The organism is Nocardia gamkensis NBRC 108242, assembly GCF_001612985.1.
Taxonomy (GTDB): Bacteria; Actinomycetota; Actinomycetes; order Mycobacteriales; family Mycobacteriaceae; genus Nocardia; species Nocardia gamkensis.
Genome location: NZ_BDBM01000020.1, coordinates 56,299 through 145,174 on the forward strand (window position 1 = coordinate 56,299; position 88,876 = coordinate 145,174).

The following is an 88,876-nucleotide window of genomic DNA, read 5'->3' on the forward strand; positions in this document are numbered from 1 at the left end:
AGGAGGTGATGTTGCCGTACACGTCCGCGCCCACCGACCGGTCCGAGGGAGCCGGGTCGATCCGGATGTCGTGGGACAGCAGTCGCTGACCGGGTAGATCACGCGGCGTCAGGTACGCGCGGCCGTACGAATTGGTGACCTCCCCGGAGTACGAGTACTTGGTGCGATGCTCCACTTGATAGCGGCGCACCGCACCGCCCGGGCCGGTCATTCGACAACCTGCGCGCTACCCCACAGCGGCTGGATGCCGACCGGCAGCGACAGCGTCGTGGTCTCGAAGGATTCGGATACCTTGCGCAGCCGCAAGTGCACTCCCTCCAGCAACTCCGCCAGTTCGGTGCGCCGGTCGTCGGAGTCGGTGACCTCCAAGTCGTCGGGGTCGAGGCGGCGCAGCATGCGGCGTGCGTCCGCGAGCAGCCGCTGCGGACGCGAGGACGCCGAAGCGCCGGGCAACGCGTGGAAATCGGCGTGCAGCCGTTCCAGCTGGTAGGCCAGTGATCGCGGGTTGGCGGTGTCGAACAGCAGGAGTTCGGCGACGTTCGACAGGCGCACCGAATCCTGATGCCGCCTGCGGTAGCTCACCGAGGACTCGGTGGCTCGCAACACCCAGTCGGTCACTTCTCGCTCGGTCTGTTCCGGATACCGCTTGGTCAGCGCGGCCGAGAGCAGCGCGGTCATGGCGAGGCCGCGCTCGATGCGCTTGCCGATGTCCCTGACGTGCCATCCGGTGTCGCGGATCAGCGACTCCCCGTCGATCCCGGACAGCGCGAGCAGCCCGGCCAGGGTGCGCGAATGCACGTCCGACAACTCCGCCTCCAGGTCGTCCACCCCGGCCGGATAACCGGCCAGCGCGCGGTCGACCGCACCGAGGATCATCCACGTGTCCACCGACAACTGGTCGCGCACGGCGCGCGCGGCGTTGCCGTACCGGTCGATCGCGAAGGCCAGCGAACCGGGCAGCTCCCGGTCGATCGTCAGCGCGACGAGGTAGTCGTGACCGGCACGGGACGCGCCGGGCACCGGCGGCGCGCTGTCCTCCGCCGCGCTCGTCGTCTCGTCGCTGTCCGATCGCCCGGCGACGGCCTCCACACCGGCCGCGACCGGAGGCGCATCGGCACCGGCAACGGCTTCCTCGCGGGCGGCTCCTCCCGCACCGGGCAGCGCCGGAACGGGTCTCGGCTGCCCTTCGGCATGCGCGGTCGAGCCGGGCTCGGCGTGCGCCCGCTCGTCGCCGTATCGCGCGACTCCACCCTCGACGGCGCCGCCCGGCGCGTTCGTGCCTCGATCGGCCGAACTCTGCTGCGGCGCAAGGGCTCGCACCTCGGGGCCGAACAGTCCCTCGGTCGGAGCCGCGGTGGCGGTGACCCGGCCGAGGGCGGCCAGCAGGATCGGCAGCGCCTCGGCGCCTTCGAGCCAGGGGCGATAACGGAACTCCTGGTAGCGCTCGTGGGTGGCGATCAGCAGACGGGCGGCGTCCTCCGCGCGCTCGCCGTAACGGCCGATCCAGAACAGGTCGTTGAGCACGCGCGGTGAGCTGATCGCCGCCACGGTAGGGGCGGTGCGCCGTTCGCGCTCGCGGGGCGGTTCGGTGCTGATCGCGGCGGCGGGCGTCGGCGCGGCCCGTACCCAGATGTCCTTGGCGGCGACCTTGCGCGCGGCACGATCGGGCGTGCGCTGACGCAGCTGGCCGAGACCACCGGACATTACGGTGTAGCCGCCCCGGTGGGCGAGCGAGAACAATCGCATGCCGACGGGAGCCGCGCCGAGACCGTCGTGATCGCGGATGGCGGGCGTGACGGAGAACTGCGCCGGTTCCTGGCCCACCCACTGCCACCCGTGCGCATCGATCCTGGCCTTCAACTCCGCGCGCTGATCCCGGCTCAGCTCGGGACCGAACAACGTGGCCCCGTCGACCGCGGAGCGGAGAACCAGCTTGTCCAGCCGCGCGATCAAATGCTTGCGTTCCCGCTCGTGCCCACCCCAGTACGACGGCGCGCTCTCCAGCAGCAGGTCCTCGCCCAGCAGCGCGCGGGACAGGGCGGGCAGGAAACCGGCCAGCGCGGGATTCTCCAGCAGCCCGCTGCCGAGCGTGTTCACCACCGTCGCCGCGCCGCGCCGCAGTACCTCGACCAGTCCCACCACGCCCAGCCGGGAATCCGGCCGCAGATCGAGCGGATCGGAGAATTCGGCGTCCACCCGGCGCAACACCACATCCACCCGCTTCAGCGTGCCCAGCGACCGCATCCACAGCGCGCCGTCGCGCACCACCAGATCGGCGCTCTCCACCAGCGGAAAACCGAGCGTGGAAGCGAGATACGCCTGATCGAACGCGGTCTCGGAGTGCACGCCGGGGCTGAGCACCACGACCACCGGCTCGTCGTCGTCGGTCGGCGCCGATTCGATCAGCATCAATCGCATCGCCCTGGCGAACGGCGTCAGCGGACGCGGATTGGCGTGCTCGAACGATTCCGGGACAGCGGTCGAGACCACCCTGCGGTCCGCCAGCGCGTATCCGGCGCCCGCCGGCGCCTGCGTCCAGTCGGCGAGCGCCCGGAACCGCCCGTCGCTCCAACGGCTGATATCGCAGGCGTGCAGGAAGAGCTGGTGGCGCCCCGGCACGGTGATGCCGTGCGCGGCCCGGACGTAGCCGCGGTTGCCGAACACGGCCTCCGGCGCGAGCAGCCCCGAGCCGAGCGTCCTGCGCGGCCCGTAGATATCGGTGAGCACCTCGTCGAACACGCGGGAGCGCTGCTCCAGCCCGGCCTCCAGCCGGGTCCAATCGTCGGCGGCGACCAGCAGGGGAATCGGATCGAGGCGCCACGGCGCCGGGGTTTCGGCCGCTGCGCCGACCTCGAGGTAGGTGATGCCGTCGTCATCGATCAGCCTGCGCACCCGGCTGTCCAGCCTGCCGAGGCCGTCCCCGCCGAGTTCGGCGAAGTCGGCCGACAGCTCCGACCACATCCGGCGCACGTTGCCGTCCGCGTCGACCAGTTCGTCGTAGTAACCCGCGACGGGCGCGCCGCATTCGTCGTAGGCGGCGGTTTCGGCGCCCTCCGAGCGGTAGCGCGTGAACTGCTCGCGCACCGTGGCGCCGGTCGCGGTCTCCCGCCGCTCATCGCGCAACGTCACCGCGCCGACCTCGCTTCCGCGCCATCCGTACCAACGGTCGTCGAACGCTCCGGGCGGTCCGCGCCCGGCGGGCTTTGTGACCATTTTCGCATGTCGCGGCCCCGGCACCGGGCGAACCGGCAGCCCGCGCGGCGTGGCAGCACCCGCGCCGGACACGGCGACACGCGGGCCGGGGTCCCACCGCGACCGCCGAGCCGGTGGTATCACCGAACCACGACAACGATCTCGTCAGGAGGTCATATGCGTACACCAGGTTGTTCATCTTGCGAATCCGCGTTCGACCACTGCCATGGAACCCTGATCGTGCACGCGAGCCGGATCGCGGAATGCACCGACGAGCAGTGCCTCGAGCTCAGCCATGACCGGCACGCCTTCGTCCTCGATTGCCGAGACCTCGCGGGCGGCTGCCGGTGCACCGACGACACGGTCCGCCGCCGCGCCTGAACGGTTCCGTACCCTGGCCCGGTGAGCTATGACCACGTGTTGCTACCGTCCGGTGTCGCGTCGTCGATCGCGGAGGTCGACGCCTACCTGAGCACCCAGCAGGGCGCCCCCGAGTCGGGGACGGTAGCGCGGATCGCGGCCGAACTGAACAGACGCAACGCGGAACTGCCCGAGGAGGACGGCTTTCTCAGCACCGCGCCGGTAGGCGGCGCGGCCACCGGCGCGGTGCTGCACGTGGCGTGTCCCTACGACGCGATCGGTTTCGTCCGCCACCTGCTGTTCGAACTGGCCACACCGCTGAACTACGCCGTCTACGACCCCCAGCTGGCCTGGCTGATCGATCCCGCCGGGCACGTCGGCGCCATGGTCACGCACGGTGGTGCGGGCGAGTTCCCGTACCCGACCGAAGCGCTTGTCCAGCAGTGGATCCCGGAGCTGAGCCCGCCCAACCCGTACCTCGTGGTCGAGCGCGGCGACCAGTTCTACATCCAGACCTACCGTGACAACTCCGGCGCGTACACCGTGGAGTACCGGGACGGCGATCCCGACAGGCATTTCGGCACGACCGTCTCCGACCCGGCCACCGTGGCCGCCCTCATCTGGGGCTGGGCCAACGACGACCGCAGCCGTTTCCCCGGCCTACCCTGGTCGCGCGTCGATCTCTAGCACCCGTCACTGGTTCTGGACGGCCAGCCGGCCCGCCAGCGCGAGGAACGAGGCACCGAAAACCCGCCGCGTCCAGGTGACGACGGCGGGCCGGGAGACGACCTGGTCGCGGACGGCGGCCGCGCAGGCGCCGTATACCGCGAACACCGCGAAGGTCGCCAGCATGAAGATGCCGCTCAGCTCGAGCATGCGCGCGACCGCGTTCGGCGCGCCGCTGGGCACGAACTGCGGGAGGAACGCGAAGAAGAAGATGGTCAACTTGGGGTTGAGCAGGTTCAGCAGTACCGCCGAGGTGATCACCTTCCGCACCGAGGGCGCGGTGTGCCCGGTCCGTTCCGGCACGGCGAGCGCGCCCTTGTCCCGGAAGGTGCTCCAGGCCATGTACACCAGATAGGCGACGCCGAGGTACTTCAGCGTCTGGAAGGCGACCGCGCCGGCGTTCAGCAGCGCGGCCAGACCCGTGATCGCCGCGATCAGGTGCGGGACGGTGCCGAGCGTGCAGCCGAAAGCCGCGATCACCGCGGCCCGCACGCCCCTGGACAGCCCGGCCGCGAGCGTGAACAGGACACCGGTTCCGGGGGTGGCGACGATGACGAGCGTCGTCAGCAAGAATTCGATGCTCATCTCCGACACGGTAACCCACGCCGGGCGGCACGCAATCCCGCTCGGGAGAAGCGTTTGCGCCTGCTACAGCGCGCGCCGCCCGGACAGCGCGCGGCCGAGGGTCAGCTCGTCGGCGAATTCGAGGTCGCCGCCCATCGGCAGGCCCGAGGCCAGCCTGGTCACGCTCAGGCCGGGGAAGTCGCGCAGCATCCGGACCAGATAGGTGGCCGTGGCCTCGCCCTCGGTGTTCGGATCGGTCGCGATGATCACCTCGCTGACGTCGACGCCGTCCTCCTGGTTTCCGATGCGCGCCAGCAACTCCCGGATGCGCAGCTGGTCGGGGCCGATGCCGCTGAGCGGATCGAGCGCGCCGCCGAGCACGTGGTAGCGACCGCGGAACTCCCGGGTGCGCTCGATCGCCTGCACGTCCTTGGGTTCCTCGACCACGCAGATCATCGTCCGGTCCCGGCGCGGGTCGGCGCAGATACGGCACAGCTCGCCGTCGGAGACCGTCCCGCACGTCACGCAGAACTGCACACCGTCGCGCACCTTCTGCAACGCGGCCTGCAACCGATCGATCTCCGGCGGCTCCACCCCGAGCAGGTGAAAGGCGATGCGCTGGGCGCTCTTCGGACCGACGCCGGGCAGCTTGCCCAATTCGTCGATCAGATCCTGGACCGGACCCTCGTACAACTGCTACCCCGGCTCAGAAACCGGGCAGCGAACCGCCGCCGAGGCCACCGGACAGCGGTCCGAGCCGTTCCGCGGCGACGCGCTGCGCGTTGGCCATCGCGTCGTTGACCGCGCCGATGACCAGGTCCTGCAAGGTCTCGACGTCGTCGGGATCCACGGCCTTCGGGTCGATGGTCAGCGACACCACCTCGCCGCTGGCCTTGATGGTGACCCGGACCAGGCCGCCGCCCGCCTCGCCTTCCACCTCGGTCGCCGCGATCTCTTCCTGGGCTTCCATCACCGCCTGCTGCATCTGCTGCGCCTGGGCGAGCAACTGTTGCATATCGAACTGGCCACCTGGCTGCACGGGAGGGTCCTCTCTGGAGAAGGTGTCACCGGCCAGCCTAGTCCTGCCGCACCGTGTCCCCGGCGCGGCCCGACGGGTCCGATGTCGCGACGCATGGTGGATAACAGGTTGGGTAGTTCCGGTGGAGACCGACCGAGCGCGCCTTACCATCGACACCGAGTCGGGGTCGGTGTGCAAATCTGGAGACAAAGATGATCGCAGTTCGTGCACGTTTCCTGAGCACCCTGGTGCTCACGCTTGGTGTTCCCAGCATCTTTCTCGGCGCTACGGCGCCAACGGCGTCCGCGGACACGGAGATCATCGATGCGACCGAGGTGATCGATGCCCAGGAGGTCATCGATGCCGAAACCATCCCGGCGGTCGCGGACTACGGTGACGGCTGCGTCCTCTATCCGGACGACAAGGCCGCGACACTCGATTCGCTGCGCTTCCGGTGCTCGGCGCAGCAGCAGGACGCCATCTTCCGCGCCGCGCCGCTGGGCGACGTTCCCTCCGGCGTGAAGTCGGGCTGGGTCACTCGTCCACCGGTCATGCAAGCCGTCGCGCCCCCGCTGTGGATCGGCAAGACCTTCTACACCGGCCCGGACGGCGGCTACCTGATGAACCGCCTCACCGGTGCGGGCATCGAGGGCTGGCGCGCCGACGTATACGCGGCGCCCGCACTGACCGACGGGCAGCCCGCCTGGGCCCTGAACTACGCGCCCTCCCCGACGCCGCCGGTCTACGACGAGATCCGGGAGGTCACCCCGGGTGTGTGGTTCGGCTATTCGTGGTGGCGCGGCGCGTTCCAGACCACCCTGCTGCTGACCTTCGCGCTCGCCTGAACACCGAGTGTCGTTGACCCTCCCGTCGCTGGAGGGTGTTGGCTGGTGCCATGACGGCAACCGTCCCCATCGGCGAGTTCTCCAGGCTGAGCAATCTCAGCGTGAAGACGTTGCGCTACTACCACGAGATCGGCCTACTGGCTCCGGTCGACGTCGACGCCGGGTCGGGCTATCGGCGGTACGCGACGGCGCAGGTCACGCAGGCACAGTTGATCCGGCGGCTGCGCGAGCTGGACATGCCGGTCCCGGAGATCCGCGCCGTCCTCGCCGCGCCGGACGACGACGCCCGTGACGCCACGCTGCGCGCGCATCTGGAGCGCATGGAGGCGGAACTGATCCGTACCCGTGCGGTCGTGGCGTCGTTGCGCTCGCTGTTGACGCCCGCACCCCCGATCACCGTGGAGTATCGCGTGGTTCCGGCGTTCCCGGCCGCGGCGATCGGCGCGACGGTGGCGCGCGAACACATCGACCGGTGGTGCGCGTCGACGTTCCCGGCGTTGTACGAGGCGCTGGCCGCCGCGGATATCGCACCCGCGGGGGTCGGCGGCGCCACCTACGGCACCGATTTCTTCGAACAGGACGAGGGCGCGGTCGTCGCGTTCGTCCCGGTCGCCGACGCCGACATCGTCTTGCCCTCAGGACTTTCGGCGATCGAGTTACCCACGCGACGATTCGCCGTCACCGTGCACGAGGGCCCGTTCGAGGATTTCGACCGCACCTACGGAGCGCTGGGCAGTCATGTCGCCGAACACGATGTCGCGTTGCCCGAACCGATCCGCGAGTTGTACCTGCTCGGACCGGATGTGTCCGACGATCCCGCCACCTACCGAACCGAAGTGTGCTGGCCCATCGCCCAACCGTGAAAAGGAGACATCCATGACGCTCTCTATCGCCCACGTCACCATCGACTGCGAGAACGCGGGCGCGCTCGCCGAATTCTGGTCGCGATTGCTGGAGACGCCCGTCGATCCCGGCCCCACCCCGGAGTTCGCCACCGTCGGCCGGACCACGGGTGCCGCGACCGCGCTGATGTTCCTCCGGGTGCCCGACAAGAACCCGGGAAAGAACGTGATCCACCTCGACCTGCTCGCCTCCGACCGGGACGAAGTCGGACGCGCGATCGGCCTCGGCGCGAAGCACGTCGGCGACTTCGACGAGTGGGGCATGAAGTGGACGACGCTGGCCGATCCCGAGGGGAACCTCTTCGACATCGCCGCCGAGTAGGCCGCTCGACACCGCGACGACGGTCCGTACGGACCGTCGTCGCGCCCGTCGATCAGGCCAGTTCGCGCTGCAGGTTTCCGAGCACCTCGGCCTGGATCTTCTTCAGGCCGAGCGGCGCGAAGATGCCCTCGAAGATACCGGCGATGCCGCCCGCGCCCTTCCAGGTGGTGCGCAGTGTGACCCGCGCGCCCGTGCCCTCCGGCGTGACGGTCCAGGTGTTCACCAGCGTCGAATTCGAGTCGCGCTCGGTGACAATGGAATCGGATACCGAGACGACCGCGTGCACGTTGCGCGAACGCTTCTCGGTGGCCTGCAACGTCCACTCCGCGACGGTGCCCGCGCCCTTGCCGCCTTCGACCACCTTGTAGTCGCGGTAGTGCGACGAGAGAATGCGCGGACGCACCGTGTCGTAGTCGGCGATGGCCTCCAGCGCGCGCTGCGGATCCGCCTGCACGTCGATCGAACTACTGGCGCTGACCTGTCCCACAATGAGCTCCTTGTCCGGATGCGGTGTCTCGACCGATCTCCATCCTGCCCTGTCGGCGCGGGAGGAAAGCGCCGAGGGTGCCGCGAACTACTCCAGACAATTCGGTATTCCATTTCGCAACATATGCGTGACATTTCTCCGCCACCGTGCCCGCGCGGTGGCCCCGCCGTTTGGTCCGTACTAGCGTCGAGGGGTGGCAGTGAGTCTGTTGGGGAAGGCCGGACACGCACCGGCCGCACGCGAATCAGGATTTGCCGCGCATCGAGCGGGCGTGGACCGTCTTTTGGCGAGCTACCGCGCGATACCCGAGCACGCCAACGTCCGGTTGGCGAAGAAAACGTCGAACCTATTCCGCGCCAGGGCGAAGAACCCAGCGCCCGGTCTCGACGTCTCCGGACTGACCCGGGTCATCGCCGTCGACCCGGTCGCCAAGACCGCCGATGTCGCGGGCATGACCACCTACGAGGAGCTGGTCGCCGCCACCCTCCCGTACGGGCTCGCGCCGCTGGTCGTTCCCCAGCTCAAGACGATCACGCTGGGCGGCGCGGTCACCGGCCTCGGCATCGAGTCCACGTCCTTCCGCAGCGGCCTGCCGCACGAGTCGGTGCTGGAGATGGACGTGCTCACCGGCGCGGGCGAGATCCTCACCGCCACGCCGGACAACGAGCACGCCGATCTGTTCCGCGGATTCCCGAACTCCTACGGCACGCTGGGCTACACGGTGCGGTTGAAGATCGAGCTGGAAGAGGTGCGACCATACGTCGCGCTGCGGCACGTGCGTTTCCGGGACCTGCGTGAACTGGAGGCGACCCTCGCGACGATCGTGACGGACCGTGCCTTCGAGGGTGAGCCCGTCGACTATCTCGACGGCGTCGTCTTCACCGCCGAGGAGAGCTACCTGACGCTGGGCCGCCGCACCGACGAGCCGGGCCCGGTCAGCGACTACACCGGTATGGACATCTTCTACCGGTCCATCCAGCACGACGGCGACACGCCCAAGCGCGACCGCCTGACCATCCACGACTACCTGTGGCGCTGGGACACCGACTGGTTCTGGTGCTCGCGCGCCTTCGGCGCACAGCACCCGAGGATCCGCCGGATCTGGCCGAAACGCTACCGGCGCAGCAGCTTCTACTGGAAGCTCGTGGCGCTGGACCACAAGTACGCCATCGCCGACAAGCTGGAGGCCCGCAAGGGCAATCCCCCGCGCGAGCGGGTCGTGCAGGACATCGAGGTGCCGGTGGACCGCACCGCTGACTTCGTGGAATGGTTTCTGCGCGAGATCCCGATCGAGCCGATCTGGCTGTGCCCACTGCGTTTGCGCGAGAGCGGCGACCCGGCTGGGCCGGGCGGACGCACCTGGCCGCTGTACCCCCTGGAGCCGGACCGGACCTACGTGAATGTCGGATTCTGGTCGGCCGTGCCCACCACCCCCGGGCAGCGAGAGGGCGCGGCCAACCGCGCGATCGAGCGCACGGTGACCGAGTTCGACGGTCATAAGTCGCTGTACTCGGATTCCTTCTACGACAAGGATGAGTTCGCGGCGCTCTACGGCGGAAACATCTATACCGAACTGAAGAAACGCTACGACCCGGACCAGCGCCTGCTGGATTTGTATTCGAAGGCGGTGCAACGCAGATGACGACATTCAAGGACCGTTCCGATGTCTTCGCCGATCTCGGGACCAAACTCAGCATTGCCGAGATCTTCGAGACCCTCGTCGAGGGTGAAGTCCCGATCCGATTGACGGCCTACGACGGCAGCTCGACCGGACCGCGGGATTCGGAGTTCGCGCTGGACATCCGTACCCCGCGCGGCATCAACTATCTGGCGACGGCCCCCGGCGACCTGGGCATGGCCCGCGCCTACATTTCCGGCGACATGACCGCGACCGGCGTGCACCCGGGCGATCCGTACGAGATCCTGAAGGCGCTGGACGGGTTGAAGTTCCGCCGTCCGTCCGCGCTGGCCCTGGTGACCATCGCGCGCTCGCTGGGCTGGGAGCGGCTCAAGCCGGTCGCCCCGCCGCCGCAGGAGACCCTGCCGCGCTGGCGCCGGATCGCCTTCGAGGGCCTGCGCCACTCCAAGACCCGCGACGCCGAGGCGATCCACCACCATTACGACGTCTCGAACGCCTTCTACGAGTATGTGCTCGGCCCGTCGATGACCTACACCTGCGCGGTCTACGGCGACGAGAACTGGACGCTCGAGCAGGCACAGGAGAACAAGTACCGCTTGGTGTTCGAGAAGCTCCGGTTGAAGGAGGGCGACCGGCTGCTCGACATCGGCTGCGGCTGGGGCGGCATGGTGCGCTATGCCGCCAAGCGCGGCGTGAAGGTGATCGGCGCGACGCTCTCGGCCGAGCAGGCGGACTGGGCGCAGAAGAAGATCGCCGAGGAAGGCCTGGCCGACCTGGCGGAGGTGCGCCATTCCGACTACCGCGATGTGCCGGAGGGCGAGTTCGACGCGGTGTCCTCGATCGGCCTCACCGAGCACATCGGTGTGCACAACTACCCGTTCTACTTCGACTTCATCAAGAGCAAGCTGCGCGACGGCGGCCTGTTCCTGAATCACTGCATCACCCGCCCGGACAACACCCGCACCACCAAGGCGGGCGATTTCATCGACCGCTACGTGTTCCCGGACGGCGAGCTGATCGGCTCCGGGCGGATCATCTCCGAGATCCAGAACATCGGGCTCGAGGTGCTGCACGAGGAGAACCTGCGCGAGCACTACGCCCTGACCCTGCACGAATGGTGCAAGAACCTGGTTGCCAACTGGGACGCCTGCGTGGCCGAGGTCGGCGAGGGCACCGCGAAGGTGTGGGGCCTGTACATGGCGGGGTGCCGGCTGGGCTTCCAGCGCAACGTGGTTCAGCTGCACCAGGTGCTCGGGGTCAAGCTCCCCGCCGACGGCGACTGGACCGTGCCGCTGCGTCCGTGGTGGCAGCCGTAGTCCGGTTCGTTCAGTAGGCCTGACTGCCCGCCTCGTTCAGGAGTTCATCCAGGAAGGGGGCGGGCAGTTCGATGTCACCGACCTGGGCCGAGGCGGGCAGGTCGGCGCGCAGCACGCGCAGGATGCCGACCACGCCGGGGCCCGCGTCCAGCAGCGGCCTGGTCCAGCCGAGGCCTGCGCAGGTGGTGACCGCGGGCAGCAGCAGGTTGGTGGCCTCGCCGACCCAGCCCGCGGTGGCCAGACATTCGGCCAGCAGCAGCGCGGCGTCCAATTGGGCGCGCGGACGGTGCTTTTGCAGAGTGTGGTCGTAGAGCGCGCGGGCGCGGCGAACGGCCCGGTCGTCGGAGCCGGGCCGGTGTTCGGCGAGCAGAGCACGAATAGCCGCGAGTTCCTCCGCCTCGGCGGTGAGCAGGGCTGCGCCGGTCAGCCGATGCCCCATCTGCAACGGCGTGGACTCGCTGAGATCGGTGTAGCGGCGCTCCCCGGCCTCCAGCGGCAGCCCGAGGCGCAGCCGTTCGGCGCGGATGTGCGCGGCCAGGCGCGCCAGGCGGTTGTCGGCGGCGATGCGCGCGCCCTCGTCCAGCCGCGTGGCCGCGGTGAACAGATCCCCGCCGACCGCCTTGACCCGCGCGCCGACGACGAAGGTGGAGATCAGGAAGTCCACCGGCCCCACCCGGGTGACCAGCTCGTGGCTTTCGTCCAGCAGCCGGTCGGCGGTCTCCAGATCACCCCGGCGATAACTCGTTTCGCCGAGCAGAGCGGCGGCCACGCGCACCGCGTGCGAGCGCGGTCCGGAGCGCTCGCGCGCGGACTCCCAGGCCTGCTGGAAACAGCGGGTGGCGGTGGCGACGTCGAGTTGCTCGTAGGCGGCCGCGCCCTGGCCGCAGCGCCCGAATACCAGGCCGAGCGGGTCTTTCGAGTCCTTGTGATAGTCCTCGGCCCATTCCTGGATCTTCCTGGCGCCCTCGAAGTCGAATCCACACAGGCGCACGAACGTGGTGAGGTTCGCCGCGGTCGAGACCGTCCACGCCGGTAGATCGTCCGGCTCCTGCAAGCAGTCCGCGACCCGATCCAGCACGCCCTCGGTGTGGTCGCGCGCGATCTGGTCCGAGGCGGCGAGCACCGCCGCCTGGCAGCGCTGCACGCGCACATCCGCGTCACCGGTGGAGCCGCGGGCCAGGATGTTGGACAGCCTGCCCAGTGCGTTGCGCGCCGCGCCGGACTGCTGCAAGTTGACATTCGCCCTGGCCACCGCTATCAGCAACTTCGAGCGCGAGGCCACCTGCTGCATCGGCAGTTTCGACACGCTGCCCAGCAGGGTGGCGAGCCGGGATCCGTCGATCAGGTCCATCCCGCCGCCCTCGAGCAGGTCCAGCGCCATCTTCAGATCGGTCGCGGCCAATGCGTGGTCGACCGACTTGCGCAGCAGTTGGTGTTCGGCGTACCAGCGCGAAGCCTTGCGGTGCAGCGACTTCGACTTCCCGGGGTGAACGCGATCGAGCCGGGTCCGCAGATGCTCGGCGAACAGCGGTTGCATCCGGAACCACTCCGGGTCGTGCTCGATGCGCCGCAGGAACAGCTCCCGTTGCTCGGCCTGCTCGAGTAGCTGTTCGGCGTCCGGTTCACCGGACAGCGCCGCGGCGAGCGAGCCGCAGATCCGCTCGGTCACCGCGATCGACATGAGGAACTCGAGCATCTTGGGTTCCAAGGTGTCCAGCACGTTCTCGGCGAGGTATTCGCGGATGCCGTGGTTGCCCTCCGACAGTGTGGCGATCAGCTGAGCGGGGTCGGCGTTGCCGCGCAGGGACAGTCCGACCAGCTGGATGGCCGCGGGCCAGCCGTCGGTGGCGGTGTGGATCTCGGTCACCTGCTCGGGGGTCAGGTCGAATCCGTTGCGCTCGACGAGGATCTGCCTGGTCTCCGCCTCGGTCAGGCGCAACGCGGCCGAGCCGATCTCGACCAGTTCGTCGTGTACCCGCATCCGGCTCGTCGGCAGGCCGGATTGCTCTCGGCTGGTCACGACGAAACGCAGGTGGTGGCAGCCGTTGTCCAGCAGGGCTTCCATCGCCCGGTGCGCGCCCGCGTCGGTGATCCGCTGCCAGTCCTCCACGATCACCACGACCGTCTTGCCCGCGGCGTGGATCTCGTCGATGAGCGTGGGAATCACGAACGCGGCGGCGTCGGCGGGCCGCTCCTCCAGCACCTGGTCCAGACCGGCGCCGACGTCCGGATGCACCCGGCGGATCGCCTGGATCAGGTGGGCGAGCAGCCAGATCTCGTTGTCGTCGTCGCGGTCGATACCGATCCAGGCGACGGCGGCGGAGCCCTCGGTGAGTTCGGCGCGCCACTGCGCGGCCAGTGTGCTCTTGCCGAACCCCGCGGGCGCGTGGATCACCGCGAGTCTGCGCCGTCCGCCCCCGCGCAGGGTGTCCAGCAGACGCGGCCGCGGTATCGGGTCTCGCGTGGGCGTGGGGGGACGGAATTTGGTCACAGCCGTCGGCGGTGCCGTCGTCGAAGTCGCCGAATGCTGCGAGACGGCGGGCCGCAGCGTCAACGGCCAGCTGCGTCGCGCGGTGACCGCGGGACGGGAACCGGTCCACGCCACGGTCGGTAGGCCCACCGCGGTCGGAATCGTCGGTTCGGGCTCCGGCGTGGTGTCCAGCAGCGCCATCTCGTCGGGCAGCTGGCCGTGGCCGCGCTGCACCTCGCGCAGCATCTCGCCGAACTCGTAAGCGCTGGCCGGGCGATCTCGCGGACTCGGAGCCATCGCGTGTTCGATGACGGTGGCCACATCCGGCGGAATGTCCTGTTCGCGCAGGTCCGGCACGGGCTGGGTGGTGATTCGCAAGAACTGCGCCACCACCCGCTCCCCCGCCTGCCGCTCGAAGGCAGCGTGCCCGGTGAGCAACGCGAACAGCGTCGAGCCGAGGCCGTAGACGTCGGAACGGATAGTCGGCTCGTCGCCTTTGAGGACCTCCGGCGCGGTGAACGCGGGCGAGCCGGTGATCATGCTGCTGGACGTGCGGAACCCGCCCGGGATGCGGGCGATGCCGAAATCCGTCAGCTGCGGTTCGCCATAGCCGCTGAGCAGGACGTTGGCCGGTTTCACGTCACGGTGCAGGATCCTGGCGCGGTGTGCGCTCTCGATGGCGCCCGCCAGCTTGACCCCGGCTCGCAGCGAGTCCGCCCAGGTCAGCGGGCCCTGATCGCGGATGAGCTGCTCCAGCGACCCATGGGTGCAGTACGGCATGACGATGAGCGGCATGCCGGTCGCCGTCACGTCCACCTGGAGGATGTCGACGATATTCGGGTGGCCGGACAGCCTGCCCATGGCTTGTTCCTCACGCAGGAACCGCTCCCGGCTCTCCTGGTCGATCTCCGAGGAGAGCACTTTCACCGCGACCACCCGATCCAGCGCGGTCTGCACGCAGCGATACACCACGCCGAATCCGCCCCGGCCGATCTCCACCGCACCGGACAGGCCCATCGCCTCCAACTCGTCGGCGATGTCGATGGGCGCCTCCCGCCGCGTGTCCGTCTCGGCCGCAGTCGATTCGGGGCGCACCCGGCCCGAACGCGTCTGTGGATTCATGTGATCACCTCGAACTCACATCGAATCGGCGACATCGGCGACCAAACTCCGCGCCGACCCCGGACGCGGTGTCCGATATGTCTGCGCATACTCCAACGTAGCGCGGCCCGGTATCAGGCGGGTGACGTTTCCGAACAGGACGACCCGTGCCGCCGATCCGTGCGTTCCGCGCAGCTCAGTGCTCCGGCCGGGGCTCGATGTCCGGCGCGAAATGGGCTCTCGCGCTCACCTTTGCAGGTGCCGCCTCTGTTCGTGACCGCCGCCACGTCTGGTCCACCCGGACGAATACCCGAGCAGGAGCCGGCCAACCGGGTCCATGGGCTATCCGTCGTGGATCGGTCAGCGCTGCTCGGCGGGACGTGTGGCTGGAGTGATCCAGAAGGTCATGCGCTCCATGAGCTTCCTGCGTTTGGTGTTCTGAAAAGCGGCGATGCGCCATCTGCCGTCCCCGCGGACCACGGTGTAGGTCTGGACCTTGGCCGGCGCCTGCTTCGGCGATCCCTTGTAGGTGTCGCCACGGCTGGTGACCACGGCGACGTCCGGACCGTAGTAACGAATGTCCAGCACCTCGTCGGCCAGCCGGGTGCCCTTCAGGACGCCCGCGAACAAGGCTCGGTGCGAAGCCACGATGTCCGCGCGGCCACGGTAATGGGTGCCGAGGTAACTGGTGTAGGTGGCGTCCTCGGTGAACACCTCGCCGTAGGCGTCGGCGTCTCCCCGCCCCCAGGCGTCTGTCAGCTCGGCGAGAACGGCCAGGATGCCGCGCCGGTCGGTGCTCTCGTCGCCACTCATGATGGTGCCTCCATGGTAGATTACTTCTTGTGAGAGCTTTCTTCTTAGAAGAAGTCTCTTCGTATAAGAAGAAATTAGAGGATGGAGGGATCTCGTGTCAACACCCGAGACCGCGCCGCACGGCCTTCGACCGGACGCCCATGAGGTCTACCGGCGCTATCTGAGCGCGGTCATGCTGCACGGCCAAGCCGGGGCGCGGGCGGTCGATCTGGGCGCCACCGACCTCTACGCGCTCAACATCCTGGGACTGGCCGGACCGATGACGCCCGGCGAACTCGGCGCTCGCAGCGGCCTGACCACCGGCCCGACCACCCGGCTGATCGACCGGCTGGAGGACGCGGGCTACGTCCGCCGCGCGCCGGTCCCGGGCGACCGGCGCAAGGTGATCGTCGAACTGGTCGGCAAGCCCGCTGATCTGGACGAGGTCCTCGCCCCGGCGCGGCGGCGCATCGGCGAGATCATCGGCGGCTACTCACCAGAACAGCGCGAAGTGCTGTTCGACTACTTCGCGCGGGCCGCCGCCGCCTACCAGGCCGCCGCCGAGGAGTTGCGTCCCGCGGACTAGGCGACGGCGAGGACGACGATCCGGGTGATCTGGCGGCTGTCGAAATTGTCGTCGCTGACCAGGACCAGGGTTCGTTCGCCGGAAGGCAGCCGGGGACCCCACGTCATACCCTCCACGTTGTCGACGGCGGCGAGTCCGACGTCGTCGAGGTCCACCAGCAGCCGCTTGGCCGCCGGGTGCGCGGCGCCGAGCGGAGCATCGAGGATGTCGGTCGCGCCGCTCAGGTCGGCCTCGTAGACGCGGATCTTGTTGGCCGTGCCCGGGGAGAAAGACCGTTCCAGCACAAGAAGTTTCGTGGGGTCGAGCGGATCGGCGGCGAGGATTGACGCGATCCCGGTGCCGCCGCGGCCGGGTTCGGGCCGCGACTCGGCGAAGACGGGCTCCATCGGATACGCGTACTGGGCGAGTAGCGGTCCGGATCGAGCTTGGACGGTGATGCGCGCCGTCGCTGCACTGGTCGTGGTCGGCGGCGGTCCGTCCGGCAGCAGCGGCCCTTCCGTCGCGGTCGCGAACAATGCGCCGGCGCCGAGGAAGGTCGCTGCCTCCAGCGCCTGGTTCTGCCTCGGACCGGAGCCGGGACGCATCCGTTCGTTCTCCGGAATCGGCAGCTCACCGGCATAGGAGCCGTCCTGGTGCGCGATCCGCACCGATGGGTCGGCCAGTAGGTCGCCGTCGCGTTCGCCTTCTTGCGTCCAGTAGTAGTCGCCGGTCCACGGATCGACCCGGATCTCCTCCGGGTCCACCGACATCGGCGGGTAGGCAGCGCCCGTCGCGGTCAGCAGCGGCCGGGTGCCGGTGATCGTCACCGGTCCGACGCCGCGCTCGCCGACCTCGATGCGCGCGGTGTAGTACCGCGCGGGGTTCTTGCTCGACCGATCGTCGCTGATCAGCACGAATTCACCCGTGCGTGCCGAGTAATCGATACCGGACAGGCCGCCCACGGTGGTGCCCTCGAAGTCCAGGCCCGACGCGATCACCTGCTCGCCGAGCAAGCGCACCGAGGGCGCGGGCGCGGCATCGGCGCCCGCCACCGGCGCCGATGCGAGGACGAGGGCACAACCGGCGATCAGAACATGGCGACTACGTCTCGGCACGGCTGCCAACCTATCCGGCCGGAAGGACGCGAACGTGCACGGGCTGGGAAACGACGGAAGCCCGCCACCGCGAAAAGCGGTGACGGGCTTCGCCGTTGCGTCAGGCGCGAGACTACTTACGCAGCGAGGCCGGGACCTCGAAGCGCTCGCCGTAGTTCTTGGCGAGGTAGTCGGCGCGTTCCACGAAGGCCTCCTGGCCACCCGGGTAACCGACGATGAACTGGTGCACACCACCGGTCCAGGCCGGGAAGCCGATGCCGAAGATCGAGCCGATGTTGGCGTCGGCGGTGGAGGTGAGCACGCCCTCGTCGAAGCACTTCTGGGTCTCGATCGCCTCCGCGAACAGCATGCGGTCGATCAGATCCTGCAGCGGGACACCGAAGTCCGCCGAGGTCTTGAAGTGCTCGCGCAGGCCGGCCCACAGACCGGTGCGCTTGCCGTTCTCGTCGTACTCGTAGAAGCCGGCCTTCTCCAGGCGACCCGGACGACCCTCGGACACCATGTAGTCGATGACATCCTGCGCCGGGTGCCGCTTGACGCCCAGGGTGGTGTCGCCCGCTTGCGCGGCTTCCAGGGTCTCCTTGGCGATCTTCTGCATGAGCTTCATGTTCAGCTCGTCCGACAGCTGCAGCGGCGCGGCCGGGTAGCCCGCCTGCAGACCGGCCTGCTCGATGGTGGCGGGCTCGATGCCCTCCTTGAGCATGGCGATCGCCTCGTTGACGAAGGTGCCGATCACACGCGAGGTGAAGAAGCCACGGCTGTCGTTGACGACGATCGGGGTCTTCTTGATCGCGAGGGTGTAGTCGAACACCCGGGCCAGCGCCTCGTCCGAGGTCTTCTCACCCTTGATGATCTCGACCAGCGGCATCTTGTCGACCGGCGAGAAGAAGTGGATGCCGATGAAGTCCTCCTGGCGCTTCACGCCGGTCGCCAGACCGGTGATCGGCAGGGTGGAGGTGTTCGAGCCGAGCAGCGCGTCGGGGGTGACGATGTCCTCGATCTCCTGGAACACCTTGTGCTTGAGCTCGGTGTTCTCGAAGACGGCCTCGATGACGAAGTCGACGCCCGCGAAGTCGGCCGCGTCCGCGCTCGGCTTGATCCGGTCCAGCAGCGCCTTGGACTTCTCCTCGGTGGTCTTGCCCCGGGAGAGGGCCTTGGCCTCGATCTTCTCGGAGTAGTTCTTGCCGCGCTCGGCCGCCTCGATCGAGACGTCCTTCAGAACGACCTCGTAGCCCGCCTTGGCGGAGACGTACGCGATGCCCGCGCCCATCATGCCCGCGCCGAGCACGCCGACCTTCTTGATCTCCTTCTTCGGCACGTCCTTCGGACGCGAACCGCCGTTGTTGATCGTCTGCAGGTCGAAGAAGAACGCCTGGATCATGTTCTTCGCGACCGGGCCGGTGAGCAGGTGCACGAAGTAGCGGGACTCGATCAGCGACGCGTTGTCGATGTCGACCTGCGAACCCTCGACCGCGGCCGACATGATGGCGCGCGGCGCGGGCATGTTCGCGCCCTTGATCTGCTTGCGCAGGTTCGCCGGGAAGGCGGGCAGGTTCGCCGCGAACGCGGGCGAGGACGGGGTCCCGCCGGGGATCTTGAAGCCCTTCTTGTCCCAGGGCTGCACGCCGGCGTCGGGGTTGGCCTTGATCCACGCCTTGGCGGCGGGGACCAGCTCCTCGATCGAGCCGACCAGCTCGTCGACCAGGCCGATCTCCTTGGCCTTGGCCGGCTTGTTGCGCTGGCCCTGCAGCAGCACCTGCATCAGGGCGTTCTGCAGGCCCAGCATGCGCACGGTGCGGATGATGCCGCCGCCCGCGGGCAGCAGGCCGAGGGTGGCCTCCGGCAGACCGATCTGCGAACCCGGCACGTCCGCCGCGATGCGGTGGTGGGTGGCCAGCGCGATCTCCAGACCGCCGCCCAGCGCCGCGCCGTTGATGGCGGCGACGACCGGCTTGCCCAGCTGCTCCAGGCGACGCAGGGCGCTCTTGATCTCGCCGAGCTCCTCCATCAGCGCCTGGGCGTCGTCCGGGCCGACCTTCATCATGTTCTTCAGGTCGCCGCCGGCGAAGAAGGTCTTCTTCGCGGAGGTCAGGACGACACCGGTGATGTTGTCCTTCTCCGCCTCGAGCCGGTCGACGGTGGCGGTCATCGACTTCTTGTACAGCTCGTTCATGGTGTTGGCGCCCTGGTTCGGGTCGTCCATCGTCAGTACGACGATGCCGTCCGAATCCTGCTCCCAACCGATCATGTTGGTTTCGCTCACAGCTCTGTGTCTCCTTGGTGAAATAGCTGTCGGTTGGGGCTCAGACCCGCTCGATGATGGTCGCCACGCCCATGCCGCCGCCGATGCACAGGGTGACCAGCGCGTAGCGGCCGTTGCGGCGCTCCAGTTCGTCGACCATGGTGCCGGTGATCATCGCGCCGGTCGCACCCAGCGGGTGGCCCATCGCGATCGCGCCGCCGTTGACGTTCAGCTTCTCGTCCGGGATGTTCAGATCCTTCTGGAACTTCAGCACCACGGAGGCGAACGCCTCGTTGATCTCGACCAGGTCGATGTCGCCGAGGGTCAGGCCCGCCTTGGCCAGCACCTTCTTGGCGGCCGGGGTCGGACCGGTGAGCATGATGGTGGAGTCGGCGCCGCTGGTGGCGGTCGCGACGACGCGCGCACGCGGGGTCAGACCGGAGGCCTTGCCCGCCTCTTCCGAACCGATCAGCACCAGCGCGGCGCCGTCGACGATGCCGGAGCTGTTGCCGCCGTGGTGCACGTGGTTGATCTTCTCGACGAAGTGGTACTTCTGCAGCGCCACCGCGTCGAAGCCACCCATCTCACCGATCACGGCGAAGGACGGCTGCAGCTTGGCCAGGTCCTCGGCGGTGGTGCCGGGGCGCATGTGCTCGTCCTTGTCCAGCACGACGATGCCGTTCTGGTCCTTGACCGGGACGATCGACTTGGCGAAGTAACCGCCGGTGGTGGCCTTGGCGGCCAGCTCCTGCGAGCGCACCGCGTAGGCGTCGACATCGTCGCGGCTGAAGCCCTCGATGGTGGCGATCAGGTCGGCGGAGACGCCCTGCGGGACGAAGTAGGTGTCGTAGTTGGTGGCCGGGTCCAGCGCCCAGGCGCCGCCGTCGGAGCCCATCGGCACGCGCGACATGGACTCGACGCCACCGGCGAGGACCAGGTCGTCGAAGCCGGAGCGGACCTTCTGGGCCGCCAGGTTGACCGCCTCGAGGCCGGACGCGCAGAAGCGGTTGAGCTGGAACCCGCCGACGGTGTCGGGCAGGCCGGCCACGGTGACCGCGGTACGGGCGATGTCCGCACCCTGGTCGCCGACCGGCGCGACCACGCCGAGGATCAGGTCGGAGATCCGGTCCTCGTCGAGGTTCGGGAAGCGGCCGCGCAGCTCCTGGATCAGACCAACAGTCAGGTCGATCGGCTTGACCGAGTGCAGCGAGCCGTTCTTCTTGCCACGGCCACGCGGAGTGCGGATGGCCTCGTAAATGTAGGCCTCTGTGGTCATATCGGAGTGTTCCTTCCTCAATGTGCGGCGGCCGGACGTTCGTCCGTCCGAGCGCTTTTATGCGGTCGACCGGAACGTTCGTCCGTCCGAGCGCTTTTATGCGGTCGACCGGAACGTTCGTCCGTCCGAGCGCTTCTGTGCGGTCGACCGGAACGTTCGTCCGTCCGAGCGCTTCTGTGCGGTCGACCGGAACGTTCGTCCGTCCGAGCGCTCCTGTGCGGCCGGGCCGGACATACGTCCGTCCGAGCGCTGGTTTGCGGCGACACCGCGGGTGCGGCGTGGCTGCGGCTGACCTCGCCGACCGGCCTTGCGGCCGACCGTTCCTAACGCTGTACAAAACCAGGCAGGCAAGAGCGATCGCACGTCACGGTCGCCCGTACGCCTGGGCATACCATAGAACGTCGGCGTACCGAAGCTCCCGGCTACCCGTACATACTACCGTGGAGTGCGAACTCTGGTTAACTTAACGTCGTGAGAGCGGTGGTTGTCAACCATCCAACCGTGTGGCACCCAGCTCACTCTTCAGCAATTCGAGGGCGACCTCGTCCGGGTCGCGCCGGTCGCCGGGGGCCACCGGATCGGCCGCGGCGGCCATCATCTCCCGCTCCTCTTCCGGCGTCGAGGCTGGAACGGCGCCGTCACCGCTCCAGCCCCGGCTGCTCGCGGCGTCGCTTTCGCTCGGTTCGGCGTCGTAGGGCGGCGGATAGTCCGCGGGGCCGGGATCATCCGGCAGGTCGGGATAGTCGGGCGGCGGGATGTCGTCCTCCGCGGGGAACGGGCGCGGACTCGCGCCACCCGCGCGGGCGCGACCCGCGTTACCCGGCTTCTCGGCGCCCGCGTTGCGCGCCTGGCTGGGGCGGGAGAACCTCGGCGGGGCGGCGGCATCCGGAGCGCGGCCTGTCGCGTTGCCGGATTCACGTCCCGGCTGGCCCGCCGCCTGTCCGCGAGCACGGTTCCCGCTACCGCCGGCCCGTGGCGCCGGCGCGGGCCGTGGCGACGCGCCGCCCGCTTCCCAGCGCACCTCGTGGTCGCGGCCGAGCACCGCCCGCACCGCCGACCGCACCGCTTCCAGATTCCGCGGATCGGACAGGCGCTGGGCCAGCGGCGCGTGCTGATGCGCGAAGACGATGACCTCGCCCTCCACCCGGGCGACCGACGCACCGGCGAGCATCGCCTGCACGGCCGCGCCGAACTCCCGCACTTTGGCGCGGATATCCGCCCAAGCGGCTTCCACTTCGCGCAGCAGATCACCGCTCGGCGCCGAGGAAGGACCGGTGGGCTCCTGCGCGGACGCGTGGGGCGGCCCCGCCTCGGATCGCCCAGAATCGCCCTGACCGGCCGCGGAATCCCGCACGGCGGGCGAGTCGGCGGCACCGCGCTCAGGCCCGGCGGCAGTACGGCGCGCCGTACTCGGGTCCCCGGCCTCAGGATCACGCCCGACAGCGGAACTCCGCGCCGCATCCGGGCCCGCGCTCCCATCCTCGCGCCCAGAACTCGACTCCACAGCCCCGCGACCAGACCTCACAGCGGAACTCCGCACCGCATCCAGGCCCGCGCTCCCATCCTCGCGCCCAGAACTCGACCCGGCAGACGACTCCGCAGCTCCGCGACCAGGCCCGACAACGGAACTCCGCGCCGTATCCCGGCCCGTGCTCCCGTGCTCGCGCCCAGAACGCAGCCCCGCAGTCGAATCCGCAGCCCCGCGATCAGGTCCGACAGCGGAATCCCGCGCCGTGGTCGACTCTGCGGCCCCCTGATCAGATCCCCCAGCAGAATTCCGCGGTGTGGTCGAATCGGCAGCCCCGCGATCAGGCCCCACGGCAGAATCCGGCGCAGCAGTCGAGTCGGCGGCCCCGCGCACGTAATCCCGCGCGGCAGTCGGGTCGGCCCCGGGGGCATTCCCGACGGCCGGATCGACGGTAGGCGACGCCGCCTGCCCACCCGATGCCGGAGAACCCGCCTGCTGCGGCGACGGAGAAAGTCCCGATTGTGCTACCGCCTCGGAAACGCGCTGCACGGCAGCCGGTCCGGAAGGAGCGCGGCCCGCTCCGGCGGCCGCTGCGCTGCCAACCGCTCCGGACGCCTCAGGATTCGGCCCCGACCCACCCGCTGTCCCGGCCTTCGAAGCACTCGGCGCGGCGGTCGCGCTCGGCCCTCCCGCCGGCATCGTTCCCGCCGACCCGCTGTCGGGCACCACGGCGGCGGCCGGTTCGGCAACCGGCGCAACAGGGTCCGCGCCGCCTTCGGTGCCCGGAGCCGACGCATTCGTGGACGACTCACCACCGGCGGGCATCGGTCGATGCCCGCCGCCCGGTGCGGCGACAGTGGAACCTGCCGCACCGGAAGACGGACTTCCCGCTCCACCGATCGACACCGGGCGATCAGCGGTTCCGGCCCCGGACCCCTCGGTTTGCGCAGAACCGCCGACGGGAGTGGCTCCCCCGGCTTCGGCAGCATCCTCCGAGCGACCACCCCCGCGGTTCTCGCGACGAATCGCGGCCAGCGCCTCGGCCCCTCGGCGACGAGGTGACTCCGACGGCGACCCGGCCCCGTGCGTGGGCTGGGCGGGAGCGGGGGCCGAAGACGCGGCGGGCGCGGCGGCGAAGGGGCCCCCGGCCATACCGCGCTCGAGCCGTTCCAAGCGTTGCAGGGTGGCGGATTCCGCATCGGACGCCGAGGGCAGCAACATGCGCGCGCAGACCACTTCGAGCAGCAGTCGCGGCGCCGTCGCGCCGCGCATCTCGCCGAGGCCCTCGTGCAGCAGCTGGGCGTAACGGGTCAGAGTCGCCGACCCCAATCGCTCGGCTTGGCCCCGCATCCGGTCGAGCACGTCACCCGGGCCGGCGACCAGGCCGCGTTCGGTAGCGTCGGGCACCGCCCGCATGAGGATCAGGTCCCGGAAGCGATCGAGCAGGTCGGCGGCGAATCGCCGCGGGTCGTGGCCCGCCTCCATCACCCGGTCGACGGTGCCGAACAACGCGGCGCCGTCGTCGGCGGCCAGCGCCTCGACCGCGTCGTCGATCAGCGCCACGTCGGTGACGCCGAGCAGTGAGACCGCGCGGGCGTACGTAACGCCCTCGGGGCCCGCGCCCGCCAGCAATTGATCGAGCACGCTCAGGCTGTCGCGCGGCGAGCCGCCGCCCGCGCGAATCACCAAGGGGTAGACCGCTTCTTCGACCGGCACGTGCTCCTGCTCGCAGATCCGCCCGAGCAGTCCGCGCATCGTGGCCGGCGGCAGCAGCCGGAACGGATAGTGGTGCGTGCGCGAGCGGATGGTGGGCAGCACCTTGTCCGGCTCGGTGGTCGCGAAGATGAAGATCAGGTGGGCAGGCGGCTCCTCGACGATCTTGAGCAGCGCGTTGAATCCGGCGGTGGTCACCATGTGCGCCTCGTCGACGATGAACACCCGGTACCTGGACTCGGCGGGCGCGTAGAAGGCGCGGTCCCGCAATTCCCTGGTGTCGTCGACGCCGCCGTGGCTCGCGGCGTCGAGTTCGATGACATCCAGGTTGCCGGTACCGCCGGGCCCGAGGGCCACGCAGGACGGGCAGGTACCGCAGGGCGTCGAAGTGGGGCCCGACACGCAGTTCAGCGAGCGGGCCAGGATGCGCGCGGAGGACGTCTTACCACAGCCGCGTGGACCGGAGAACAGATAGGCATGACTGATCCGCCCCGTGTCGAGCGCGATACTCAGCGGGTCGGTGACGTGCTCCTGACCCACCACCTCAGCGAACGTTGCCGGTCGGTACTTCCGGTACAGAGCCACGGCCAGAGGTTACCGGCGACCTCCGACAAAGGACATGCCCGCCCGCTACGCCGGGCTCAGGCCCTCACGGGCACGTAAGTGTGATACAAGTCACAACATGCGCCACGCCTTCTTCAGCGCCCGCCCCTTGCACGCACGATAGCAACCTCAGAGCTATCACTCACGCTGCACGAGCGAAGTCCGGACACAGCCGCCACAGCACCCTGCCCGGGACGCAGAATGCGGACTCACACCCCGATTTACCTCGACTTTTCGGAGATAACGAAACCGCAACCATGGGTGACATCGATGCAATCGTCTGGCTAACGTGGCAGTCGGCAACTTCGGTAGCCAAACCTTCATCAGGTTGGTGACCCCGGCCGGTCCCTCATCCCGACCGGGGCACAACCTCGAGAGCACCACGGGTGACCAGCGCCAATTCCCCCACTTCCACCGGAGGACCGTCCACCGTGTCGTGTGACGACATCGCCGCCGCCTGGCTGTCCAGCACCGATTTCGCAGGCGACCGCTCCGCCGTCGCCCTCTTGAGCCGCGCCATCAGCCCGCAGGAGTTCGCGATCAAACGCGACTCGCTGCCGGTCACCGCGGCAGCCGATCCGGCCACCGCAGCCGCCATCCTCGAACTCCTCGAGCGCGGACAGGTGCCGACCATGGCCGCGATCCGCACCCTGACCGCGCAGAACGAGATGCGCCGCGAGGCCGAGCGCATCGAACGTCTCGGCCGCCGCGCCCAGCGCAGCATCGATGACTTCGGCCGGGTGCTGGCCAAACTGGCCGACGCGCACTGGACCGCGCACGGCTACGGGCCCACCCGCCGAGACGTGCTGTGCACCGAGCAGATCATGACGCTGATCCGCACCCGCGTCGGCAACATCGCCCCATCGGCGGTCAAACACCTCTGGCTGATCGAGCGAGCCCAGCGCGCGGGATGGATCGCCTCCAACGCGAATCCCCGGTCCCTGTGCGCGGGCCGCCGTTTCTACGCGGCCCAGTACGGAAACCGGGTCTCGTTGCGCCCCGTGAACAGCATCGGCACCGCGATCGCGGCTTATCTGGCCGACTACCTCGACGAACACGGCCGCGCGCCACGCTGGTCGGTGGTCGCGCAAGAACTGCGCGACGACCGCGGCCGCCGGATTTTCCACAACACCGCCGATGCCCGCGCCCAGGAACTCTGGTTGACCACCGCGGAGTGGGTGGAGATGCGCGACGACCTGCCCGTGCCCGGACGGAGGGGATTGCGGGCCATCCGTAAGTCCCGCGGCTGACTCGGGCGCCTCCCGCGGGCTCGACACCTTGGGTTAACGGCGTTACTCTAACGCCGTTAACCTATCGAGCGGAGCCGCGATGCTGACCCGGATGGCCCGATTCATCACCCGAGCTCCGCGCGCGGTGCTGGCCGCGGCGCTCGCGGTCGCCGTGCTGTGCGGCGTCTTCGGCGCCACCGCGCCCGCGCACTTGAAGTCCGGCGGGTTCACTTCGAACGACGCCGAATCCGCCCTCGTCAATGAGCTGATCGCCGACAACTTCGCCGGCGCCGCGCCCAATTTCGTCCTGCTGGTCGGTTCGGACGCGGGTGCGGACGATCCGGCCACCAAGGCGGCGGGCATCGGGCTGGCCGACGCGCTGAAAGCCCGCGGCGACGTGCGAGGCGTGCAGTCCTACTGGACCACGCCGCAGCCGCTGTCGAACGCGTTGCGCAGCGCCGATCGCAAGAGCGCCCTGGTCGTCGCCTACCTCGACGGAGACGAGACGCAGGTCCAGCAGACCGCGAGTGAATTGAAGCGGCAGCTCTCCGGCGTCTCCGACGGCATCACGGTCCGCCAGGGCGGCATCGCCGCGATCTACCACGACGTCACCGAGCAGACCACCCGCGACCTCACCCTGGCCGAGGGCGTCGCGGTACCACTGTCGATGATCGTGCTGGTCCTGGTGTTCGGCAGTCTGGTCGCAGCGGCCCTCCCGCTGACCATCGGGGTGTTCGCCATCCTGGCGACGCTGGCGCTGCTGCGCCTGTGCACGCTGTTCACCGACGTCTCGATCTACGCGTTGAACATGACGACGGCGATGGGGCTGGCGTTGGCCATCGATTCCAGCCTGTTCATCGTCAGCCGCTTCCGGGAGGAACTGGCGCGCGGCCTGGATCCGGCCGCCGCCACCATCCGGTCGGTGCAGACCGCGGGGCGCACCGTGCTGTTCTCCGCACTCACCGTCGCGCTCTCGCTGGCCGTGCTGAGCGTGTTCGACCTGTACTTCTTGAAGAGCTTCGCCTACGCGGGGGTCGCGGTGGTCGCCGCGGCGGCCACCGCATCGATCGTGGTGCTGCCCGCGGCGCTGGTCCTGCTCGGGCACCGGGTGAACTCCCTCGACCTGCGGGCTCCGCTGCGCCGCCTGTTCCGCCGCGGCGCGCCCGCGCCCGGCCCGCAGGCGCCGGAGGACAGCGGCTGGTATCGGCTGGCAGGTGTGGTGATGCGGCACGCGGCGCCGGTCGCGATCGTGATCATCGCGCTGCTGCTGGCGCTGGGCGCGCCGTTCCTGTCGGTGAAGTTCGGTTATCCCGACGACCGGGTGCTGCCGGTCAGCGCCACCAGCCGCCAGGTCGGCGACGCCCTGCGCACCGAGTTCCCGCAGGCCGATCCGGTCGCGGGCACCACGATCGTGCTGGACGGCTACCACGGTGACAACGCGGCGCTCGGCGGGTACGCCGCCGAACTGTCGAAGGTCGAGGGCGTGCCCGCGGTTCTGTCCGCCGCCGGGGTCTACACGGCAGGCGCGCGCGTCGCGCCCGCTCCGCCCGGGATGGCCAACGACACCGGGACCTACCTGAACGTCGCGACCAAGCTGGATCCCTTCTCCCCCGCCGGGGACCGTCAGCTGACGGCGATCCGGGCGATCCCGGCGCCGGGCGAGGCGCTCTACGGCGGCGCCGCGGCGGCCAACGCCGACTCCCTGCACGCGCTGGCCGCCCGCCTTCCGCTCGCGGCAGGCCTCATCGCCCTCACCACCTTCATCGTGTTGTTCCTGTTCACCGGCAGCGTCGTGCTGCCGATCAAAGCCCTGGTGCTGAACACGCTGTCGCTGGCCGCCGCCTTCGGCGCGATGGTGTGGGTGTTCCAGGAGGGCCATCTGTCCGGGTTGCTCGGCTTCACAGCGGTCGGTTATCTGGTGCCGACCATGCCGATCCTGATGTTCTGCCTGGCCTTCGGCCTGTCCATGGACTACGAGGTGTTCCTGCTCTCGCGGGTGCGCGAGGAGTGGCTGGCCACCCACGACAACACTCGCGCGGTGGCGGTCGGCCTGGCCCGCACGGGCCGGATCTTCACCGCGGCCGCCGTGCTGATGGCCATCGTGCTCGGTGCGCTGGTCACCGCGAAGGTGTCGTTCATGCAGCTGCTCGGCCTCGGCCTCACGCTGACCGTGCTCGCCGACGCCACGATCATCCGCGGTCTGCTCGCGCCCGCGCTCATGCGCCTGCTCGGTCCGGCCAACTGGTGGGCGCCCGCACCGCTGGCCCGCCTGCACGCCAAGATCGGGCTGACCGAAGGCGAGGAGGACGCCGCCGCGCGCCCGCTGGAAACCGCGGGGCGCGCGTGATCGGTGGCAGGCGTCCGCGCTCGCCGCGTGGCTCCGGGGCCCAGCTGCGCGAGGAGATCCTGCGGGCCGCGGCCGAACTGCTCGCCACCACCGGGCATGCCGACGCCGTCTCGATCCGGGCGGTGAGCAAGCTGGTCGGGGTGAGCGCGCCGTCGATCTACCGGCACTTCGCCGACAAGGACGAACTCATCGATGCCGTCGTCGCCCAGGCCTTCGAAGACCTCGACGACGCGGTGCGAGCGGCCACCGACCCCACTACCTCACCGGTGAACCAGCTGCACGATCAAGGCATGGCCTACATCCGCTTCGCCCTCGAGCATCCCGAGCAATACCGGCTGGCGACCGCGCCCACCGAGACCGAGGGCGCGGTGGACCAGGTGCTCACCAGCGGGGCCTTTCAGCAATTCGCGGCCACGGTGCGCAAGTGCATGGACGACGGGACGATGGCGCCGCGCGACCCGCTGCCCATCGTGCTGGAACTGTGGTCGGTGGCCCACGGCATCGCCTCCCTGCTGCTCGCCAAGCCCTTCCTGCCCTGGGGCGACGCGGAAGCCGTCGCCTCCCGCGTGCTGGGCGCGACGTGTCTCGGCTACAGCGTGCTCGATCTGGTCGGCGCGGACCCGCTCACACCGGACACGGTCACGGCGTGGCTGCGCCGCGTCCGGGAGGGCCATTCCCCGGCCTGACCGCATTTCGACCGAGCGGCCGTCGGCCCGTGAGCGACCATTCGGTAACTTCCTCGCAGCGCACGCGCGCGGAAGGAGTGAACCCGTGTCTTCAACCATCGACCCCGCGGCTACCGCCTGGCTGCTGGTCAGCACGGCCCTCGTCCTGCTGATGACCCCGGGCCTGGCCATCTTCTACGGCGGCATGGTCCGCTCGACCGGCGTACTCAACATGCTGATGATGAACTTCATCGCTATTCCGCTGGTGACGGTGACCTGGCTACTGCTCGGCTACAGCTTGGCGTTCGGCGACGACGCGGGCGGCGGCCTGATCGGCGGCCTCGCCCACCTCGGCATGGCGGGCATCGATCCGACCTCGGTGCGCGGCTCGGTGCCGGAGCTGTTGTTCGCGACGTTCCAGCTCACCTTCGCGGTCCTGACCGCCGCGCTGATCAGCGGCGCCATCGCCGATCGGGCCGAGTTCGGCGCGTGGATGATCTTCGTGCCGCTCTGGGCGCTGGTGGTGTACGCGCCGATCGCCCACTGGGTGTGGGGCCCGGACGGCTGGCTGGCCTCGTTCGGCGCGCTGGACTACGCGGGCGGCCTGGTGGTGGAGATCGCCTCCGGCGCGTCGGCCCTGGCCCTCGCGCTGGTGCTCGGCCCGCGCATCGGGTTCAAGGTCGATGCGATGCGCCCGCACAACCTGCCCTTCGTGCTGCTCGGTGCGGGCCTGCTGTGGTTCGGCTGGTTCGGCTTCAACGCCGGTTCGGCGCTGGCGGCCAACGGCCTGGCCGCGGCCGTCTTCCTCAACACCTTGGTGGCGGGCTGCCTCGGCATGCTCGGCTGGCTGGCGGTCGAGCAGATCCGCGACGGCAGGCCGACCACCTTCGGCGCCGCGTCCGGCGTGGTGGCCGGCCTGGTCGCCATCACTCCCTCGTGCGGGTCGGTCAACACCCTCGGTGCGCTGCTGGTCGGGCTCGCCGCGGGCGTGCTGTGCTCGTTCGCGGTGGGCTGGAAGTTCAAAGCGGGCTACGACGATTCGCTCGACGTGGTCGGCGTGCACTTCGTCGGCGGCATCGTGGGCACCGTGCTGATCGGCTTGCTCGCCACCGAGGTGATGACCGGCGGCGTCGAGGGCCTGTTCTTCGGCGGTGGGCTCGCGCAGCTCGGCAAGCAGCTGGTGGCGGTGCTCGTCGTCGCGGCCTACGCGTTCGGCGTCTCGTTCGCGCTCGGCAAGGGCATCGACCGGTTCGTCGGATTCCGGGTCAGCAAGGAGGACGAGACCGCCGGGATCGACTTCGCGCTGCACGCCGAGACGGCGTACGCGGAGGGAGTGCACGGCCATGCGCCGCGCCGCCTCGGCGAAGGGCATCTCGGACGTCCGCATGCCCAGCGCCCGCTCGAGGACGATCCGACGGCATGAGCGCCCGCGTCGCGCCTCAGCTCACCGAGCCGGCCGACGCGGTGAACGTATTGCACTGGGCCGCACGGTTGTTGTCCAAACCCGCCTCGAACCACTGGCCGCCGTTCTCGGACGACCCGTGGTCGCGCATGTCCCCGGCCTGGTCACCGCGCCCGTAGGCGTCCTTGCGGGCCAGGGTGAGCTGCGGGTCGGTGAGCGAACCGCCCTTCGACGACGAGGAGAGGTACATACCGTCGAAGCAGTTTGCCTGCAATTCGACTCGGCGCGACAGCTCCAGTCCCTTGGCGCTGCGCGGCCCCACGTCGGCCCGATCGCTGTTGGCCTTGCGCAGGATGCCGGACATCGCCTGCACGTGATGTCCGTACTCGTGTGCGAAAACCGACAGGTAGACCACCCAGTTGTCCTTGAAGTAGTCCGTCTGCAACTGGCTGATCGGCATGTAGACGGTCTTGTTCGCCGGGCAGTAGAACGCGGCGAAATTGCTGGTCGAGCCGGTGCACGGGGTGGTGATGCCCGTCGTGGTCGCGCTGACGTTCAGCGACGGCGGCTGGAACGGCAGATTCGCCTTGCGCAGCACGGGTTTCCACGCCGCTTCCAGGCAGGACGCGGCGCTTTCGAAGAACTTGCGGGCGGCGTCCACCTGGGTGCCCCACGGCGAGTAGTCGCACTGCGCCGGAATCAGCGTGGCGTCGGTGTCGGTCAATAGCGGGTTGTTGCCGGTTTCCGACGGTCCGACCGTGCCGTCCGGTTGGGTGTCGAACGTGAAGCTCGGTTGCGGACCGGACGCGTCGCTCGCGTCGCGCCCCACCGAGATCGCGTTGCGTACCAGTCCCGCCGCCGCCAGGAATACGACGACGACCAGCAGCACAACCCATCCGCCGCCTCCGCGTTTGCGTGGCGGCGGGTAGGGCGGCCGTCCGGGCGGACCATAGGGCATGGGCGGAGGGACCGGCGGGCCGTAACCCGGTGGCGGGCCGTAGGCGGGCGGCGCGTATCCCGGCGGCGGGCCGTAACCGGGAGGCGGACCGTACCCAGGCGGCGGGCCGTAACCCGGGCGCGGGCCGTAGGGCGCACCGTAGCCGGGCGGCGGAGGCACCGGACGCCCCCCGCGCGGGACCGGTCCGTGTCCGTACGGTGGTTGTGTCACGCCCCCGTACCCCCTCGTCTCAGTGATCGCCGACAGCCGCTGACGCAGGATAGCAAGCTGTCTAGAGTAGGCAGCCATGCTGACTTTTCGGGGGGCCGCCCTAGGCGCGCTGCTTCTCGCCATCGCGGGAATGTTCGCGACGGCCCCGGTCACCCAGGCCCAGCCCGCGCCGGAGGGCGTGACCATCACCGCCGATCTGAAGCTGAGCCGCGAGGGCGTCCTCGAAGTGGTCGAACAGGTTTCGGTGCCGCCGGAGGGCTCGTTCCGGATGTCGCTTCCGCTGCGGCTGCGGGTCGGCGACGACGCCGAGCGCGTCTTCCGGGTCACCGACGTGGACACCGAGGGCGCGGGCACCGCGACGGTCGCCAACGACCAGTTCACCATCGAGGCCCGGCCCGGCGAATCCACCTTCCGGTACTCCGTGCAGAACACCGTCAGCGACGCGCGGGGCACCCAGGTCTTCCATTGGCTCGGTGTGCTCAACACCGACATCGCGTCCATCAGCGCCTCGCTGATCAGCCCGAGCTTCGAAATGGGCATCGTGGACTGCAAACTCGGCCCGCCCGGTAACACCCGGCCGTGCGCCGACGTCAAGATCGAGACCGACGGCGTCCTCTTCCTCGAGCAGACCGACCTGCACAAGGGCGACGCGATCGATCTGACGCTGCAATTGCCGCCCGGCACCGTGCCGAGCAACGCCGACGTCCGCGACAGCGGCGACGCGGGCCCCTTCGCGATCACCGCCCCGGTGCTCGTCGCGTTCGGCGTGCTGCTGCTCGCGCTCGCCGCCTTGGTCGCCTATGTGCTGCGCGCTCGCCGCCTGGACGCGACGGTGGGCGGCGGTTCCGCGACGATCGACCCGCTGGCGCGCGAGGGTGATCGCGTGCAGTTCACCTCACCCGAGGGCACACTGCCCGGTGAGGCCGGGCTGCTGCTGGACGGACATGTCGATCCGGTCGACATCGCCGCCACCGTGGTGGATCTCGCGGTGCGCCGGTACATCCGGATCACGCCGCTCAGTGACAGCGACTGGCGGATCACCCGGGTGAACACCCCCGACGACCAACTGCGCGACTACGAGAAGGCCGTCTACCAGGCGCTGCTGCCCGAAGCCGCCGACGCGGTGACATTGGGCGAGCTGCGCAAGCCGGGGCGCGTGGCCTCCGAACCGGTACGCGCCGCACTGGTCGCCGACGCCGTGGCCCGCGGCAACTTCCTCGATCGCCGCCGTCCCGGCCTCGCCCTGTGGCTCGGTGGGGCGCTGGTGGTCGCGGGTGTCGCGGCCACCGTGGCGCTCGCGCTCACCTCCGGACATGCCCTGGTCGGTGTCGCCATCGCGCTCGGGGGTGTGGCGACCCTGCTCTCGCCGAAGTACCTGCCGGTGCGAACGGCGCGCGGGCTGGAGCTCGCAAGGCAGATCCGCGCGCTGCAACGGGGCCTGGAAAACACTCGGCGCGAACAGATCCCGCCGATCGACCAGGAAACCGTGTTCTCCCGCGCCCTGCCGTTCATGGTGCTCGGCGCACGCGCCGACAACTGGATCCGCGCCTTCCGCGACCTGGACCCCTCGGCCGACGCGCAACCCGGCCTCTACTGGTTCGGCGGCTTCGAACGCGACCGCAACCTGCAGCGCTTCGCGGGCCACTTCCCGTTCTTCATCACCGCCCTGGAGGGGCTTTTCGCCCTCGCGGGCGATCCGCACCGCTAGCGTCACGCGCGCGAAAAGGGCGATCAGCCGCTGCGGCCGATCGCCCTTCGCCGTATCACTCAGTCGTGCAAGGCGGTTCGCCGGGCGGCAGCCAGCGGATCGGCGTAGAGAACGCTCAGCGAGGTCACCACCGCGGCGTATTCCTGCACTTTGCCGCCGAAACCGCTGATCCGGATGTCGGTGGGCGGCAAGGTCGAACCCTGGTTGAACGCCCGCGCCACGTGCGCGACCGCGGGGCGGTAGCCGGTGAAGGCCTGGCCGCCGAGGATCACCCGATCAGGGTTGAGCATGTCGCGCACCATCGCCACGGTGTGGCCGAGGATGGTGGCCCGCTCGGCGAGCAGTTCGCGCGCGGACTCCGATCCGGCCTCCGCGGCCCGGTACAGGTCGGCGATGGTCGAGCCCGCGGTGCCGTTGTGCGCCGGGATGATGCCGCGCCCGACCGCCCTGGAATGCAGTGACCGATCACCGACGGTCACCTCCAAGCAGCCACGCCGTCCGCAGGTGCATTCCACGTCCGAACCCGTGGGCAGATGCGCGATCGAGCCGGGACCGTTGCTCGGCGTGTGCACGCGGCCATCCAAGGTCACCGCGACACCCGCGGTCTCACGCACGTAGAAGTACAGGCTGCTGCCCCGCTCGAGGCGGGCCTGGTCCTTGGGCTCGCCGGTGGGCAGCAACAGCTCCGAGCCTGCCATCGCCTCCACGTGCGGCGCCACCGAGACGGGCAACTCCAGTACCTCGCCGAGGACCGAACCGACTTGCGCCCCACGCCATTCCAGCTTCGGATGATCGACGACGCCGGTCAGCGGGTCGACCCGGCCGCCGATCGCGACGCCTGCCCACAGCGCCTTGCGCCGGTGCCAGCGCTGCAGGAACGCCTTCGCGCTGCGCGCGACGGTGGTGGTGGCGAATTCCTGACCGGTCTGCGGGGTGGCGATGGCCAGCCCACCGAGAATGCGGCCGCGCAGGTCGGCGGCGACGATCTTGGTGACCGCGGCGCCGATGTGGATACCGATGGTGAGGTAGGCGTCGTGGTCGATTTCGAAGGGGACGCGGGGGCGCCCGACCGCACCGGAGGCCGTCAGGTCGGGGCGTTCCCGCAGCAGGCCGGCCGCGAGCAGCGCGGAGACCTGGCGGTTGACCGTGGCGATGCTCAAACCGGTTGTGCGCGCGGCGTTGTCGCGGGAAACGGGACCTCCGGTGGCGGCGCGCAGGACCGCGGCCGCCGGGTTGTCGGCGAGGCGCAGTTCGGGAGCGACAACCGGACGCTGAACGCGGGCACGGCCGTTGGCAACCCTGGAGACGGATCGTTCAAGGGTGGGAAGGGACATTGTGCGGATCCTTGCTGAAGTCCCGTAATCGACGGGACATGCCTACATGGGCGGCGAGGCAGCAAATGAGCAGGAAAAACCGCTCAGCTGCAGCAAGAGAGGCGACACAGTTCGCGTGTCAATGGCAGCCGCAGACCCAGCGCGGCGGTCACGTAAGTGACGCGCAGGAGGTTCGGTCGGCCGGCAGACATGTCATCAAAATTAACACCGATTTCCGCGACGCACCAACCCTCGACGCGCCGTTGTGTGCACAGGCACATTGTTTGCGCAGGTCGCGGGCACGCGAAAAGACCCCGCTGCCCGGAGAGCTCCATGGGGGCGGGGTATTTTCGCGCGGAAGGATTACTTCGGCGCGTTGAACGGCTGATTGATCGTCGTGAAGTACTGGATCGCGGCGCCGATCGCGACCGGTGCGGTGACCAGCAGCTGGCCCGCGAGGGTGCCCAGGGCGCCGACGGCGATGATGCCGCCGAGGCAGCCGATGGCGGCGGCCGGGATGAACGCGCCGAACAGGCCGACGATCGCCGCGGAGGCGACGGTGGCGCCCGCGATGCCGCCGAGCACGCAACCGACCGCACCGCCCGCGATGCCGCCGACGAGCGTGCCGATGGTCGCCCCGGCGGCGATCGTGCTGGTCAGGCGGGTCCAGGCGGCGACCTCACGGTCGTACTCGGTCTTCCACGGCGCCTTGTCCTCGTACGGCAGGGCGACCGGCTTGTAGACCGCGTGCTCCCGGTCGAACAGCGGTGTCAGCGTCGCGCTACGACCGGAAATCTCTGCGGCGATCGGGAATTCGAAGTCCTCCAGCTGAAACCGCAGCGGCTGCGCCGCGAGCACGGTACCGTTGGAGGCCTTCACTTGGAGCACCTCGTCCTCGACCGCGAGCGAACCCGCGTCGGTTTCGATGATCGACTGGGTGTCCGTCGCGTACGCGGTGAAATTGATTGCGCTTTCGGCGCTTTCTTCCGCCGGCGCGGCACCGGATGTGCCCGCGGCCACTCCGGTCGCAATGGTCACCAGCGCCGCCGCCACGGCGAGTTTCCTCATCCTCATGTCCTGCAATCCCTCATCTCAGCTGGAGCCGTTCCAGGCAAAAGCATCAGGCACCGGCTGTGTGAGAACGAGGAAAAAACGCAGGACGATTTCAAATCGGCAACCGGAGAGTTACAGTTGCCGTACTACTTCGCTTTGGCCGCCGCTTTCGCCTGCTTCTTGAATTCCCTTACCTGTGCGAGAGATTCGGCGTCCGTCACGTCGGCAACCGATCGGCGCGAGCCCTCGTCGCCGTACGCGCCCGCCGCCGCGCGCCAGCCTTCCAACTGCACGCCCCGCTGCTTACCCAGCAGAGCCAGAAAGATCTTCGCCTTCTGCTCGCCGTAGCCGGGCAGATCCTTCAGGCGGCGCAGCACCTCTTTCCCGTCCGGGTCGCCCGCCGTCCAGATGTTCTCCGCCTTGCCGTCGTAGTGCTCGATGACGTAGCGCGCCAATTCCTGCGCGCGCCGGGCCATGGACCTGCCGTAGCGGTGGATCGCGGGCGGCGTCGCGGCGAGCTCCTCGAACTCCTGGGGGTCGGCCTCCGCGATGCGCTGGATGTCGAAGCCACCCATCCGGTCGGCGATCTTCTTCGGGCCGCGGAAAGCGTGCTCCATCGGGTACTGCTGGTCCAGGAGCATGCCGAGCAGGGTGGCGAAGTGGTCCTCGGTCAGTAGCTTGTCCGCCTCGGCGTCCTGCGCCAGGCATAGCGTGCGAGTCATCGCCTACCTCCTGCTCGGTGTGCTGGGGACGGGTCGATCATCTCACCGGCGCCGACGAGGCGGGACGCCGCGGGTCGTCGCCGACCGAGATGGAGAGTGACTCACCTCACATTGCCTACGCGCGGGTAGATGACCTGCCGCGTAGGCTCCAGACCATGCCTCAGATGACGGCGACACCGACCAAGACGACGGCAACGGCCAGGGATGGACACGGGCCCATGAACACCTACGCATTGCGCCCCGACCGGTTCGACCGAGCAGGCCAGGACCAACTCGTAGACGTGCGCGACCTACAGGCCGCGCTGCCCGGTATCCGCCGCTTGCGTAGCTGGGCGCATGAAGCGCTCGCGCTGCGGCCCGGCGAGCACGCCCTGGACATCGGCTCCGGCAGCGGGACCGAGGTCGTCACCTTCGCCGAAGCGGTGGGCCCGGACGGCAGCGCGGTCGGGATCGAGCCCGACCCGCATCTGCTCGCCTCCGCCGAGCGCCGCGCCGCCGAGGCCGGCTCGACCGCCAAATTCCACTCCGGGGACGCGTACGGCGTGCCGTTCGGCGCGGAGAGCTTCGACGCCGTCCTGTGCGAACGAGTCTTCCAGCACCTGACCGCGCCCGCCCGCGCGGCCAACGAGATCGCGCGCGTGCTCCGCCCGGGTGGACGCGTCGTCGTGGTGGACAGCGACTGGGGAACGGCGATCATGCACCCCGGTGACCGGCAGGTCGTCCGGGAGGTGATCGACACCCTCGTGTCGGCCACCACCAATCCGTTGTCCGGCCGTCGGCTCCCCGGCCTGCTCACCAAGGCGGGCCTGGTGGTCGACGACATCGGTTCGCATGCCTTGGTGCAGGACCGCAGCGTGGGCGCGGGATCGTTGGTGACCAGGGTCTCGGCGATGGCGGTCGCGCGCGGCGCGATCACCGAGGCGCAGCGCGAACAGCTGCTCACCGACCTGGAGGCGGGCGCGGCCAACGGCGACATCCACCTCTCGGTCACCATGTTCGCCGTCCTCGCGCACAAGCCGCACTGACCCGGCCGATGGCCGTCGACGTGCTCACCGACGTCGTGATCGACCGCTCGCGCGAGCTGGTCGCGGCGTACGCGGCCGATCCGGCGCACGCTCCGGCCTGGTATTCGCGCATCCATGGCGTCACCTGGGAAACCGAGCCGCCGCTGGGCGTCGGCTCGCGCATGGCGTTCGTCGCGCACTTCCTCGGCAACAAACTGACCTACACCTATGAGGTGGTCGCCTACGAGCCCGGCACACGGCTGGTGATGCGCACCGCGCAGGGGCCGTTTCCGATGGAGACGACGTACACCTGGGCGGACACGCCGGAGGGCGGCACCCGTATGACGCTGCGCAACCGCGGCGAGCCGAGCGGATTCGGGAAACTCGCCGCGCCGGTCCTGGAAGCGGCGATCCGGCGGGCGAACCGGGGAGATCTGGCGCGGCTCAAGGAACTGTTGGAGACCGGGTAGACGGCTGCCTCACCGTGTCCCGCCTCTGTCGGCGTCGGATCGAGCGCACAACGGGAATCGCCCGGCACGAATCCGTGCCGGGCGATCACTGTGTTCTCGATCCGTCGCTACTTGCCGAGCAGCTTCTCGGTGGCCGCCAGCAGCACGCAGGTGGCCAAGCCGTCCATCGCCTTCTCCAGCTCGGGCAGCTTCGGGAAGCTCGGGGCGATCCGGATGTTCTTGTCCTCCGGGTCGTTCTTGTACGGGAAGGCCGAACCGGCCGCCGTGAGCGCGATACCCGCCTCCTTCGCGAGCGCGATCACCCGCGCCGCGGTGCCCTCCAGCACGTCCAGGCTGATGAAGTAGCCGCCCTTGGGCTCGGTCCAGGACGCCACCTTGGACGCGCCCAAGCGGTCCTCGAGCACCTTCAGCACCAGGGCGAACTTCGGTTCCAGGATGGCGCGGTGCTTCTGCATGTGCGCGCGCACGCCGTCGGCGTCGCCGAAGAAGCGCAGGTGACGCAGTTGATTGATCTTGTCAGGGCCGATGCTCTTCTTCGCGGCGTGGCTCAGGTACCAGTCCAGGTTCGCCGTGGAACCGCCGAGGAAGCTCACGCCCGCGCCGGCGAAGGTGATCTTCGAAGTGGAGGCGAACACCAACGGGCGGTTCGGATTTCCGGCGGCGGCGGCCAGTCCGAGCACGTCGATCACCGGTGCGGCGGTGTCGGTGAGCGGGTGCACCGCGTACGCGTTGTCCCAGAACAGCCGGAAGTCGGGCGCTGCCGCCGGCATCGAGACCAATTCGCGGACAACGTCTTCGGAGAACACCACGCCGGTCGGGTTGGCGTAGTTCGGCACTGCCCACAGACCCTTGATCTGCGGGTCCTTCGCCAGCAGCTCGGCGATGGCGTGGGTGTCCGGGCCGTCGTGGCGCATCGGGATCGGGATCATCTCGAAGCCGAGCGCCTCGGTGATCGCGAAGTGCCGGTCGTAACCGGGGGCCGGGCACAGGAACTTCAGGGTGTCCTCGGCGGCCCAGCGACGCTCGGAATCATTGGTGCCGTACAGCATCGCGTAGGTGATCACGTCGTGCATCAGCTCGAGGCTGGCGTTGTTGCCCGCGAGCAGATTGTCCACCGGGATGTTCAGCAGCTCGCCGAAGATCGCGCGCAACTCCGGGAGACCGTGCAGGCCACCGTAGTTGCGGCAGTCGGTGCCCGCGCCGTCGCGGAAATCGCCCTCGCCGGGCAGGTGCAGCAGGGCGGCGGACAGGTCGAGTTGCTCCGGCGAAGGTTTTCCCCGGGTCAGGTCCAGCGTGAGCTTCTCGGTCTTGAGCGTCGCGTAGTTCGCGGTCTGGGTGTCGTGCTCGAGCACGAGCTCCTCATGGCTCATCAAACCGATCTGCGTTTGCCGGGGCATCCTGGACAGCCTTTCAAGCAGCTAGGGGACGATGGTCTGGCCGGACCGATGGGCGGCGACCGAACAGTTGTCCATGCAGACGCACATGCATCCGCGGACGGTGTTCACGTTACCCGTGTGATGCCCGGAATTGGAGGCGTTATCCGCCGACGGACGAGGTTCGCCCGGAACCCGGGCCACGCCCAGTCCGCATCGATCGAGCGAAGGCTCGGCAACCGCGCGTACGCCGCGCGAGCCGCAAGATAGGGGACCCCGCGCACCCGGCAGAGCCCGTTGACCCTTGCTGCCTTCCGGCCCTGGGGGAGTTCACAGGATGCGCGCCGCGCGGGATCCGTCGGCCAGTGTAGCGCCTCCGGTCCGCAACACCACCCTCCGGGTCCATCACCCCGCCCGATCAGGTATTTCATCCCCCTCCCCCCACCCTGTTTGGCGACAGACGGGGGGCTACCGGTATGCTGCTCCACGGAGGATTCGCCTAGTGGCCTATGGCGCTCGCCTGGAACGCGGGTTGGGTTAACGCCCTCAGGGGTTCAAATCCCCTATCCTCCGCCACGAAAGGCCGGGTCGGACGCTTGATCGCGTCCGGACCGGCCTTTCGCATGAGATACGCCAGCTCGGCGGCGACCGGGCTCGACGGTGACGTGGGCCACTATCCTCCACGCGAGAATCGCTTCGCCGGAGGCGTTCGCCGTTCGATGGCTACGGGTTCGCGGCGCGGCAGGTCCCCAGAAGCCGAGACGTGCGGGCCGACCCACGGCGTCCGGCAGCGGGGCGAGGCCCCGTTCGTCCGATCTAGGCTGTGCGACTTCCCATTCCGATGGAATGATCGTCCCCGTGACTCAGTGGCTCCCGCTCTTCGGTTCCCTTATCGTCGCCATGGCGGCATTGGTCGGCGTGCTGGTCAACAACCGCACGAACCGGGCAGCGCTCACCGCCGCGGACGAGCGCAACCGCGTCACCCTGGACGCGGCGCAGCGCAGCGTGGAGTCGACCAACGCGGCGGCCGAGCGGCGCGAGCACGACAAATGGCGGCGGGAGTCGGTGCTCACCGCGGTGTCGTCGGTGCTGGCCATCTCGAGCGACGTGCGCCAGCAGTTGTTGCGCTGCGAACGCTGGGAGGCCGACGAGCTGGATCGGGTGGACGAGGAGATCCGGCAGATCATCACCGGCTCGCGAGGTTTCATCAGCAGTTTGCGCGTCGTAGCGCATCGCAAGATCCCCAATCGCTGCGAGGACCTGATGCGGACGCTCACCGCGGCGCTGAACATCAGTTTGCAGCGCCGCAGGATCGAGCTCGACGGCGAGGCCGTCGCCGAGGAGATCACCGAGATCCAGGCGCTGTGGTCGCGGGCGATCGAGAACACCGTCGAGGAGGAACGCTCGGTCATCAACGCCACCCGGCTGGAACTGGAGATCAAGATCTCCGCCGAGGTCCACCAAGCCGCACCCCAGCCCGCCCTCGTCCGTTCTTGACCCGCGGGCGTGCGATCGTCACGCCGGGGCGGAGTCGAGCCGGGCGCGGTGTACTTCCAGCAGCGCGGCGCGGAGGTGAGCGGCGTAGGCGTCGAGATCCGGTAGGACCGCCTGGTCGGCGTGCAGGGAGATGGTGATGGTGTCGCCGAGGCCGTGGACCCCGTGGGTGAGGTGCATGACCGAGCCGAGTGCGGGGAACCCGGCCGTGAAGCGCACCTCCCCGCCGCCGAAGGACAGGTCGGCCGGTCCGCGGTCGACACTGGAGACGACCGTGTGCCCCGCTATCGAGTCGGGAACGGTGTCGAGGGAGTAGCGGTCCACGTCCCGGCGCAGCACCGGGGCGGGGACTGTCGCGGTGACCCGGTCCTGCGCCGACAGCAGCGGATGCCGTGCGCGGACGCGCCGGTCGGCGAGCGCGGCGGCGATCTTGTCGGCGCGCAGGCCCGGATCGGGTTCGTCGATGAAGAGATCGACGCCGAGGCTGCGATAGTTGTTGCGGGGGCGGTCGACCTCGGGAAGGGCCATCGGGACCTGCGCACCGAGACGCTCCACCGGCTCGCCCCGGTCGGCCAGGTAGCGGGCGAGCGCCAGCGACACCGCGGTCAAGACGACGACCGTGACGGTACGACCGGGCACCCGCAGATCTTCCGCCGGGAACACCAGCATCCGAACTTCGTGCCGCGAGATCCCCTGTGTCGTGGTCCGATTCAGCGCGCTCGGCGGGTAACCCTGTCCGGGCGGCGGCAATTCGCCCGCCTCGGTCAACTCCGCCAGCCGCTGCTGGGCTCGAAACGCCTGGTAGCCACGCACCGCCGTCGCGGCAATCCGAACCGGCACGCGCAGCAGACCGACCGCCGAATCGATCAGCACACCGATCGGCAACACGCTTCCCGACACCGCATCACCGATCGTCCGCCCACGCACTACCACCGAGCCGACGCGCGCTCCCGCGGACGACACGCTCGCCGACACTGCGTCACCGATCGTCCGCCCACGGGCCCCCTCCGCCCAGCCGACCCCCTGGGAATCAGCGAGCACCTTTTGCGTGGAAACGTCCAGCGACGATCGATCACTCGGCGTGCTCCGAGCCTCGCCGACCGAACTGCCGGCACCTGCGGCCTCGGTACCGCCGTCGCCTCCGGTCCGCACCCCACCAGGCGCGGGCAACCGTGTTCGGCCTTCGTCCCCCGCCGCGCGATTCTCCATCGCGCCGAACAGCGCGCGCCCGATCGCCGAGGCCCGTCGCCCATCGGCCAGCGCATGGGACATCTGGAGCACCACCACCAGCGCGGGCTCGCCTTCCTGCCCTGGCGCGTCGTCGATCGCGCGGAAGACGTGCAGCCGCCACGGGTGCACGGCGGCATCGACGCCGGTGCCGAGCAGCTCGCCGAGCACGTGCAGCAGGTGCGACCAATTACGCTCCGCCAGTTCGTGTTCCACGAATTGCTCGGCAGCGAATTCACATCGCGTCCAGAACGGGTAATCGACGTCGGCGGGCAGTTCGCGCAGCCGGACCCGGAGGTCCGCGATCCGCGCGCTCCGTTCGGCGATCGCGGCGCGCAGTTCCTCGGTGGGCCGTCCGCGGTCGGCGAAGCAATACAGCAGAAAAAGGTCGTTGCGCGTCCGTTCGGACAGCCAATACATCGTCGCGTCCTGCGGTGCCATGGCGCTCACAAGTAAAACGATATCGACTCGGATCGAACGGCGCCCCGCGATCCGGACAAATGTGAATGATCTTGTTCCACAATTCTTCCGGAGAACCCCATCGATTCCGGCAGACAGCTCTGCTACCGTCTGTAGTAGGAACGGATACCACTCACCCAGGGCGGGGTGTCGGCCATGGCAATAGATCTAGCTCGCAAAATCGCCAATCAAGCCGATGAGGCGGACGAGCGGTATAAGGCCGCCGCGTTCGTGAAGCGGTCGATCAACAAGGTCTTCCCGACCCATTGGTCGTTCCTGCTCGGCGAGATCGCGCTCTACAGCTTCATCATCCTGCTGCTGTCGGGCGTGTACCTGACCCTCTTCTTCGACCCCTCCATGACGGAGGTCGTCTACAACGGCGCCTACCAGCCACTTCGCGGTGTCACCATGTCGCGGGCGTACGAGACGGCGCTCGATCTCTCCTTCGAAGTGCGTGGCGGCCTGTTCGTGCGGCAGGTGCATCACTGGGCGGCGCTGCTGTTCGCCATTTCCATCATCGTGCACTTGTTCCGGATCTTCTTCACCGGCGCGTTCCGCAAGCCGCGTGAGGCGAACTGGGTGATCGGTTCGCTGCTGCTGATCCTGGCGATGTTCGAGGGCTTCTTCGGCTACTCGCTGCCCGACGACCTGCTGTCGGGCACCGGCCTGCGGGCCGCGTTCTCGGGTATCACGATCGGCATCCCGGTCATCGGCACCTGGCTGCACTGGCTGATGTTCGGCGGTGACTTCCCCGGCGAGATCATCATCCCGCGGCTCTACATCGCGCACGTGCTGTTGTTCCCGGGCATCATCCTGGCGTTGATCGCCGCGCACGTGGCGCTGGTCTGGTACCAGAAGCACACCCAGTTCCCCGGCCCGGGCCGGACGGAGAACAACGTGGTGGGCGCCCGGATCGTGCCGGTGTTCGCCGCCGACCAGGGCGCGTTCTTCGCCTTCACCCTGGGCATCGTGGGCATCATGGGCGGCGTGTTCCAGATCAACCCGATCTGGAACCTGGGTCCCTACAACCCCTCGCAGGTGTCGGCGGGTTCGCAGCCGGACTTCTACATGATGTGGACCGACGGCATGGCCCGGTTGATGCCGCCGTGGGAGCTGTATCTGGGCCGCTACACCGTGCCGGCGGTGTTCTGGGTCGCATTGCTCATGGGCTTGGTGTTCACCGTGCTGATCGCCTATCCCTGGATCGAGAAGCGGCTCACCGGCGATAGGAGCGCCCATCACAACCTGCTGCAACGCCCCCGTGACGTGCCCGTTCGCACGGCGATCGGCGCGATGGCGATCGCGTTCTACGTGGTGCTGACGCTGTCGTGCGTCAACGACATCATCGCCTACAAGTTCCAGATCTCTTTGAACGCGACGACATGGGCGGGCCGCATCGGGATCCTGCTCCTGCCTCCGATCGCCTACCTGCTGGCCTACCGCATCTGCCTGGGCTTGCAGCGCAGCGACCGCGCGGTACTCGAGCACGGGGTGGAGACCGGAGTGGTCAAGCGCTTGCCGCACGGCGAGTACATCGAGGTGCATCAACCGCTCGGCCCGGTCGACGGACACGGTCACCCGATCCCGCTGGAGTACCAGGGCGCACCGGTCCCGAAGAAGATGAGCAAGCTGGGCGCGGCGGGCAAGCCGGGCACCGGCAGTTTCCTGCGCGCGGATCCGCGTGCGGAGAGCGTGCGGCACTTCGAGATAGAGCACGAAGAGGAACGCAGGCAGCTCGCCGTGCTGCGCAAGGTTCAGCAACGAGCGAACGGCGACGGAAACGGTTCCGCGCACTGAGGATTCGCGCCGCAGCCGACCCGCCCGTAAACCGCGAAGGCCCCGAGTCCACACGACCCGGGGCCCGCTTTGCCTTGTTCAGGCCATTCCGGAGCGGTTCAGCCGCGCCGGAACTCTCCCGTCGAGAACCCCACTAGGAATGCATCCCACTCGCCCGGCGCAAACGCCAAGACCGGGCCACGTCCACTGTCCTTGGTGTCACGAACCGCGACATTGCCGTCGACGAGAAAAGCGACTTCCACGCAGTTCCCATCCGGACCGCTGTATGTGCTCTTGCGCCACACAGCGCCCGTCCAATCAACCTCCACGGCACTAGCTCCTTTGCTGCGTCGAGAGCGAGATTTCTCCTGACATCGTTCCAGCTAGCATCGGTACTCGACTGGAAAGCCGAATCCCGTGGTGCACCCCGTGCCGGAGCGCACTTTCCCGGTGCGTAGATATCGCACATCGAGTTCGAGAGGAAATTAACCTCGCGCGGGGCCTGTCCCCGCGCGGTAACACTAGCAGGTCCTTCGAAAGTTTGCCCGGCTCTTGCCTATTCAATCATCGCAACCACACACGTTTGCGAAGAGAGGAAGTTGCGGGAGCATTGCCAGCCTCCCTCATCCATTCTGAACACTGGCGTACCACAATGTTTTTAACGGATGTTATTGCTCTGTTATCGGAGCACAATTCACGCTCGCCCACGGGGCGCGTCGACGCGGCCCCTGCGGCCGTGCATGATGGAACCTATGGTCGAACGCGCTCGCGACGACGCAGGTCGCGCCCGTAATGCTCGTCCGCGCGACCGTCTCGGGCGGCCGCTGCCTCCCGGGAGCACCGGAGTTGCCCGAATTCCGGACGATCTCGATCTTCCACCCCAGCAAACCTTGACCTTCGCCCAGCAACTGCTGGACGACGGACTTGCATTCAACGCACACGAGGTTTTAGAGGCCGCATGGAAGAACGGGCCGTTCGCCGAGCGGATGCTGTGGCAAGCGCTCGCGCAGTTCGCTGTCGGGCTGACCCACATACAGCGCGGTAATCCGAAAGGGGCGCGTACACTGCTCGCCCGCGCTGTGTCGCGGTTGACGGCATACCAACCGGAGAGCGGGCGAGCGCCCTACGACATCGACCTCGGCGGATTGGTCGCCCACGCCGAGGCCCTGCTCGCCACGCTGGAGGCAGGCGACGAACCGGCGGATGCCGACCTGCGGCCGCGTCTGCGCGGTTGAGCGCGGCGCTCCTACCATGGCCGACGTGCGCACCACATCGTCCACCGACGGTCCCGTGGCCGAGCCGGGCGCGGGCCGGTATGCGCCGAGCCCGTCCGGGGACCTGCATCTGGGCAATCTCCGCACCGCGCTGCTGGCCTGGGCATTCGCTCGGTCCACCGGCCGCCGCTTCCTGCTGCGGATCGACGACCTGGACCGGGTGCGTCCCGGTGCGGAGCAGCGGCAACTGGACGACCTGACGGCGATCGGCGTGGACTGGGACGGACCCGTGGTACGCCAGTCCGAACGGTTGCCGTGGTACGAGGCGGCCATCGAACGCCTCGCCGCCGCCGGTCTCACCTACGAATGCTTCTGTACCCGAAGGGAAATCCAGAAAGCCGCGACAGCACCGCACGGGCCGATGGGCGCCTACCCCGGCACCTGCCGCACGCTGAGCGACTCGGAACGGGCCCGGCTGCGCACCGAGGGTCGTCCGGCCGCGCTGCGTCTGCGCGCCACGGTGACCGAGTTCGAAGTGCGGGACGAACTGCACGGTCGCTATCGAGGCCCGGTGGACGACGTGGTGCTGCGGCGCGGCGACGGCGTCCCTGCCTACAACCTCGCCGTCGTGGTGGACGACGCGGCACAAGGCGTCGACCAGGTGGTACGCGGCGACGACCTGTTGCCGTCGACCCCGCGCCAGGCCTACCTCGCGACGCTGCTCGGTCTGCCGGTGCCGAGCTACGCCCACGTGCCGCTGGTGCTCAATACGCAGGGGCGGCGACTGGCGAAACGGGATGGGGCGGTGACACTCCGCGAACGGTTGGCGCTCGGCAACACGCCGGAGGAAGTAGTCTCGGCACTGGCCGCTTCGCTCGGCTCGACCGCGACATCGTCGTCCGAGCTACTCGCGTGTTTCGACACCCGGCGGCTGCCCCGCGAACCGTGGATACTCGACGTTCATGGGTTGTTGCGAAGCAGCCCATGTCCGTAACGTACGCATCGTCCAACTACTGATCAATCGACGAGGACAAACAACTATGACAAGCGGTGGGTACGACCCCAACCAGTATCCTCAGGGCGGGCAGCCGTACGGGCAGCCGTACCCGCAGGGGGGCGACCAGTACGGGCAGCAGCCCCAGTACGGCCAGCAGCAGCAGCCCCAGTACGGGCAGCAGCCGCAATACGGCCAGCAGCAGCAGCCCCAGTACGGCCAGCAGCCGCAATACGGTCAGCAGCAGCCCCAGTACGGCCAGGATCCCTACGGTCAGTACCCGCAACAGCCCGGGTTCAACGCCTACGGCGGTCAGCCGGGGGACCTCGGCACGCGCATCGGCGCCCGCGTCATCGACGCGATCATCCTGATGATCCCGTACTTCATCCTGTACATCCTGGTCAACAACTCGGTGGGCCTGACCATCGGGCTCGGCCTGGTGTGGACTCTGGTCCAGCTCGGCTACTTCGTCGGCATGGAGACCTCGCAGGGCACCACGCTCGGCAAGAAGATCCTCGGCCTGAAGGTGCTCGCGCCGGGCGGCGCCCCCAAGATCGACCCGGTCACCTCGCTGAAGCGCAACGCGTTCGTCGCCGCGAACATCATTCCGTGCGTCGGCGGCCTGGTCTCGCTGGGTCTGGCGATCTACATCATGGTCACCATTTCGCAGGACCCGAACAAGCAAGGCTGGCACGACAAGTTCGCCGGCGGCACCCAGGTCGTCAAGGCCTCCTGATCCGCCACAGCGACCTAGGACGCGCAGGGGCGCACCCGAATCGGGTGCGCCCCTGTTGCTTTCCCGGCCGTGCCGCTACGTGCTGGTCGCCCCCGCGATGATCACCACGACGAACCACAGGATGCCGAGCACGATCGCGCCGACACCGATCCAGATGCCCGCCAGCGCCATGCCGCGTCCTTCCTGACCGCTCTGCTTGACCTGATTCAGCGCGATCACCCCGAGGATGATGCCGACGATCGAGCCGAGCCCACAGGTGACGAATCCGACCAGCGACGAGATCAGCGCGCCGATCGCCATGCCGTTGGTGCCCTGCGCCGGGACTCCGTAGGGCTGGTAGGGCGTCTGGTAGCCGTAGTTCGGCTGACCGTACGGCTGTACAGGCTGCTGGTAGGACGGATACTGCGGCTGCGGAGGCGGCGTCATCGGCTGCGAGGGCGGCTGTACCGGGTACTGCGGCGCCGACGGGTAACCCGACGGCTGCTGCTCAGGACTCGGGTACTGCGGGACCGAACTCTGCCCACCGGACTCCGGCGACACGCCTTGGCCGCCGTACTGCTTCCACCACTCGTCGGAATCGCCGGGATTCGTCATTGCTACAGCGTATTCCACAACCTGGTTGGATGATGCGGGTGAGTGAGTCGAAAACCACGCAAGAGCACGGCGGGCCTGGGCGCCCCGCGGACCATGCGGCATTTGCCCAGGTCGCGCGGGGGTACTACGCACCGATCGTGGCCCTGTTCACTGCCACCCTGATCATCTCCAACATCTGCGCCACCAAGGGGGTGGAGTTCCTCGGCGATCGATCGGTGTCGCTCGGGCCGCTACAGGTCCTGCCGATCGCCACCGATGGCGCCTTCTTCCTGTTCCCCTTGGCCTACATCCTCGGCGACGTACTGAGCGAGGTGTACGGCTTCCGCGCCACCCGCCGGGCCATCTACTACGGCTTCGCCGCCCTGCTGCTGACGGTCGTGTGCTTCGCCATCGCGATCCGGCTGCCCGCCGCGAGCTTCTACGACAACCAAGAGGCGTTCCGCACCGTCCTCGGGACGACGCCCCGGCTCGTCATCGCGGGCCTGGCCGGGTACTTCGTCGGCCAGCTGCTGAATTCCGCGACGCTGGTGCTGATCAAGGAGCGGACGAAGGAAAAGTACCTGTGGGCCAGGCTCATCGGATCGACCATCGTCGGCGAGTTCGCCGACACGCTGATCTTCTGCTCCATCGCCGCGGGCGCCATCGGCATCGATACCTGGCAGCAGTTCCTCAACTACGTGATCATCGGGTTCCTCTGGAAGACCCTCTGCGAGGTGATCGTGCTCCCGATCACCTACCGGGTGATCGCGTTGCTCAAGAAGCACGAACCCAGCTACGCGCCGACCGAAGTGGATCCACTGCGCACCTGACGAATTCCCCGACCACCCTGCGGCGCGGGCGCCGCAAGAGACGATCGCGGCTCCGTGGAGCTCCCGATCACCCTTGCGGACCCGCGCCGTCGTGTTCCCGGAAAGCCTTTCCCTTCCCCCAACGCCCTAATGTCTCGGCCTTGTGCTCATCGAAGTAGCCGCCCTCGATGCTGTGCCGGATGCGGTCGACCAGGCGAACCGTGAACCGTTCGTTGTGAATGGTGCACAGCGTGGAGGCGAGCATCTCCTTGGCCTTGAACAGGTGATGGATGTAGGCGCGCGTGTAGTTGGCGCAGGTGTAGCAGTCGCAGTTCTCGTCGATCGGGGTGAAGTCGCGTCGGAAGCGGCTGGTGTTGATGTTGAAACGGCCGGTGTCGAGGTAGATCGCGGCGTTGCGGGCGACCCGGGACGGATTCACGCAGTCGAAGGTGTCCGCGCCGTTCTCGATCGCGGTGAAGATGTCCTCCGGTTCGCTGATGCCGAGCATGTGACGCGGCTTGTCCTCGGGCAGCTCGTCGGAGCACCAACCGACGGTGGCGCCCAGGTTGTGCTTCTCCAGCGCGCCGCCGATGCCGTAACCGTCGAATCCCGTTCCCGCGCTTCCGCGAATCGATTCCAGCCCTCGACATGCCTTCCGGCGCAGGTCCTCGTACTGCGCGCCTTGGATGACGGCGAACAGCGCCTGGTACGGACGGTGCGTGCGCGCGGTGGTCAGCCGTTCGTGCTCATCGATGCAGCGCTGCGCCCACTCGTGCGTGCGCTGTACCGATCGCTCCTGGTAGGCACGGGTGTTGAGCAGCGTGGTGAGTTCATCGAAAGCGAACATGATGTCGGCGCCGAGCTGGTGCTGGATGCCCATCGACACCTCGGGGGTGAACCGGTGCGCGGAGCCGTCGAGGTGGGAGCGGAAGGTGACCCCGTCGTCGTCCACGGTGGCCAGCCGCTCCTTGCCGGGGGCGATCACGTCGTCGCTGCGCACGTCGACCGCCTCCATCGCCAGCACCTTCTTGAAGCCGACCCCCAGTGACATCACCTGGAACCCGCCGCTGTCGGTGAAGGTCGGTCCCGGCCAGTTCATGAACGCGCTGAGCCCGCCCGCCTCGTCCACGATGTCGGCACCCGGTTGCAGGTAGAGGTGGTAGGCGTTGGCCAGCAGCGCCTGGGCGCCGAGTTCCCGCATGGTCTCCGGCAGCACCGCCTTGACCGTCGCCTTGGTGCCCACCGGGATGAACGCGGGCGTGGCGATCGACCCGTGCGGCGTGGCGATCACACCGGACCGGCCGTGCCGCCCTTCCAGGCGCGTACCGACGGTGAAGGAGAAGGATTCGGGACCGGACACCCCGCTATCCTCGCAGTTCGCCGCCCGCCGCCCGAACCAGCCCACCGCTCGCCTGCCTCACACCGCTCCCGCGAACTGGGCGTTGTACAGGCGGTAGTACGCCCCGCGCTCCTCGAGCAAACGCTCATGCGAGCCGTGTTCCACGATCCGGCCCGCCTCCATGACGACGATCAGGTCGGCGTCGCGGATGGTGGACAGGCGGTGGGCGATGACGAAGCTGGTCCGGTCGCGGCGCAGGGCGGCGGTGGCGTGCTGCACCAGCAGCTCGGTGCGGGTGTCCACCGAGCTGGTCGCCTCGTCCAGGATGAGAATGGACGGCTTGGCGAGGAACGCGCGCGCGATGGTGATGAGCTGTTTCTCGCCCGCGCTGACGCCGGAGCCCTCCTCATCGAGGACCGTGTCGTAGCCGTCGGGCAGCGCGTGCACGAAACGATCGACGTAGGCGGCGCGCGCCGCGGCGAGGATCTCTTCCTCGCTCGCGTTCGGGTTGCCGTAGGCGATGTTCTCCCGGATGGTGCCGCGGAACAGCCAGGTGTCCTGCAGCACCATGCCGATGCGCGAGCGCAGATGGTCGCGGGTGATCTCGGTGATGTCGACGCCGTCGATGGTGATCGTGCCCGCGTCCAGTTCGTAGAACCGCATGAGCAGGTTCACCAGCGTGGTCTTGCCCGCGCCGGTGGGCCCGACGATGGCGACCACGTGCCCGGGGTCGGCCACCAGCGACAGTCGCTCGATCACCGGCTTGTCGGGTTCGTAGCGGAACGAGACGGCCTCGAACTCCACCCGGCCGCGGTCGACCGGGCGCGCGTCGGCCATCACCGGGTCCGCGCTCTGCTCCTCGGCGTCGAGGATCTCGAAGATCCGCTCGGCGGAGGCGACGCCGGACTGCAACAGGTTGGCCATCGCGCCGAGCTGGGTCAGCGGCTGACTGAACTGACGGGAGTACTGGATGAACGCCTGCACCTCGCCGAGCGAGAGGCTGCCCGTGGCCACTTTCAGGCCGCCGACCAGCGCGACCAGCACGAAGTTCACGTTCCCGAGGAACATGATCGCGGGCATGATCATGCCCGAGATGAACTGCGCTTTGAAGCTGGCCTGGTAGAGCTGTTCGTTGCGCTGGTCGAACTCCTTGCCGACCTCGCGGTTGCGGCCGAACGCGGTGACCACCTCGTGCCCGGAGTACGCCTCCTCGACCTGGGCGTTGACCAGGCCGGTGTACTTCCACTGGTCGACGAAGTGCGGCTTGGACCGTTTCGCGATCTGCGCGGTGACCACGATGGCGGCGGGCACGGTGAGCAAGGCGATCACCGCGAGCTGCCAGGAGATCCAGAACATCATGACCAGGATGCCGAGCACCGAGAACACCGAGATGAGCAGCTGGCTCATGGTCTGCTGCAGGCTCTGCGAGACGTTGTCGACGTCGTTGGTCACCCGGCTGAGCACGTCACCGCGCGGCGCGGAGTCGAAGTAGCGCAACGGAAGCCGGTGGATCTTTTCCTCGACCTCGCCGCGCAGCCGCTTCACCGTTCGATTGATCACGACGTTGAGCAGGTAGCCCTGCAACCACCCGAACACGGCCGCGCCGATGTACAGCAGGAGCACCAGGGCGAGGACCCGGCCGACCGCGCCGAAGTCCACCCCGACGCCGGGCACCACGTCCATGGCGCCGAGCATGTCGGCGAAGGTGTTGTCGCCCTTGGCTCGCAGGCCTTCGATCGCCTGGTCCTTGGTCACCCCGGACGGCAGCTGTTTGCCGACCACGCCGTCGAAGACGAGGTTGGTCGCCTTGCCGAGGATGTAGGGCCCGATGGTGTTCAGCACCACCGAGACGATGACGAGGGCGATGATCAGCCCGACCTGGAAACGCTCCGGCGCGAGCCTGCGCAGCAGCCGCTTCAGCGATGGTCCGAACGATTTCGCTTTGGTGCCCGGCGCACCGGGAGTGGGCATTCCGGGTCTCATCGCGCCTCCTCGGCACTCAGTTGCGACTCGACGATCTCCCGGTACTCCGAGCAATCCCGCAGCAGTTGTTCATGGGTGCCGATCCCGGCCATCGCGCCGTCCTCGAGCACCACGATCTGATCCGCGTCCCGGATGGTGGCGATGCGCTGCGCGACGATGAGAACCGACGCGTCCGAGGTCTCCGGCTTCAGCGCCTCGCGCAGCCTGGCGTCGGTCGCGACGTCGAGCGCGGAGAACGAGTCGTCGAACAAATAAACCCTCGGTTTCTTCACCAGCGCTCGCGCGATGGCCAACCGCTGGCGCTGACCTCCGGAAACGGTGGTGCCGCCCTGAGCGACAGGTGTCTGCAACCCCTCCGGCATCTCCCGGACGAAATCAGCGGCCTGCGCGATCTCGAGTGCGCGCCAGAGTTCGTCGTCGGTGGCGTGCGGATTGCCGTAGCGCAGATTGCTCGCGATCGTGCCGGAGAAGAGGTACCCCTTCTGCGGGACGAGGCCGATCTGCGAACGCAATACCTCCAGGTCGATGTGGCGAACGTCGGTGCCGCCGACGTAGACCGCGCCGTCGGTGACGTCCATCAGCCGGGGAATGAGGTTGATCAGCGTGGTTTTCCCGGCGCCGGTGGAGCCGACTATGGCGGTGGTGGTGCCGGGACGCACCTGGAAACGGATGGCCTCCAGCACCGGCTTGTCCGCACCGGGGAAGGCGAACTCGGCGAACTGGAAGTCGACGACGGCCGGGTCGTCGGTGAACGGCTGCGGCAAGCGCGGCGGGTGCACCGAGGATTCGGTGTCGAGCACCTCGCCGATCCGGTCGGCGGAGACCGCGGCACGCGGCGCCATCATGGCCAGGAACGAGGCCATCATCACGGCCATCAGGATCTGCATGATGTAGGACAGCATCGCGGTGAGCGAACCGATCTGCATGTGCCCGGCGTCGATCGCGTGCCCGCCGAACCAGATCACCGCGACCGCGGTGACATTGCTGATCAGCATGACCGTGGGGAACATCAGCGCCATCAACCGGCCGACCCGCAGCGCGGTGTCGGTGAGTTCGGTGTTGGCCAGCCCGAAGCGCCAGGTCTCCTGCCGTTCCCGTACGAACGCCCGCACCACGCGGATACCGGTGATCTGCTCGCGCAGTATCCGATTCACCTCATCGATCCTGGCCTGCATGTCGCGGAAGCCGGGCACCATCTTGGAGATGATCACGCCCATGGCCGCCGCCAGCGCGGGCACCGCGATCAGCAGCAGCCAGGACAGCCCGAGATCCTCGCGCAAGGCCATGATGATGCCGCCCACGCACATGATCGGCGCCATCACCAGGATGGTCGCCGACATCACGATGAGCAGCTGAACCTGCTGAATGTCGTTGGTATTGCGGGTGATCAGCGAGGGCGCGCCGAACATCCCCACTTCGCGCGCGGAGAACGTGCCGACGCGGTGCAGCAGCGCGCCGCGCAGGTCGCGGCCCGCGCCCATGGCCGCCTGCGCGCCGAGATAGACCGAAGCGGCCGAGGCGACGATCTGCACGCCCGTGACCGCGAGCATCCACAAGCCGGTGGTCCAGATGTAGCCGAGATCACCTTTGGTGACGCCGTTGTCGATCAAATCCGCGTTCAGGCTGGGCAGATACAGCATCGCGATCACGGAAACCAGCTGAAGCGCAACGACCCCCGCCAGCTGGGCGCGGTAAGGGTACAGATGCGAACGAAGGAGTCTGGTCAGCATGATGAATCGCAGGCTACCGGCTGTCGGCGCGAGGCGTCGCGAAGATTTCTGACCTGCATGAATGCTCTCCCGTCGGAGTGTGCGGAGCTAGCGGCGCGCCCAAGCGCCCGGGTCTTCGGTGAGCGCCTCGACGAATCCGGGCAGCCGATCGTTCGCGATGTCGGCGATGGTGACGTTCTCCAGCACCGCCCGGATGTTGACCCGCAGCGCGATCCACACCCGCTGCAACGGTTCGGCCGCACCGGAATAGCGGACGTCCTCGGGCCGGGCGCCGCGCACCGACGCCAGCGGGCCCTCGATCGCGCGGATCACGTCGGCGATGGAGATGTCGGCCGCGGCCCTGGCCAGCCAGTAGCCGCCGTCCGGACCGCGCCTGCTGATCACCAGTTCGGCTCGGCGCAGCTCGCCGAGCACGGACTCGAGCACCTTCGGCGGAATCCGCTGGGCGGTGGCGATCGCTTCGGCCTTGACCACGGGCGCGGCCTGCACGAGGGGCGCGCCGAGCCCGACGACGGACTGGTCCAGTCGCGGCGCACTGGCGATCTCGAGCAGCGTCCGCACCGCGTAATCGACCTTCGCGGTGATGTGCACAGCAGCGACTCCTGGCGTCGAGGGGATAGCTCGAATCTACGCGCCGCCGCCTGCCAGTACGCAGGTCGCGGCATCCAGCAGTGAGGATTCCACCAGTGAATCGTTCGCACCAGGCACGAGTTCCTTGGACACCAGCGCGACACCGATCACCTCGAGGGCGGCACAGGCGCGCAGCTGCGCCTCCTCGGTGGCGTCCGGACCGGCCAGCCACTCGCGCAGCGCCCGACTGGCGTCCATGAGATCCGGATAGCGGTCGGCCATGGCGTTGATGATGGCGACGGTGTCGCGCACGACCAGCGCCCCGGCGTCACGGTGATGAATCAGGCCGCGCAGATAGGTGCGCAGCACCTGGCGGATGCTCTCGGCGTCGTGCGGTACCTGGTCGAGATCGTTCACCACCGAACGCATGTGATCGACGATCGGATCGATGATCGCCAATAGCAGGTCGAGCTTCGACGCGTAGTGATAGTAGAGCGACGCCTTTGTGATTCCTACCGCATCCGCGACCTCGCGCAAGCTGGTCTGCTCGAATCCTTTGGCCCCGAACAGCTTCACCGCGGCGTCTCGAATCGCGCTTTTAGTGCCTCCACCTGCGGCGATAGCGCCGGGTGCGTCACGCACAGACATTCGACGATCCTCTCATCACCTTCGCGTCGAGCGAACGTCGCCCGCAAAATAGAGGTTGTTCCTCCGCTTAGCTCCTGGGTAGTCTACCTACCGCACGGTAGGCAGAAAGCGTCAGTGGAGGCGGAGGTAGGCAGGGCACCCCCGCGAGTGCTGTCTACACGCAGACCCAGCACGATCCCAGTCATCGCTAGGAGAACCACTCGTGTCCGTTTATCTGTACAGATGGGGAAAGTTCGCTTTCCGCCGGAAATGGATAGTCCTTCCTGTCTGGCTCGTCTTGTTCGTGCTCCTAGGTGGTCTCGGGGCACAGCTCAGCAAGCCGATGAGCAACGACTTCAGCATGCCGAATCTGCCGTCCGAACGTGCCAACGAGATCCTCGACAAGCACTTCCCGGGCGCCTCCGCCGCGTTCAAGTTCGACGCCGTCACCGGCACCTATGTCGCCGCGGCCCCGGAGGGACAGAAGCTGACCGACCCGGCGAACCGTGCGGCGCTGGACGCGTTCATCGCCGATCTCGGCCGGCTCGACATCGTCGATCACAGCAAACCCATCGTCAATCCGGTCGAAGCGGCCGACAAGATGGGCTGCCTGGCCACCCCCGACCCCGCGCAGTGCAGTGGCGCCCCGCTGAACGTGCTCAGCCGGACCGCGCCCGCGACCGTCGCGGTGATCAACGTCCCGTTCACGATCGCGAAGTTCACCGACGTGACCGACGCGCACCGGGAGGAGGCGTACGCCGCCGCCTCCGGCGCGCGTAACGCCGGGCTCACGGTCGAGATGAGCGGCTCGATCGCGCAGAAGCAGGAAGCGCCCAGCGGCAAGTCCGAGATGATCGGTATGGCCGTCGCGCTGGTCGTGATGATCGTCGCGTTCGGCGCCATCGTCGCGGCGTTCGTGCCGATCGTCACCGCGATCGTCGGTCTCGGCGCGGCCACCTCGCTGATCATGCTGGGCACCTCGGTGATCGATATCCCCAGCTTCACCACGTTCCTCGCCTCGATGATCGGCATCGCGCTGTCCATCGACTACGCGCTGTTCATCGTGTCCAGGTACAAGCACGAACTCGCGGTCCAGGACTCGCCGGAAGAGGCCGCGGGCACCGCGCTGGGCACGGCCGGTTCCGCCGTCGTGTTCGCCGGTCTGACCGTCATCATCGCGCTGGCCGGCCTGAGCATCGTCGGCGTCCAGTTCATGACCTTCATGGGCCTCGGCGGCGCGATCGCCGCCGGTTTCGCGGTGCTCACCGCGATCACGCTGATGCCCGCGCTGCTCGGCGCGTTCGGTCGCTTCCTGTTCAAGCCGAAGCTGCCGGTCGTCGCCCAGCACGATCCCGAGGACGAGACCTCGGTCACCAACGGCATGCGCTTCGGCAGGCTGATCGGCCGCGTGCCGTGGGTCGCGCTGATCCTGAGCGTCGTGGTGCTCGGCGCGCTCGCCGCCCCCGCGGCCGGCCTGAACCTCGGCCTGCCCGGCGACGACAGCATGCCGAAGACCTCCACCATCCGGAAGGCCTACGAGCTGCGCACCGAGGGCTTCGGCGAGGGCAGCAACGGCATACTGAACGTGGCCGTCGACCTGAGCGCCGTGCCCGCCGAGAACCGGGACGCGGCGGTGCGGGCGCTGCGCGACAAGCTCGCGTCCTACCCCGGCATGGACTACGTCACCGAGCCGCAGTGGAGCCAGGACCAGCAGGGCGCGCTGCTGGACGGCGTCCCGAAGTCCGGGCCCAACAACCAGGCCACCAAGGACCTGGTGCAGGACGCCAGGGAGGCCGAAGGCCAGCTGAAGGCCGAGTACGGCATCGAATACGGCATCACCGGCACCACGGCGATCTACGCCGACGTCGACCATGTGCTGCTCAGCAAGATCGTGCCCTACCTGGCGATCGTGGCGGGCGCGGCGTTCGTCCTGCTGATCCTGGTGTTCCGGTCGATCCTGGTGCCGCTCACCGCGGCGCTCGGGTTCCTGCTGTCGATGGCGGCGACCTTCGGCGCGACCGTGCTGATCTTCCAGGAGGGCAAGCTCGGCCTGATCGAGGACCCGCATCCGCTGGTCAGCTTCATGCCGATCATGCTGATCGGCCTGGTGTTCGGCCTCGCGATGGACTACCAGGTCTTCCTGGTGACCCGGATGCGCGAGGAGTTCGTGCACGGCAGGTCGGCCAAGGACGCGGTGGTCGCCGGCTACCATCACGGCGCGCGCGTGGTGACCTCGGCGGCGATCATCATGATCTCGGTGTTCGGCTCCTTCCTGCTGGAGACCGACGTGACCGCGAAGTCGTTCGGCTTCGCCTTGGCGGTGGGCGTGCTGCTGGACGCGTTCATCGTCCGGATGGTGCTGATTCCGTCGCTGCTGGTGATCATGGGCAAGTGGTCGTGGTGGATGCCGAAGTGGCTCGACCGCATCCTGCCCGACATCGACGTCGAGGGCTCGAAGCTGCGTGAGTTGCAGCGGCGTTCGGCCGAGACGGTGAAGGAACCGGTCGGCGTCAGCTGATTCGTCGCCCATGGCTCGGCCCCGCATCCGGACTCCGGATGCGGGGCCGAGTGCGTTTCACCCGCTCGGTTGCGGAAGTTCGCAGTCGCCCACTCGCGGATTCACCCCGACGTAGTTGAGCGGGCCCGCGAGGGCGGTGAGACCGATCGTGCCCCAACCGGCGCAGTTCAGCGGGGGGCCGCTGTCGAAATAATGCCGTTGACCGGCCGCGAGCAACCCGATCGCCAGCCAGGCCAGCAGCAGGAAGCCGAATACCCGGGAGCCGGCGCCCGGGCCGCGTCTGGCACGCGCACGGGATTCGTAGTCGCGCATTTCATCGGTTCCTTCCGTGCACCCCGTAAGAGGGAATACCCGGCCGCACCGACAGCTATCCAACAAAGACCAGCGAGATCCCAGGAATTCATAAACAGCAAATATTCAGTTCACATCAGGGACCGCCCGGCTCACAGCTCGTCCGAGCATACGAATAGGGACGGCCGGGTGGGCATGCCCACCCGGCCGTCCCTATTCACTCGATCGAACTACGGACTGGGTTGCGGGACATTGCAATCCGCGACCTTCGGATTCACGCCCATGTAGTTGAGCGGTCCCGCGATGACAGTGACGGCGATGGTGCCGAAACCGGCGCAGTTCACCGGTCCACTGTCGAAGTAGTGGCGTTGTGCTGCGGCGATCACGCCGATCAGCAACCAGATCAAGACGATTACACTTCCGATTCTCATGTTTCTCTCGCGCATCGTTCCCGCGCGGACTGTCCGACGGCGCATCTGGCATCGCGTCCTTCCCGCACTTTCCGTATCGGGCGTATACCCGCGATCTCACCCGTTACCCTCCGTGAAACGAGCAATTTTCGAATCGGTCCGGCGCGGGCGGGTAGCTTCGGTAGGCATGGCGTCGGTGTTGCAGTGGTGGATCCCCGGATGGGTGATTCTGCTCGTACTGGTGGCGGTCTACGAGCTGACCGTGAACAAACGCCGCAGGCGCCGCCGAACCCCCGTCTCCGGCACGTTCACCGACGAGTTCACCGCGCTGTTCTACGCGACCAAGCGCATGGAGCTGGACCATCGCGAATCGGTGTCGATGCTGCGGGACGAGCAGGACGAGGCCGCGCCGCCGCTGGTCGGGGTCGACCTGGAGCACCACCGGGTGGTGCTTCGCAAGCAAGCGCGGGACGGTAGCGACTGACGCTGCGCGCCTGCGATTTCCAGCGAAGGCGGCGGTCGTCGGCCAGAATGGGCCCATGCGTGGCTCGATGAGTGAGAAATGGGAGCGGTTCGGTGCGCACCTCGAGACCGCACCGGGGCGGCTGACGAGCGAGATCCGCCGCGTCTTGCGCGCCAGAGCCGCCGCGACAGCCGATCCGGGCCCGCACGACCCGACGGAACTCGCCACCTTCGCCGATCTGGTGGCCGACCGGTCCTACCGGGTCACCGAGCAGCAGATCGCGGCGTTGAAAGCGGCCGGGCACACCGACGACGAGATCTTCGAGGCGACCGCGGTCGCCGCCTACGGCGCGGCCGACCGGCGCCTGCGCGCCGCGCGGCTGGCGTGGGAGGGGAACTGAAATGTGGCTCGAAGCGGTGCGATCCGGCCACGACCGGCCAACCAGGTTCGTGTTGTGGACCATGCGGCGATTCAGCGGCGTCGAGGTCCCCGCGGTGCTGAAGGTGCTGTTCTATCGGCATCGGTTCTTCGGATCGCCGCTGTCGGACCTGATCCAGGAGGCCATGCGCGGACCGTCGTACTGGACCGTCGCCGAACGCGAGATCTTCGCGACGCACACCTCCCAGGCCAACGAGTGCCCGTTCTGCGCGACCTCGCACGAGGCCATCGCCGGTGCGTACATCGACGCCGACGTGGTGACTCGCGCCTTGGCCGACGGCGCGGATTCCCCGCTGCGTCCCGAGGCGCGCGCCATGCTCGGTTTCCTCGCGAAGATGGCCCGTGACCCCGAGGGGTTGACCGCGCAGGACGCCGCCGTGGTCCGGCTGGCGGGGGTTTCCCGGGACGCGTTCGACGAGGCCGTCTGGGTCGGCACCTGCTTCAACGTGATCAACCGGATGATGAACACCGTCGGGGCGGGCCCGCTGGAGGGCAGGCAACCGAGCGTGAGCGCCCGATTCATCAAACTCGCCGGCTACCGTATGCCGCCGCCGGTGGCATTGTTCTCGCGCGGCGTCTGACCGCTTTTCCTGCGATTCACTCGCGTGCCGGATCGATATGTGTTCTCCTCGAATGGTGAGCCAAGTCCACTTGGGGCACATTTTTCACATCGCCGGTAGCCCTGCTGCCCGCGATGTGCCCGACGCGCTGGCCGACGTCCCGGACGGGGCTTTGATAATCGACGACCGTGGTCGGATCGCATTCTGCGGAACGCGCTCGGATATCCCGGACGAGTACCGCGCCGAAAAAGTGTTCGACCATCGGCCCGGATTCCTGCTTCCCGGGTTCGTCGACACCCATGTTCATTTCCCGCAGACCTTCGCAGGAGATGCCTACGGCGGCGGCCAGCTGCTGGAATGGCTGGAATTGTGCATCTATCCGGCGGAATCCCGTTACGCCGAAGTAGAGTTCGCGCGATCGGCGGCAGCCGAATTCTGTACCCGGCGCATCGCCGCGGGCACCACGGCGGCGATGGTGTTCGGCTCGGCGTTCCCGCACGCGCAAGACGCGCTGTTCGCCGAAACCCGCCGACGCGGTCTCCGGATGGTCGGCGGCCGTGGCATCCAAACGACCGGAGAGCCGTCCGCGGCGCCCTTGATCACCACCGAAGACGACGCCATCCGCTTGACGAGCGAGGAGATCGACAAATGGCACGCCGCCGACACCGGTGACGTGGCCACCGCCCTGTTGCACGTGGCGATCGTCCCCCGCTTTTCGCTGGCGGTGACTCGACGAACTCTCGACAACCTCGGCGAGCTGTACGACTCGGTGCGCGAACGCGGCGTCTATTTCCACACTCATCTCAACGAGAACAACCGTCCGGGAACCGGGGAAGTCGACACCACCAAGCACGCCTACGGCGTGACCACCTATCTGGACACCTATGACGGGAAGTTCCTGCCCGGGTCGGCGGTGGGCGGCAAGAGCCTGCTCGGCAGGCGCAGCATCCTCGCCCACTGCGTGCACTGCCAGGACGTCGAGCTGGCGCGGATGGCGGAAACGGGCACGTCGGTGGCGCATTGCCCGGTGTCGCAGCAGTTCCTCGGCTCCGGCACGATGCCGTGGAAGCGGACGCTCGCCTCCGGCGTCACGGTGGCCGCGGGCACCGATTACGGCGGTGGCGACGAATGGCTGATCCCGCAGGTGCTGGCGGCCGCGTTCAAGGTGCACATCTCCGAGCCGGGCGAGCACGGGGTGTCGATGCATCCGGCGGAAATGTTGTTCACCGGCACGCTGGCCGGGGCGCGCGCCTTGGATATGGAAAACCGTTTCGGGAATTTCGACGTCGGTAAGGAAGCCGACTTCATCGTGGTGGAACCGGCGCGAGTTCCCGCTCTGGAACACACGCTGGCACAGGGCATTCGTTCCGAAGACCCCGCATTGGCCCGGGATCAGACGTTGTTCGCGCTGCTGATGGGTATCCGCGAACCCGCGATCACCGAGGTCTATGTGCAGGGTCGCCGCATCGACGTCGCATAGCGTCGATGGACGCCGCCGCTACCGCCGTAACGGTCTTTCATCGACCGGCGCACGACGGGGATTTTCGGGACTGGCTCATGCGGATCACCGAAATCGCCCGGCGAATGGACGGATTCGTGAGTTCCTCCGTGGCGGTCACCGAAGGCCCGCTTCTCGAACCGGGATTCAGCGTCACATTCCGATCCGAACCCGCACTGCACGCATTTCTGGACTCGGCCGAACGAGCGGCCGCACTGTCCGACGGCACAATGCTCGGTTTTCATTGCAAGAGTTCGGATCTGGTCATCGTCGAGGGCGGGTCGCCACCGCCGGGTATCGGTGTGTTCCGGCACAGCGTCGCGCGCGACAAGGAAGCCGAGTTCGAGGCCACCGAGGCACGGCTCGTCGCGGTGAGTTCCACGTTTCCGGGATTCGAAGGCGCCGCCCTTTTCCCGTCGGACGGAGGGCGCTGGTTCTCGGTGCTCCGATTTCGTACGGAACGGCAGTTGTCGGATTGGCTGGGCTCGGACGAACGCGCCGCCACCCTACCGGAATTGCGTGCGAAGCTGACCGAGGACTTCACCGTGCAGGCGCACACCACGCCGTTCGGCTCGACCGTGCGAACGGTCGACGGCGAGACCAGGATGACGCCGACGTGGAAGACCGCCATGCTGGTGTTGCTGGTGTTGTATCCGACGGTGATGGTGCTGTCGCGTTTCCTCGGCCCGGTGCTGGACCGGGTGGGATCGCCACCGTGGCTGGCGTTGTGGCTCAGCCAGATCGTGAGCGTGGGCGTGATGAGCTATTACCTGTCGCCCGCGGTGGCGAGCCGATTTCGCCGGTGGCTCGATCCGATCGACGGCGCGGGCAGGCGGATCAGCGCCGCGGGAGCGGCGGTGGTCGTCGCGCTCTACGCGCTGACGCTGTTGCTGTTCGCGTCGGTGCGCTGGTTGCAGTACTGGGACTACGACTGAGCGCGCTCAGGACAGGTCGAGATGCCGGTTCATCGACATCGCCGCCTCGGCCAGTTCGGGCAGTTCGAGCACCGTGACACCCGCCTGCCGCAATTTCTCCACTCCGACGCAGTTCACCACGAACGTCGACGGCTCGCGCCACGCGATCACCACGACCGGGATACCGGCCCGCAGGATCCGGTCGGTGCACGGCAGCCGGTCCTTCGTCCCGCGTTCGGAGCAGGGTTCCAGCGTGCTGTAGAGCGTGGCCCGCCCCAGCCGCGGATCCGCCCGGTCGAGCTTGCCGAGCGCCGCCTCCTCGGCGTGCTCCTTCGGGTCGGACTCACGGGAGTAACCGGTCGCGATCTCCGCACCGTCGGCGACGATCACCGCCCCCACCGAGAACGCGCCCTCGGCCACCGGGCACAAACGCGCGAGTTCGATGGCCCGGTTCATCCAATAGTGGTGGTCGGGCTCGGTCACCGGATCACCCTCCTTCGGCACACTCGTCCTGCGAAAGAAGAAAAGCCCCCCACCTGCGCAAACAGATGAGGGGCTGGAGCGGTGGCGGAGGGATTTGAACCCTCGGAGGGGGGTTACCCCTCACACGCTTTCGAGGCGTGCTCCTTAGGCCGCTCGGACACGCCACCGCCGACAACCATACCGGACCGTCGCCGGATCGCTAAATCGCTTGCTGACCTGCGCTGGCCCGTGGACTCAGCGCTGGGTGCGGAAGAACTCGTCGAGCAGTGCCGCGCACTCGTCCTCTAGCACTCCACCGCGCACCTGGGGGCGGTGATTGAGACGACGGTCGCGCACCACGTCCCACAGCGACCCCACAGCGCCGGTCTTCGGCTCCCACGCCCCGAAGACCAGGCGGCCCACCCGTGCGAGCACCAGCGCGCCCGCGCACATCGTGCACGGCTCCAGGGTGACGGCGAGGGTGGCGCCCTCCAGCCGCCATCCGTCGCCGTACACCGCGGCGGCACGGCGCAGCGCCAGGATCTCCGCGTGCGCGGTGGGATCGCCGAGCGCTTCCCGCGCATTCGCGGCCCGCGCCAGTTCCCTTCCGGCGGAGTCGAACACCACCGCGCCGACCGGCACGTCACGATCCCCGGCGGCCGCTGCCGCGCTGATGGCGGCACGCACCATGTCGGCGTCCGACGCAATCGGGCCGTTCGGGAGAACGCCCACGTCAGCTTGGCAGTTTGTCCAGTACCGCGGCGAGTTCGCCTGCGAAGCCGAGACGCTGGGCGATCATGGTGAGCTGCTCGTCCGGGTAGAGATCGGTCTCGGCGAGGATGACGCTCAGCACCGGTTCGGGCAGGCCGAGATCGGCGAGCACCCCGAGGTCGCCCTCTTCCCACGGCTCGACGTCGTCCAGTTCGTCCGGATCGATATCGGGAATCTCCACGTTCAAGGCCTCCAGGACGTCCGCGGCGATGTCGTAGTCGATCGCGGCCGTGGCGTCCGAGACGAGCATGCGGGTCCCGCTCGGCGCGGGCCGGAGCACGATGAAGAACTCATCGTCGATGTCGAGCAAGCCGAACACCGCTCCGGAGCTGCGCAAAGCCTTCAGTTCGTTTTCCGCGGCGGACAAATCGGTGAGCGCGTCCCGGCTCAGCGGACTGCACCGCCATTTGCCTTCTTCGCGGACAACCGCCACTGCGAACCCTTCCACGTCGTCGTAATCGTCCGACGCCGCCCTGTTCGTGCCCGAGCGCTGTGCTGCCATGGCCGCAACGGTAGTCTGCTCGAGCGGAAATGTTGAAGTCGTATGCCAATCTGTTCGGGTGACTTCGGCGATGAAAGCACCCGTATGCGTCCTGGGGACCGGTCTGATCGGTGGATCGCTATTACGCGCGGCCCTCGCCGCGGGCTATGACGGCTGGGGATACAACCGGTCGGCGGCGGGCGCGCAGGCCGCGCGCGCCGACGGATTCGACGTCACCGAAGATCTGCCCGCCGCGTTGCGCCGCGCCGCGGGAACCGACGCGCTGATCGTCGTCGGGGTGCCGATGCCCGCGGTGGACCACATGCTCTCCGCGATCGCCAGCTACGCCCCCGAGTGCGTGCTCACCGATGTGGTGAGCGTGAAGGCGCCGGTCGCGGCGGCCGTGCGCGACCATGGGCTCGCCGACCGGTACGTCGGCGGTCATCCGATGGCGGGTACGTCCGAATCCGGCTGGGCCGCCACCGATCCGGAGTTGTTCCGCGACGCGGTGTGGGCGGTCGGCGTCGACGAGGGCACCCGGGCCGAGCCGTGGACCCGCGTGGCGCGGCTCGCCCTGGACTGCGGCTCGGTGGTGGTACCGGTGGTGGCCGCGGAGCACGATCGCGCCGTCGCGCGCATCTCCCATCTCCCGCATGTGCTGGCCGAGGCCCTGGCTCTGGCGGGCGCGACCGGGGGCGATCTGGCGCTGGGACTTGCGGCCGGATCGTTCCGCGACGGCACCCGGGTGGCGGGCACGGCGCCCGATCTGGTTCGCGCGATCTGCGAACCGAATTCGGCGGCGCTGCTGGAAGTTCTGGACGAAACGCTCACCGTGCTCGGCGCGGCCCGCGACAGCCTGCGTGCCGAGACATCCCTCGCGGACCTGGTCGAGGCCGGGCACGACGCGCGGCGACGCTACGAATCCGCGCGACGCTGGGAGATCACCGATACCCTCCCCGGTGACCAGGATTGGCTGGAACGCCTGCGAGCGGCGGGGCAGCGCGGCGGCGTCCTCACCCGGCTGAGCTGATCTCGCGACGGCCGGCGAGTCCGATCGAGGTTCGGTGCGGCGTCAGATCCGTTCGGCCAGGCCCGGGTAGTCCAGCAGGAAGCCGTCGGCGTCCACCGTGACCGTGGCGCTGGAGACCGGCGACAGCACGCTGATGCCGTCGGCGGCGCTGCTGTAGATCAGCGTGGCCTCTTGGACGAGCAGGTCGGGCAGGCGGACGTAGACCACCGGGACCTGGACGTCCTCGACCGCGTGTTGCAGGTCGTAGCGGCGGATCGGCAGCGTGTTGAAGAACGGGCTGAGCACCACGTCCACGTCGAGGGCGCCCGCGAAGGTGGAGCGCACATGGTTGCCGCCCGCGTCGACGAGCCAGTAGTTCTCCTCGTCACGGGCGATCGAGGCGTGCCGCTCACCGGCGGCCGTCGTGGTGCGCAGCGACAGCCGCTTCGTCGCGCCGTTCTCGTCGGTGACCAGGTCGTACGACGCGCTGAAGGCGGGGTGATCCGCGCTCGCGCCGCCGATCATGCGCCCGGCGGCGCGGATGCGGTTGCCATTGAGCTGCACCCGCACCGACTCCATCCGGGTCGCGTCGTGGGCGCGCCAGGTGAGGATCGCCGGCCACCGGGATTCCTGCGGACTCGCGGCGGGGCGCTCGGGGTCGGGGGCTGGGGTCGTCACGTATCTACCGTAAGCGACACCCGCCCCCGGCCCGCACAACCGCCGCTCATCACACCAGCGACTCCCGCCACGCCGTGTGCAGGCCCGCGAACCGACCGCTGCCCGCGATCAGGGCATCCGGCGCGCCGTCCTCGACGATCCGGCCGGATTCCAGCACCAGCACCCGGTCCGCGATCGCCACCGTGGACAGCCGGTGGGCGATGATCACCGCCGTGCGCCCGCGCAGCACGGTCTCCAGCGCCCGCTGCACCAGCCGTTCGCTGGGGATGTCCAGGCTCGAGGTGGCCTCGTCCAGCACGATCACCGCCGGGTCGGCCAGGAACACCCGCGCGAACGCCACCAGCTGCCGCTGCCCCGCCGAGAGCCTGCCGCCGCGCTTGCGCACGTCGGTGCCGAAGCCCTCCGGCAGCGCCTGCACGAAGTCGTACAGGCCGACGGCGCGCGCCGCCGCGAACACCTCCGCGTCGGTGGCCTCGGGCCTGCCCAACCGGATGTTGTCGGCCACCGAACCGGAGAACAGGTAGGACTCCTGGGTGACCATCACCACGTTGCGGCGCAGGTCGGCGTCGGACACCTCGCGCAGATCGACGCCGTCCAGGGTGACCGTGCCGCCGGACGGGTCGTAGAACCGCGTCAGCAGCTTCGCCAGCGTCGACTTGCCCGCACCGGTCGCACCCACCAGCGCGATCACCTGCCCGGCCGGGATGTCCAGGGTGAACTCCGGCAGCACCGGCCGTGCCCGCCGATCGGGCTCACCCGGTTCGGTGGACGGCGCCGAGTGGGCATCCTTCCGCGCGGACGAGTAACCGAACCACACCTTCTCCATGCGCACCGCGCCCGACGCCTTCTCCAACGCCACCGGGCGCGCGGGCTCGGGCACCGACGGCTCCTCCTCGAGCACGCCCGAGATCTTCTCCAGCGCGGCCGCCGCGGACTGGTAGGCGTTGAACACCTGCGCCAGTTCGTCCAGCGGCCCGTAGAACTCGTTGAGGTACAGCAGGTAGGCCGCGAGCACGCCGACCGCGAGGTCACCCTCGATCACCCGCCAGGCGCCGACCACGATGACGGTGACCGTGGTCAGGTTGCCGAGCAGCTTGGTCAGCCCGGCGTAGTCGCCCATGCCGCGCATCGCCGCGGTGGTCGCCTGGCGGTATTCGGAGTCCTCGATCGCGAGCACCGACTCGTTGCGCTGTTCCCGGCGGAACGCCTGCACCGCCCGCATGCCGCCCATCGACTCGACGAACTGCACGACCACCTTGGCGATCGCGGCGCGCGTGCGCCGGTAGCCCGCTCGCTGCCTGCGCTGCGCCCACCGGGTGACCATCACCAGCGGGACGAATCCGACCAGCACGATCGCCGCGAGAGCCTGATCCAGGTAGATCAGCAGCGCCGCGATGGTGAGCACCGACAGGATCGCGCTCAGCGCCTGGTTGAGGGCGCTCTCCAGCAGATCCTGGAGCGTCTCGATGTCGCCGGTGAGCCGCGCCACCACCTTGCCGGAGGTGTATTTCTCGTGGAAGGCGACGCTGAGCCGCTGCACGTGCGTGAACGCGCGGACCCGCAGGTCGAACAGCACGCTCTGGCTGAGCCTGCCGGACACCCGCAGGAAGGAGTACGTGCAGACCACGCCGAGCAGGACCGAGCCGAGGTAACCGGCCACGCTCCCGGCCAGCGGCCCCCAGTTCCCCTCGACACCGCGCGCTATGCCGGTGTCCAGCGCGTGCGCGACGAACAGCGGCGCGGACACCTTCGCGACGTTGTCCAGCACGATGAGCACCAGCGCGAGCGCGGTGAGCTTGCGGTAGGGCTTGACCAGGTCGAGCAGCAGCCGCCGGGAGCGGCCGGCCAGCACCAGATTTCCGGTCTCGGTGACCGCTTTGTCCTCGCCCGCGATGCCACGCCAGTCGGCCGCGGCTTCCTCGCGTGCCGGAACAGGCTCCGGTGCTTCGTCTTTCGAGTCACTGATCGTCGTAGTCATCGCTACTCACCTCCCATCAGTTCGCGGTAGCTCCTGCTGGTACGAAGCAGTTGATCGTGGGTGCCCTCCGCGACGATCCGGCCGTCGGCGAGCACCGCCACCCGGTCGGCCAGCGCCGCCGTGGACGGGCGATGCGCGACCAGCAGCGTCGTCGCGTCGGCCAGCACGGTGCGCAGGCGTGCCTGCACCCGCTCCTCGGTCTCCACGTCGAGCGCGGACAGCGGGTCGTCGAGCACCATGATCCGGCTGCGCTCGCCCCCGCCCGCACCGGTGAGCACCGCGCGGGCCAGCGCGAGCCGCTGCCGCTGGCCACCGGACAAGCTCAGGCCCTGCTCGCCGATCCTGGTGTCCAAGCCCCAGGGCAGGTCGTCCACGAACTCGGTGGCCTGCGCGACCTCCAGGGCGCGGCGCACGTCGGCGTCGGTGGCGGTCGGGTCGCCGAGCGCGACGTTCTCGCGCACGCTCGCGGAGAACAGCACCGGATCCTCGAAGGCGACCGACACCAGCGACCGCAGATCGGCGACTCGCATCGTCGCGATGTCGATGCCGTCGATGGTGATCGCACCGTCCGTCACGTCGTACAGGCGCGGGATCAAGTTCAGCAGCGCCGTCTTGCCGCTTCCCGTCGCGCCGACCAGCGCCACTGTCTCGCCGGGACGCACCCGCAACGACACCTCCCGCAGCACATCGTCTTCGGCCTCGGGGAAGGCGAATCGCACGGCGTTCAAGCGCAATTCGCCGCGGATGCGCTCGGGCAGGTCCACCGGGTCGGCCGGGTCGGTGATGTCGGCGGGGGTGTCGATGATCTCCCAGTACCGGTCGGCCGCGGTGCGCGCGTCGTTCAGCTCGGCGAGCAGGAAGCCGGTCCAGATGATCGGCCACTGCAAGAAGGTCGCCAGCGTGATGCCCGCGATCAAGGTGCCGAGCGTCATCGTGCCGTGCGCCACCGCGTACCCGCCGTACCCCAGCGCGAAGGCGATTGCCAGCTGCGGCAGGCTCACCATGAGCGACCACAACGTCGCGTCCAGGCGCGCTTTCAGCAGCTCGGTCTGCCGTAGCTCCTGCGCCTGCGCGGTGAAGCGGTGGCCGAAGAACACGCCACGCCCGAACGCCTTGAGCACCCGGATGCCCTGCGCGGATTCCTCTGCGGTCGTGGCCAAATCGCCGGACTGGTCCTGGGAACGCCTGGACGCCACCGCGTATCGGCGTTCGAAACGAATGCAGCCGATCACCAGCGGGATCGAGATCACCGCGAAGATCAAGCCGATCTGCGGGCTCAGCCCGATCAGCACGAGCAGGCCTACCGGGATGATCACGCAGTGGACCAGCAGGAACGGCGCCGCGAAGGACACGAACCGGCGCATGGTGGCCAGATCATCGATCGCTCGCGAGAGCAGCTGACCCGACTCCCACGCGTCGTGCCTGCCGATCGACAGCGCTTGCAGCTTGCGGAAGATCTCGGCGCGCACCGTGATCTCGAACCGCGTCGCGGGCGCGGCGATCAGCCAGCGGCGCCCCCACACGCCTGCCGCCTCCACCAGGCCGAGGGCCGCGACCGCGGCCACCGGCCCGAGCGCGCCCGCGAGATCGCGGTGGGCGACCGGGCCGTCGATGATCCGGGCGATCATCAGCGGGATGACGACGGCCGTCAGGCCGGACAACACCGCGAGGCCGCTGGCGGCGAGCAGGATGCCGGCATGCGGACGCAGATACGGCCCGAATCGGCGCAGGGAATGCAGGCGGCCCGTGGCGGCGGGCCGCCCCGTTCTGTCGGCCTCCGGTTCGGCCGACGAAACGTCCAGTGCGACAGACAAGACTCCCCCTCGAGGTATGTGACTGGCGGCGGAGAACGGGACCCACGGTGATGTTCGCAGCGGGGTCCGACATTCCAGGGTCGCACCGGAACGTGTATCGACCAACCGATTTTCCGGCTGCCGCCGGAGATCCGCGGCGACGGGTGCGACGCTCATTCGCCAAGCCAACAACCTCGAGTGAACTCGAGGTCAAACCGCACGTATCTCGACTGCCTCCCATGCTGATCGTCACCGGATATCTACGGATCGCGACCGCTACCTCGACATCTGCCGTGAGGCGGTAGCGCTCGCCCGCGCGCGCGAAGGTTGCCCGGCCCTCCGCCTCGGCGCGGACCTGCTCGAACCTCAGACCCCGCTCTAGCCGACGATCGCCGTCTCCGACTCCCACTCCTGCGGCGCGTCCGGGAACGCCTGCTGCTGGTGGCCGCCGCGCAGCGTGCCCTCCAGATAGGCCGCCCGGCAGGCGCGGCGGGCGATCTTGCCGCTGGAGGTGCGCGGAATCGAACCGGCGGGCACCAGCAGCACATCCCGGACCATGACGCCGTGGCGATGCGCGATCGCGGCGCGCACGGTGTCGGCAACCGACTCCGACTCGAGCTTGCCCGCACCGGTATTGCGCTCGGCGACGATCACCAACTGCTCGGAGGTGTCCTCGGCGTCGAACGCCAGACCGGAGCGGCTGCCCTGCTCGAAGACCAGTGCGGGCAGTTCGTTGGCGGGCACCGAGAACGCCGCCACGAAGCCGGGGCGCAGCGCCGTGCTGGATTCCTGGGCCGAGAACTCCAGGTCCTGCGGATAGTGGTTGCGGCCGTCGACGATGACCAAGTCCTTGACCCGGCCGGTGATGTACAGCTCGCCGTCGAGGTAGGCGCCGAAATCGCCGGTGCGCATCCAGTTGGCGTCGGGCGGCGTGCCCTCCGCGTGGCTGCCCTCGGGCAATCGGGCGGCCAGTTTCGCGCGGAAGGTGGCCTCGGTCTCCTCGGGGCGCCCCCAGTACCCGATGCCCATGTTCTCGCCGTGCAGCCAGATCTCACCGACCTCGCCGTCCCGTCGCTCGGTGCCGTGTTCGGGATCGACGATCACCGCCCACTGCGACAGCGCGACGTACCCGCAGGACACCTGCGCGATGGCGTTGTCGGCGTCCGCGGCGACCTCGACCATCCGCCCGGCGTTCAACTCGGTCCGGTCGACATGGACGACCCTCGCCTTGTCCTGGGCCCGGGTGGCGGAGACGAACACCGTCGCCTCGGCCATGCCGTAGGAGGGCTTGATCGCCGTCTCCGGCAACCCGTACGGCGCGAACGCGTCGTTGAACTTCTTCATCGACGACACCGACACCGGTTCGCTGCCGTTGATCAGCCCGATCACATTGGACAGATCCAATTTCTCGCCCGGCTTCGGCTTACCGCGAGCCGCGGCGTGTTCGAACGCGAAATTGGGTGCGGCGGCGAATGTTCCGGCGCCGTCGGAGGCCGCGGCCAGTTCCTTGATCCAGCGATAGGGGCGGCGCACGAACGCGCTCGGCGACATGATCGTGATGAATCCGCCGCCGACCGTCGGCAGGATCACGCAGAGCAGGCCCATGTCGTGGAACAGCGGCAGCCAGGTGACCCCGCGCGAATGCTCGGTGACGCCGATGGCATCGATCATCTGCAACAGATTCGTGCCCACCGCTCGATGGGTGATCGCTACGCCCGCGGGCGTCCGGGTCGACCCCGAGGTGTATTGCAGATAGGCGACGCTGTCGATGTTGATGTCCGGGCGCACCCACGAGGCGCCGACGCTATCGGGAATCGCCTCCACCGCGATGATGCGCGGACGCTGCGCCGGCGGCAGATGCCGGAAGAATTTCCGCACACCCCCGGCCGCGGATCCCGAGGTGAGGATCGCCGCCGGAGTGCAGTCACCCAGCACCGCGTGCAAGCGGTCGGTGTGGCCCTGTTCCTCCGGATCGAACAGCGGGACCGCGATAGTGCCCGCGTACACCGCGGCGAACAGCGAGACGACGTAGTCGAGTCCTTGCGGAGCGAGAATCGCCACTCGGTCGCCCGGCTGGGTGACCTGTTGCAGCCGTGCCGCCACCGCGTGCAAGCGCACACCGAACTGCCGCCAGGTGAGTTCGTGGTACTCGCCGTCCCTTTCCCGGGAGTAGTCGATGAAGCGGTAGGCGAGTTCGTCGCCGTTCTCCGCGCTGTGCTTGTCGACGAAGTCGATCAGGGTCCTGTCGCCGCGGATTCTGATATTGCCCTGATCGTCCAGATAGTCGTCGAAGGTTTCGTCGATCATCGCCTTATCCTTTTCCAGCGCACAGCCACCCAGGGCGTGCAATGACACCGAACACAGGTCGATAACGAAGCGCCGGGAAGGCTAGCAGGTGCCCCGGCCACCTGGCGGTCAGTACCGTCCGAAGGCGAGCGCGACATTGTGCCCGCCGAATCCGAACGAGTTGTTCAGGGCGTAATCGATGCGGCCGGGCCTGGCTTGGCCGTGCACCACGTCCAGATCGATGTCCGGATCCTGATTGTCCAGATTCAGCGTGGGCGGAACGATTTCGTCGCGCACGCTCAGCACCGTGAGCACCGATTCGAGCGCCCCGACCGCGCCGATGGAATGACCGAGGGCCGATTTGGGCGCGTAGACCGACGCGTGGTTGCCCACTGCCTGGCTGATCGCGCGCGCCTCCGCCGTGTCACCGATCGGAGTGGCGGTCGCGTGCGCGTTGACGTGCGTGACATCGGTCTTGGCCAGACCCGCCGTGCGCATCGCCCGGGTCATCGCACGCGCGGCCCCGGTGCCCTCCGGATCCGGCGCCACCAGGTGGAAGCCGTCGGAGGTGATGCCCGCGCCCATCAGCCGGGCGTGGATGGTCGCGCCGCGCGCTCTGGCGTGTTCCTCGGTCTCCAGCACCATCAGCGCGCCCGCCTCGCCGAAGACGAAGCCGTCCCGCTCGGCGTCGAACGGACGTGAGGCGCTCTTCGGTGCGTCGTTGCGGGTGCTCATCGCGCGCATCATGCTGAACGCCGCGATGGCGAGGGCCTGGATGGAACCCTCCACGCCGCCGGTGACCACCATGTCGGCGTCACCCATGACGATCGCCCGCCACGCGTTGGCGATCGCCTCCGCACCGGAGGAACAGGCCGACACCGGCGTCGTCACCCCGGCACGCGCCCCGAGTTCGAGCGCGACGCAGGCGGCGGCGCCGTTCGGCATCACGGCTTGGACGGTGTACGGCGACACCTTGCGGTAACCCCCGTTTCGCAGCTTGTCCCGAGCGTGGATCATCGCCTCCGCGCCGCCGAGCCCCGTGCCGATCGACACCGCCAGACGGTGCTTGTCCACCTCGGGACTGCCCGCGTTGCGCCAGACCTCACGCCCGAGCACGAGGGCCAGCTGTTCCACGTAGGCGAGCCTGCGGGCCTCCGCCACGTCCAGATACGTCGCGGGCGGGACCTCGAGATGGCCGCCGATGCGCACCGGCAGTTCGAATTCGTCGATGAAATCGTCTTCCAGGACGTCGATACCGCTGTCGCCGTTGAGCAAGCCCTTCCACGTGGAATCCACGTCACCCGCGAGGGAGGTGGTCGCCGCGAGGCTGGTGACCACAACAGGGGGAAACTGTCCGTTTCTGGTGGAAGGCATCTGCATGTTTCGCTCACTTTCCCTAGCGTCGCTCTGGAACGTCGTCGAGCAGAAAGCAATGCGCGAGCGCGCCACCAGGATCGTGGGCGGCCCGCACAGATGGCACTGGAGCGCAGGCGGAACGGCCGGTCATCACGTCCGTGTGCGACCACCCTTGTGCATTATTGGAAATGCGCACGGATCGCACTGCGTGACACGCGGACCGTACCAGGTGCCGAGACCGATGGTCGCGTGTTCGGGTATCGCCTCGGACGACTCGAGTAACCTGCTCCCCGGGCACGGGACGCGCGGGCGGCGTCCGGTGTGGACGCGAGAAAGGGTAGGTCGTTGACGGGCGCGCGGATGGTCGGGCTGTTCGCCGGGATCGGCGGACTCGAGCTCGGCCTCGGCAGGCACGGCTGGCACACCGAGCTGCTGTGCGAGATCGAGCCCGGGGCCCAAGGGGTGCTCGCCGCCCGTTTCCCGGACGTGCCCCTGCATTCCGACATCACCCGGCTGCGGGCGATCCCGGCGGGAACGGAACTGGTCGCGGCGGGATTCCCGTGCCAGGACCTGTCCCAGGCGGGGCGCACCGCGGGCATCACCGGCACGCGCTCGGGTCTGGTCGACGAGGTGTTCCGGCTGGTGCGCCGCAAGCGCGGCCCACGCTGGCTCCTGATCGAGAACGTGCCTTTCATGCTCCAGCTGGGGCGCGGCGCGGCGATGCGGCACATCACCGGCGCGCTCGACGAACTCGGCTACACCTGGGCCTACCGCGTGGTGGACGCCCGCGCCTTCGGCCTGCCCCAGCGCCGACAGCGGGTGCTGATGCTGGCTTCCCGCACCGAGGACCCGCGCGGGGTGCTGTTCGGCGAGGACGCCGGTCCCCGCGTGATCGGCGATCCCGAGGTCGATCCGTGCGGCTTCTACTGGACCGAAGGGGTGCGCGGACTGGGCTGGGCGGTGAACGCGGTTCCGACGCTGAAGGGCGGCTCCGCGCTCGGCATCGCCAGCCCGCCCGCGGTGCGGCTGCCGTCCGGGGAGATCGTCACGCCGGGGATCTCGGACGCCGAACGCCTCCAGGGCTTCGACCCCGGCTGGACGGCACCCGCCACCGAGATGCCGGGCATCCGGAAGGGTCACCGCTGGAAGCTGGTCGGCAACGCGGTGAGCGTGCGGATGGCGGCCTGGGTGGGATCGCGGCTGGCCGCTCCGCTCGACCCGATCTCCGGGGATCAGCCGCTGGCGCCGGGCACGCCGTGGCCGGTCGCGGCGTGGGGGCGCGCCGGTACGGCCTATCGGGTGCCGGTCTCGACCTGGCCGGTGCACGAGCCGTACGAGGACCTGGCCCACTTCCTCACCGACGCGCGGTTGCTGTCCGCCCGCGCGACGGCCGGGTTCCTGCGCCGCACCACCATGGGCAGTCTGCGTTTCCCGCCCGGCTTCCTCGCCGATGTGGAATGCCATCTGGATCGGATGGGCGGCTGGGCGGCATGAACCGGCCCCCTACCGACGCGGCCACCAGCGCGCGGATGGCGCGCCAGCGGCGCACCGGAACCGATCCCGAACTCGCGCTGCGCCGGGAACTGCATCGCCGCGGGCTGCGCTACTTCGTCGACCGCGCACCGATCCGGGGCCAGCGCAGGCGCGCCGATCTGGTCTTCCCGCGCCGGCGAGTCGCGGTCTACGTGGACGGCTGTTTCTGGCACCGCTGCCCGCAGCACGCCACCGATCCGAAGAACAACGCCGAATGGTGGGCGGTCAAACTGGCGGGCAACGTGGCCAGGGACCGGGCCACCGACGCGGCGCTCGTCGCGGCGGGATGGCGCGTGGTCCGCGTCTGGGAGCACGAGGATCCCGTCAGCGCGGCCGATCGCGTCCAGGCCGAGTTGTCAGCGGTGGTGGCGCACCCGCACGAGTGAACGCGGAGCGTGTGCGGCCAGATAGCCGGACATCACCATCACTGTGATGACCGCGATTCCGGCGGCGGCAGTCGCGAAACCGAGCATGGGGACCTCCTCGAGTTGCAGCTGTCGACCAGCGTGCCGGGCGAAGCTGACAAGACCCTGTGTCCCGGATGGTAGTGACGTGTGCGGCCCGCCGCTGTCCGGCGCGCTCTAGCAACCAGCACAATGGGGACGTGACGGATGGCTCGGACATCGCCGTTCGGCGGGTGCGACCGGCAACTGTGCTGGTCGCCGCGGCGATCGCGATCGCGGGGCTCTGCTATTCGTCCTGGGTGCTCCAGTTCGCGCTGAAGATCGATCTCGACCCGGTCGACACGTTCCTCAGCGAACTGGACGCGGAGGGCAAGCCGTACCGGGAGGTGTTCGCGACCGCGGACCTGATCGTCGGGGTGTCGCTCATGCCCGCCGCCGTCGCGGGACTGCTGTTGTTCCCGCGCCGCAGGATGACCACGGTCGGCTGGATCGCGCTGTTCTGCTTCGGCGCGGCGACCATCGCCGACGTCCTGCTACCGCTGCGCGACTGCACGCCCGGCGAGAGCGGGTGCGGCGGCCCGAGCGAACTGTTTCCGCAACTGCATCAGCCGCACGCGCTGACGAGCACGCTGGCGGTCACCTCGATCGCGGTCGCCGCGTGCGCATTCAGCCTCGCCGCGTTCCGCTACCGGCGCTGGCGGGTGCTGCGCGAATTCGGCTTCGTCGTGTTGGTGATCGGTGCGCTGGCGACGACCTGGATGCTGGTGGCCGACAATCTGCCGGGCAACTACGCCCTCGGGATAGCGCAGCGGATTCAGGTGGGTGCGATGTCGCTGTGGTTGATCACCTTGGCCCTGGCGGTGGTCTTGGAAGGTCGGGAGCGTGCCGAGCCGAGCTCCACTGACCGCCGTGCGATGCTTTCGCCCATGAGTGATCGCGTGAACATCTCCTCGGGTTCGGAGTTCGAAGACCTCGTCGGCTACTCGCGGGCGGTCCGGCTCGGGAATGTCGTCGCGGTCAGCGGAACCACCGCTTCGGCCCCCGGCGGCACGGCCGTCGGCGGCGACGACATCGGCGAGCAGACCAGGGAAACCCTGCGGCGCATCGCCTCCGCGCTGGAGGAGGCGGGCGCGAGCCTGGCCGACGTGGTGCGCACCCGCATCTTCGTCACCGACATCGCCCGCTGGCCCGAGGTCGCCAAGGCGCACGCGGAGGTGTTCGGCGAGATCCGTCCGGCGACCGCCATGTACGAGATCAAGGGCTTGATCACCCCGGCCCTGCTGGTCGAGATCGAAGCCGACGCGATCGTCGCCGGGTAGGGCGCCGATCGGCGCCCACCCTCCACGTGCCCGCCGTCCGCGAGCACGCTGTTCGACGGGCTGATCGTGCTCGACTGCGGTACGCCGACCGGACCCGCGATGCCGGTGACCGATGCAAGGGGCGCGCCCATCACACCACGCGGGCCCTCGGATCCACCCGTTCCCAGAACGAACCCGGCCCGTCGTTCGCGACGAGCCGGGTCCTCGCTCGCTAGGGTCGAAACCGTGACCACCGCCTCGCAGACCCCCGTGGAACTCGACACCGTCGCCGAGGCGACCACCCGCCTGCTCGACACCATCCGCGGCCTCGACGAGCGCGCTGTCGCCGAACCCTCCTCGCTGCCCGGCTGGACCCGCGGCCACGTCATGGCCCACCTCGCCCGCAACGCGGACAGCCTGGTGAACCTGCTGCTGTGGGCCCACACCGGCGTCGAAATCCCGCAGTACGCCAGCGCTTTCCTGCGCGACAGCGACATCGAAGCGGGCGCGCCCCGCCCGCTCTCCGAGCAACTCGCCGACAACGAGGTCGCCGCCACCCGCTTCCTCGGCCTCGCCCGCTCACTCACCGACGACGCGTGGCAAGCCCAAGTCCGCACCCGCCAGGGCCGCCCCATCCCCGCGACCGAAGTCCGCTGGATGCGTCTGCAAGAGGTCGAAATCCACCACGTCGACCTGAACGCGGGCTACACCCCCGCCCAATGGCCCGCCCCCTTCGTCGCCCGAATCCTCCCCCAGGCCACCGCCGACCTCACCCGCCTCACCGCCGACACCCCCCTCGCCCCCTTCACCCTCCACTCCACAGACTCCGACTTCACCGCCACCATCGGCCCCACCCCCGCCACCCACACAATCTCCGGCCCCGCCTCCTCCCTCGCCGCCTGGCTACTCGGCCGCAGCCCCGGCTCCGACCTCACCGGCGACCTGCCGAACCTCCCCGCCTGGAAATAACCCCACGAGCGGCACACCGCTGCGGCAGCGGCCGAGAAGACCGTTCCATGGGCTGCCACTTGTGAGCGTCGGGCCTGACCTCAACGGTAAGCTGAACTGGTGGGTGTCGGAGAATTAGAGGCACTGGCAAGCGCGCTTCGAAGGTCCTGGTCTGCAGACACGAGCAGCACCCGAGACTGGACGGAAGGGAACGGCGCGAAGGGGCAGTGCGCAGTTACCGCATGCGTCGTCCAAGACTATCTCGGCGGGGATATTCTCAATACGGTTGCCACATTGCCGGGAAATGAAACGGTATCGCACTACTTCAATGTCGTAGATGGCGAGATAATCGACCTTACCCATGGGCAATTTCCTGCGGAAACGACCTTCACTGAGCCGAGAGCAAAGCGGGGTCGACATGCCTCCACCCGCGCGTATTGCCTTTCATACGAAAGCACTCGCCTGCGATACGAAACGCTTCGCAGACGGGTTGCCGAATATGTTCACACAGACGAGCAACAGCAGGGTCGGTGCGGCCTGACCGTCACCACGGCCGACTGGCGGTAGTGGCGTTATCGCAGCCTCAACGCGCCATCCACACCTCGAGGAACGATCGCGCCTCAGGAACCGACGAGTACGACCGTAACGTGTCAACAATCTCGCCGAGCGCGGTTTGGAGACGGGTCGATGCGATAGCTCGAAAGTCTTCGAAGCCAGCGGACAATGTGCCGCAACCGTCGGCAAGAAGACCGGCTCGAATCAGGTTTTGTGATAGGCGAATCTGCCAGGCAGCCCGTTCACGCGGGTAAGCCGTGGTGCCGTTGATGGCGGATCGTAGGTAGGCCCCGGCTGCCTTGTGATCGCTCAGGCGCATGAAGGCCAGGCCAGTCAACCCGCTGAGCTGAGCCTCGGACAAGTGGGCGAGATAGTCAGGGTCGTTTCCTCTGGTCGATTCAAAGGCACGGTGCGCCCGGCTCACAGCGGCCACCATAGCTGCCCGGTCACCAGTGAAGCTGTGGGCTTCGGCTTCTCGAATCGCTGCCAATGCCCGTAGTTTCGGTCCTCCGTCGCGCCGAGCGGCGAGTTGGGCGGCTTCGGCTAGCTGGACCCCTTCCTTGGGTCGGGCGCCGTCGCGGTATGACAGCAGGCACGCGTTGATCCAGGCATGGGAGGCGGCGATACCATCGCCTGCCGCCGTGGCGGCCTGCGCGGCGTCGGCGTAGTAGCGCCGAGCCTCGCGCCAACGGCCCGCGTCATAGTGGACCCAGCCCGCAGCGGTCATCATCTCGGCGCCTGCGCCGGTCAGCGCTCTGCCGACTTGGTCGGTGTAGCTGCCAGAGTCCAACAGCTGCTCGACATACCGCACTTCGTTGGCAGTGATCGAGCACAATCGGTCACCTCCGCCGATCAACTGAAGTTCGTGGATATCAGCAACACTGCGGATGATTCGCTCGACTTCCGTTCGACCAACCCGGCCCCTCGGCTCGGCGACCACAGTAGTGGAAGATGGTCCTCGGCCTGCCGACATGGCGATACCAGCACCGACTGTTCCTGTTTTGAAGAACTGGCGTCGGTTCACGTCCGCCTCCTCATCCGAATCCACCGCCAGTATGGCAAGCGGAACCTGCAGCGCTCTTGCCACACGACGGAGAACTCGCACATCGTAAACCGCTGGACCATCGTGTTCTAGCTGTGAGATGGCTGGCTGTGTGAAGTGAATCAGTGCGCCGAGTTCCGCCTGTGTCATTCCGGCGGATTTGCGGATTCGGCGGATTGTCTCACCCGTCGTCATATACATCGTCGCCCCCCTACTACGCCGCATGTCAGTGGTCGTTGCCCGACAGGACCATGTCTACCAATATCTTTCCGAGCCTCTGGACCATATACCGATTTCCGTATTCTCCAGAAGGGTTCGGTATCAAGCCGGAATCGGGCGGTTTTTCAGCCGTACGGTCCGCTCGGTACCCGGCATCGGGCCGACGCCGTAGCCAGCGCGGCGCACCAGCACGCCAGAGTGGCGAGTCGGTGGCGAAAGCCCCCGGTGCTGGGTACCAACCGACCATTCAAAACCAGAGGAAGCGCTGCGCGTTATGCCGACCAGTTCTCTTGCCATGTACCAACTTCTCGCCATGTGCGACGAAGCCGCTCACCAGGCACCCACTGTGCCGTTCACGATCCCCCAAGCCCACACGGTGATGCGCTATCACCTTGCTTGCCGTGCGAAGTGCTGCCCTCGCAAAGCCGCCGCACTACAGGTTCTGGTCGATGCCGGACGAGTCGTGCCGTCCACGACGAAACCCTGGTAGCCAGCTTGCCCACTGGCGGCCTCAGGGACGATCGCCGTGCAGGAACCGGGGAAGAAGATCCAGCCGACGAGAGGCCGGGAGGCGTGCGAAACAAGCTGCCGTCGGGAGTCCGCCACATTCACGTCGAGTTCGGCGCACTGACACTGGATTATCAGGCGAGCGCGGCGCAAGCCCAGCAGGTTGCCGACGCGCTGACCAGGCACTCCGACTCGAGGCTCATCGTGACCGTCGATGACAACGTGCGAGTAGATCTGCCGCCGCTGCCCTGCGCTGGACTGTGGGACTGACAGCACCCCCGGCAAGCCCGGCATCAATGACCAAATCCGAAGGGAGCGTTGTGACATCACCCGACCGCCCGAAGCATCCAGAAGACGCATCCTGGCTCGTCCCTTCCGTCGAAGACCACAAAACCTTTGTGCAGGCTGAAGGGAAGCTGGCCGAACACCTGTGCAATGTTCACCTGTTGGATCTCACGCCCGAGCGCGCCGGGCAACTGCGGAATATCCATGCCGAGCATCGGCCGGACGACTGCCTGGTACATCTGGCGGCGGCATATCTACTGCTCGGCGAGGACTGCGTCTGACAAGCGCGCAGGCAGGGTGCCGGAGCGACGTCGGGGGAGCGTACTTCCCGTTCCCAGCAAATGAGGCCGCGGGCGACGGCGGCTCACCGACCTATGCGGGTTGGCGAACCTCGACATCAACCGCACCGTTGGATGTGAACCAATCCAGCAATTCCGGCCCGTCCAGCAGGTTTGGACAGGCGACACCGATGTCAACAGGCCCGATTACCAGGCCGCTCGCTCCGTCGACAGCACAGCCCGCCAGCCGAGCACCCGAGAGTCGTGTTCGATCGAATACGCACTCGCGGAGGTCGGCGTCACGGAGATCCGATCCGGAGAACGAGGCTCGGCGCAGGCACACCCCACGGAGATCCGCGCCGAGGAAATCGGACTGGCTGAAATCCGCTCGCTGCATGTCGGCGTCGCACAGCTTCGCGTACCGCGCGTGACAGCCACGCCCCTGGACCTTCCGAAGATCGGCTCCGCTCAGATCAGCTTCCGACAACCGCGCCCCGGCAAGCCAAGCGGTGTACAGATCGGCTCCGACAAGCAGCACTCGGTCCATCGCGGAGTCACTGAGCTCTGCGCCGATTAGGTCCAGCCCGGACAGGTCCGAACCCGCGAAATCCAGCCCGTTGCCATTGAGGAGTGACGACGTCGTCTGCTTCGCCGACGGGCGGGCGGTAAGCCTCTCCAGATAGTCGGACAACGCCCGGTGAGCCAGCGGGTCCTCGGGCCAACGACGAACGCTACTCAGCGAACGACCGGCCATAGAATGATTTATCGTGACCATATTCAGTGTGGTCGACCCATTCGCCATCCACGTATTTCTCGAAACATGCGCCGAGGAAGCAAATGAATGCATCGGTCATATCCTGGTTTTCGGGAAGGTACGGCGTGTCCGAATCCGGGAACAGTTCTCTGCATACATCGTTCAGCCGGTGCAGGTCCGGAGAGTCTTCTGGCCACAGCTTCGAAGGAAGGCGTTGCAACCCGGCATAGTTCAAGAACTTCCGCACCTGCGCCGCACGCCGGTCGGGATCGACCCATTTCCCCCATTCGATCTGCTCGACGGGTACGCCGAGGTCCATGGTCAACTGCTCGTCATTCCCCACGCCTAGCTCCTTCTCGTCATGGTCCGAACAGGTCAGTGTCGCGCGTGCACGGTCACCGGGTAAGGAACATCATCGGCCGTCCACACGGCAACTGGGCCAGCCCTCAGCACTATCAGGGAGCATGTGCACAGCCGAGTATCTAGCCGCAAACAAGAAGTGAGACAGGGGTTCGTATGGCTGACGAAGTGTTCGAGGTAGCGCCGGTCGCGCACGTCATAGGTGGCCGACGTGAACCGACCGATGATCACTGGGCTGGCACCGAGGCGATCATTCGCGTCGACGACCCCCGGTTCACCGAAGAGTCGGTACAGGGGTTGGAGGAGTTCAGCCACCTGGAGATCGTGTTCCGGTTCCACCTCACCGACCCAACGGACTTGCACTTCGGTGCGCGCAGCGCACGCGACAATCCCGAATGGCCGAAGGTCGGTATCTTCGGGCACAGGAACATGCGGCGCATCAACTGGCTCGGCGTCTCGCGCTGTCGCCTGCTCCGAGTGGACGGCCTGGACCTGCACGTCGCCGAGCTGGACGCCGTCGACGGCACGCCCGTGCTGGATATCAAACCCTGGTTCGCGGAGTTCGGCCCTCGCGGAGACGTCCGGCAAGCTGCATGGTCCACGGAAATGCTCAAAGACTACTTCTAGGTCGCAGACAGAAACTCGAGCGCCGGTTCGTCCATCGCACTCTCGCTCAGCTGGTGCAGGAGGCGCGCCCCGACCGCTCCGGCTGCATGATCCGCGCACCTCGTGCGCGACGTTGTTGTTCACGATCTGCGTGGGGGCGGCGACGGTGTAGCGCATCCTGCGGCACAGTTCGATCACCGTGACGACGGGCACCTACATAGACGTGATCGACGCCGTGCAGCGCGACGCGGCGACGGGCATGGACGCGCTGTCGAGTGAGACTGTCGTCAATGGTGTCGTCAGAGATGCGAGAAGGCCCCTCCGTTGGTACCGGAGGGGCCTTCTACCTAGGTGCGCCCGAAGGGATTCGAACCCCTAACCTTCTGATCCGTAGTCAGATGCTCTATCCGTTGAGCTACGGGCGCAGGTGTTATTCAGTTGTACCCGGTTTCCCGGGCTTGGCGGAGGCGAGAGGATTTGAACCTCCGGTCCCCGTGAAGGGACAACTCATTAGCAGTGAGTCCCATTCGGCCGCTCTGGCACGCCTCCTGGAGCCTTCTCTTCGAGGGCACCGGTCCTTTCGAACCGCCGAGCCAAAAGGTTACAGGAGCTACCGTCCAGATCACAAAACGGCTGGTCAGCGTAGGTTACTGTCGAACCAATCGAAGATTCTGGTCTGGGAATCGACCGCATCATCCCCGTCGTCCGCGTCGGAGGTGTCGGCGCGGTGGTGCGATCCGGGGTAGGTGACGACCAGGCTGGCGACCGCGGCGCGAGCGGTGGCGTCCCGCAGCTGGTCGACCTGGGCGGGCGGGGTGGCCGGGTCGTCCACGCCGAACAGGCCGAGCCACGGCGCCTGGAGGTTCGGAGCGGCGCGCACCAGGGCATCGGCCTGCTCGGTGAGCGGCTCGATGATGCCGGGTGACGCGACGCTCACCGCGGCGCCGATCGGACGATTGGTCGCGACCAGGAACGCCGCGGTGCCCGCCGAATCGAAGCCGAGCACGCCGATGGTGTCGGGGAACACCCCACGCCGGGTGAGCCAGTCGAAGCAGGCGTCGAAGTCGTCGAAAAGCTCGTCGCCGAAGACTCCGCCGCCGGGTTGGCCGCCTCCCCGATGGAAGAGTTTGGGTGCGACAACCGTCCAGCCCTCGCCTGCCAGCGCGTCCATCAGGTCGCGTAATGGGCCGGTGAACTCGCCGGCCTCGTGCAGCAGCACGATCCCGCCGCGCGCGTTTCCTTCCGGCTCCACCACCGTGATGGGCACCTGCCCACCGCTGGACGGCCGCTCGTCTTCCTGGTCGCTCGCCCGCAGCGGGGCCGAATCGTCGTAGGTGCCCGACATGAAACCAGCGTAGGGCGCGTTGCCGATCTTCGGTAGAAATTGCACGTGAGGGCGTATAGACCAGAGATTTTCCGGTACGCCGATCGGGCTTTCCACGGCGCCGATTAGGGTTGGAGTGTGACAGCGCAGATCCGGCCGGACCTCGAATCGATCCCGGCGTACACCCCCGGCCGCAGCAATCCCGGCGCGGTCAAGCTGGCCAGCAACGAGACGACCGTCGGTCCGCTGCCCGCCGCCGCCAAAGCCATCGCCGAGGCGGCCGAGCTGGCCAACCGGTATCCGGACAATCAGGTCACCGAGCTACGCACGGTGCTGGCCGAGTTCCTCGGGGTCGGTTTCGAGAACGTCGCGGTCGGCTGCGGCAGTGTGGCGCTCTGCCAGGAGCTGGTGCAGATCACCTGCTCGTCCGCGTCCGACGAGGTGCTGTTCGCGTGGCGCTCCTTCGAGGCCTATCCGATCGTGACCAAGGTGGGCAACGCCACCGCCGTGCAGGTGCCGCTCACGCCGGGACAGGTGCACGATCTGGACGCGCTGGCCGCCGCGGTCACCGAGCGGACCAAGCTGGTCTTCGTCTGCAACCCGAACAACCCGACCGGCACCGCCGTCGGCAAGGCGGAGCTGGTCCGGTTCCTGGACGCGGTGCCGTCGCACGTGCTGGTGGTGCTGGACGAGGCGTACTACGAGTACGTCCGGCTGGCCGACCACCCCGACGGCGTCGAGATCGGCCGGAGCAGGCCCAATGTGGTTGTGCTGCGGACCTTCTCCAAGGCGTACGGCCTGGCCGGGCTGCGGGTGGGTTACGCGGTGGGCGACCCGGCCGTGATCACGGCCCTGCTGAAGGTGCACATCCCGTTCAGCGTGAACCGCCTCGCGCAGGCGGCGGCGATCGCGTCGCTGGAGGCGCGCCACGAATTGCTGGATCGCACCGACCTCCTGGTCATCGAACGGGCACGGGTGCGCGACGCCTTGGTGGCGGCGGGCTACCCGGTGCCGCCGAGCGAGGCGAACTTCGTCTGGCTGCCGCTGGGCGCGCGCAGCGCCGAGTTCGGCGAGGCGAGCGCGGCGGCGGGGGTGCTGGTGCGGCCGTACGGGACGGACGGAGTGCGCGTCACGATCGGCGACCCGCACGAGAACGATCTGTTCCTGAGCTTCGCCCGTGAGCCGGAGGTGCTCGCGCGGTTCCTGGGTTAGCGCACGCCGATCGCGGGTGCGATCGTCGGCCAGGAGAGGGCGAGTTCGTCCTCCCAGTACGGCCAGGAGTGCGTGCCGGTGGCACGGAAGTGCGCGGTGATCGGGATGCCGAGCGACCGAAGCCGGTCGGTGAGCCGCCGGGTGCAGGCGTTGGTCGCGGCCTCCAGCGGGCCGCCGAACGTGATGGCGCTGGGCAGGTCCACGTTCGGGGTGCCGGGCACGTCGTGCACGCCGGGCAGGCCGCTGCCGACGGACAGATAGATCGTCTTGCCGCGCAACGCGTCCGCGTGCAGGGTGACGTCGTGCGCCAGCCAGGCCGGGTCGTCCTGCTTGCCGAACATGTTGTCCGGCTCGCCCATGTAGGTGGCCACCACGGCGCGCGCCTGCGCCTGGCCGATGTCGGTGCCCATCGAGAAGCAGCCGCTGTGCGCCGCGATCGCCTTGTAGAGCGTCGGCTGACGGAACGCGAGCATCATCGCGGCCTCCGCGCCCATCGAGACGCCCATGACCGCGTTGGTGCCGTTGCCGTCGAACTTCGCGTCGATCAGCGGGGGCAGCTCCTTGGCGAGGAATGTCTCCCACTTGTTGGTGCCGAGCACCGGGTCGGCCTGCTGCCAGTCGGTGTAGAAGCTGGCCGGACCGCCGACGGTGAGCACGACGTTGACGTCCTTGTCCGCGTAGAAGCGGTCGGCGTGCCCCAGCTCGGTCCAGTTGTTGCTGTCGGGGCTCGCGCTGCGCCCGTCCAGCATGTACACCGTGGGACGCGGGCGTGACTGGTCGCGCGGCAGAAGGACCTGCACCTCGACCACCCGGCTCATCGCGGGTGAGGCGACGAAGACCCGCAGCCAGCGATCGTTGATCGGTTCGACGCGCTCGATCCGCGGCGTCGAGGGCTGTTTACTGGTCGGTTCGGCCGGACCCGGCCCGTCCGCGGACCCGGTGTTGACCGGCGGCGTATTACCGGGCGCCGCCGTGACCTGGGGAGCACCGAACGACACCGCACCGGAGACGAGTGCGGCACTGATCAGGGCGCTGGAAAGCCAACGCCGCACCCGGCGGTGACAGAGCATGCGAACCATCCTGCCAGAGACGTCGAGGGTGGGCCGAGGGCCATCACCATGTCGAGGAACACCCACCGCACTCAGCATGCGGCAGTGGCCTTTTGCCTGTGCCGAAGCGAACCACCCAGCCCTCGAAAGACAGACCCCGTCAACGGTACTCGGCACGGCGGATCCGGCTCCCCGTCCGGGCGATCCAGCAAATCCAGCAAATCACGGCACACCATCAGCACACCCGCCGTACGCTGAGCGCCGAGCCTTTTCGGAATTCGAACCAGGACGGGCATGATCGCGTATCCACACCGCTGGCGCCGAGGTCATCGCCCTGCGTTTCGGCGAGGTATGCGGACCGGCCGCCCGGTTCGCATTCGCGAAAGCCCTTCCGGAATCGAAATGATGTTCGGGCGGGAGCTATTTCACGGCATCTGCCCTGTGCGCCTTCGCGGGCCGCCCGCGACTCCAGCGGTACCGGCTGCGCTCACGCGCGAATTCTCCTGCTCGACTCGCCTGTTTCATCGCAGCACCTATGCCCGACCGGAGAAAACCGTGAATCCACTGTCACCCGTCTCCTCGATCGAGAACGAATCGGACACAGCGACTTTCCGCGCCGATCTGGAACGCCGGATGCGGGAGTGTGACGAGTTCTTCCGGCTGCCCGAATTGGCGCACCTGAGCGCCCAGCGCCGGCGCGGCGCGCTGGAGCAGCTCGAGCAGACCGGCTCCTATCTCCAGACCGCCGAGGAGATCCTGATCGGAGCCAAACTCGCCTGGCGTAATCACGCCCGCTGCGTGGGCCGCAAACACTGGCGCTCGCTGAAACTGCTCGACGCCCGGCGGGTGCGATCGGCACGCGATCTGGCCGAGATCTGCTGGCAGCATCTGCACATGGCCACCAACAACGGCGCCATCCAGTCGATGATCACCGTCGGGCCGCCACGGCAAGCGGACGGGCGCGAGTTCCGCATCGTCAGCCCGCAGATCATCCGGTACGCGGGCTATCGCAACGGGGACGGCACGGTCACCGGCGACGCCGCGAATGTCGAATTGACCGAATTCGCCATGAAGCTCGGGTGGCGCGGCGCCCGAACGCCTTTCGACATCATTCCGCTGCTGATCAGCACGCCGGACGAGCCTATTCGCTGGTTCGACATCCCGCCCGAGCTCGCACGCGAGGTGGAACTCGAGCATCCCGAGTTCGAGTGGTTCGCCGGCCTCGGCCTGCGCTGGCACGCGCTGCCCGCCGTGTCGAACATGAATCTCGAGATCGGCGGCATGACGTATCCGTTCGCGCCGTTCAACGGCTGGTATATGGGCGCCGAGATCGGCGCGCGCAATCTCAGCGACGCCAACCGCTACAACATGCTCCCGCTGATCGCGGAGATGATGTGCCTGGACACCAGGGCCGAGCGCAACCTCTGGCGCGATCAGGCCCTGGTCGAACTGAATCGCGCGGTGCTGTACAGCTTCCGCAAGGCGGGCGTGTACATCGTCGACCACCACACCGTCGCCAAGCAGTTCTGCGATCACGTCGAACGCGAGGAAGCCGCGGGCCGCGCCTGCCCCACCGACTGGTCCTGGATCAACCCGCCGATCTCGTCCGGGCTGACGCCGACCTTCCACCGCTACTACGACCCACCCGATCTGGATATCAGGCCGAACTTCGTCCGCCGGGATTTCAGCGCAGACGCCGCGGGATAACCGCTCATGCACTCCATGAGCACGGGTCGGCGACGAGTGGAGCGGAGACGGAGGGATTTGAACCCCCGGTCGCTCTCGCGACGCTCGCTTTCAAGTCGAATACCTTGCGTCCGCGCTGAGTCTGCGGGCGTCTGTGCTCCTGCGCGAACTGGTGGAATACCTCCGCAGGGGTTTTGTCGTGTCCGGGGAAGTCCGGCCGAGATGTGACACCCGCTGTGACAACGCCGGTGACTTCACTTCCCCCTGCTTCCTCATACTTGCCGCCCTCAGCGGAGCTCGGTCGTGTCAAGGGCGCTCTTTCCCTTGACTCGGCCGAGTGGAGCGAGACAATCGGCGTATGAGGAGGCAGGAACTCCCCCGCGTGATCCACTTCGGGTCCGCGGGGTTCCTCATTTCCGGAGCTCCACGAACGGGACCACAGCCGGTGGACCGGGCAGAGTGCCGGCCGATTCGCGCTCGGCTGCGGGAGGTCAGTCGGGTACGGCTGTCGTCGTGCCCAGCACTGCTCGGTTATTGCAAAAGCGGCCAATAGTGTCCTGGAGCGACATTGTGGGCGCAGGTGTGCCGCCGACGTGCCGACGCGCCGGGCTCCCGCCAGCGCAGCCAGGGTGCCCGTTGCGCGTCGTGGCGCGGCGGCGGCGCGCATGCGCCGCCGCAGGCGCTCTTGACTCTATATAGCCAAATTCGGCAACAACTCGCACAGCGCAGGATTCAGGCGTCCGTCGTGATCGAATACTCATTCACGATGACAGTGCGTTCAGCGGGCCAGATCGACTCGGCAACTTCGAGAACGGTCTCATCTTCGGACTTCGCGCAGTGCACGACGTGGACCACCGGCGAACCGGCGGCGAGGTCGAGAACCTCAAGTTCATCGGCAGTAGCAAGTCGGGCGATTAGCCGATCCTGAGCCTTTGCGTAGCGTTTGCCTGACAAGTCCTCGATGCAGAGGAATAGAGCTTTCGGCACGACGGTAGGAGTCTCTAGGTAGGTCCCGGCTGCGAAGTCCATTGGGATGTAGCTAGCGCCAATCTCCTCGGGCCGCCCTGTCTCCTTGTCGTACAGGTGCCTACGGCGAGTCACGACATGCGTAGTGCCTTCGGGAAAGAGGTCCGCGACGTGTGACGGGACGGGCTCGACACCAGCGAATACGATTTCGTGACGTAGATGCGGAGTAAGCAACTTCTGATCCGCACGCGCTCGGCCATAGTGCCTCCAGCCTGGACGCTGTAGCCGGTCAGTCTCCTTGACAAAGGAGCCGATGCCGTGTCGCGACACGATCAGCCCTTCGGAGCGAAGAACACCTAACGCCTGTCGGACTGTCGGCAGGCTGACACGGAACCTCTCCGCAAGCTCCGACTCGGTCGGTAGCCGTTGCCCTGGGCTCAGCGCTCCGGCTTCGATGTCGTGACGAATCGACTCTGAGATGCGCCGGTACTTCGGAGCAAAGGCGCTGGAGCTGCTGTCCACGTGAGTTCCTGTCTGTGCGGTATCCGTAGTTCCGGAGTCTAGTCTTAAAGAAGACTTGACCTCCATCGGGCTGGATGCTGTACTGGAACAGTCTTAATGAAGACGTTAAGACACTCCAAAGGACAAAAAACTCCCCGGCGGCTGCAACCACCGGGGAGCTGAAGACCAAAGCGGCTGCAACCGCTTCAGCTGATTTCCAGACTTCAGAGAGAGGTCCGAAGCCATGACCATGGTACTCCGTCGTTCTGTCGACCAGGAGCTTCGTCCGCCGCGCTTGAACTTCGCGGGTTTCTGCGTGTACTGCCTGGAGCGGTCCTGCGAGCGGGCGGGGTGCATCGAGAAGCACGCTCGTCTGGTGTGGCAGGTGTGCCCGGATTGCGGGGGCACGGAGTGGGTGCGTGGGCACATCGACCCGGATACGGCGACCGAGCGTTGCTTCTGCATCGGCGGTGTGTGCGAGGTTGCGCCTGCTGAGGCGGTGGCGTGATGAGCGAGGAGTTCGCGCGTCTGCTGCTGTTGGGTGTGGAGGCGTTGCCGGTTCAGGAGCGGTGGTTGCTGGGCTGGCTGTTGGCGCGGCCGAACCGGATGTCGATCGCGTTCGAAGAGGTCGCGGGGCTGGGGCCGGTGGGGTCGCGGGCGTTTCGGGAGATGGTTGCGCGGTGGCGGGAGTGCGAGCTGTTGACCCTGGCCTACAACGAGGAGCACGACGCCACTTTGTTGC

The 88,876-nt window shown here is 68.1% G+C and carries 80 protein-coding genes, 4 tRNA genes, 1 other RNA gene and 2 pseudogenes (1 of these 87 cut by a window edge); 42 read left to right on the forward strand and 45 right to left on the reverse strand.

Annotation, left to right across the window (positions count from 1 at the left end; translation table 11 throughout):
• Both NG1_RS18015 and NG1_RS18020 read right to left on the reverse strand, forming a co-directional pair.
• A protein-coding gene (locus NG1_RS18015) for a transglutaminase family protein (RefSeq protein WP_062972313.1) crosses the window boundary here: on the reverse strand, positions 1-211 show its beginning. Its footprint begins 737 nt before the window's first position; only the first 211 of its 948 coding nucleotides appear in the window; it begins with the start codon at positions 209-211; the stop codon falls past the left edge of the window.
• Positions 208-3,213 carry a circularly permuted type 2 ATP-grasp protein gene (locus tag NG1_RS18020; RefSeq protein ID WP_084499004.1) on the reverse strand — a complete coding sequence of 1,002 codons (3,006 nt, stop codon included), beginning with the start codon at positions 3,211-3,213 and terminating at the stop codon, positions 208-210. Before NG1_RS18020 ends, NG1_RS18015 begins: the two co-directional genes overlap by 4 nt.
• Before the next feature lie 156 nt (positions 3,214-3,369).
• On the opposite strand from NG1_RS18020, the gene NG1_RS18025 reads away from it, so the two are divergent.
• Complete coding sequence (locus tag NG1_RS18025; protein WP_062972314.1) at positions 3,370-3,573, forward strand: hypothetical protein; 204 nt, start codon at positions 3,370-3,372, stop codon at positions 3,571-3,573.
• 21 nt (positions 3,574-3,594) lie between these two features.
• Positions 3,595-4,239, forward strand: a complete 645-nt coding sequence (locus NG1_RS18030) for a hypothetical protein (RefSeq protein WP_062972317.1) — start codon at positions 3,595-3,597, stop codon at positions 4,237-4,239.
• Positions 4,240-4,245: 6 nt separating this feature from the next.
• Here NG1_RS18030 and NG1_RS18035 read toward each other — a convergent pair whose 3' ends face one another.
• The 3 genes from NG1_RS18035 to NG1_RS18045 form a co-directional block, all read right to left on the reverse strand.
• A complete protein-coding gene (locus tag NG1_RS18035) occupies positions 4,246-4,863 on the reverse strand; it encodes a LysE family translocator (protein ID WP_062972319.1) in 618 nt (205 codons plus the stop codon).
• Positions 4,864-4,926: 63 nt separating this feature from the next.
• The gene (gene recR / locus NG1_RS18040; RefSeq protein ID WP_040864415.1) at positions 4,927-5,535 is read right to left on the reverse strand and encodes a recombination mediator RecR; all 609 of its coding nucleotides are present in this window, start codon (positions 5,533-5,535) and stop codon (positions 4,927-4,929) included.
• Between the two features lie 13 nt (positions 5,536-5,548).
• Complete coding sequence (locus NG1_RS18045; protein WP_062972321.1) at positions 5,549-5,881, reverse strand: YbaB/EbfC family nucleoid-associated protein; 333 nt, start codon at positions 5,879-5,881, stop codon at positions 5,549-5,551.
• A gap of 191 nt (positions 5,882-6,072) precedes the next feature.
• Between NG1_RS18045 and NG1_RS18050 the strand changes: the two genes are divergently transcribed.
• From NG1_RS18050 to NG1_RS18060, 3 genes are read left to right on the forward strand one after another with little or no spacing between them, the layout of a single operon-like run.
• Positions 6,073-6,705, forward strand: a complete 633-nt coding sequence (locus NG1_RS18050; RefSeq protein WP_062972323.1) for a hypothetical protein — start codon at positions 6,073-6,075, stop codon at positions 6,703-6,705.
• Positions 6,706-6,755: 50 nt separating this feature from the next.
• Positions 6,756-7,568 (forward strand): MerR family transcriptional regulator, encoded by an 813-nt coding sequence (locus tag NG1_RS18055; protein ID WP_062972325.1) that lies wholly within the window; start codon positions 6,756-6,758, stop codon positions 7,566-7,568.
• Positions 7,569-7,581: 13 nt separating this feature from the next.
• Positions 7,582-7,929 carry a VOC family protein gene (locus NG1_RS18060; protein WP_062972328.1) on the forward strand — a complete coding sequence of 116 codons (348 nt, stop codon included), beginning with the start codon at positions 7,582-7,584 and terminating at the stop codon, positions 7,927-7,929.
• A 52-nt stretch (positions 7,930-7,981) separates the two neighbouring features.
• Here NG1_RS18060 and NG1_RS18065 read toward each other — a convergent pair whose 3' ends face one another.
• Entirely contained in the window at positions 7,982-8,416 is a 435-nt protein-coding gene (locus NG1_RS18065; RefSeq protein WP_040864411.1) for an SRPBCC family protein, read from the reverse strand.
• A 199-nt stretch (positions 8,417-8,615) separates the two neighbouring features.
• On the opposite strand from NG1_RS18065, the gene NG1_RS18070 reads away from it, so the two are divergent.
• Both NG1_RS18070 and NG1_RS18075 read left to right on the forward strand, forming a co-directional pair.
• Positions 8,616-10,058: an FAD-binding oxidoreductase gene (locus NG1_RS18070; protein ID WP_062972330.1), complete on the forward strand. Its 1,443-nt coding sequence runs from the start codon at positions 8,616-8,618 to the stop codon at positions 10,056-10,058.
• Positions 10,055-11,371 carry a class I SAM-dependent methyltransferase gene (locus NG1_RS18075; RefSeq protein ID WP_040864410.1) on the forward strand — a complete coding sequence of 439 codons (1,317 nt, stop codon included), beginning with the start codon at positions 10,055-10,057 and terminating at the stop codon, positions 11,369-11,371. Before NG1_RS18070 ends, NG1_RS18075 begins: the two co-directional genes overlap by 4 nt.
• Positions 11,372-11,381: 10 nt before the next feature.
• Here NG1_RS18075 and NG1_RS18080 read toward each other — a convergent pair whose 3' ends face one another.
• The gene (locus NG1_RS18080) at positions 11,382-14,963 is read right to left on the reverse strand and encodes a serine/threonine-protein kinase (RefSeq protein WP_062972331.1); all 3,582 of its coding nucleotides are present in this window, start codon (positions 14,961-14,963) and stop codon (positions 11,382-11,384) included.
• Between the two features lie 339 nt (positions 14,964-15,302).
• The gene (locus NG1_RS18085) at positions 15,303-15,755 is read right to left on the reverse strand and encodes an SgcJ/EcaC family oxidoreductase (protein ID WP_062972333.1); all 453 of its coding nucleotides are present in this window, start codon (positions 15,753-15,755) and stop codon (positions 15,303-15,305) included.
• A gap of 94 nt (positions 15,756-15,849) precedes the next feature.
• On the opposite strand from NG1_RS18085, the gene NG1_RS18090 reads away from it, so the two are divergent.
• A complete protein-coding gene (locus NG1_RS18090) occupies positions 15,850-16,320 on the forward strand; it encodes a MarR family winged helix-turn-helix transcriptional regulator (protein ID WP_062972335.1) in 471 nt (156 codons plus the stop codon).
• Here NG1_RS18090 and NG1_RS18095 read toward each other — a convergent pair.
• From NG1_RS18095 to NG1_RS36770, 4 genes and pseudogenes are all read right to left on the reverse strand, one after another.
• Positions 16,317-17,414 (reverse strand): esterase-like activity of phytase family protein, encoded by a 1,098-nt coding sequence (locus NG1_RS18095; RefSeq protein ID WP_062972337.1) that lies wholly within the window; start codon positions 17,412-17,414, stop codon positions 16,317-16,319. The two genes, NG1_RS18090 and NG1_RS18095, sit on opposite strands and share 4 nt — an antisense overlap.
• 112 nt (positions 17,415-17,526) lie before the next feature.
• Positions 17,527-19,677, reverse strand: coding sequence for a 3-hydroxyacyl-CoA dehydrogenase NAD-binding domain-containing protein (locus tag NG1_RS18100; protein ID WP_062972339.1), 2,151 nt, complete (start codon positions 19,675-19,677; stop codon positions 17,527-17,529).
• Between the two features lie 40 nt (positions 19,678-19,717).
• Complete coding sequence (locus tag NG1_RS18105) at positions 19,718-20,932, reverse strand: acetyl-CoA C-acetyltransferase (RefSeq protein ID WP_062972341.1); 1,215 nt, start codon at positions 20,930-20,932, stop codon at positions 19,718-19,720.
• A gap of 2,197 nt (positions 20,933-23,129) precedes the next feature.
• A pseudogene (locus tag NG1_RS36770) lies at positions 23,130-24,698 on the reverse strand (DNA polymerase III subunit gamma and tau); the annotation flags it as partial.
• Positions 24,699-25,147: 449 nt separating this feature from the next.
• On the opposite strand from NG1_RS36770, the gene NG1_RS18115 reads away from it, so the two are divergent.
• From NG1_RS18115 to NG1_RS18130, 4 genes are all read left to right on the forward strand, one after another.
• Positions 25,148-25,966, forward strand: a complete 819-nt coding sequence (locus tag NG1_RS18115) for a hypothetical protein (protein WP_062972442.1) — start codon at positions 25,148-25,150, stop codon at positions 25,964-25,966.
• A gap of 79 nt (positions 25,967-26,045) precedes the next feature.
• Positions 26,046-28,292: an MMPL family transporter gene (locus NG1_RS18120; RefSeq protein ID WP_062972343.1), complete on the forward strand. Its 2,247-nt coding sequence runs from the start codon at positions 26,046-26,048 to the stop codon at positions 28,290-28,292.
• Complete coding sequence (locus NG1_RS18125; RefSeq protein WP_062972345.1) at positions 28,289-28,978, forward strand: TetR/AcrR family transcriptional regulator; 690 nt, start codon at positions 28,289-28,291, stop codon at positions 28,976-28,978. Before NG1_RS18120 ends, NG1_RS18125 begins: the two co-directional genes overlap by 4 nt.
• 85 nt (positions 28,979-29,063) lie before the next feature.
• Entirely contained in the window at positions 29,064-30,380 is a 1,317-nt protein-coding gene (locus NG1_RS18130; protein WP_040864400.1) for an ammonium transporter, read from the forward strand.
• A gap of 16 nt (positions 30,381-30,396) precedes the next feature.
• Here NG1_RS18130 and NG1_RS18135 read toward each other — a convergent pair whose 3' ends face one another.
• Positions 30,397-31,527: a neutral zinc metallopeptidase gene (locus NG1_RS18135; RefSeq protein WP_245659948.1), complete on the reverse strand. Its 1,131-nt coding sequence runs from the start codon at positions 31,525-31,527 to the stop codon at positions 30,397-30,399.
• A gap of 76 nt (positions 31,528-31,603) precedes the next feature.
• On the opposite strand from NG1_RS18135, the gene NG1_RS18140 reads away from it, so the two are divergent.
• Positions 31,604-33,235 carry a DUF2207 family protein gene (locus tag NG1_RS18140; protein ID WP_062972349.1) on the forward strand — a complete coding sequence of 544 codons (1,632 nt, stop codon included), beginning with the start codon at positions 31,604-31,606 and terminating at the stop codon, positions 33,233-33,235.
• A 59-nt stretch (positions 33,236-33,294) separates the two neighbouring features.
• Here NG1_RS18140 and NG1_RS18145 read toward each other — a convergent pair whose 3' ends face one another.
• The 3 genes from NG1_RS18145 to NG1_RS18155 form a co-directional block, all read right to left on the reverse strand.
• On the reverse strand, positions 33,295-34,569 hold the full coding sequence (locus NG1_RS18145; RefSeq protein WP_062972351.1) for an ROK family transcriptional regulator: 1,275 nt from the start codon (positions 34,567-34,569) through the stop codon (positions 33,295-33,297).
• 342 nt (positions 34,570-34,911) lie between these two features.
• Positions 34,912-35,622 (reverse strand): DUF8020 domain-containing protein, encoded by a 711-nt coding sequence (locus tag NG1_RS18150; protein ID WP_062972353.1) that lies wholly within the window; start codon positions 35,620-35,622, stop codon positions 34,912-34,914.
• A gap of 125 nt (positions 35,623-35,747) precedes the next feature.
• Complete coding sequence (locus NG1_RS18155; RefSeq protein ID WP_040864395.1) at positions 35,748-36,323, reverse strand: HhH-GPD-type base excision DNA repair protein; 576 nt, start codon at positions 36,321-36,323, stop codon at positions 35,748-35,750.
• A gap of 218 nt (positions 36,324-36,541) precedes the next feature.
• On the opposite strand from NG1_RS18155, the gene NG1_RS18160 reads away from it, so the two are divergent.
• Positions 36,542-37,348, forward strand: a complete 807-nt coding sequence (locus NG1_RS18160; RefSeq protein ID WP_062972355.1) for a methyltransferase domain-containing protein — start codon at positions 36,542-36,544, stop codon at positions 37,346-37,348.
• An 8-nt stretch (positions 37,349-37,356) separates the two neighbouring features.
• A complete protein-coding gene (locus NG1_RS18165) occupies positions 37,357-37,797 on the forward strand; it encodes an SRPBCC family protein (protein ID WP_062972357.1) in 441 nt (146 codons plus the stop codon).
• Positions 37,798-37,904: 107 nt separating this feature from the next.
• On the opposite strand, the gene NG1_RS18170 is transcribed toward NG1_RS18165, so the two are convergent.
• Both NG1_RS18170 and ffs read right to left on the reverse strand, forming a co-directional pair.
• Positions 37,905-39,194 (reverse strand): aspartate aminotransferase type Ic, encoded by a 1,290-nt coding sequence (locus NG1_RS18170; protein ID WP_062972359.1) that lies wholly within the window; start codon positions 39,192-39,194, stop codon positions 37,905-37,907.
• 241 nt (positions 39,195-39,435) lie between these two features.
• Positions 39,436-39,530, reverse strand: an RNA gene (ffs, locus tag NG1_RS18175) — signal recognition particle sRNA small type.
• Between the two features lie 128 nt (positions 39,531-39,658).
• Here ffs and NG1_RS18180 point away from each other — a divergent pair.
• Both NG1_RS18180 and NG1_RS18185 read left to right on the forward strand, forming a co-directional pair.
• Positions 39,659-39,746: transfer RNA gene (locus tag NG1_RS18180), tRNA-Ser, on the forward strand.
• A 282-nt stretch (positions 39,747-40,028) separates the two neighbouring features.
• Positions 40,029-40,667 (forward strand): hypothetical protein, encoded by a 639-nt coding sequence (locus tag NG1_RS18185; RefSeq protein ID WP_157114104.1) that lies wholly within the window; start codon positions 40,029-40,031, stop codon positions 40,665-40,667.
• Positions 40,668-40,685: 18 nt separating this feature from the next.
• On the opposite strand, the gene NG1_RS18190 is transcribed toward NG1_RS18185, so the two are convergent.
• A complete protein-coding gene (locus NG1_RS18190) occupies positions 40,686-42,332 on the reverse strand; it encodes a WS/DGAT domain-containing protein (RefSeq protein WP_062972363.1) in 1,647 nt (548 codons plus the stop codon).
• 174 nt (positions 42,333-42,506) lie between these two features.
• On the opposite strand from NG1_RS18190, the gene qcrB reads away from it, so the two are divergent.
• Positions 42,507-44,147 (forward strand): cytochrome bc1 complex cytochrome b subunit, encoded by a 1,641-nt coding sequence (qcrB, locus tag NG1_RS18195; RefSeq protein WP_062972365.1) that lies wholly within the window; start codon positions 42,507-42,509, stop codon positions 44,145-44,147.
• A gap of 98 nt (positions 44,148-44,245) precedes the next feature.
• Here qcrB and NG1_RS35740 read toward each other — a convergent pair whose 3' ends face one another.
• The gene (locus NG1_RS35740) at positions 44,246-44,455 is read right to left on the reverse strand and encodes a DUF397 domain-containing protein (RefSeq protein ID WP_084499005.1); all 210 of its coding nucleotides are present in this window, start codon (positions 44,453-44,455) and stop codon (positions 44,246-44,248) included.
• A 423-nt stretch (positions 44,456-44,878) separates the two neighbouring features.
• On the opposite strand from NG1_RS35740, the gene NG1_RS18200 reads away from it, so the two are divergent.
• Genes NG1_RS18200 through NG1_RS18210 form a run of 3 tightly spaced genes read left to right on the forward strand, consistent with a single transcriptional unit; the run spans position 44,879 to position 47,070 of the window.
• A complete protein-coding gene (locus tag NG1_RS18200) occupies positions 44,879-45,361 on the forward strand; it encodes a DUF309 domain-containing protein (RefSeq protein ID WP_062972367.1) in 483 nt (160 codons plus the stop codon).
• A 25-nt stretch (positions 45,362-45,386) separates the two neighbouring features.
• Positions 45,387-46,334: a tRNA glutamyl-Q(34) synthetase GluQRS gene (gene gluQRS / locus NG1_RS18205; RefSeq protein WP_373686173.1), complete on the forward strand. Its 948-nt coding sequence runs from the start codon at positions 45,387-45,389 to the stop codon at positions 46,332-46,334.
• Between the two features lie 46 nt (positions 46,335-46,380).
• Complete coding sequence (locus NG1_RS18210; RefSeq protein ID WP_062972371.1) at positions 46,381-47,070, forward strand: RDD family protein; 690 nt, start codon at positions 46,381-46,383, stop codon at positions 47,068-47,070.
• Positions 47,071-47,145: 75 nt separating this feature from the next.
• On the opposite strand, the gene NG1_RS18215 is transcribed toward NG1_RS18210, so the two are convergent.
• A complete protein-coding gene (locus NG1_RS18215) occupies positions 47,146-47,664 on the reverse strand; it encodes a DUF4190 domain-containing protein (protein WP_040864386.1) in 519 nt (172 codons plus the stop codon).
• A gap of 29 nt (positions 47,665-47,693) precedes the next feature.
• Here NG1_RS18215 and NG1_RS18220 point away from each other — a divergent pair, with 29 nt between their 5' ends.
• A complete protein-coding gene (locus tag NG1_RS18220; RefSeq protein ID WP_157114106.1) occupies positions 47,694-48,473 on the forward strand; it encodes a queuosine precursor transporter in 780 nt (259 codons plus the stop codon).
• Positions 48,474-48,540: 67 nt separating this feature from the next.
• Here NG1_RS18220 and tgt read toward each other — a convergent pair whose 3' ends face one another.
• The 5 genes from tgt to NG1_RS18245 all read right to left on the reverse strand — a co-directional run bounded on the left by tgt (position 48,541) and on the right by NG1_RS18245 (position 54,722).
• Complete coding sequence (tgt, locus tag NG1_RS18225; RefSeq protein WP_062972373.1) at positions 48,541-49,812, reverse strand: tRNA guanosine(34) transglycosylase Tgt; 1,272 nt, start codon at positions 49,810-49,812, stop codon at positions 48,541-48,543.
• Positions 49,813-49,869: 57 nt separating this feature from the next.
• Positions 49,870-51,774: an ABC transporter ATP-binding protein gene (locus tag NG1_RS18230; RefSeq protein ID WP_062972375.1), complete on the reverse strand. Its 1,905-nt coding sequence runs from the start codon at positions 51,772-51,774 to the stop codon at positions 49,870-49,872.
• Positions 51,771-53,504 (reverse strand): ABC transporter ATP-binding protein, encoded by a 1,734-nt coding sequence (locus NG1_RS18235; RefSeq protein ID WP_062972377.1) that lies wholly within the window; start codon positions 53,502-53,504, stop codon positions 51,771-51,773. Before NG1_RS18235 ends, NG1_RS18230 begins: the two co-directional genes overlap by 4 nt.
• 87 nt (positions 53,505-53,591) lie before the next feature.
• Positions 53,592-54,095, reverse strand: coding sequence for an RrF2 family transcriptional regulator (locus NG1_RS18240; RefSeq protein WP_062972379.1), 504 nt, complete (start codon positions 54,093-54,095; stop codon positions 53,592-53,594).
• 36 nt (positions 54,096-54,131) lie between these two features.
• Entirely contained in the window at positions 54,132-54,722 is a 591-nt protein-coding gene (locus NG1_RS18245; protein ID WP_062972381.1) for a TetR/AcrR family transcriptional regulator, read from the reverse strand.
• Positions 54,723-54,924: 202 nt separating this feature from the next.
• On the opposite strand from NG1_RS18245, the gene NG1_RS18250 reads away from it, so the two are divergent.
• Positions 54,925-57,219, forward strand: coding sequence for an MMPL family transporter (locus tag NG1_RS18250; RefSeq protein ID WP_062972383.1), 2,295 nt, complete (start codon positions 54,925-54,927; stop codon positions 57,217-57,219).
• A 57-nt stretch (positions 57,220-57,276) separates the two neighbouring features.
• On the opposite strand, the gene NG1_RS18255 is transcribed toward NG1_RS18250, so the two are convergent.
• The gene (locus NG1_RS18255; RefSeq protein WP_062972385.1) at positions 57,277-57,531 is read right to left on the reverse strand and encodes a hypothetical protein; all 255 of its coding nucleotides are present in this window, start codon (positions 57,529-57,531) and stop codon (positions 57,277-57,279) included.
• A 209-nt stretch (positions 57,532-57,740) separates the two neighbouring features.
• Entirely contained in the window at positions 57,741-57,941 is a 201-nt protein-coding gene (locus NG1_RS18260) for a hypothetical protein (protein WP_040864380.1), read from the reverse strand.
• Positions 57,942-58,107: 166 nt separating this feature from the next.
• On the opposite strand from NG1_RS18260, the gene NG1_RS18265 reads away from it, so the two are divergent.
• The 5 genes from NG1_RS18265 to NG1_RS18285 all read left to right on the forward strand — a co-directional run bounded on the left by NG1_RS18265 (position 58,108) and on the right by NG1_RS18285 (position 61,814).
• Positions 58,108-58,404 (forward strand): DUF6191 domain-containing protein, encoded by a 297-nt coding sequence (locus NG1_RS18265; protein WP_062972387.1) that lies wholly within the window; start codon positions 58,108-58,110, stop codon positions 58,402-58,404.
• Positions 58,405-58,459: 55 nt separating this feature from the next.
• On the forward strand, positions 58,460-58,783 hold the full coding sequence (locus NG1_RS18270; RefSeq protein ID WP_062972389.1) for a hypothetical protein: 324 nt from the start codon (positions 58,460-58,462) through the stop codon (positions 58,781-58,783).
• A gap of 1 nt (position 58,784) precedes the next feature.
• Positions 58,785-59,402 carry a carboxymuconolactone decarboxylase family protein gene (locus NG1_RS18275; RefSeq protein ID WP_062972391.1) on the forward strand — a complete coding sequence of 206 codons (618 nt, stop codon included), beginning with the start codon at positions 58,785-58,787 and terminating at the stop codon, positions 59,400-59,402.
• Between the two features lie 52 nt (positions 59,403-59,454).
• On the forward strand, positions 59,455-60,861 hold the full coding sequence (locus NG1_RS18280) for an amidohydrolase family protein (RefSeq protein WP_062972393.1): 1,407 nt from the start codon (positions 59,455-59,457) through the stop codon (positions 60,859-60,861).
• 116 nt (positions 60,862-60,977) lie between these two features.
• A complete protein-coding gene (locus NG1_RS18285; protein ID WP_245659949.1) occupies positions 60,978-61,814 on the forward strand; it encodes an antibiotic biosynthesis monooxygenase in 837 nt (278 codons plus the stop codon).
• 6 nt (positions 61,815-61,820) lie between these two features.
• Here the strand turns inward: NG1_RS18285 and NG1_RS18290 are convergent, their stop codons facing one another.
• From NG1_RS18290 to NG1_RS18305, 4 genes are all read right to left on the reverse strand, one after another.
• Positions 61,821-62,276: a deaminase gene (locus tag NG1_RS18290; RefSeq protein WP_062972446.1), complete on the reverse strand. Its 456-nt coding sequence runs from the start codon at positions 62,274-62,276 to the stop codon at positions 61,821-61,823.
• A 79-nt stretch (positions 62,277-62,355) separates the two neighbouring features.
• Positions 62,356-62,443 (reverse strand) — tRNA-Ser (locus NG1_RS18295).
• A gap of 67 nt (positions 62,444-62,510) precedes the next feature.
• Positions 62,511-62,945 carry a nucleoside deaminase gene (locus NG1_RS18300; protein ID WP_062972448.1) on the reverse strand — a complete coding sequence of 145 codons (435 nt, stop codon included), beginning with the start codon at positions 62,943-62,945 and terminating at the stop codon, positions 62,511-62,513.
• A 43-nt stretch (positions 62,946-62,988) separates the two neighbouring features.
• Entirely contained in the window at positions 62,989-63,528 is a 540-nt protein-coding gene (locus tag NG1_RS18305) for a tRNA adenosine deaminase-associated protein (protein ID WP_062972397.1), read from the reverse strand.
• Between the two features lie 70 nt (positions 63,529-63,598).
• On the opposite strand from NG1_RS18305, the gene NG1_RS18310 reads away from it, so the two are divergent.
• On the forward strand, positions 63,599-64,537 hold the full coding sequence (locus NG1_RS18310; RefSeq protein ID WP_062972399.1) for a prephenate dehydrogenase: 939 nt from the start codon (positions 63,599-63,601) through the stop codon (positions 64,535-64,537).
• A 42-nt stretch (positions 64,538-64,579) separates the two neighbouring features.
• Here the strand turns inward: NG1_RS18310 and NG1_RS18315 are convergent, their stop codons facing one another.
• The 5 genes from NG1_RS18315 to NG1_RS18335 form a co-directional block, all read right to left on the reverse strand.
• The gene (locus NG1_RS18315; protein ID WP_084499007.1) at positions 64,580-65,194 is read right to left on the reverse strand and encodes a putative glycolipid-binding domain-containing protein; all 615 of its coding nucleotides are present in this window, start codon (positions 65,192-65,194) and stop codon (positions 64,580-64,582) included.
• A gap of 49 nt (positions 65,195-65,243) precedes the next feature.
• Positions 65,244-67,172: an ABC transporter ATP-binding protein gene (locus tag NG1_RS18320; protein ID WP_084499008.1), complete on the reverse strand. Its 1,929-nt coding sequence runs from the start codon at positions 67,170-67,172 to the stop codon at positions 65,244-65,246.
• A gap of 2 nt (positions 67,173-67,174) precedes the next feature.
• The gene (locus tag NG1_RS18325; protein WP_062972401.1) at positions 67,175-68,986 is read right to left on the reverse strand and encodes an ABC transporter ATP-binding protein; all 1,812 of its coding nucleotides are present in this window, start codon (positions 68,984-68,986) and stop codon (positions 67,175-67,177) included.
• Between the two features lie 357 nt (positions 68,987-69,343).
• Complete coding sequence (gene fadD32, locus NG1_RS18330) at positions 69,344-71,272, reverse strand: long-chain-fatty-acid--AMP ligase FadD32 (protein WP_062972452.1); 1,929 nt, start codon at positions 71,270-71,272, stop codon at positions 69,344-69,346.
• A 108-nt stretch (positions 71,273-71,380) separates the two neighbouring features.
• Positions 71,381-72,631, reverse strand: a complete 1,251-nt coding sequence (locus NG1_RS18335) for a KasA/KasB family beta-ketoacyl-ACP synthase (RefSeq protein WP_062972403.1) — start codon at positions 72,629-72,631, stop codon at positions 71,381-71,383.
• Positions 72,632-72,967: 336 nt separating this feature from the next.
• Between NG1_RS18335 and NG1_RS18340 the strand changes: the two genes are divergently transcribed.
• The 6 genes and pseudogenes from NG1_RS18340 to NG1_RS39240 all read left to right on the forward strand — a co-directional run bounded on the left by NG1_RS18340 (position 72,968) and on the right by NG1_RS39240 (position 77,357).
• Positions 72,968-74,101, forward strand: a complete 1,134-nt coding sequence (locus NG1_RS18340) for a DNA cytosine methyltransferase (RefSeq protein ID WP_174315463.1) — start codon at positions 72,968-72,970, stop codon at positions 74,099-74,101.
• Complete coding sequence (locus NG1_RS18345) at positions 74,098-74,526, forward strand: very short patch repair endonuclease (RefSeq protein ID WP_040864358.1); 429 nt, start codon at positions 74,098-74,100, stop codon at positions 74,524-74,526. Before NG1_RS18340 ends, NG1_RS18345 begins: the two co-directional genes overlap by 4 nt.
• 155 nt (positions 74,527-74,681) lie before the next feature.
• A pseudogene (locus NG1_RS37765) lies at positions 74,682-75,389 on the forward strand (DUF998 domain-containing protein); the annotation flags it as partial.
• Between the two features lie 81 nt (positions 75,390-75,470).
• Entirely contained in the window at positions 75,471-75,863 is a 393-nt protein-coding gene (locus tag NG1_RS37770) for a RidA family protein (protein ID WP_062972454.1), read from the forward strand.
• A gap of 225 nt (positions 75,864-76,088) precedes the next feature.
• Positions 76,089-76,811, forward strand: coding sequence for a maleylpyruvate isomerase family mycothiol-dependent enzyme (locus NG1_RS18360; RefSeq protein ID WP_062972405.1), 723 nt, complete (start codon positions 76,089-76,091; stop codon positions 76,809-76,811).
• A 99-nt stretch (positions 76,812-76,910) separates the two neighbouring features.
• Entirely contained in the window at positions 76,911-77,357 is a 447-nt protein-coding gene (locus NG1_RS39240) for a YunG family protein (RefSeq protein WP_439956443.1), read from the forward strand.
• Positions 77,358-77,373: 16 nt separating this feature from the next.
• On the opposite strand, the gene NG1_RS35750 is transcribed toward NG1_RS39240, so the two are convergent.
• Complete coding sequence (locus NG1_RS35750) at positions 77,374-78,588, reverse strand: helix-turn-helix domain-containing protein (RefSeq protein WP_168434195.1); 1,215 nt, start codon at positions 78,586-78,588, stop codon at positions 77,374-77,376.
• A gap of 591 nt (positions 78,589-79,179) precedes the next feature.
• On the opposite strand from NG1_RS35750, the gene NG1_RS18370 reads away from it, so the two are divergent.
• Positions 79,180-79,383, forward strand: coding sequence for a hypothetical protein (locus NG1_RS18370; protein WP_062972409.1), 204 nt, complete (start codon positions 79,180-79,182; stop codon positions 79,381-79,383).
• Positions 79,384-79,409: 26 nt separating this feature from the next.
• Positions 79,410-79,679 carry a hypothetical protein gene (locus tag NG1_RS36775; protein WP_157114107.1) on the forward strand — a complete coding sequence of 90 codons (270 nt, stop codon included), beginning with the start codon at positions 79,410-79,412 and terminating at the stop codon, positions 79,677-79,679.
• 91 nt (positions 79,680-79,770) lie between these two features.
• On the opposite strand, the gene NG1_RS35755 is transcribed toward NG1_RS36775, so the two are convergent.
• On the reverse strand, positions 79,771-80,367 hold the full coding sequence (locus NG1_RS35755; protein ID WP_168434194.1) for a pentapeptide repeat-containing protein: 597 nt from the start codon (positions 80,365-80,367) through the stop codon (positions 79,771-79,773).
• A gap of 40 nt (positions 80,368-80,407) precedes the next feature.
• Positions 80,408-80,773 (reverse strand): hypothetical protein, encoded by a 366-nt coding sequence (locus NG1_RS37495; protein WP_062972414.1) that lies wholly within the window; start codon positions 80,771-80,773, stop codon positions 80,408-80,410.
• Between the two features lie 173 nt (positions 80,774-80,946).
• Here NG1_RS37495 and NG1_RS18390 point away from each other — a divergent pair, with 173 nt between their 5' ends.
• Positions 80,947-81,417: an SAM-dependent methyltransferase gene (locus NG1_RS18390; protein ID WP_062972416.1), complete on the forward strand. Its 471-nt coding sequence runs from the start codon at positions 80,947-80,949 to the stop codon at positions 81,415-81,417.
• Positions 81,418-81,748: 331 nt separating this feature from the next.
• On the opposite strand, the gene NG1_RS18395 is transcribed toward NG1_RS18390, so the two are convergent.
• The 3 genes from NG1_RS18395 to NG1_RS18405 all read right to left on the reverse strand — a co-directional run bounded on the left by NG1_RS18395 (position 81,749) and on the right by NG1_RS18405 (position 82,741).
• Positions 81,749-81,821, reverse strand: a tRNA-Arg gene (locus NG1_RS18395).
• A 34-nt stretch (positions 81,822-81,855) separates the two neighbouring features.
• Positions 81,856-81,945 (reverse strand) — tRNA-Ser (locus NG1_RS18400).
• 88 nt (positions 81,946-82,033) lie between these two features.
• The gene (locus tag NG1_RS18405) at positions 82,034-82,741 is read right to left on the reverse strand and encodes a dienelactone hydrolase family protein (RefSeq protein ID WP_062972456.1); all 708 of its coding nucleotides are present in this window, start codon (positions 82,739-82,741) and stop codon (positions 82,034-82,036) included.
• A 117-nt stretch (positions 82,742-82,858) separates the two neighbouring features.
• On the opposite strand from NG1_RS18405, the gene hisC reads away from it, so the two are divergent.
• Positions 82,859-83,932: a histidinol-phosphate transaminase gene (gene hisC, locus NG1_RS18410; protein ID WP_062972418.1), complete on the forward strand. Its 1,074-nt coding sequence runs from the start codon at positions 82,859-82,861 to the stop codon at positions 83,930-83,932.
• On the opposite strand, the gene NG1_RS18415 is transcribed toward hisC, so the two are convergent.
• Entirely contained in the window at positions 83,929-85,002 is a 1,074-nt protein-coding gene (locus NG1_RS18415) for an alpha/beta hydrolase (protein WP_062972458.1), read from the reverse strand. The two genes, hisC and NG1_RS18415, sit on opposite strands and share 4 nt — an antisense overlap.
• A 612-nt stretch (positions 85,003-85,614) precedes the next feature.
• Between NG1_RS18415 and NG1_RS18420 the strand changes: the two genes are divergently transcribed.
• Positions 85,615-86,688: a nitric oxide synthase oxygenase gene (locus tag NG1_RS18420; protein ID WP_062972460.1), complete on the forward strand. Its 1,074-nt coding sequence runs from the start codon at positions 85,615-85,617 to the stop codon at positions 86,686-86,688.
• A gap of 711 nt (positions 86,689-87,399) precedes the next feature.
• Here the strand turns inward: NG1_RS18420 and NG1_RS18425 are convergent.
• Entirely contained in the window at positions 87,400-88,155 is a 756-nt protein-coding gene (locus tag NG1_RS18425) for a GntR family transcriptional regulator (RefSeq protein ID WP_062972419.1), read from the reverse strand.
• 223 nt (positions 88,156-88,378) lie between these two features.
• Here NG1_RS18425 and NG1_RS18430 point away from each other — a divergent pair, with 223 nt between their 5' ends.
• Positions 88,379-88,642 carry a hypothetical protein gene (locus NG1_RS18430; protein WP_062972422.1) on the forward strand — a complete coding sequence of 88 codons (264 nt, stop codon included), beginning with the start codon at positions 88,379-88,381 and terminating at the stop codon, positions 88,640-88,642.
• The coding region (locus tag NG1_RS18435; RefSeq protein ID WP_157114108.1) for a hypothetical protein at positions 88,642-88,876 on the forward strand (235 nt) is incomplete at its 3' end. The genes NG1_RS18430 and NG1_RS18435, both read left to right, overlap by 1 nt.

Coding starts and splice junctions, on each gene's coding strand:
- NG1_RS18020 (WP_084499004.1), bottom strand. CDS start 3,213: ATGGTCACAAAGCCCGCCGGGCGCGGACCGCCCGGAGCGTTCGACGAC.
- NG1_RS18025 (WP_062972314.1), top strand. CDS start 3,370: ATGCGTACACCAGGTTGTTCATCTTGCGAATCCGCGTTCGACCACTGC.
- NG1_RS18035 (WP_062972319.1), bottom strand. CDS start 4,863: ATGAGCATCGAATTCTTGCTGACGACGCTCGTCATCGTCGCCACCCCC.
- NG1_RS18050 (WP_062972323.1), top strand. CDS start 6,073: ATGATCGCAGTTCGTGCACGTTTCCTGAGCACCCTGGTGCTCACGCTT.
- NG1_RS18055 (WP_062972325.1), top strand. CDS start 6,756: ATGACGGCAACCGTCCCCATCGGCGAGTTCTCCAGGCTGAGCAATCTC.
- NG1_RS18060 (WP_062972328.1), top strand. CDS start 7,582: ATGACGCTCTCTATCGCCCACGTCACCATCGACTGCGAGAACGCGGGC.
- NG1_RS18075 (WP_040864410.1), top strand. CDS start 10,055: ATGACGACATTCAAGGACCGTTCCGATGTCTTCGCCGATCTCGGGACC.
- NG1_RS18080 (WP_062972331.1), bottom strand. CDS start 14,963: ATGAATCCACAGACGCGTTCGGGCCGGGTGCGCCCCGAATCGACTGCG.
- NG1_RS18085 (WP_062972333.1), bottom strand. CDS start 15,755: ATGAGTGGCGACGAGAGCACCGACCGGCGCGGCATCCTGGCCGTTCTC.
- NG1_RS18105 (WP_062972341.1), bottom strand. CDS start 20,932: ATGACCACAGAGGCCTACATTTACGAGGCCATCCGCACTCCGCGTGGC.
- NG1_RS18120 (WP_062972343.1), top strand. CDS start 26,046: ATGCTGACCCGGATGGCCCGATTCATCACCCGAGCTCCGCGCGCGGTG.
- NG1_RS18140 (WP_062972349.1), top strand. CDS start 31,604: ATGCTGACTTTTCGGGGGGCCGCCCTAGGCGCGCTGCTTCTCGCCATC.
- NG1_RS18145 (WP_062972351.1), bottom strand. CDS start 34,569: ATGTCCCTTCCCACCCTTGAACGATCCGTCTCCAGGGTTGCCAACGGC.
- NG1_RS18150 (WP_062972353.1), bottom strand. CDS start 35,622: ATGAGGATGAGGAAACTCGCCGTGGCGGCGGCGCTGGTGACCATTGCG.
- NG1_RS18155 (WP_040864395.1), bottom strand. CDS start 36,323: ATGACTCGCACGCTATGCCTGGCGCAGGACGCCGAGGCGGACAAGCTA.
- NG1_RS18160 (WP_062972355.1), top strand. CDS start 36,542: ATGAACACCTACGCATTGCGCCCCGACCGGTTCGACCGAGCAGGCCAG.
- NG1_RS18165 (WP_062972357.1), top strand. CDS start 37,357: ATGGCCGTCGACGTGCTCACCGACGTCGTGATCGACCGCTCGCGCGAG.
- NG1_RS18170 (WP_062972359.1), bottom strand. CDS start 39,194: ATGCCCCGGCAAACGCAGATCGGTTTGATGAGCCATGAGGAGCTCGTG.
- NG1_RS18190 (WP_062972363.1), bottom strand. CDS start 42,332: ATGGCACCGCAGGACGCGACGATGTATTGGCTGTCCGAACGGACGCGC.
- qcrB (WP_062972365.1), top strand. CDS start 42,507: ATGGCAATAGATCTAGCTCGCAAAATCGCCAATCAAGCCGATGAGGCG.
- NG1_RS18200 (WP_062972367.1), top strand. CDS start 44,879: ATGGTCGAACGCGCTCGCGACGACGCAGGTCGCGCCCGTAATGCTCGT.
- NG1_RS18210 (WP_062972371.1), top strand. CDS start 46,381: ATGACAAGCGGTGGGTACGACCCCAACCAGTATCCTCAGGGCGGGCAG.
- NG1_RS18215 (WP_040864386.1), bottom strand. CDS start 47,664: ATGACGAATCCCGGCGATTCCGACGAGTGGTGGAAGCAGTACGGCGGC.
- NG1_RS18220 (WP_157114106.1), top strand. CDS start 47,694: ATGATGCGGGTGAGTGAGTCGAAAACCACGCAAGAGCACGGCGGGCCT.
- NG1_RS18230 (WP_062972375.1), bottom strand. CDS start 51,774: ATGAGACCCGGAATGCCCACTCCCGGTGCGCCGGGCACCAAAGCGAAA.
- NG1_RS18235 (WP_062972377.1), bottom strand. CDS start 53,504: ATGCTGACCAGACTCCTTCGTTCGCATCTGTACCCTTACCGCGCCCAG.
- NG1_RS18245 (WP_062972381.1), bottom strand. CDS start 54,722: ATGTCTGTGCGTGACGCACCCGGCGCTATCGCCGCAGGTGGAGGCACT.
- NG1_RS18255 (WP_062972385.1), bottom strand. CDS start 57,531: ATGCGCGACTACGAATCCCGTGCGCGTGCCAGACGCGGCCCGGGCGCC.
- NG1_RS18260 (WP_040864380.1), bottom strand. CDS start 57,941: ATGAGAATCGGAAGTGTAATCGTCTTGATCTGGTTGCTGATCGGCGTG.
- NG1_RS18265 (WP_062972387.1), top strand. CDS start 58,108: ATGGCGTCGGTGTTGCAGTGGTGGATCCCCGGATGGGTGATTCTGCTC.
- NG1_RS18270 (WP_062972389.1), top strand. CDS start 58,460: ATGCGTGGCTCGATGAGTGAGAAATGGGAGCGGTTCGGTGCGCACCTC.
- NG1_RS18275 (WP_062972391.1), top strand. CDS start 58,785: ATGTGGCTCGAAGCGGTGCGATCCGGCCACGACCGGCCAACCAGGTTC.
- NG1_RS18280 (WP_062972393.1), top strand. CDS start 59,455: ATGGTGAGCCAAGTCCACTTGGGGCACATTTTTCACATCGCCGGTAGC.
- NG1_RS18300 (WP_062972448.1), bottom strand. CDS start 62,945: ATGGTGCGTGCCGCCATCAGCGCGGCAGCGGCCGCCGGGGATCGTGAC.
- NG1_RS18305 (WP_062972397.1), bottom strand. CDS start 63,528: ATGGCAGCACAGCGCTCGGGCACGAACAGGGCGGCGTCGGACGATTAC.
- NG1_RS18310 (WP_062972399.1), top strand. CDS start 63,599: ATGAAAGCACCCGTATGCGTCCTGGGGACCGGTCTGATCGGTGGATCG.
- NG1_RS18320 (WP_084499008.1), bottom strand. CDS start 67,172: ATGACTACGACGATCAGTGACTCGAAAGACGAAGCACCGGAGCCTGTT.
- fadD32 (WP_062972452.1), bottom strand. CDS start 71,272: ATGATCGACGAAACCTTCGACGACTATCTGGACGATCAGGGCAATATC.
- NG1_RS18335 (WP_062972403.1), bottom strand. CDS start 72,631: ATGCAGATGCCTTCCACCAGAAACGGACAGTTTCCCCCTGTTGTGGTC.
- NG1_RS18340 (WP_174315463.1), top strand. CDS start 72,968: ATGGTCGGGCTGTTCGCCGGGATCGGCGGACTCGAGCTCGGCCTCGGC.
- NG1_RS18345 (WP_040864358.1), top strand. CDS start 74,098: ATGAACCGGCCCCCTACCGACGCGGCCACCAGCGCGCGGATGGCGCGC.
- NG1_RS37770 (WP_062972454.1), top strand. CDS start 75,471: ATGAGTGATCGCGTGAACATCTCCTCGGGTTCGGAGTTCGAAGACCTC.
- NG1_RS35750 (WP_168434195.1), bottom strand. CDS start 78,588: ATGTATATGACGACGGGTGAGACAATCCGCCGAATCCGCAAATCCGCC.
- NG1_RS36775 (WP_157114107.1), top strand. CDS start 79,410: ATGACCAAATCCGAAGGGAGCGTTGTGACATCACCCGACCGCCCGAAG.
- NG1_RS18390 (WP_062972416.1), top strand. CDS start 80,947: ATGGCTGACGAAGTGTTCGAGGTAGCGCCGGTCGCGCACGTCATAGGT.
- NG1_RS18405 (WP_062972456.1), bottom strand. CDS start 82,741: ATGTCGGGCACCTACGACGATTCGGCCCCGCTGCGGGCGAGCGACCAG.
- NG1_RS18415 (WP_062972458.1), bottom strand. CDS start 85,002: ATGCTCTGTCACCGCCGGGTGCGGCGTTGGCTTTCCAGCGCCCTGATC.
- NG1_RS18420 (WP_062972460.1), top strand. CDS start 85,615: ATGCGGGAGTGTGACGAGTTCTTCCGGCTGCCCGAATTGGCGCACCTG.
- NG1_RS18430 (WP_062972422.1), top strand. CDS start 88,379: ATGACCATGGTACTCCGTCGTTCTGTCGACCAGGAGCTTCGTCCGCCG.